Origin of the sequence: Bacteroides sp. AM32-11AC (genome assembly GCF_003603515.1) — a bacterium.
In the GTDB taxonomy this organism is placed as follows: domain Bacteria; phylum Bacteroidota; class Bacteroidia; order Bacteroidales; family Bacteroidaceae; genus Bacteroides; species Bacteroides uniformis.
Genome location: NZ_QTNH01000015.1, coordinates 1 through 115343, shown reverse-complemented (window position 1 = coordinate 115343; position 115343 = coordinate 1). Strand labels below are relative to the sequence as shown.

Below are 115343 nucleotides of genomic sequence, written 5' to 3'. Positions count from 1 at the left end.
TTTCCCGGCATCCTGCAAGAGCTGGAAGAAACGGGTTTCTACTCTATTTAGCACGTTGAAGCCGACAAATACATAGCGGTCGTAGCGCAGTCGGTCGGTGTCGAGTTGCTCCATGACATTGCGGTACATCATGCCTTCGTAGGCGATGCCCAGTTCTGTAAGATTGCGGCGGTAGTGGCGGTAGATGTCGCCCAGTTTATCCCAGAGGGAGATGAATTTGGCTTTCAGCTCCGTGCGCTTTTCTATGGAAAAGTTCTGGAAGAACTGGCGGATGGCTTCTTCTTGTTCTTGGTCGAGGAAGTCGTAATTGTCCATAATGTTCTTCAGTTCTTGCAGGTTGCTGAAGAGTTTGTCGGCATCTACAAGGTTTTTGTCTACGTCATCGAAATCGCTGATGAGCAGTTCTCCCCAGAAGTAGAAGTCATCCAGAGTTTCTTCGCTGCGGGTCTCTTCGCGGAATACCTTATACAATTCGCATACCAGACGGATAGGGTCACCGGACTTCAATGGAGAGAGTTGCCGGAACAGTTCGCTGATGCTGACGTAGGCAGGCGACCACAAAGGGCGGTCCGTTTCAGTTGCCAGATATTCGTTGAAGAACAGACTGGCACGTTTGTTGGGGAAAACGATGGCGGTGCGCGAGAGGTCGTTTCCTATTTTGGCGTAAAGGTCGCGGGCGACCAGTTGGAGGAATGTTTCCATGATTTAGTTGATAATTGATAATTAATAGTGGATGGGGAGTGAGTTATACCGGTTCTATGTTGTTCTCCTCTACATACCACAAGTAACCCCGTATATTTTCTGCGACATACCCCATGCGGACCAGCAGTTGCATGTATCCCTGCACCTGCTTGTTGTACTTCTTGTTTGGCTTTCCGAACTTGAAGTCCACCACTACGATTTCTTCGCCACGCATCATCACGCGGTCCGGGCGGCGTGTCCGCAGTTCACCGTTTTCCTGCCAGATGATGTCGCATTCATTGAATAGCTGCCACGTTCCTGAATACCAGTCCTTGACTTGAGGCAGGGAGAAAGCGCGTTGGGTGAGATTGCGTATTTCTTCTTCCGTCTCACTCCGTCCAATCACACCTTCAAAGACGAGCTGGCTGATGGCATTGTCAATGTCTTTTTCCGTTTCGATGGCAGAGAATAGGGTATGCAGCAAACGTCCCCGGTTGATGAAGCGCTGGCTGGACTCTGCTTCGTCCACTCCTGCTATGAAGTCTGCCGAACGGTTGGATTGCCGGAACTCGATGTCGTGGAGCATGCTCTCCATGTGGACGGGCAGTTTGACCGGCTTTTGCGAAAGTCTGTTGACTGGTTGCTGTTCGTAAACCTCAGGTTTACGTTCGCAGTATAGAGGTTTCTGTTCGTAGTATAGAGGTTTAGCTTCGTCGTTAGCAGGGTTGTCTGCGTCATGCTGTGAGACGGGGACGGGGGAAGGGCAAATCTTGCCGTTCTCATATATGGAAGCCTCTTCGTCCCAACTGCCTGCTCCGTCTTTGGCTATGTGGGGCAGGGTGTTGGCAAGGAGTTCGGATATGGTTCCCTTCTGTTCCTTCCGGCTCCAGAGGATGAGGTTCTTGCCGGCACGGGTAAAGGCCACGTACAGCAGATTCAGATTGTCTACCCACAGCTGAAGACGTTCGTGCAGATAGTCCTGCCGATATATGGATTCCGCCATGGTGGTGGAATAGTTCACCGGTACTAAGCTGATGGCATTATAAGGCTCTTCCGGTGGGGCGCACCACACCAGCTGGTTGTTGGTTTCGTTCTCTAGCTTCCAGTCGCAGAAGGGAATCAGTACGGTATGGAATTCCAGTCCTTTGGACTTGTGGATGGAGAGGATGCGTATGCCGTCCATCTCACCGCTGGGGATGGTTTTGCTGCAAAGGGTTTCGTCCCAGTAGCGGATGAAGCTGGCCAGTTCGGAAGAATTGCTTTGCAGATACTCCGTCACAGCATCGAAGAAGGAGAAGAGGTAGGCATCCTGCTTTTCAATGCGGCTCATGCCGAAGATGCTGAACAGTTCTTCCAGTAACTCATACAAAGGCATCAGGCGCAGCGTTTCCCGTCGGGAGGTAAAGGCTTCGGGAAGGGGAGTGGCTGTTGTGAATTTCGGTTGCTCGTCATTTGTCATTTGTAATTTGTAATTCTCCATCAGTGCAGCCTCCGCAATCCTGTTCTCCGGATTCGATAGGCAGCGCAGGGCATCCATCAGCATGCAGATGGCAAGGGAGGCATCCAGACGGAAAGCTTCGTCGGACACGACAGAGAGATGCAGTTCTTTGTCGAAATAGTCGGCTATCGGTGGGATATTCTTGTTCTTGCGGACAAGGATGGTGATGTCATTCAGTGTTACGCCCTCTTCCAGTAGCCGCTGTACTTCTTCTCCTAAGGCGAGAAGGGTCTGCTCTGTATAGTTGTGTTCATCGTCCGGTTCAAGGAAGGCAGCTTTTACGTAGCCGTACTCCGTGTTCTTGGGCGATTCCTGCACTACGTCGGCATAAGCGCGTTTTAGGGGTAGGCAGTCCTCTTTCAGTTCGTTCAGGTGTAGCGCATTGAGGTAGTCTATGGCAGCGGTAAATACTTGGTTGTTGAAACGGATAATGTTAGTTTCGCTACGTCGGTTTGTTTTTAGGGTTTCCACACGGACGGGGAAGTTGTTTAATGGAGAACTTGATTCTCTATTCTCCATTTTCAATTCTTCATTGCCTAAACTATTCAGTATTCCCCAGTCCCCGTTCCGCCAGCGGTAGATGGACTGCTTCACATCTCCCACAATCAGACTGTCGGCTCCTTGCGAAAGTCCTTCGAGCAGCAGCAGGCGGAAGTTGTCCCATTGCATGCGGCTGGTGTCCTGGAACTCGTCAATCATGACGTTGCGTATGTTGGCGCCGATTTTCTCGAAGACGAACGAAGAGTCACCCTCGCGCACCAGTTTGTGCAGTAGGGCGTTGGTATCCGAGAGCAGAAAGCGGTTGTGCTCCCGGTTTAGCGTGCGTACCTCTTCGTCGATATGATTGAGAAGTTGCAGTTTGTTGAGGTGCTGGAGCGAGAGGCGGCAACTGTTCAAGGTACGGTTGCGTTGCGGACGCATTCTTTCGGCTTCCTGCAGTAGAGGCATCAGGCTGGTTTCTGCCAGACAGATGATGTCGTCCTTCCGTGAGGATGTTTTCGTTGCCCAGTTTTTTGCATCTGCCAAGCTGTTTTGCAGGGTGGCGTTCAGCACATCCTTGTCAGACAGTCTGCCGTCGCGCAGTTTGCGGAAGTAACTGCCGATGCCTCGGGCACCTCCTTTCAAGTCTTCGGGAGTGAGGGCATGCCCTTCCAGTTCGCCTTCAAACTGGTCGTAGAAACTTTTCATCTGTTCCAGAGCCTCGGTTTCCATATCGCGCAGCACATCCCGGTAGAGTTTCAACGTGTTCGGAGTACGAAGGCATTGCCGTAGTTTTTCGCCGCGTTCTATGTAGCTTTCATCGAAGATGTTTCGTCCGAAACTTTTCACCTCATTCGATACGTTCCAGCGTTTGTCGTCGCGGATGCGCTCGTCGATGTAGTCCAGGAGCCATGCCAGCACGGGAGAAGTGGGGGTAAGCTTCTCGATGAGGCTGTCTACGGCATCACTCAGCACTTCACTGTTGTTCAGCTCTATGTTCAGGTTAGGACTCAGTTCCAGTTCGCGGGCAAGGTTGCGCATCACAGATTGAAAAAAGGAGTCGATGGTTTCCACGCGGAAACGGCTGTAGTCATGCAGCATGTATTGCAGTGCCATGCCGGCCCGTTGACGAATCTCCCCGTCCGTCAATCTGTCCCCGCCTTCTTCTTTAATTTTTAATTTATAATTTTTAATTCTCTCCAAGTATGCTTCGGAAGAAGGTGCTCCCTTCCAGATACCGTAAAGCTGTGTCAGTATGCGCTCCTTCATCTCTGCCGTAGCCTTGTTGGTGAAGGTTACGGCAAGTATCTGCCGGTAGGCGCGTGGATTGATTATCAAATGCTTGATGTATTCCACAGCCAGCGTAAAGGTCTTGCCTGAGCCGGCAGAGGCTTTGTATACTAATAATTCCATGTAAATTGCTGCATTGAGTATGTATCTGCAAACGTACACAAAAATAATGAGAAAAATAAATGCTTCCCTGCTTTCTCTTATAGAAAGAAGTGGGAAGCATCCATTATTGAGGGGCTATGTGTAGGGGCTGTGCTACATTACCGGCGTCTGGAAAAGAAATACAAATCCTTTGCTGTCTTTCAAATCCTTTATGGCATCTCCGGCATAGATTTCTCCGTTTGTCAGTGAGAGTTTCTTGATTCCTGCATTCGGGCTAAAATCGATTTTCTTCAGGTCGAGCCAGAACAAGTTAGGGGTCAGTGTGGACTCAAAATAATATACTTTGTTCTTCTGGTCGGATACAGAACGCCAACGGGTGGAGGAGATATGGGGCTTGTCCGGTGTGGTGATACCGAACGGTACAGAAACATTGCGCATTACGCTCAATACACTGGATACAGCAATCTTTGCATCCGCTGTTTGCGGAATGGCATTGATGTAGAACGATGCGCGTACAAAGCGGTCACTGGAGCGGTTGGTTCCCGGCAACATATTCAGTCCGCCTACCTCTTTCCAATAGTCGTTGATAGCCAGCTGGAGTTCATATTTGGGAGAGTTGGTCATTACTTGATACTGCTTGCCTTCATGTATCTCAAGGTTTCCGTCTATGTATTCCAGGACAGCCGTGTTTCCGGTTTCATCTGTGATGGCCAGATGCAGGGTGGAAGCGGCTCCGTTGGGCAGGTCTGGTGCATCAATGCGGAAGGATTCTTTTTTCAGTTCATCCACAGCTTCGCGTACGGTTGCAAAATTGTCGAGTACGTATTGCGTCCAGATACTGATGCCCATAATCGGGCGGTTGTCTCCCGGGCGGTGGTAAACGGACTCCGGAAGGAAGAGCAGGCTGGCAACCAGACCTTTCTCGTTCATACCGTCGCAGGTACCTATGTCATAACCGGCGGCAATGACGCTACCGTACTTGGAAGTCCAGTTCACTGCATTCCCTTTGTTGTAGCCTGCCCTTTGCATGCCTCGTGGGAATACATAGATGTTACTCATAAGGTCTTCTTTCCAGTCCATCGTACGTCCTGTAATGACTGTATTGTCAGGACCGATGTAGGTGGCTCGGGTACACGCTTCTGTTTGTTGCACACTCATGGAGGCTATGGCAGCCAGTGCAACAGCTATTGTCTTTATTGGTTTATTCATCTCGCTTTTGTCTTTATGAATTAATACTCTGTTTCATAGAATAACAAAAGGAGGGGAGTATAGTTTGAGAAAAAGAGGTGAAATCCCTTACTCGTCTTTTTCTTTCAGCAATTCCTCCATCTTCAGCACCTCGTCCCGATACTGTGCGGCTTCGATAAAATCGAGTTTCTTGGCAGCCTCCTGCATAAGCTTCTTGGTACGTTCGATACTCTTTTCCAGTTGCTTGCGGCTCATGTACTGTACTATAGGGTCGGCAGCCATCGTAGATGTACTTTCTTGTTCCACATAGGGGCGGGGAGTGCTGGAAGTGAACTTCTCGCTGCTGAGGACGGCTTCGCCGGAAGCCTCGTTGGTGGCAAACACATTGAGGTTCTTCGCTTTCTTGATTTGCTGTGGCGTGATGCCGTGCTCTTCGTTGTACTTCAACTGCTTCTCGCGACGGCGGTTGGTCTCGTCGATGGTCAGTTGCATGCTGTCCGTTATCTTGTCGGCATACATGATGACCATGCCGTTCACGTTACGGGCGGCACGTCCGGCTGTCTGTGTCAGTGAGCGGTGGGAACGAAGGAAACCTTCCTTGTCTGCATCGAGAATGGCAACGAGAGAGACTTCAGGCAGGTCGAGTCCTTCACGCAGCAGGTTGACACCGACAAGTACATCGTAAACGCCCTCGCGCAAGTCACCCATAATCTTCACACGTTCCAAAGTGTCTACGTCGCTGTGGATATAATTACACTTCACGTTGTTGTTCAGCAGATATTCCGTCAGTTCTTCAGCCATTCGTTTGGTGAGGGTGGTGACGAGGGTACGCTCGTTCTTCTCGATGCGCAGCTGTATCTCTTCCATCAGGTCGTCTATCTGGTTGTGGCTAGGACGTACCTGGATGATAGGGTCCAAGAGCCCGGTCGGACGGATGACCTGCTCTACTACGATGCCTTCGGATTTCATCAGTTCGTAATCTGCCGGTGTGGCGCTGACGTAAATCACTTGTTTGGCCATCTCTTCGAATTCATCGAATTTCAGCGGGCGGTTGTCCATGGCTGCCGGCAGCCGGAATCCGTACTCCACCAGGTTTATCTTGCGGGCGCGGTCACCTCCGTACATGGCACGTATCTGCGGGACGCTGACGTGGCTTTCGTCAATGACTATCAGGAAATCTTCGGGAAAGAAGTCCAGCAGGCAGTAGGGGCGGGTACCGGCAGCACGCCCGTCAAAGTAGCGCGAATAATTCTCAATGCCGGAGCAATGTCCCAATTCGCGTATCATTTCCATATCGTAGGTCACCCGTTCCTGCAAGCGTTTGGCTTCGAATGGGCGACCTTCGTTTTCAAACCATTGCACCTGCTTGTGAAGGTCGTCCTCTATTTCGTGGATGGCACGCAACGTGGCTTCTTTGGTGGTCATGAAGAGGTTGGCGGGATAAATCTTATAAGCGTCGAACTTGGCAACAGTTACGCCGCTCAGAGGGTCTACCTCTTCAATGCTGTCCACCTCGTCTCCCCAAAAGGTGACGCGCAGCAGGTTGTCGGCGTAAGCCAGATAAATGTCCACCGTATCGCCTTTCACGCGGAAATTGCCGCGGTTCAGGTCAATGTCGTTGCGTACGTAAAGACTGTCCACCAGGCATCGCAGGAAGACATTGCGACTGAAATTCTTGCCTTGCTGTACTTCAATGACGTTGTTGTAGAAGTCTGCCGGATTCCCCATGCCGTATATGCACGAAACGGAGGATACCACCACTACATCTTTCCTGCCCGAAAGCAGGGCGGAGGTGGCGGCAAGGCGCAACTTGTCTATCTCGTCGTTGATGGCGAGGTCTTTTTCTATATAGGTGTCCGATGATGGCAGGTAGGCTTCGGGCTGATAGTAGTCGTAGTAGGACACATAGTATTCTACGGCATTGTTCGGGAAGAATCCCTTGAACTCGCTGTACAACTGGGCAGCCAGCGTCTTGTTGTGGCTCAATATCAGCGTTGGCTTGTTGATGTTGGCAATGACGTTGGCTATGGTGAATGTCTTTCCGGACCCGGTGACACCAAGTAATGTTTGTGCAGGAAGTCCCTCATGCACGCCCTCGGTCAGCTGTGCGATGGCTTCCGGCTGGTCACCGGTAGGTTGGTAGGCGGATGTCAGTTCGAATTTGTTCATTTTCTCTTCTTAGAAGCGGCAATATTCGGTAAAATCTTTGAGATAAACAAAATTTTTTTGTTTACTTTGCAGCTATATTGATAACAACCATTAATAATTGTAATACAACGAAGAACATGATTTGGAATGAAAGCATCGAATGCATGGATCGCGAAAGCCTTCGTAAAATCCAGAGCATTCGTCTCAAAAAGACTGTGGAGCGTGTGTATCATGACACTCCTTTTTATCGTAAGAAAATGCAGGAACTGGGAGTTACTCCCGATGACATAAACAGTATAGATGATATTGTAAAACTGCCTTTTACTACCAAGTACGACTTGCGGGACAATTATCCCTTCGGCCTCTGTGCCGTACCTATGAGCCAGATTGTGCGTATTCATGCCTCTTCCGGCACAACCGGAAAACCCACTGTGGTAGGCTATACCCGAAAAGACCTTTCAGCATGGTCCGAATGCCTTTCACGGGCCTTTACCGCCTATGGTGCCGGTAGCTCGGATATTTTCCAGGTGTCCTACGGTTACGGACTTTTTACCGGCGGACTGGGTGCGCATGCCGGTGCCGAGAATATCGGCGCTTCCGTCATCCCGATGTCCAGCGGCAATACGGAGAAGCAGATTACACTGATGCATGATTTCGGTTCTACCGTACTTTGCTGCACGCCCTCATACGCCCTCTATCTGGCAGATGCCATCAAAGACTCCGGTCTTCCCCGTGAAGAGTTTAAGTTGAAAGTGGGAGCCTTCGGCGCCGAGCCGTGGACCGAAAGTATGCGTCGGGATATTGAAACCAAGCTGGGTATCAAGGCATTTGATATTTATGGGCTTAGTGAGATTGCCGGCCCCGGTGTAGGTTACGAATGCGAGTGCCAGCACGGTACCCACCTCAATGAAGACCATTACTTCCCCGAGATTGTAGACCCGAAGACCCTCGAACCGGTTGCCCCTGGAGAAACCGGCGAATTGGTGTTCACTCACCTTACCAAAGAGGGGATGCCGCTGTTGCGCTACCGTACCAAGGACCTCACCGCCCTGCACTACGATAAGTGCTCCTGCGGACGTACACTGGTTCGTATGGACCGCATCTTGGGACGTAGTGATGACATGCTGATTATCCGTGGTGTCAACGTGTTCCCCACGCAGATAGAGTCCGTTATCCTCGAAATGCCGGAGTTCGAGCCTCACTACCTCTTGCTGGTAGACCGCAAGAACAATACCGACACCATGGAGTTGCAGGTTGAGGTTCGTCCCGAATACTATTCCGATGAAATCAACAAGATGCTGGCTCTGAAGAAGAAGCTTGTGACCCGCCTGCAGAGCGTACTCGGTCTCGGCGTAGATGTCCGTTTGGTAGAACCGCGCAGTATTGAGCGCAGCGTAGGCAAAGCCAAGCGCGTCATCGACAACCGCAAATTGTAAATCGCCAAATTGTACATGGTAAATCGTAAATCGTCAAATAGTAAATAAACCTATGGTAGCAAAACAACTTTCCATTTTTCTGGAGAACAAGTCCGGTCGCCTCACAGAGGTGACTGAAGTTCTTGCAAAAGAAGGTGTCAACCTTTCTGCTCTATGTATTGCAGAGAATGCCGATTTCGGTATCCTTCGTGGCATTGTTTCCGAACCGGATAAAGCATATAAGGCTTTGAAAAATAATCACTTCGCTGTGAACGTAACGGATGTGGTAGGCATCAGTTGTCCCAATATCCCCGGCTCATTGGCGAAAGTGCTCCGTTTCCTCTCCGATGAAGGTGTCTTCATCGAGTACATGTATTCCTTTGCCAATGGTGAAACGGCCAATGTCATCATCCGTCCCAACGACATGGATAACTGTATCCGTGTATTGACAGAAAAAAAGGTCGATTTGCTGGCGGCAAGCGAACTCTATAAACTGTGAAAACGAAGGATTAGGGAGGAAGGATTAGGAATGAGGGCTATGCAGTTGATAGCACAGTCACTAATCCCTAATCCTTCACCATTCATCCCTAATTCCTGCCCGTTCGTCTGGTTTTTGAAAAATTAAGGCTCGTATCGTTGCTTTATTCGATGCGAACCTCTATCTTTGCGCATTATTTGAACAAAAGTAATGAAGAAGAACATCCTAATAACTCTGCTTGCAGCATTGCTGCTCTCCTCGTGTGGAGAATACAACAAATTGCTGAAAAGCACAGATTACGAATACAAGTACGAAGCGGCAAAAAATTACTTCGCAAAAGGCCAGTACAACCGTGCTGCTACTTTGCTCAATGAATTGATTGCCATTCTCAAAGGTACTGATAAGGCGGAGGAATCCCTCTATATGCTGGGCATGAGTTACTATAACCAAAAGGATTATCAGACTGCTGCGCAGACTTTCATTCAATACTACAACGTTTATCCCCGCGGCACATTCACTGAACTGGCACGTTTCCATGCCGGTAAAGCTCTATATTTGGATACTCCGGAGCCGCGTTTGGACCAATCCGGTACGTATAGTGCCATCCAGCAGTTGCAGATGTTTATGGAATACTTCCCGCAAAGTTCCAAGAAAGAAGAAGCGCAGAACATGATATTTGCCTTGCAGGACAAGCTGGTGATGAAGGAGTATCTGTCTGCAAAACTTTATTATAATATGGGTAATTATCTGGGCAACAACTATCAGGCTTGCGTTATCACTGCGCAGAATGCTTTGAAGGATTATCCCTATACCAACCTACGTGAAGATTTATCCATTCTTATCTTGCGTGCCAAGTATGAGTTGGCTGTGTATAGTGTGGAAGATAGAAGAGCCGAACGTTACCGTGAAGCGGTGGATGAATGTTATGCCTTTAAAAACGAATTCCCTGAAAGCAAGTATACGAAGGAAGCCGACCGAATCTTCAAGGAGTCACAGAAAATGCTGGGCGAGGGAGGCGAAGAACAAGAGTAATTAGTAATTAATAATTTGTAATTAATACTATAGATAAATTTATGGATTACAGAAAGACAAATGCTCCTACTACTACGGTGACCCGTGATATGATGGAGTTGTGTGAGGATACCGGTAATGTATACGAAAGCGTAGCGATTATCGGAAAACGTGCCAACCAGATTAGTGTGGAAATCAAGAACGACCTTTCCAAAAAGCTTGCTGAGTTTGCCTCTTACAATGACAATCTGGAAGAAGTGTTCGAAAACCGGGAACAGATTGAGATTTCCCGCTATTACGAAAAACTGCCGAAGCCGACATTGATTGCAACACAAGAGTATGTGGAAGGTAAGATTTATTATCGCAATCCGGCTAAGGAAAAAGAAAAATTGCAGTAATGATACAGCGTATTCAATCTGTTTATTTGTTGTTGGTAACCGTCCTGCTGGTTGTGGCCATCTGCATGCCCGTAGGACAGTTCATCGGAGCGGACGGAGTGACGGCGCATGTTTTCAAGCCTCTGGGAGTGGCTTTGGCCGACGGAGGATTTCAGTCTACTTGGGGCTTGTTCGGAATATTGCTGCTCAGTGCACTGGTTGCCTTCTGTACGATATTCCTTTTCCGTAACCGTATGTTACAAATACGCATGACGATTTTCAGCAGCATCCTGCTGATAGGTTACTACATAGCCTTCTGCGTATTTATGTTTATTTTGAAGGGCGATTTGGATGCCACGGCTTTCCAGCTTGGATGGGCGCTTTGCCTTCCGGTGGTAGCCATCATCCTCAACTATCTGGCCTTCCGTGCCATCTACAAAGATGAGGTGATGGTGAAGGCTGCAGACCGTTTAAGAAGATAAGAAGGTTTATCTACTTGATAATAACAAAAGGCAGACCACGTATTTCATTCGGGATACGTGGTCTGCCTTTTTTATCGTTTCTGCTTGGGGTTCAGCCGTTCCCATTATACTGTTCCCATTAGAGGAGATAGTCGTTCCTACGAGTGAAACGGGTGTTTCCCTACAAGCATTACTTCTTCAAGTCAAAGAGATAAGTTACCTTGGCCGTAATGACTCCGTGTGCGGAGCGCGAGAAAAAGTCCTTCTTGGTGCTGCCATAGAAATCGGACAAAGCATAGTAGTATCTTCCTTCTACAATGAAATTGCCTGCCTTGGTGCGTAGTTCTATGCCTGCTCCACCTGCAATGCCGTAGTCGAATTTGTTGTCTATGGCTTTGCCGTGCTGTTCCACGGTGATGTTGGTGTAGGAGTCTGCTACAGTGCCGTCCCAGTCGCCGTCTATCTTTTCGCTGTCGCCAAGCAGGAAGCCTATCTGCGGACCGGCATGGATGAAGAATTGCAGACCGCGGTCCTTGCCGAAGGCCAGATGTGCCAGGAAGGGTATTTCCACATAGTTCATGGTGCGTGTGTAGCTCAGTGTGGGATAGTCCTCATAGTACTCGTCCCAACCGTGCTGCGAGAAGTTCAGCTCGATTTGTGCACCGCAAATCATGCTGAAATATTTCTCGGAGATATATCGGGCTGTCACACCACCGTTGATGCCCATCAGATTCTTCTGCTTGATAGAGGGAGAGAAGCTTACGCTATTCAGATTGATGCCTCCATTGACGCCCACAGCGAAGTTGTGGCGTTGCTCGCCCACCTGCGCATGCAGGGGCAATATACATGCACACATCAGCAGGGCGAATATGATGATTGTTCTCAGGTTCATGCTATAAGTTATAAGTTACAAGCTACAAGCTACGAGTTAATAGTTATATAGTGGATTATCAGATGATTAATCATTAATCCCTAATCATTAATCAAAGTCCAGCTTCACCAGCTCAAAATTCTTGGTGAAGTGCACAAAAAACACTTTCTTGTTGATGAAGCCCCCCCAGTTGTTTACCCGTTGGAACTTGAAGCCGGTCTGGATGGGCACCAGGTCCAGCCCCTGCATGTTCTTCTCGAAGGAAGAGCCATAGTGCGCAAGTCCTTTCAGGAAGAAATAACCGGTATCGAAGCCCAACATGCCGAATTTGGGATAGCGTTCGTCCATCTCCTTGCCATACCATCTGCGGTAGCTCTTGGTGAAGTTGATGGCGGCAGGAAGCAGGTTGTTGGTATAGAAAGAGGAATAGAAATAGGTGTCCAGTTCGAAGAAGGCTTCCAGGTGGTCTTTGGTGTAGGTCTGCCACTCCGGATAGCCGAACAGATGGACACGGCTTTCGGGTTGCTCGCGTACCAACAGCGTCAGTTGGGGAAGTATCTTAATCAATGTCAGGTTGCTGCCGGATGTGGGGATGAAGATATTCTCACGGTCCGTGCGTAATACTGTTTTCAGGGATTCTACAGTGACATCCTCTTTCAGGCTCTTCATCGGGATGGAACGGTTGCGCAGTTCGTCTTTCAGTCCCTTGATGAATTCTGCCTTGTCCTTGGCGCCCTGGCTGGCTTCAATGAAGATGACGTTGGCGTTGGGGAACTGGCGCACAAAGTGGTCGTACACCTCGGAGTACAGATAGGATTGGGGAGTATTTATCTGATAGACCGCCGGATTCTGGAATACCGTGTTGTCTTTCGATGTGAATGGTATCACCAGGCGCGTGTCTTGTTTCTTGGCAAACTCGGCCAGCGGCTTGATGTGCTGTTGGTACAGAGGCCCGAAGATGATGTCCATGTCCTTCATCTCGCTTTTACCCAGGATGGAGTTCAGCGAGGCACTTTCGGGACCCGAATTGTAAGTGTACAAGTCAATGGAAGTGCCGGTACGTTTCAGGCTGTCTACGGCCATCAGCAGGCCTTCGTAGTATTCCACCATACGGGAAGACTCGCTCTTCGATACCCCGTTCAGGAAGGGGAGGATGACGGCAGCCTTGATGGTGCTGAAGCGCTCTGTCTCTTTCCTGTTTTCACGGAATAGCTCGCTGTCGGTAGGCATTGCCTGCGGCTGCGCGCTTTGCTCCGCTTGCGCCTTGGGATAGGGAATGCAGAGGAAGGTTCCCTTCTTTATTTTGTTTTCACCTTTCAATTCCGGGTTGGCGGCTATCAGTTCGGCTTCGCTGATGCCGTATTCACGGCTGATGCTGAATACGGTTTCTTTCCGTTTCACCTTGTGCATGTCACGGCATCGTGACTCTACGGGGCCGGGAATATTGTTGTTGGCAACCACAGTGTTGCTTTGGGTCTCAGCTGGGGCAGTGGTCTCGGCTTCGGCTGTAGAGGGAATGAGGATGACTTGTCCGATACGGAAATTCTCGGCGCTCAGTCCAGGGTTGGCGTCACAGATGGCTTTGGCAGATACGTTGTATTTCACGGTCAGCCGGTAGAGGGTCTCGCCGGATGCGATGGTGTGGTATGTTTCTTTTTGTGCGTTGGCGGCACTGCGGGGGATACGCAGCGTGCGTCCGATGAATATTCTCTCGTCACTGCCGGGATTCAGTTTGATGATGTCTGCCTGGCTGACGCCGTACATGCTGGCGATGGAGTAGAGACTTTGTCCTTTTTCGATGGTATGCAGGAAATAAGATTGGTTCTCTTGTGCCACTGCACCCAGCGTGCATGCGCTGGCAAGCAGCAGGGAGCAGATAATGCGGTTAATCGTTTTCATTCAGTAATCGTTGGTTTATGTTTACAATTTCCCAAAGTAGCTGCAAAGGTACGAATATTGTGGCATTTCTGCCAAAGGATTGCGTTAAGAAATAATATTGTGCATTTCAAAACTGAAAAATAGCGCTTTTCGGCTGGTATTCGGGGGGAAACAGTTATTTTTGCAGTTAAAACGATAGGATAAATTAACATGCAAGAAGAAACAGAATATATCAATGTATATGGTGCGCGCGTGCACAACCTTAAGAATATCGATGCCGAGATTCCCCGTAACAGCCTTACGGTGATTACCGGACTGAGCGGAAGCGGCAAGTCCTCGCTGGCATTCGATACTATCTTTGCCGAAGGGCAGCGCCGCTATATCGAGACTTTTTCGGCATACGCCCGCAACTTCCTGGGGAACTTGGAGCGTCCGGACGTGGACAAGATAACGGGACTGAGCCCGGTTATCTCCATCGAGCAGAAAACCACCAACAAGAATCCGCGCTCCACCGTGGGCACTACCACCGAGGTGTACGATTACCTGCGTCTGCTCTATGCCCGCGCCGGCGACGCCTACTCCTACCTCTCGGGCGAGAAGATGGTGAAGTACACCGAAGAGCAGATACTGGACCTCATCTTGAAAGACTATAAAGGAAAGCGCATCTACATCCTTGCCCCGCTGGTGCGGGGTCGTAAGGGACACTACAAGGAGCTTTTCGAGCAGGTGCGCAAGAAAGGCTACCTCTACGTGCGTGTGGACGGCGAGGTGCGCGAAGCCCTGCCCGGTATGAAGCTGGACCGCTACAAGAACCACGATGTGGAGGTAGTGATAGACAAGCTTGTGGTGGCAGATAAGGACGACACGCGCCTGAAGAACAGCGTAGCCACCGCCATGCGCCAGGGCGACGGGCTGCTGATGATACTCGATGCGCAGACCGACAGCGTGCGCCATTACAGCAAGCGGCTGATGTGTCCCGTGACGGGCTTGTCCTATCGGGAGCCGGCACCGCACAACTTCTCCTTCAACTCCCCGCAGGGCGCATGCCCCAAGTGCAAAGGGCTGGGGGTGGTGAGCCAGATTGACATCGACAAGGTGATTCCCGACCGCGAGCTCTCCATCGCCGGAGGTGCCATCGCACCCTTGGGGAAAGCCAAGAACAGCATGATTTTCTGGCAGATTACCGCCTTGCTGGAGAAGTATGAGGCAACGCTGAAAACTCCGGTGAAGGAGCTGCCGGAGGATGCACTGGACGAGGTGCTCTACGGCTCGGACGAGCGCATCAAGATAAAGAGTTCGCTGATAGGCACCTCTTCCGACTACTTCGTGACGTTTGAGGGTGTCATCAAATACATTCAGATGTTGCAAGAGAAGGATGCTTCTGCCACGGCGCAGAAGTGGGCGGACCAGTTTGCCAAGACTGCCGTTTGTCCGGAGTGCCATGGCGCCAAGCTGAACAAGGAAGCGCTTTCGTTCCGCATCCACGACAAGAACATCTACGAACTGTCCACAATGGACATTAGCGAGCTGTATGACTGGCTATCTGCCGTAGACCCGTATCTCAGTAGCAAGCAACAGCAGATTGCCGGTGAAATCCTGAAGGAAATCCGTACACGGCTCAAATTTCTGCTCGATGTAGGTTTGGATTATCTTTCGCTGAACCGTAGTTCCGTCAGCCTTTCCGGTGGTGAAAGCCAGCGTATCCGCCTGGCTACGCAGATAGGTTCACAGCTGGTGAATGTGCTGTATATATTGGATGAGCCGAGTATCGGCCTGCACCAACGCGACAACCAGCGCTTGATACACTCTTTGAAGGAACTGCGCGACATTGGCAACTCCGTCATTGTGGTGGAGCATGACAAGGACATGATGCTGGCTGCCGATTACGTCATTGATATGGGTCCGAAAGCTGGTCGCCTGGGAGGGGCTGTCGTCTTTGCCGGCACTCCCCGCGAAATGCTCCGGACGCATACGCTGACCTCCCAATATCTGAATGGAGAACGTGCCATCGAGGTGCCTGCCAAGCGTCGCGAGGGCAATGGACACAGTCTGTGGCTGCGTGGCGCCAAAGGTAATAATCTGAAAAATGTGGATGTGGAGTTCCCGCTGGGCAAGCTGATTTGCGTTACCGGTGTTTCCGGCAGTGGCAAGTCCACGCTTATCAACGAGACGTTGCAGCCTATTCTTTCGCAGAAGTTCTATCGTTCACTGCAGGATCCTTTGGACTATGACAGTATTGAAGGGCTGGAATATATAGACAAGGTGGTGAATGTGGACCAGTCTCCTTTGGGACGAACGCCGCGTTCCAATCCTGCCACTTATACCGGTGTGTTTTCCGATATCCGCAATCTGTTTGTCGGTTTGCCCGAAGCGAAGATACGTGGATATAAGGCGGGACGCTTCTCCTTCAACGTCAGTGGCGGACGTTGCGAGGCTTGCCAAGGCAATGGGTACAAGTGCATTGAGATGAATTTCCTGCCGGATGTGTATGTGCCTTGCGAGGTGTGTCACGGCAAACGCTACAACCGAGAGACGCTGGAAGTGCGTTTTAAGGGAAAATCCATTGCCGATGTGCTGGATATGACTATCAACCGTGCGGTGGAGTTCTTCGAGAATGTGCCTCAGATATTGAATAAGATTAAGGTTATCCAGGAAGTGGGATTGGGCTATATCAAGCTGGGACAGTCCTCCACCACGCTCTCCGGAGGTGAGAGCCAGCGCGTAAAGTTGGCTACGGAACTCTCCAAGCGTGATACGGGCAAGACACTCTATATCCTCGACGAACCTACCACCGGACTTCATTTTGAAGATATCCGCGTACTGATGAATGTACTGAACAAACTTGTTGACAAAGGAAACACCGTCATCGTCATAGAGCATAATCTCGATGTCATCAAGATGGCGGACTACATCATTGATATGGGTCCCGAAGGTGGCAAGGGGGGAGGGGAACTCCTCTCCTGCGGAACACCCGAAGAGGTGGCGAAGAGCGAGAAAGGCTATACTCCGAAATTCCTGCGTGAAGAGCTGGGGGATAATTACTAATTACTAATTTTGTAACTTGTTATGGTGAAAATTAATAAGACGAATGCAGCGCGGCTGCTCGACAAAGCCAAGATAGCCTATGAACTCATTCCCTACGAGGTGGATGAGAACGATTTGAGCGCCGTACATGTAGCCGCCAGTTTGGGCGAGGACATCAACTGCGTGTTCAAGACACTGATTCTTCACGGCGATAAATCCGGTTACTTTGTCTGCGTCATCCCAGGTGAGCACGAAGTGGATTTAAAATTGGCGGCAAAGGCATCGGGCAACAAGAAGTGCGACCTCATTCCGGTTAAGGAACTTTTACCTCTGACGGGCTACATCCGCGGAGGTTGTTCGCCCATCGGCATGAAGAAGCCTTTCCCTACCTATATCCATGAAACGTGCCTGCGGTTTCCGTATATCTATATCAGTGCCGGACAACGTGGTTTGCAGCTTAAACTGGACCCGAAGGATTTGGTAAAAGAAGTGCGTGCAGAAGTTTGTGTTCTTTTTAATGAATAAATCTTCTATTTCTGCCGAGATATTTTAATTTTATAAGGAAATATTCAATAGAATTTATATATTTGCAGGAATTATTCAAGAAATCAATCCAATTACTAATTCTAAAAACTAATTTTTATGTTCAACAAACACCCTAAAGGTCTGATTGCCGCATCTTTTGCTAATTTAGGCGAGCGTTTCGGCTTTTATACCATGATGGCCATTCTTGTACTTTTTCTGCAAGCCAAGTTCGGATTGGATGGAAAAGAGGCAGGTTTGATCTACTCAACATTTTATTTTTCTATTTACATTCTTGCATTGATAGGTGGTATTATTGCCGACAGAACCCGTAATTACAAAGGTACCATCTTTGCCGGTATTGTCTTGATGGCGGTAGGTTACTTGATGCTGGCCATCCCGTCTCCTACACCGGTTGCCAATAAGACCTTGTTTCTGGTGATTACTTGTGCAGCCTTGTTTGTCATTGCTTTCGGAAATGGTCTTTTCAAGGGAAATCTTCAAGCGCTGGTAGGGCAGATGTACGACAATCCTCAATATTCCAGCATGCGTGATTCTGGTTTCTCCTTATTCTATATGTTCATCAATGTAGGTGCCATCTTTGCTCCGTTTGCCGCAGTAGGCGTACGTAACTGGTGGCTGTCCACATTCGGCTACAATTATGATGCCGACCTGCCTGCCCTTTGCCACGGACATCTGGCAGGAACGTTGACTCCCGAAGCTGTGGACACTTATAGTGCACTGGCAACGAAAGCCACTATTTCCGGAACACCCGTAACGGATATGACGGTATTTGCCAATGAATATCTGAACGTGTTTACCACCGGTTTCCATTATGCATTCGGTGTAGCTATCTTGGCTATGGTTCTTTCTTTGATAATTTTCGTCATCAACAGAAAGAAATTCCCCGATCCCAGCAAGAAGGTTGCTGCAAAAGCGGGCGATGCCACTGCAGTGGAGATGAATGCACAAGAGGTAAGACAGCGCATGTATGCATTGTTTGCCGTATTCGGTGTGGTAATTTTCTTCTGGTTCTCGTTCCATCAGAATGGATTGACACTGACTTATTTTGCCAAGGAATATACAGATTTGAATTTGTTCGGCATGGCTATTTCAGCTGAGCTGTTCCAGTCTTTGAACCCGATTTTCGTTGTGTCTCTCACTCCGGTCATCATGGCTGTCTTTGCAGCACAGCGTGCCAAGGGTAAAGAGCCTTCCACTCCGCGGAAGATTGCCATCGGTATGGGTATTGCTGCCACCGGCTTCCTTATAATGGCTATCGGTTCTTATGTAAGCAACTTGCCGATGCACAAGGATATTATCGCTTTGGGTACCTCTCCGGTGAAGGTGACTCCGCTGTTGCTGATGGTTACCTATCTGATATTGACTGTTGCCGAATTGTACATTTCTCCGTTGGGCATTTCATTCGTGTCCAAGGTGGCTCCTCCCAAATATCAGGGTATCATGCAGGGCGGTTGGCTCGGCGCTACTGCCATTGGTAATCAGTTGCTCGTTATCGGTGCTATCCTTTACGAAAGTATTCCTATCTGGATGACGTGGACGGTATTTGTAGTAGCGTGCTGCATTTCGATGTTCACCATGCTGTTCATGCTGAAATGGCTTGAAAAGGTGGCGAAGTAATCGGAAACGAAAGATAAAACTAAAGGCTGCGCAATGTTCGTAATGAACTGCGCAGCCTTTAGTTTTTGGAGGGCTTTTAATGCCGGGACTCAGATTTCCAGTCCCATGATGTAGTCATTCATGTAATATCCGTTTCCTATCGGGAAATCCCCTTCACGGAGTTTCCGCATTCCCATATGTTCGTAAAACTGCAGTGCCTTGTTGTTACGGTTCACATTCAATTCCATCAGACAAGGGCCGGGATGCACTTTCTTGATGTACTTGATGGCTTCGCGAAAGAGGAAACTGCCGCAATGTGCACCCTGGTAATAGGGGAGTACATAAATCTTTTGCAGGTGGAATAAATCTTCTCCTTGCTGCTGTACGGACACATAGCCCGCCGCTTCACATTCTTCGTAAGCCAGGAAATAGACGTGGCCTTCCTCTTCCATTTGCTTACGGATATTGTCCAATGAATACATCCATTCCATCATGTAGTCGGTCTGCTCGGGAGTAAGGATATCCTTATACGTGACGGGAAATATTTGCTGCGCAAGTTTCTGAATCAGTGCGCAGTCTGCTGTCGTTGCTTTTCTTATGGTAAACATATCGGTTGTATTTATACTGTTTGGGGTGTAAAGTTAAGCCTTTTTTGTGAAACAATCGTTATCTTTGCAGACCGTTACCGAACTAACTAATTTTGATTTTAAAAATTATGGCATTTACGAGCAACATTATGATTGTCCGCCACAGATTACTGAAGGAACTGGTAAAGCTGTGGAATAACAACGAACTTGTGGATAAAATAGACCGGCTGCCCATCGAGCTGAGTCCGAAGAGGTCCAAGCACGCGGGACGCTGCTGTGTGCACAAAGAGCGCGCGGTGTGGAAGTACAAGTCATTGCCGCTTCTGGGACTCGATATGGAGGACGAGACGGATGAGCTGACCCCCTTGTCGGAGTACGCTGCCCGTGCACTGGACAGAGCGGAAAATGGCAGGCCGAAAGACAACATCATGTGTGTGATTGACGAAGCTTGTTCGGCATGTGTGCAGATTAACTACGAGATTACGAACCTCTGCCGCGGATGTACGGCACGCAGTTGCCAGGTGAATTGTCCCAAGAAGGCAGTGCACGTCAAGGAGAGCGGTCAGGCATGGATTGACCATGATGCATGTATCAGTTGCGGCATCTGCCATAAGAGTTGTCCCTACCATGCCATTGTTTATATTCCCGTACCTTGTGAGGAAGCTTGTCCCGTGAAAGCCATCAGTAAGGATGAGAAGGGGATAGAGCATATTGACGAAAGCAAATGTATCTATTGCGGAAAGTGTCTCAATGCATGTCCATTCGGAGCAATTTTCGAAATATCGCAGGTGTTCGACGTGTTGCACAGAATCCGCAAGGGTGAGCAGGTGGTGGCTATCGTGGCTCCGTCCATCCTGGGGCAGTTCAAGACGACTATTGAACAAGTGTATGGCGCATTGAAACAAGTCGGTTTTACGGATGTCATTGAGGTGGCTCAGGGTGCGATGGATACCGTCAGCAACGAGGCGCACGAGCTGATTGAGAAGCTGGAGGAGGGTCAGAAGTTTATGACGACTTCCTGTTGTCCGTCTTATATAGAGTTGGTGAACAAGCATATTCCTGCCATGAAGCCTTACGTGTCGGGCACCGGTTCGCCAATGTATTATGCTGCCCGCATTGCTAAAGAGAAGTATCCGGATGCGAAGGTGGTCTTCATAGGTCCTTGCGTTGCCAAGCGCAAAGAGGCGCAGCGCGACGAGGCGGTGGACTTTATCATGACTTTCGAGGAGGTGGCTTCCGTGCTTGCCGGGCTGGATATTCAGATGGAGCAGGCAAAGCCCTATTCCATGAGTTTCACTTCTGTGCGCGAGGCGCATGGTTTTGCGCAGGCAGGAGGCGTGATGGGTGCCGTGAAAGCCTATCTGAAGGAAGAGGCAGATAAAATCAATGCCGTACAAGTGGCTAATCTGGATAAGAAGGCTATCGGTGCGTTGCGTGCTTATGCCAAGTCGGGCAAGGCTCCGGGGCAATTTATTGAAGTGATGGCTTGCGAGGGCGGTTGTATTACCGGGCCATGTTCGCATAATGAAATAACTGCCGGAAAGCGCCAGCTGACGCAGGAGTTGGCAAAGAGAAAAGAGACATATTAGCCCTTTGTCCGTTTATATGAAGCATTTGATTGACAAACTGCGGAGCAACCGCAGGCTGGATGCCGAAGAGTATAAAGCCATGCTTCTTTGCCGGGACACAGAACTTGCAGCCTACCTGCAGGAGCTTGCTCGGGAAGAAGCGCTTGCCCGCTTTGGCAATAAAATCTTCATTCGCGGACTGATTGAGATAACCAACCGTTGCCGCAATAACTGCTACTATTGCGGCATACGGAAGGAGAACCGGAACATAACCCGTTATGAGCTGACGCAGGAGGAGATTCTTTCGTGTTGCCATGAAGGCTATCGGTTGGGCTTCCGTACCTTTGTGCTGCAAGGGGGCGAAGCGCCGGCGGTGAAGGATGAGGGGATGGTGGAGACAGTTGCCGCCATCCGGCAATCCTTCCCGGATTGTGCCATTACCTTATCCTTGGGCGAGAAATCGCGGGAAGCCTACGAACGTTTCTTCCTGGCAGGTGCCAACCGCTATCTGTTGCGGCACGAAACCTGCAACGAAGGGCATTATCACCGGCTTCATCCTGCGGAGATGTCCCTTTCCCATCGGTTGCAATGCTTGGACTGGCTGAAAGAGATAGGCTATCAAGTGGGAACCGGAATCATGGTGGGCAGTCCTTACCAGACGGTGGACCATTTGGTAGAAGACATTCTCTTCATCGAACGGTTTCAGCCGGAGATGATAGGCATGGGACCTTTTCTTCCGCATCACGATACTCCGTTTGCCTCTTTTCCGCCGGGAGATATGGAGTTGACGTTGAAGTTGCTTTCTATCTTCCGGTTGATGCATCCCGCGGCACTGATACCTGCTACCACTGCCCTGGCCACACTTGCTCCGGACGGACGGGAACGGGGAATATTGGCTGGCGCCAATGTCGTGATGCCTAATCTTTCGCCTTCTCATCAGCGGGCGAAGTACTCCCTCTATGATAACAAAGCTTCTGCGGGTGCCGAAGCGGCAGAAGGTTTGCAAAAATTGGAGGAACAACTGAAAGGGATAGGCTACGAGGTATCAAGAGAGAGAGGAGATTATGAGAATGGAGAATTGACCGTTGATAATTGATAATTTTCAAATCTTCATTCTTTATTTAATTACCAATTATCAATTTACGAAGTGTATAACATAAAGTCAAGACAAGCGGAAGAATTCATCAATCACCAGGAGATATTGGATACATTGGAGTATGCGCAGGCAAACCGCAACAACCGTCCGCTCATCGAAAGTTTGATTGACAAGGCTGCTTTGTGCCAGGGTCTTTCCCATCGGGAAGCAGCCCTGCTGCTGGAATGTGACGAGCCGGGACTGGTGGAGCGCATCTTCCATCTGGCACGCGAAATCAAACAGAAATTCTATGGTAACCGCATCGTGATGTTTGCCCCGCTTTATCTTTCCAACTATTGCGTGAACGGTTGCGTCTATTGCCCGTATCATGCCAAGAACCGTACCATTCCCCGCAAGAAACTCTCGCAAGAGGAGATACGCCGCGAGGTTGTCGCCTTGCAGGACATGGGGCATAAACGCCTTGCCCTGGAAGCCGGAGAGGACCCGCGAAACAACCCTATCGACTATATCCTGGAGTCCATCCGCACCATTTACAGCATCCATCACAAAAACGGAGCCATCCGCCGGGTGAATGTCAACATAGCCGCCACTACGGTGGAGAACTACCGGTTGCTGAAAGAAGCAGGCATCGGCACCTATATCCTTTTTCAAGAGACTTACAGCAAAGAGCATTACGAAGCCCTGCATCCCACAGGACCCAAGAGTAACTATGCCTACCACACCGAAGCGATGGACCGCGCCATGGAGGGCGGCATCGATGACGTAGGTATCGGCGTATTGTTCGGTCTGAACACCTATCGCTATGACTTCGTAGGACTGCTGATGCATGCCGAACATCTGGAAGCTGCCTTTGGCGTGGGTCCGCATACCATCAGCGTGCCGCGTATCTGTCCGGCAGATGACATTTCGACCGAAGATTTTCCCGATGCCATCTCGGATGAGATGTTCTGCCGTATTGTGGCAGTGGCGCGTATTGCGGTGCCTTATACGGGAATGATTATTTCCACCCGTGAGTCGGAAGCCGTACGCCGTCGGGTGCTCGAACTGGGTGTTTCGCAGATAAGCGGCGGTTCACGCACCAGCGTAGGAGGTTATGCCGTGCCGGAAGCCAAAGAGGAAGACTCCTCCCAATTCGATGTGAGCGACCGGCGTACGCTGGATGAAGTGGTGAGCTGGCTGCTCGACCTGGGGCATATCCCCAGCTTCTGCACCGCCTGCTACCGTAAGGGACGTACCGGAGACCGCTTCATGTCGCTCGTCAAGCGCGGACAGATAGCAAACTGCTGTCAGCCCAATGCACTGATGACATTAAAAGAATATCTGGAGGACTATGCTTCCCCCGAAACCAAGGAGAAGGGCATACGGCTGATTTGTGAGGAGATGACACATATCCCGAACCCTAAGATACGGGCGATGGCCGAACGCAACCTCCAGGAAATAGGAGAAGGGAAAAGAGACTTTAGATTTTAGCTTTCGGATTTATGAATAATACACCTCATTCCAACCGTCTGCACATTGCCGTCTTTGGGCGGCGGAACAGTGGAAAGTCCAGCCTGGTCAATGCCTTGACCGGGCAAGACACGGCATTAGTATCCGCAACGCCCGGCACTACTACCGACCCCGTGACTAAAGCCATGGAGGTATATCCTTTGGGACCGTGCCTTTTTATCGATACCCCCGGTTTTGATGATGACGAAGGCGAGTTGGGCGGTATGCGCGTGGAGCGTACCTTAAAGACGGTGGAGAAAGCGGACATCGCCCTCTTGCTCTATGAAGCTGACGGAACGCTGGAACAGCAATGGATAAAGCTGCTGGCAGCGCGCGAAATTCCCGTGATACTGATACTGAATAAAGCTGATTCGCGTCAAGACACCGCTTCCGTGGTGCTTCGGATTGAAAAGGAGTGCGGGCAGGTTCCCGTTGTGGTCAGTGCCAAAGAGGGTACCGGCATTCAAGGCATCTTCGATGCTATTCTCGAAAAGCTTCCCGAGAATTTTGGTGAGCAGACCATCACGGGAAACTTGGTAAGCGAGGGTGATGTTGTCCTACTGGTTATGCCCCAGGATATGCAAGCCCCAAAAGGCCGTCTCATTCTTCCGCAAGTGCAGACCATCCGCGAGTTGCTGGACAAGAAGTGCCTGGTGATGAGTTGCACCACCGACAAGCTGCAAGCTTCCCTGCAAGCCCTTGCCCGTCCGCCCAAGCTGATTATCACCGATTCACAAGTATTTCCCATCGTCTATCAGCAAAAGCCTGCCGAGAGTAGTCTTACTTCCTTCTCGGTTCTTTTTGCCGGTTATAAAGGAGATATCAATGCCTTCGTGGAGGGGGCTGCCGCTATCCATAGCTTGACACCCCAATCGCGTGTACTGATAGCCGAAGCCTGCACCCATGCTCCGCTGACTGAGGACATCGGTACCGTCAAAATTCCCCGCCTGCTACGAAAACGCATCGGCGGGGAGTTGCAGATAGACTTCGTCTCCGGGAATGACTTTCCCATAGACTTGTCCCGATATGATTTGATTATCCATTGCGGCGCCTGCATGTTCAACCGGAAATATGTGCTCAATCGTATAGCCCATGCCCGTGCGCAACATATTCCTATGACGAACTACGGAGTGGCAATAGCCTGCCTGAGTGGTATACTGGACAAGATAATCATTCCTTGGGATGGATATCCGCAAGGTTGAAATGAGTTATTCCAGCTCCTCCAATATCTTCTTAACATCAATTGGTTGCAGCCTTCCGTACACCTTTTCGCCAATCATCACTACGGGTGCCAGTCCGCAGGCGCCTACGCAACGCAGGCAGTCGAGGGAGAACTTGCCGTCCGGAGTCGTTTCGCCCACTTCAATGCCCAGCACGCGTTTGAACTCTTCGAGCAGTTTCTCCGAACCACGCACGTAGCAGGCGGTACCCATACACACGGAGATGGGATGCTTCCCCTTGGGCAGCATCGTAAAGAAAGTATAGAACGTCACCACGCCGTACACGCGAGATACGGGAATACCCAGTTGGGCGGCAATGATACGCTGCATCTCTTCGGGCAGGTAGCCGTGCAGGTGCTGGGCTTCGTGGAGTATATTGATAAGTTCGCCGGGCTGGTTGCCATGCTTGTCACAAATGGCACGCACTTGTTTGACAACGTCACAAGCCAATTTTATTTCTGACATAGTTCTTCTGTTTTTTAGCGGTTAATCCATAGACTTGTTGAAGTAGTGTGTATGCAGCAGATGTTCCGCGGTTTCACTGAGCGGCTTGCCCAGATACTCTTCATACAGTGTCTTGATATAGGGGTTCTCGTGCGACTTCCGCAACGGTTTGTTGGCGTCCTCGCGATACAGCGCATTGGCACGTGCATAGAGCACGTCCGAATTGCCGTGGTGCAGCGGTTGGCCGCCACCGCCGATACAGCCGCCGGGACAAGCCATGATTTCAATTACATGATACTCGTTGTGCCCGTTGCGGATGTCCTCCAGCAGATGGCGTGCATTGCCCAGACCGTGGGCGATGCCTACTTTCAGTTCAAAGCCGTCCAGGTCGATGGTGGCGCGGCGTACACCGGCGAGTCCGCGCACTTGCTCAAAGTTTACATTATCCAGCGTCCGTCCCGTATAGATTTCGTAGACGGAGCGCAAGACTGCCTCCATCACGCCGCCGGTAGTGCCGAAGATAACGCCTGCACCCGTTGAGGCTCCCATCGGCAGGTCGAACTCTTTATCGGTCAGCAGTGTGAATCCTATGTTGGCGCGTCGGATGAGGCGTGTCAGCTCGCGGGTGGATATGGAGTAGTCCACGTCGGGATTGCCGTCTGTCTTGAACTCCTCTCGGTCGCATTCGTATTTCTTTGCCAGGCAGGGCATGATGGATACCACTACCAGCTTCTCACGGGGAATGCCCATCTTCTTTGCCCAGAATGTCTTGGCTATGGAGCCGAACATCTGTTGCGGCGAGCGTGCCGTAGAGGGTATGTCGAGCATGTCGGGGAAGTGGTGCTCGAAGAAGTTGACCCATGCCGGACAGCAGGAGGTAAGGATAGGCAGGCGGACGGACTTGTCGCCTTGGAGGTAACGGGTCAGGCGGTTCAGTATCTCGGCTCCTTCTTCCATGATGGTGAGGTCGGCGGCAAAGTCCGTGTCGAACACGTAGTCGAAACCCAGTTCGCGCAGGGCATATACCATCTTGCCCGTCACCAGTGTGCCGGGGGGCAGACCGAACTCTTCGCCCAGGGCGGCTCGTACGGCAGGTGCCGTCTGCACAATGACCACTTTGTCTGGATTGGCAAGGTCCTCGAGCAGGCGGTTGGTATGGTCGCGTTCCGTCAACGCGCCTACGGGGCAGACGGCTACGCACTGCCCGCAGTAGGTGCACTCACTGTCCGTCATCATCTTGTCGAAGGCGGGGGCAATGGTGGTGTTGAATCCGCGGCGGATGGCACCCAGCGCGCCTACGGTCTGCACGTCGTTGCAGACACTCTCGCAGCGGCGGCAGAAGATACATTTGTCCATGTTGCGGACGATGGACGAAGTCACCTCCCGCTTGCGGGGTGATAGCTCGCCGCCGTTGAAGGGCATGGTGCGGATGTTGAAGCGCAGTGCCAGCGTTTGTAGCTCGCAGTTGCCGCATTTGGGGCAGGTGAGGCAGTCGTTGGGATGGTCGGACAGGATGAGTTCGGCAACCACCTTGCGGGCATTCATCACGCGCAGGGTGCTGGTACGCACCACCATCCCCTCCGTACAGCGGGTGGCGCAGGCGGGGGCGAGGTTGCGCCGTCCTTCCACTTCAACCACACAGATGCGGCACGATGCGGGGTTGTTCTTGATGCAGGTACCCTTTAGGTCGATGTGACAAAGGGTAGGGATGTCGATACCTATTTTGCGGGCGGCTTCCAGGATGGTAGCGCCTTCGGGCACGGTGATGTAGTGCCGGTCTATTTGCAGGGTAATTTGTTTCTTTTCCATGGCAATGGGGGATTAGCAGACAGATATGGCTTTGAACTTGCAGCGTGCCATGCACATGCCGCACTTGATGCACTTGTCCGGATTGATGACGTGGGGCTTGCGCACATCTCCCAGAATGGCGTCTGCCGGACAATGCTTGAAGCAGAGGTGACAGCCGATGCACAACTCCGGATTGATGGTGTAGGTGAGCAGTGACTTGCATTGCCGGGCGCGGCAGGTCTTCTCCCTGACGTGCTTCACGTATTCGTCGTAGAAGTTGTTGAGGGTGGAGAGTACCGGGTTGGGCGAAGTCTGCCCCAGTCCGCAGAGGGCGGTGTCCTTTATCACTTGCCCCAGGGTGGAGAGGGTTTGCAGGTCTTTCTCGCTGCCACGTCCTTCGGTTATCTTGTTCAGTATTTCCAGCAGGCGCTTGTTGCCGATGCGGCAAGGGGTGCATTTTCCGCACGACTCCTCTACCGTGAAGTCCAGATAGAAGCGGGCTACGGACACCATGCAGTCGTCCTCATCCATTACAATCATGCCGCCGGAACCCATCATGGAACCTTCAGCAAGCAGGTTGTCGAAGTCTATCGGGGTATCCAGATGCTTCTCCGTCAGGCAGCCGCCCGAAGGACCTCCGGTCTGCACAGCCTTGAACTTCTTGCCGCCTTTGATGCCGCCGCCTATTTCGTAGATTACTTCGCGGAGGGTGGTTCCCATCGGAACCTCTATCAATCCTACGTTATTTATTTTTCCTGCAAGGGCAAAAACTTTTGTCCCCTTGGAGAATTCAGTTCCGATAGTTGAGAACCATTCTGCACCGCGTGTCAATATAATAGGTATGTTGGCAAGCGTCTCCACATTGTTCACGTTGGTGGGTTTGCCCAGATAGCCGGACTCTGCCGGGAAGGGAGGTTTCAAGGTAGGCTCTCCGCGCTTTCCCTCCATGGAGTGGATGAGTGCCGTCTCTTCGCCACAGACAAAGGCGCCTGCGCCATAGCGTATCTCGATGTCGAAGCAGAAGCCGGTGCCGAAGATGTTGTCTCCCAGCAATCCGTATTCGCGGGCTTGTGCAATGGCAGTCTTTAGCCGTTGGATGGCAAGCGGATATTCGGCACGGATGTAGACCAAGCCTTTGGACGAACCTATGGAGTAGCCGCAAAGCGCCATCGCTTCTACAATGGAGTGCGGGTCGCCTTCCATGATGGAGCGGTCCATAAATGCGCCGGGGTCACCTTCGTCGGCATTGCACACCACGTACTTGGTGTCGGCTTGCTGCCGGCTGGCAAGTTCCCATTTCCTTCCGGTGGGGAAACCGCCGCCGCCGCGTCCACGCAGACCGGAGCGCTTTATTTCTTCTATTACCGCTTCCGGCGTACCGTTCAGCAGGCTGTCTGCCAGTGCGCGGTAACCGTTCAAGCCGATGTATTCTTCTATATTCTCCGGGTCGATGAAGCCGCAGTTTCGTAGGGCGATGCGCATCTGCTTCCGGTAGAAGTCCATGTGCTTGGAGTCGCTGACGGCCTTTTCTGTTTTCGGGTCCACATAGAGCAGCCGTTCTATCTTCCGTCCGCCGATGATGTGTTCGCTGACTATTTCTTCCGCATCTTCGGGAGTGACCTGCGTATAGAAGGTATTGTCGGGGATAATCTTAACAATCGGTCCTTTCTCGCAGAAGCCGAAGCATCCGGTGGTGATTACATTTACTTGGTCGGTAATCTTGTTTTTCTCGAGTGCCTGCTGAAGTTTTTCAGCGATGACATGGCTGGCGGATGCCTTGCATCCCGTGCCGCCGCAAATCAGAATCTGCAGATGTTTAGTGCCTGCCGCCAGTCCGCAGCATTGTTCGGCCACTGCTTCATTGCTTTGTTCGCGCAACAGAAGTGCGTTTTCTGCCCTCTTCTTGATTGCTTCCAAATCATGGATAGTTAGTACTTTCATTACGTAATAGATTAGGGTCAGAAACAAAGATATGAAAAGCTTTTAGAATAGCAAAAAGAAAGTAGGTAAAGATTAGAATGGGGAAATTTCCCTATTTATATTACATTATGATATTGATTATACTTGTCCTATGAACATAGTAAAGTAGCTCTCGTCTTGTTAATTATGCTTAATATAAGGTACTTTGTAATACAAGGTACTGATATAATACATATATTTGTGTCATACAAGGAACAACAATAGAATGAATGAGGACACTCATTACTCTATTGCGCAGCAAAATAGTAAATCGTAAATTGTCAAATAGTAAATACCATTATGGATGTAAACAATGTAAAGTCGCAAATGCGCAAGGGCATGCTTGAATATTGCATCATGTTGCTGCTTCACAAGGAGCCGGCTTACGCTTCGGATATCATTCAGAAGTTGAAAGAAGCCAGACTGATTGTAGTGGAAGGTACACTTTATCCGTTGCTCACCCGTCTGAAGAACGACGACTTGCTGGGTTATGAATGGATTGAGTCTACGCAAGGTCCTCCACGTAAGTATTACCGGTTGACGGAAAAAGGAGAAGTCTTTCTCGGTGAACTGGAAATGTCCTGGAAAGAGTTGAACGAGACGGTGAATCACATCAGCAATTCTTGAAATGACCACAGAGAATATGCTGCATTCGCCGAATGGTAAATAGTAAATCGTAAATAGTCAAATTGTAAATAAATAGTGTGTTATGAAAAAGACATTAACTGTAAATTTAGGTGGAACCGTTTTTAATATTGATGATGACGCATACCGCCTTTTGGATAATTATCTGAGTAATCTCAAGATACACTTCCGTAAGGAAGCCGGTGCCGACGAGATTGTAGATGATATAGAACGCCGCATTTCCGAACTCTTTGCCGAGAAATTGTCGGCCGGTTCACAAGTAATCACGATTGCCGATGTGGAAGAGGTGATTGCCCGCATGGGAAAGCCGGAGGACATGGAGACGGAAGGAGAGAGCAGCAGTGCCGATGCCGGTAGTACAAATGCCGGAGGTGGTTATGGTGCCGGTGCATGGAGCAGCAATACCGCTTATAGCACTACACGCCGCCGTCTCTACCGCAATCCTGATGACAAGATGCTGGGTGGTGTCATTAGTGGAATGGCTGCCTATCTGGGTTGGGATGTGACTTTGCTCCGTCTGTTGCTGCTTGTCGTCTTGATTTGTGGGGTAGGAACGTTGATACCGGTTTATATCGTATGTTGGCTGATTATCCCGGAAGCCCGCACGGCTGCCGAGAAGTTAAGCATGCGCGGTGAGGCTGTTACGGTAGAGAATATCGGAAAGACGGTGACGGATGGCTTCGAGAAGGTTGCCAATGGGGTGAATGATTATATGAGGTCGGACAAGCCCCGTACTTTCTTGCAGAAGTTGGGAGATACGCTGGTGATGGTAGTCGGTTGGCTGTTGAAAATCTGTCTGGTGATATTCGCCATTATTTGCAGTCCGATACTGTTTGTGTTTGGAGTGGTATTCGTGGCGCTGTTGTTTGCTGCGATAGCGGTGGCTGTTGGTGGTGGTGCAGCTCTCATTTCCCTTTTCCCGATGGCTGATGTGGTACTGCCTACTTCTCCACTGTCTGCCATTGTGATGTACATTGCAGGAATCTTGCTGGTAGGAATTCCTTTGGTCAGCCTTGTGTGGGCCATCTTTAGCCAGATATTCAAGTGGCAGCCGATGAACTCCGGCTTGAAGTGGACGCTGGTTATCCTTTGGATTGTAAGTGCGGCTTGTTTCGGAATCTGTTTTGCGGTGCAGGGGGCTACTTTCCCGGAATTGGGTATCTTTAATTTCTGAGAATAGTAATTTCTTTTTTAATTGATATCGTGTTTGTAGAAATCTGATTTCTATAAACACGATATTTTTTTATTTGGTTGTAATTGGTTGTTATACAGTGAAATATTGCGTTTGGAAAAGGCGTTTTTTAAACGTTCGTTTAATGAACGCAAAGATAACGTGTATTTTTGAATCTCGCAAAATGTTTAATAAAAATATTCTATAAATTTCTTTTTAGTGAGTATAATACTTTGTCAGTAAGCCTGTTGCATTGTATTTCTCTAACTTCTTCCTTTTACTAATTTTTAAGTAATCTTCCCTCTTTAATTTTCTTAAATATTGACGTTCAAAAAACGAACGTCTATTGAACGCTTTTTGCTTGCAATAGATTCGTTTACAGCATTTTACCTGTTAGGTAATGAATGACTGCAAAAAATCTGTTGACAAGAAGGGCATAAAGCTTGTCGTATTCTACATAAAGTGTCCGCAAGTGATTGAATTCCAAGTGTATGCAAGGAATTTAAAGCCCCAGGAGAACACCCTTGTCTGAACAAAAGCATAAAATGGGAATAGAGAAAGAGGCCGAAATCTGGTATGCTATGCGTGCCACCTACCGCAGAGAACCGGATGCCATGCATCTGCTCAAGAAAGAAAACTTGGGCTGTTTCATTCCTATGCAATACAAGATATGTATAAAAAAAAGGAAAAAAGTCCGTGCTCTGGTTCCGGTCGTTCATAATCTGCTTTTTGTCCATGCCCGTCCTTCCGATGTGCAGCGTGTCAAGTCTCAAGTCACTTATCTGCAATATATCACCGATACCCGCAGTGGGCAGAAGATTATTGTCCCAGACGGTCAGATGCAGCGTTTCATTGCCGTATCCGGCACTTACGATGATCATCTTCTTTATTTTCAACCGGATGAATTGAACTTGTCCAAAGGTACCAAAGTCCGGATTACCGGCGGTGAATTTGAGGGGCAAGAGGGGATATTTCTGAAGGTAAAGGGCGCACGTGACCGTCGCGTGGTTATCGAAATAAAAGGTGTCATAGCTGTTGCCATGGCCACTATCCATCCCGATCTTATAGAAGTAATCGGCTGAACTTTAATTTTTAATTTTTAATTCTATAATTGCTTATGTCTCTTTCCGAAGAAGCAATCACTCTTCAGCGTGCTGCGCACGAACTGATGTATTTGGGTATGGACGGCAGTCCCGTCTATAGCGATGACTTGTCACGGCGGAACGGTGAGGTCTACCGTCTTACCATGGCTTTGTACCGGTCGGGTGTAAAAGGCACTACCATCGAAGAGCAGGCAAATGTCTGTCTTGCCCTTCTTATGGGTTACAGCGCCTCTTTTGTGGACCATGGCGAAAAGCAGCGGCATGTCCAGAAAGTGCTGGACTGTTGTTGGGATGTGCTCGATGCCCTTCCCACTTCCTTACTGAAGCTCCGTCTGCTTACCGCCTGCTACGGTGAAGTGTTCGACGAGTCTTTGGCCGACGAAGGCCGTTCCATCATCGCCTCCTGGGATTCCTTATCACTTACTCCCGAACAGCAGGAAGCGGTTGATGAGTTTCAGAATGTGACAGACAATCCCTATCCGTGGGAATATATCGATGAATAAAACTTTTCATTATAATGCTTAACAATAAATCCGTATTGATTACCGGAGGAACGGGTTCCTTCGGAAAGAAGTTTGTGGAAACCATCCTCCGTGATTATCCGCAAGTAAAGAAAATCATTATTTACTCCCGCGATGAGCTGAAGCAATTTGAGCTGAAACAGAAATATCCCGGTCATAAGTATCCGCAACTGCGTTTCTTTATCGGTGATGTCCGTGACCTCGAACGCCTGACGCGGGCTTGCGAAGGAGTGGACGTGATTATCCATGCAGCCGCCATCAAGCAGGTGGATACCGCTGAATACAATCCCGAAGAGTGCATCAAAACCAATGTACACGGTGCGCAGAATGTGATAAAGGCTGCTCTTGCCACCGGTGTACAGCATGTGGTGGCCCTTTCTACCGACAAGGCATGTGCCCCCATCAATCTTTATGGCGCCACCAAGCTCACTTCCGACAAGCTGTTTACTGCTGCCAACAATATCAGCGGTTCCAAGAACATCAGGTTCTCCGTAGTCCGTTATGGCAATGTGATGGGTTCCCGCGGTTCCGTAATCCCTTTCTTTATCAACAAGCGTGACAACGGGGCGAAGGAACTTCCCATAACCGATATGCGCATGACCCGTTTCAACATTTCGCTGGAAGCCGGTGTCGCTTTGGTCATGTATGCCATCGGACATCACCTGGGTGGTGAAATCTTTATTCCTAAGATTCCTTCCTATCATATCCAGGACGTGGCTACCGCCATTGCACCCAATCTGCCGCAGGTGGAAGTGGGCATCCGTCCGGGAGAGAAGCTGCACGAGGAGATGATTACTGTAACCGATGCTCTTGATACAATCGATTTGGGCAGATATTATGTCATTCTTCCTTCCGTATCTTTCAAGCACAGTCGCGAAGAGTTCATCAGACATCACAATGCAGTACCCGTTCCCGACGGTTTCCACTACAGCAGTGACAACAATACGGAGTGGGAGACAGTAGAGACTATGCGCGAGAATATAAAGAAATACGTTGACCCTAATTTCGAGGTGAAATGATAAGCAAGCCTATTCCATACGGTCGTCAGCATATCACAGATGAGGATATCCGGGCAGTCATCGATACCCTGAAAAGCGATTACCTGACACAAGGTCCCAAAATCAGGGAATTTGAAACGAAATTTGCCGAATATGTAGGTGCACAATATGCCGTAGCGGTGAACAATGCCACTTCAGGGCTTCATCTTGCAGCTACCGCACTGAATGTAAAGCCGGGTGACAAGGTGATTGTCACTCCCATGACCTTTGCTGCCAGTGCCAACTGCATCCGCTATTGTGGCGGCGAGGTGGTATTCTGTGATATTGACAAGGATACTTACCTCATGGATATCCGTAAACTCGAAGCCATGCTTAAAGCTTCTCCCCGCGGTACTTACAAAGGTATTGTTCCGGTTGATTTTGCAGGCTATCCTTTGGATCTGGAAGAGTTCAGAAAGCTTGCCGACGAGTACGGCTTGTGGATTATAGAGGATGCCTGCCATGCTCCCGGCGGCTATTTCATGGACAGTAAAGGCAAGAAACAACATTGTGGTAACGGTTGTTTTGCCGACTGTGCCGTATTCTCTTTCCATCCCGTGAAACATATCGCTACGGGTGAGGGAGGCATGGTGACCACCAACAGCAAGGAGCTCTATGACAAGCTTTGTCTTTACCGTACGCATGGCATTACGAAAGACCCTGCTTTATTGCACGAGCATCATGGTGGCTGGTATTACGAGATGCAGGAGTTAGGCTACAATTACCGTCTGACTGATTTTCAGGCTGCCCTGGGTATTTCTCAGCTGGAGCGTGCGAAAGCAGGTCTTGAACGCCGCCATGAAATCGTAAGACGCTATAATGAAGCATTTTCCGGAATAGATGGCATCAAGACTCCATTCAATGCTGCCGATGTCTATCATGCTTATCACCTTTATATCATTCAAGTGGCTGACCGCTTGGGCCTTTATAATTATCTGCACGAGAACAATGTCTATGCGCAGGTTCATTATGCTCCGCTTCATCTGATGCCTTACTATCAGCAGTGGGGCAATAGGAAAGGCGATTTACCTATAGTAGAAGAGTATTACGAACATTGTCTGAGTCTTCCGATGTATCCCACGCTGACGAACGAGGAACAGGAGTATGTGATTAACAAGGTTATAGAATATATAAAACAATGATTACTTCCATTTCTATTGAAGCTATTGAAAAGCAGCTTTTGCAGCAACTTTCCTCTTTTTTCTTCTTGAGTGAAGAAGATGAGATGTTAATAAATATAAAAATGGGGGGGGTAATTTCTCGTTGTGAATATTGTTTTTCCCGTACGAAAAATAAGTATTACTCATGCGACGGTGAGACATACTTCAACCCTTATCAAAGTGCACAATATACAATTTTTCTCTATTTTTTTGCTAACACCATTTCTCAAGATACTGATAACCGTTTATTGGCAGATAAGTTGTATTATTTGAATAAGATAATGAATGGGTGTGATTTGTATCATGAGGTAAATCTTCCTCATTATTTTACGTTGGATCATCCGGTCGGTAGCGTTATGGGACGGGCTGAATATGGTGAAGGATTCAGTTTTGGGCAAAATTGCACGGTGGGAAACAATAAAGGAATTTATCCGGTTTTAGGTGAAAATGTGCGGATGTGTGCAAATTCTTCTATTATCGGTAACTGCCGGATAGGTGACAATGTGATTATCGGGGCAAATTCTGGTGTGAAAGATGAGGATGTGCCGGACAATTCAATTGTTTTCGGGTATTCTCCCCATTTAATTATAAAGGCTAAACGATGAAAAATATCTGTATTATTCCTGCCCGTGGCGGCAGTAAACGTATTCCGCGTAAGAATATCAAAACCTTTATGGGCAAGCCTATTATTGCATACTCCATTGAGGCGGCTTTGCAGAGCGGACTTTTTGACGAAGTAATGGTTTCGACCGATGATGAAGAGATAGCGGAGATAGCTTGCGGATACGGGGCCAAAGTTCCTTTTATGCGCAGTGCTGAGACCTCGAATGATTATGCCGGCACGGCCGATGTAATTCTTGAAGTTTTAGAGATGTATAAAGAGCGAGGCAGGGAATTTGATACAGTTTGTTGCATTTACTCGACAGCTCCTTTTGTCACTCCTGAAAGGCTTCGGGAAGCATACGGAAAAATGAATTCGGAGATTGATTCTGTTTTCACTTGTGTGGCTTATTCCTATCCTATACAGCGTAGCCTTCATATTGTAGACGGGAGAATCGGTATGGTTTATCCCGAATACATGAATGCACGTTCCCAAGATTTGGAGCCGATTTATCATGATGCCGGTCAGTTCTATTTTTCTCGCATAAACTCCTTTGTAGAGAGCCGCACCTTTTGGGGGAAGAACACAGCCGGACTGGTACTTTCCGAACTCGAAGTGCAGGACCTCGATACGCTGACTGACTGGACATTGGCGGAGATGAAGTATGAGTTACTTCATAGATGATGTAATGCAGAAAATCTATTTCCGTGCCGACGCAAGCGCTACCATCGGCTACGGTCACTTTATCCGTACTCTGGCTTTGGCCGATATGCTGAAGGACGATTTCGATTGTACCTTCTTTACTTGCCATCCTACCTCATATCAGGTAAGTGAGATGGAGAAGGTATGTCCTTTCATCCCCTTGCAAGAGGAAACGCATTCTGCTGATTTCCTTTCCCATTTGCAAGGTGATGAAATTGTGGTGCTCGACAATTATTTCTTCACTACCGATTATCAGCGTGCCATTAAGCAAAAAGGTTGCCGCCTGGTGTGTGTGGATGACATGCACGACAAGCACTATGTGGCAGATGTTGTGATTAATCATACTTTGACTGACTCCGGACTTTTTGATGTGGAACCTTACACTAAACTTTGTTTGGGATTCGACTGGGCATTACTGCGTAGACCGTTTATAGAAGCTGTAAACAAACTCTGTTCTTGTGCAAAACGTACAGAAAGTATAACCATTACTTTTGGTGGTGTGGATTCCTTTGACTTTACTGGCCATTACATTCGTGAAGCTATGCAATTGCCTACTGTCAGCCAGATAACTGCAGTGGTAGGTGATGCTTATCAACCTCAAAAGCCGAGGGTACGGGATAGGCGAGTGTCTTATTGCTCCAATTTAACAGCTCAACAGATGGCCGAACTTTTTTGTGCTTCCGATTGGGTGATCTGTTCAGCAAGTACTGTAAGTATTGAGGCCATTGCTTGTGGTGCCAAGTTGGCTGTAGGTTGGTATGTAGATAATCAGGCTGATTATTATTCACTGTTAACCTCTACTGGAGGAGTTCTTCCTTTAGGAAATATTAAGGATAATCCCATACCTCTGACATCTTTAGAGATTGCTGGGGTTGATAACTTGCAGATAAAGAGTGGTATTCGTGAACGCTATATTAATCTGTTTGAAGAATTGGGAAGAAATGTGCATTGACGATGATCGCATTCTTTTCGGAAAAATTCTCATAATGGACAATTGATGCAGGAATAGAACAGATAATTTTAATTATTTAGCAATTGAATGATACAAATAGACAAACAAGCGGTTTATAAATATAATGGTTATGTTTTCCAACACTTCTCTATTTTGTCGGAAGAACTCCTAAAGCAAATATTGGATTGGAGGAATACTTTTGAGATAAGGCAGTTTATGTATAATACAGATGTAATATCTCTTGAAAATCACTTGAATTTTACGAAAACCCTTGCTCAACGAGAAGATTGTTACTATTGGTTAGTAACAAAAGATAATGTTCCCTATGGAGTCTTCAATCTGACCGATATAGACCATGAAAGAAGAATCGCTGAATTAGGCTATTATATGGCACCTTCCCAAATGAAAAGTGGAGGGGGACTTGATTTTGTTTATACTATCATCTGTTTTTCTTTTGAGGTTGCAAAATGTATAAAACTGGTAGGTTCAATTGATATAAACAATACCGATGCATTGTTATTGGATGAGTTTTTAGGCTTTGTTTTGGGTGATACGGTGGAATCCGACGGATGTTGTCATAACCGGAAATTCATTGAATGGGAGCTTTCAGAACTTCATTATAGAAGTACTACAGTATATAGAAATGATATACGTAAATTGGTCCGCTTTATTAGAGATAAACGCAAATAGAGAATCATGTTATCAAATTTTCATTTTCACCATATAGGATACGCTGTTACCAGTATTGAAAAAACAATGTATTATTACATTGATGGGGGATATTCTTGTTCATCTGTGATATTTGATCCAATACAGAATGTAAATATCTGTTTCCTTACAAAAGAAGGAGAGCCTATGATTGAACTTCTTGAACCTGTTGATGAGAATTCTCCAATCAATAAAAATCTTGAGAAGAATGGAGTTTGTCCGTATCATTGCTGTTATAGTGTAGAAAATATAGAAGATGCCATCGCACGGCTTCGTAAAATGAGGTTCATGGTGGTAAGCTATCCGGCAGAAGCAGTAGCTCTCAATAATCATCGGGTAGCTTTTCTCTATAATAAAGATATCGGTTTAATTGAATTATTAGAACAAAAATGAAATTCTTTATTTTTAGAAACAATACGCTGGAAAATATCTTCGGCACAGACGAAGTGGAGTATTCTGGTTACGAAGATATATCATATATACCTCAAAATACATCTTTGTATTTGTGGATGTATCAAATACCCATAAGATGGAATCAGAAGCAACTGGCTGACGAAATTGATGCATATATTAGAAAAATGCAGCTTGTTTTCTCGCAGGTTCCACAAGGGAAAGAATTTGTAGCATTCACATTGGTAGACATCTTTCCTACGAGATTTACTGATGCCAATTTTATTGTAAGGGAGGCTATCGTCCGGTATAATACCCAACTGTATAATATGGCTGGAACGAATGTAAATTTTAAGGTGATTGACTTTTCTGAGTTTACTTCCCGTTATAGGTCAGAGGAATTGATTGGATGGAAATTCTATTTCATTTCTCAAATGTATATATCTTCTAAAATTACCAGTGAATTTGCTACATGGGTAGACTCTAAAATACAGAATATAGCCTTAAAGAGAAAGAAATGCCTCATTCTTGATTTGGATAATACTTTGTGGGGTGGAGTCCTTGGCGAGGAAGGCATTAATGGTATACAAATTGGCGGGGACTATCCAGGTAAGGCATTTTTGTATTTTCAGGAAGCGCTGTCTGCGTTAAGTAAAGAGGGTATTATTTTATCTGTTTGTAGTAAGAACAACGAAGAAGATGTATTCGATGCTTGGGAGCAAAATCCGTTTATGGTTTTAAGGAAAAAAGATTTTGTTGCTATTCGTATAAATTGGAATGACAAGGCTTCGAATATCGTGGAGCTGTCTAAAGAGCTGAACATAGGTCTTGATAGTATGGTGTTCATTGATGACAATCCGGCAGAGCGTGAATTAGTAAAACAGACCTTGCCTATGGTGGCTGTCCCGGACTTTCCAAAACAAGCATATATGTTACCGCAGTTTTTCATGCAATTAGTTCGTGATTATTTTGAAGTTTACGAAATTACCGGTGAAGATAAAAAGAAGACGGAACAATATAAGGCAAATGCGGAACGTACACGCGAACAAGCCAAATTCTTAAACTTTGAAGATTTTCTTCGTTCATTAGAAATTAAAATTGAGCTTCAGAAGGTGGACTCATTCAATATATCACGAATTGCTCAGATGACGCAAAAAACAAATCAGTTTAATTTAACGACCCAACGTTATTCTGAAGCTGATGTCAGACAACTTCTGGATAATCAATGGAAAATCTATTGCATCAGAGTTTCAGATAAATTTGGTGATAATGGTATCACGGGAGCAGTTTTCATCGCTGATAATAGTATTGAGAATATATTGCTTAGTTGTCGTATATTGGGTAAAGGTATTGAAACGGCTTTCATTAAATTTGTATTTAAATTGTTGGTTGAGGATGGTGTGTCAGCTTTAGAAGCAAAATTTATTCCTACTCTCAAAAACAGACAAGTGGCTGATTTTTATGACCGGCTTGGCTTTTCTGTGATGCGAGTAGAAGAGGGTGTTAAATACTATATGGCGAATATTGACAAATTAGATTTGTCAATACCTGATTATTATTCAATAACAGTTAAACAATAAAGTTATGATTACGAATGAAGAAATAATGGATGTGATGAGAGCTGTTTTAAAAACAGATGTAGATGAGAATACCTCTCAGAATAATTGCGAAAAGTGGGATAGTATGAACCATTTGAATCTGGTTATAGAATTGGAAGATACTTTCGAAGTAGAGCTTGAGCCTAATGAAATCAGTTTGATGAAATCTTTCTCTGACATCAAAAATATTATTTCAAACAAGTTACAATAAGAACCATTATGGGAAAAACATTTATCATAGCCGAGATGTCGGCGAATCATAATGGCAGCAAGCAGATAGGCATAGAAACAATTCGTGCTGCCAAACGTGCAGGTGCAGATGCTATCAAGCTCCAAACATATACAGCTGATACCATAACGTTGGATAATGATAAAATGGAGTTTATGGCTGATTCTACAAGTGTTTGGGCCGGCATGCGTTTGTACGATCTCTATAAGCAAGCCTATACCCCTTGGGAGTGGCACGAAGAATTGTTTCGTGTGGCCAAGGAGGAAGGGCTTATCTGTTTTTCATCACCGTTTGATAAAACTGCGGTAGATTTCCTGGAATCCTTGGGCAACCCCATTTACAAAATTGCCTCTTTTGAAATTACGGATATTCCTTTAATAGAGTATGCCGCCAAGAAGATGAAACCGATGGTGATGTCTACCGGCATTGCCACTGAAGAAGACATTCAGTTGGCTGTAGATACTTGCCGTGCGGCGGGCAATGATGATATTACGCTGTTGAAATGCACCTCCTCTTATCCTGCCCCCATTGAGGAAGCCAATCTGTGCATGATAAAGGATTTAGCCGAGCGCTATGGAGTGAAGTCCGGTTTGTCCGATCATACCATTGGCAGTGTGTCTGCCGTAGTGGCTGTGACACAAGGTGCAACCATGATTGAAAAGCATTTTATTATCGACCGTAGTATTGGCGGCCCCGATGCCTCATTCTCAATGAACGAGCAGGAGTTTGCCCAAATGGTGAAAGATATACGCATGGCCGAAGCGGCTATCGGCTCAGTATCGTATGAACTTACCGATAAAATGAAGTCGGGAAGGGAGTTTTCCCGTTCGCTTTATGTAGCCGAGGATATGAAATCCGGGGAAGTGATTACAGAGCAGAACGTTCGCTCCGTTCGTCCGGGCTTCGGTTTGCACCCCAAGTATCTGAAAGATATATTAGGAAAGAAAGTAAATCAGGATTTGGAGAAAGGAACGAGATTTGCATGGGAGTTCGTGAATAGTTAGAGGTCATCAAAAAAGAGAATATTGTTACTGCAATTCTTAAAAATAAAACTATCTTTGCGGTAGTCTAAACACTAAAAACATAGTCTATATGAATCGCAAGGAATTGGTGAAGCGTCTGAAATATATGATAAAGAGTGTTGCTCCCAACTCTCAGACTATTCTTTATGGTTCTGAGGCACGTGGAGAGGCAAAACAGAATAGTGACATTGATATTCTGATTTTAGTGGATAAAGATACAGTTTCTCCTATGGAGGAGGATGTCATTACTGCTCCAATATATGATTTGGAAATAGAAACAGGTACTATTATTAGCCCGATTGTGATGACTCGTAAAGCTTGGGAGGCAGCAAAGAGAAAGACTGTATTTTATTATAATGTAATGAAAGATGGTGTGTTGCTGTGATGGAAGAGGATATAAAGCGTGATATTGTCAATTATAGGCGTCAAAAGGCATGTGACTTGATGCATGATGTTGATGTCTTGATAGATAATGAACTATGGAATTCTGCTGTAAATAGGATGTATTACGCTTGTTTTCATATGGTTTCAGCATTGTTGATTTTGCATGGAATTGAAGTGAAAAGTCACATGGGAGTTCGACAAGCTTTTGGACTTCATTTTGTAAAGACGAATTTGTTGTCGTCTGAATGCGGGCGTATCTTTTCTAAAATTTACGATAAAAGGCAGTCAAGTGATTATGATGATTTCAAAGAGTTTACCAAAGATGAAATTGATAATTTGTATCCTCAGATTTCATTCTTGATAAGTGAAGTTGATAGATTGATTACAGAAAAATAGATTTCCTTCTTCCCCTCTTTTTTTAGTATCTTTCATCCCCCTTCGTTAGCAAAATACGAACAGATTTTGTTCCTTTGCAAGTAAACAATGCCCCTACGGAACGGATGACAAATATCACCCCGTTGCTTTATCAAAGCGGGTATGTGACGATAAGGAATTATTCTCCGCTTACACATCTTTATACGCTGGATATCCCCAATAAAGAAGTGCGCATGGGGTTGATGAAATTGGGTATAGAATGAAGAAGGGAGCCTTTTACAGCCCCCTATACTCCCTTTCCGCATCGAAGCACGGACAAGCTTTCGCTGGATTCAAATCATGGTGCCCCACAATCAGCGCCCGTGGAAAGATACGCTTCAACTCACGTAGCAGTGCCAGTAACGAAGCCTTCTGTTCCAGTGTGCGGGTATCGGCAGGAAAACTTGCAGCATCCAGTCCTCCTTCATAACAGATGCCGATAGAATGGCGGTTGTGATTGAGGCAATGCGCACCTATTTTTTCCAACGGGCGGCCGCGGTGTATTTCGCCGTTGCGGGTCAGATAGAAATGATAGCCGATGTCACGGAAGCCGCGGTGGTGGATGTGGTCGCGGCGGCAATCCTCAAAGCCCAGGGCCACGCCTTGAGGCGTGGCTGAGCAATGAACAATGAGCAGGGTAATCGTACGCATGGCTATTTGCAAGCGCCCAGACCTAAAGCTCCCGCTATGGCGGTAGCTACGGTGATGATTACTTTGAGGACAATGCCCCACACGGATTTTGACTTTTTGTCTTCACTCATGGTAATTGATAATTAGTAATTTGTAATTATTCTCATCCTAACGGATTCTCGCCCTGGTCACCGTCACTTCCTCCGGAACCGCCGTCGGAACCACTGCCATCGGGAGCTTTTCCGCCTACGGTGTACAGGGAAGATTCCTTCAGCTGTCCATCCAGGTTGATTTGGGCATTACTCAGTTCGCCGGTGGCACGGGCGCGGAGCTTCAGCCCCTTCACGTTGTTGGCCAGCGAGAAGTCGGCAGCGGATTGCGCCCCTTTCTTGCTGACGATTCCTACGGAGAAGATGGCAAGGTCATCCAGTTTCACGTTCTTGCCGTCCAGAATCAATTCTTTGGTGCAGGAAACCATGTCTGCCAGTACTCCCTTGATGACACCACTCGAATAGGGGGTGTTGTGATTGGACATGTGCTTGGCCAGCTTTTCGATGTCGAAGGTTTCTTCGATTACGGGGCGTGCATACCAGAGGCCTTTCAGTGGGCTGTCTTCGCCCGTCACTTGATACTTTTTGTAACGAATCATACAATTAAAATTTAGAAGTTAAAGGATAAAAACATTTGCTGTGTTGAACTCAACGATGCAAAGATAAGGCTGTGGATATGGGCGTTTGCCGGTTTTTGCAGGTTCTCGTCTGTTTGGGTCTGTTTTAGTCGGTTATTTACGCTTGCAAGTTTGATAATGTCATGATTTATAGTTACTTTTGATGAAATATAAATCGTAACTGTCAACTATGGATTCTTTTGTCATACGTACATACGGGCGTACCGAATTGGCCCAAATCTATTGTCCCAATCTTTGTCCGGAGGCTGCCTTCCGCAAACTGAAACACTGGATAGACCTTTGTCCCGATTTGCGTGACGGACTTTCCGCCTTGGGTGGTTCTTCCCGTTCCCGCTCTTATACGCCTGCCCAGGTGCGGCTGATAGTGGCTGCACTTGGAGAGCCTTAAACCTGAGGTTGAATGGCGTAAAGGTCAGGCCGGGAAGCGTAAAGGTGAGGTTGGTACACTTGGTACAGAGGTTCATCCATCCTTTCGCCTCACACACATACGCGTGCGTGAAGCGAAGTGAATGTCAGACTTTTGGTTTCCGGTAGTTTCCCTTGCCATCTACATTTTCCACCAGCCCGTGTTTCTGCATACGTTTGAGCCAGGTGGAGGCGGTTTCCGATTTGATGCCCATCTCTCCGGCTTTCTGCAGGAAAGAGGCCCGTGTGAATTCTTCTTCCATGCTGCCTACCAGCGCATCCCGGTCGGCATTGCCGCGGCTTGTCACTTCGGTGTTGGGCAGGAAGGAGAGGATATGGGTGGTATGCCGGTAAAGGCTTTCGGCCAGTGAGAGTACGGCATGAAAGTCATCGGAAGCAATGAGGAGATTCCATCGGCTGACAATGTGGTCTTTCAGATTGTCTGTGGCTGTGTGAGGGTCGGGTGACACGTAAGGCGAGGCGGTGATTTCCCCTTGTTCCATTGCGCGGAGCATGGCCACCACTTCCATGATGCGGCAGATGTTGATGGCTAGACGTGCCACGCTGCTTGACATCTCGTTTCCGTTGGCCAGTCCGGAGCGTACGAAAAGCCGGGAGAAGAGCCGGTTGAATTCATCTTTCTGTCCGTCCGTAAGGTGAAGGGTGAATATTCCGTTCATGACAATGGTTTTCAGTTTGTCCTTCCATTCCATGCCCAGAGCCTTGAAGGTATCTTCAAGATCGCTGTCATTGCGGTCGAACTGGTTTTGCCAATGATGTATGGCAGGCATGTAGTAGAATACCTGGCGGGAAAAGAGCCCGTTCTCGGCAGTGGGAATCAGTGGTTTCACTTGTGAGGGGGTGCCTGACAGAAGTACGGAAAGATAAGTTTTCTTTACCTCTCGGTATTCGTGGTCGGTGCGGCGGTTGTAGGACAGTCGGTCGTGGTCGAAGGCTTTGCGCATGGTGTCGCTCCAGTGTCCGTATTCCGAACCGATGGCGGTGGAGATGGTGTCAGCTTCGCTTTCGCATATCAGTCCGGTGCCGTCGGAGTCCATCAGGTTTTGCAGGATGCCGGTTCCGGTGTTGTTACCCGAGATGAGGAACATCTTGTTGAGAGGCATTACGGGAGTCTCCGTTTTTCCACGTTCCTTGCCCAGTGTGTCGTATTTTGCTTTTTCGCGGCGGTAACATGCCATACTTTCGTCTACCTGCTCACGTATTTCATCGTGAATGGGTTCGGCAAGCAGGCGTACCAAGGAGAGCACTCCTTTGCCGGATGCAGGTAGGGCTACTACAAAGGTTTGCAGGCAGGGGGACATCATTTTTCCTCCGTAGGAACATCGGACGTGTTTTCCCATACTGGCACCCAATACGGTGATGGCACCCAGTAGCAGTACATCGTATTGGGCGAGGGAGGTTCCGCAGCTCATGATGCGATTCAGGGGATAAGGCCAGTGGAGGTGTTCGTCGAAAGTGGGTAATGGAGACAGTGGTTCAATGCCCGATGCGGACTCTTCCTCGCGTGCGCGTGTGTGTGAGGTAGAAGAGAGGGGTGAACTTTGTGTACCAAGTGTACCAATGGCGGGTGCGGCTTCATGCTGAATCTTCACGCCGCAAAGCTCGGCCAGATGAAAGGCGGTTCCCAGATGCACGTCGTTACGGCCGGTCTTTAGGGCATTGCTGAAGAGCTTGTCGGCTGCCCGTCGGTCGAACTTGGACGACAGGCTGCACAGACTTAAAAAATCATGCCGTCCTGCTTCTCCGCAGTCGGTGGCAATGGCAAATGCCAGTTGTATATATTCTTGATAGGTTGGAGCAATGTCTGCTCCTGCATTTCTGACTGCTTCGGCCAGAAGGTGCAATGAAGATAGTGGTTCCATCGGATTTGGTAATTTATAATTAGTAATTTGTTGTCGGTGATTTGCAATGACTCATAATTCGAAGTTCACAACTTTTCTGAGCAGTGCTTTCGGGTCATGGCAGAGGAAACAGGCACGTACGAGGTCTTTCCCCGAAGTGTCCACTCCTTTTCCGGGTTGTGTGTTTTCGGCGTCATACATGCAGTGGACGTAGTTCATGGCCCATTGTATTCCTTCTGCAGGATTCTGTCCGTGAAGACAGGGAACAAACGCTTTTACGCCCCGTCCGGTGGGGCTGATGAACACCAGCGCAGGGCATAGATAGGGGTCATCAAACAGTTGTTGCCGTAAGTTTTCCGTTTCTTCTGCGGATTCAAGGTGGTCGATATCGACTACAACCAGGCCGGAGGATTCCGTGAGGCAGTCGCTCCGTCGTCGGGTGAATACGCCGCAGGGAGTGACGTAGGGCAGTGTTTGCTGCTTTAGGCATCGGCAGGCGGTTTCGTCGCCTCGCAGTGCGGCGTTTCTTACAGCAAGTGTCAGTGTGGCAAGGTGTTCATTGGAGGTGATTAGTTTGTACACTTCCTCGAGATTCATAGTCCGCAGTGGAGTCAGCGTGGCGCTTTTTACGTTTTTTCCGGTTGCCGCATCTTTTACGGGTGAGATGGGCGGCATGAATAGCGACATTTTAAGAGTGTTTTTCATCGTATGTTTTTTAAAATTATTGTGCAAAGTTAGGTAACTTATTTCACCCAATCTTTTCCGTATACGGAAAAGATTTTAAGCTGGCTAAAGTATAAATAACAATCTATAACATTATAGAAACTATTATACAATTCACATAACCGAAAATTGACATGAATGAAAACTGTATGCACTCTTCATTGGGTGCTTTTATCGAAACTTTACGTAAAATGAGAAAGATTACTATCGCGGAACTTACTTTGGAAGCTCATATCAGTACAAAAACGTATATCCATATAAAAAAGGGCTCGATGCAAGACTAAGCGCCTACTTATCGCTGATTTTCTACTATTTCAGGGATTTGGAGGATGAGGAAATCAGGCGGGTGATTAATGGGTGGCTGGATGAATGGTTTAAGGTGAGAAAGAAGGAATAAGAGAAGGTGCCTTGCTCTCAGTCACTTTTATATAAATTATATGATAAAGTCAATTATTCAACTTCTTCGCCCACATCAATGGCTGAAGAATCTATTCATTTTTTTGCCGCTCTTTTTCGACCGTCAATTGACGGATCTGGATAAACTATTGGCAGTGGTGGGAGCATTTGTAGCGTACAGTCTTGCCGCCAGTGCGATTTACTGTTTCAATGACATTTGGGACGTAGAGGCTGATAGGCAACATCCCAAGAAGTGTAAACGCCCTATTGCTTCAGGAAAAATATCAAAAGGGATGGGATATGGTATTAGTGCGATACTTGTCACAATGTCACTGCTTTTACTTGTTACTTATACAGGAAGGGAAAAATGGTATTTATTTGGCATAATATGTTTCTATCTACTTCTTAATATTGCCTACTGTGTGAAGTTGAAACAGATTACGATTATTGATGTATTTATCATTGCATTCGGATTTGTACTTCGCATTTTTGTGGGTGGTGTAGCTGTGGGTATTCACCTCTCTCATTGGATTATTTTGATGACGTTCTTATTGGCTCTCTTCTTGGCTTTTGCCAAACGTCGGGATGACGTGGTCATCTACCAAGAAACTGGAGTGTCGGCTCGAAAAAACGTCAACCGCTATAACCTTGAGTTTATGAATCAAACCATTGGTATTATTGCTAGCATTACGATGGTTTGTTACATCATGTACACGGTGAGTGAGGAGGTTGTGGAGCGCATGCATACGCAATACCTTTATGCCACTTCCGTCTTTGTATTGGCAGGCATCGTCCGCTATTTGCAAATCACTATTGTCGATGTAAAGAGTGGAAGTCCCACTAAGGTGCTGATGAAAGACCGCTTTGTACAACTCTGTATCATAGGTTGGATATTGACGTTTATTCTCATACTCTATTGTTAAATTGCTAAGATGAAACAGATTGTTGCATTCGACTTCGATGGTACCATTACCAATCGAGATACACTGCTTGAGTTCATCAAGTTCGCAAAAGGCAAGACAGCTTTTTATCTTGGCTTTTTGCTTCATCTGCCTTGGTTGTTGGCTATGAAGTGTCACCTCTATCCCAATTGGAAGACCAAGCAGATGATTTTCTCCTATTTTTTTAAAGGAGTGAATTTGGATGAGTTCGATGCAGTCTGTTATAGATTCTTTATGGAGAGAGGTGAAAATTTGCTCTATCAGGATGCGGTTAAACAGATAAAACAGCACCTATATAGAGGCGATGAAATAGTCGTTATTAGTGCCAGCATTGATAATTGGGTAAAGCCATTTGCTGAGAGCTTAGGCATTAATCAAGTTTTGGGGACTCAGCTGGAGTTATCAGGAACCGGACACCTTACGGGTCGTTTCGCTACTGCCAATTGCTATGGCGAAGAGAAGGTGAAACGCTTGCTGCAGCTCTATCCTGACAGAACTCAATATCGACTGGTAGTTTATGGAGACAGTCGAGGAGATAAGGAACTCCTTGCTTTTTCGGATGAATCATATTACAAACAGTTCAATAGATGAATATTCTTTTAATTCTTATTAGTGTGCTGCTAAATTGCGCTGCTCAGCTTTGTATCCGCAAGGGTATGCTGATTGTAGGTGAAGTCGGTATGAGTGGCATGGTGCAAAATTTGGGTGCCATGATATCCAACCTCTGGTTGTGGGGAGCCATGGTTTGTTATGCTGTGAGCATTTTGATGTGGATGGCTGTATTGAGCAAAGTAGAAGTAAGTTTTGCCTATCCGTTCCTAAGTATCGGCTATGTGGTGGCAGCTTTGGTGGGTTACTATTTCTTTGATGAATCACTGACGTTCACACGCATTGCTGGCATAATGGTGATTTGTGTTGGTGTTTATTTAATCTCTAGAAGTTGACAAGATGAAATATTTTATATTTGGAGGTAATGGCTTTGTGGGCCGTTACTTGGCGAATGCCTTACTGGAGAGAAATGAAAAGGTGGTTGTATGTGACTTACACCCAACCCTTGATGAACGAGTTACAAAGGGTTGCGAGTATCGACAGACTGATATTCGTGATAAGCAACAATTGTCTACTATACCCATTTCTGCGGATGACATTATTATCAATCTTGCTGCTAATCAATACCATACCAAGGTGCCCCGTGATAGAAGAAACTACTTCTTTAGCGTAAATACTGTTGGCACAGGGAATATCCTTGAAGCGATTTACAACAAGGGATGTCGAAATTACCTGATGTTCACGACAGATATGACCTACGGAAAACCTCAATACTTGCCTGTTGACATTGAACATCCGCAAAATCCTTTCGGTCCATACGGTCAGAGCAAGAAAGCATGTGAAGAAATCTGCTTTGAATATCGGAAGCAGGGTATGAATATCACCATCTTCCGTCCCCGTATGATTAACGGCCCCGGCCGTTTGGGTATATTGGTGAAACTCTTCAAACTGATTGATATGAACTTGCCTGTTCCCACCATTGGTAACGGAAAGAATCACTATCAGATGATTTCTGTATTCGATTGTGTGAGTGCAATTCTCTGTGCTATTGATAAGGGTTTGCCTAATAAGGAGTACAATCTCGGTTCCAAAAACTCACCCGATATACGTACACTTTTAAAAGGTGTAATTGCATCAGCCCATTCACACTCGGCTGTGATTCCTACCCCGGGGAAATTAGTTAAGTTTATACTCAATATTTTTGATAGCATCGGCCTGACCATCATGTACAAAGAACAATTCATGATAGCAGATGAAGAGTATATTCTTGATATTAAGCAGACAGAAGACGATTTGGATTGGCATCCTCAATATAATGACGAGGATATGCTGAAGGAGGCGTATCAAATGTATAAAAAGCAATAAAAATTGGACCATGAGACTAAAGAATAAAAATGTGTTGTTTTTTACAAAGCTGATTGTGTTTGGTGCTTTATTTATGATGATACTTCCCTTTATTTTGTTTGGGGAGAACAATTACATCACTGTTCATGATAACTTAGACCAATTTCCACCCTTTTGGTCAATTGCTAAAAAGGTTGGACTTTTCTCTTTTGATGTATCTACCGGAGTCATGGATAACACACCGGCTGTCTATTTCGGCTGGGGAGGCTTTACCATCCAGAACTTTGCCTATTATCTCTTACCGGCTTATGTCGCCTACGTATTGACTTATTTAATTTCATTGCTCGTTGGCTTCTTTTCAATGTACAAGTTGCAGTGTATATTATTTGGAAAGGAGCATCGTGAAATCCTATTATTCACTTCTCTGCTTTTTGCCATTTTACCGGTAATCCCTGCTTGGTCTATCTCAGTGGCATCCATACCGTTGGCTTGTATCGTGTTTTATCATATTTATAAGGGAGGAAGTAAATGGTGGCTGTTGGCGGCACTTTTCCTCCCCTTCTTGATGGAGTTTCATTGCAGTGCTTTGTTTGCCTGTGGCTTTTGGTTAGCGGGTATGGTTATCGCTTCAATAAAAAGCAAGCGTTTTCACTCCACACTATTTGTGGCATTCTTACTGTTATGCATTGGTGTGGTGATATTCAACTTTAAACTGTTCTACATGCAGTTTGCCGTTGGTGAAGACCTGAATCGGAATCACTTTATTATAGAACCAATCAACATTGCTATTGGTTTGTACCATTATTTTGTGGAGGGTTTTTATCATGCTTCTACCATTCAGAAATACGTGGTATTTCCAGTTTGTTTTATTACGTGCTGTTATGTGGCTTGGCAGTGGATAAGAAACAAAACCGTTACAAAAGAGCAATCTGTCTTTTTTATTTGTGGAACCATGGCGTTTATTTGTTCATTCGTAGCAGCAGCAGATGAAGCCTTTTGGTTCGATGACCTTAAAAATTTAATCTCCGCCCTAGATGGTTTTTCCTTTGCACGCTTATTTGTCTTCAACCGTCTCTTTTGGTACGTAGCTTTCAGCGCCAGCCTTATGATGTGCTTGCGTAATCGGTATCTCAAACGGATTGTACCTTTTATTCTGATTGTCCAGTTAGGTTATATAATGCTGTCGCGTACTACTTATAACGACTCCATTTATTCATTAGCAGCGAACACGATTCCTTCACTAAAGAAAGATCATCTCACTTGGAAGGAGTTTTATGACGAAGCTCTTTTTACGAAGATAAAGAAGGATATTAATTATAAAGGTGAACCGGTAGCTGCTGTAGGCTATCATGAAATGATATTGATGTACAATGGTTTTAATTGTATCGGTGGATATCTTTCCTGCTATCCCTATAAAGATATGTTGAAATACCGTCGTTTGATTGAGCCACAACTCAACGTGAACGAAGAAATCCGCCATTACTATGATATTTGGGGTGGTCGCCGCTACCTTTATTGTGAAGGTGTGGACTATCAGCCCACTCGGAAAAAGTGTGAACAATCGGTTGAGTTACTTATTAATGCCGATGTATTTCGCAATGAATTTGGCGGCAAGTATATACTTAGTCGTGCGAAACTTTCCAATGCGGCAGATTTGGGGTTTGACTTTGTAGGGAAGTGGGATAGTGTCGAAGGGGTTTATACAATGTATGTTTATGAAATGAAGTAATTTTGTGGATAGAAAATCAAGATGGGATATGGAAAATGAAATGATAGCAAGTAAACTGTCGAATTTTTGATTTAATGGCAATAATATCCCCACTTCGTAATAATAAGATCCTTCTTAAGGGTGGGTTGTTTTCTCTCTTCTCTTTCTTTAATCAGGGTGTGGGCTTCCTGCTTCTGATCATTTTGGCTAAATACATCGTTCCTGCAGAGTACGGAACGTTGAGTTTGTTCAATACAATCGTCACTTTTCTGGGATTTCTGGTGTCTCTCTCAACGAATGGATATGTGTCGGTGTCGTTTTTCAGGAAGAGCCGGGACGAGTTTCGGCAAAGTTTAAGCATTGTCTTCTTGATTACTTTTGCCGTAGCTTCTTTCTTTGCATTGGTGCTATTAGTGGGTAACTCGGCTTTGGCGCGAATGACGGAGCTGCGACTTGCTTTTTTGTGGTCTGCGCTCGCCATTGCCTTAATGAACTGCTATTTCCAGATAGTTCTTGATTATTTCCGCATCCGTGAGAAACTCATTTTTTATGGTTTGCTGAGTTGTAGCTTTGCTATAGTAAACTTTGCTATATCGTTGCTGCTGGTAGTGGCAATGAAACTTGGATGGGAAGGACGTATTTATGCACAGGTAACTTGCGCAGTGCTTTATGGGCTGATTGCTATTTACGTTTGCTGTAGATATCGTCTGTTTCTGTTTAAGGGTATTTCGTGGTTCAAGATAAGACCTATCTTGATGTGGGGTGTTCCACTTATTCCTCATCTGGCCACTTCTTGGATTAAGCAGGGAGGTGATAGGTATATTATCAATTACTATTATACGTTTGCAGAGGTAGGAATCTTTAGTTTTGCTCTCAACTTGAGCAATATCATTGACATGATTGGCTCTGCCTTTAATCAAACCAATTCGGTATCTATCTATCAGGTTTTGTCGTCTAATCTGGATGACAAATGGGAGAGATTGCAACGGCAGACTAAAGCCATATTCATTGTTTATACGATAGGAGTTGTTGCGGTACTGGCCGTTTGCTCTATCTTAATTCCCTTGGTATTGCCACGATATGCAGCTTCGCTTCCTTACTTCTACTTATTGGCTTTGTCAGGTTACTTTCAGTGTATTTATTTTCTTTACACCAACTATTTGTTCTATTATGACAAAACCAAAGATTTGATGATGATTACATTTTTTTCTTCGTTACTTCACTTGATGCTGTCGATGTGGCTGACGCAATATAGTCTCTATTATACCTGCCTGATTTATGTGTTCTTAAAGTTCATCATGGTGGCACTTGTGGTGTATCGGGCTAATTTACTTCTGAATAAATATGTGAAGACGTAGATGGTTATGGAAAAAAAAGGATGTATTGACCCCAAAAAAGGACTGCAGTATGAGTGTAGTCTCTCTTGTAAAAGATTTGAGTATGAAAAAGTTTAATGGAATTACTGCGGTATGTTTTGTGGATTCTGTTTATTCAATGCTGTTGTATCTGCTTGTTTATGGTAAAAAGCAATTTGAATCAACTTATTTTTTTGTTTCAGAAGCAATCTCAGTTGAAGTACAGAGTAAGCTGAAATATAAGCAATTTCTCTCTTTACATAAAATGGAAGCGATGCCTCGTCTTGTCAGGTGTATTTATCGTTTTCTTCTTTACCGTACTTGTTATTGGCATTGGCCTTTTTTAAAGACATTACCCATTTATGGACACGATCACTTGTGGTTTTCATCCGCATTGCTGCATAAACGAACCATGGTGGTAATTGAAGATGGTTTAGGTAATTACGATGAGAAATGGTTGATAAAGCCCCAGCTACGAAAGCATAAAAAACTTTTGCAATTCATTTATGGTCCCAATATTGTGAAGGGTGATTATGGACTAACCGATCAAGCAAAAGAAGTGGTACTGACAGAATTGGCCTCCATACCGGAGTGCTTGAAATCTAAAGCAAAAATTGTAAATGTTCAGGATTTGTGGAAAAAGAGTGATGCCAAGGACTACATTACATCTTTGTTTGGAATTACTGATGATGACTTGTTGATGTTGGCTGAAAAAAAAGTGATTATATTAACTCAACCTTACAATATACAGATTGGAGATGATAATCTTATCGAAATATATCGTAAGATTATTGATAAATACAATTCTGAAGAAGTGGTGATTAAGACGCACCCGCGTGATAATTTGGATTACGAAAAGGCATTTCCGGGAGTGAAAGTATATTCTAAGAAAGTACCCGCCGAACTTTTTGCTCTTTTGGGCATTCACTTCGATGATGTCTACACCATTAATAGTACCAGCATATATTCGTTTCCCCCCCAATCAAATCTACACTATTTAGGTGTTAAATGTCACCCGAAATTGATAGAACTTTATGGACAAGACACTATTGAAGGCCTTGCTCAGAACTGATTGGTTCGTTTGGATCATTTTCTTCTGCTGCCCTATACTTGCCATGCCTATGGTGATAAATGGATGTTATAGACGAAAACGAAATGCTTACGTGCTGTTTGCGTTGTTTATGGGACTGTGTTCAATGTTGTTGTTCCTACCTACTGCTGACGCGTATAGGCATGCTGAATTATTCTATGAAATGGAAACATGGAATTGGGATGAATTATTGCTTTATCTTTCCTTTAATATAAAAGTTGATTTCATACTTTTCCTTTATGAATTTGGAATTATTCAGTTAGGGTTGACATACGGTTTCGTTCGTTTTGGATGGGTGGTCATTGCCTACCTTATATATTTCTACATATATGATTGCATGCTTGATTCTCCACAAATAAAATGCCTCAATCGTTGGTTGGTTTTATGGATGGTTATTTTGGTGGTTCCTATTGGAGGTATTTCTTCTGGCTTGCGCTATGGATTTGCAGCTACATTAATTTCTCTTGTGTTGTGTAGAAGATACTTATTAAATAAAACGGGGCTTATTGATTATATAATAATAGTAGTTGCTATATTTGTTCACTTTGCAACTATATTCGTTGTACCTTTGCTCGTAGCAAATAAATTAAAAATTTTCCCACATACAAAAAAAAACTTTTGGATATTTTTTGTAGTGCTGTTTTTGATTTCTTCATCACTTCCATTAATCTTACAACTCTTTCCATTAGGTGAAATTAATAATTATCTGCTGATGTATACTGAAGGTAAATATAGCGATACTAGCTATCTTTCAGGTAATGTTTTCTTCTGGTTGCCTATATGGATTGGTCAGGTCGCATCTTTGTCATTATTTGTTTTCTTCATATTATATGTGCCTATTAATCATCAATCGTCTATAATGTATAATTTGTTTTTGTTATGGGCGTTTACGTCTAATTATTCGGCAATCAATGGACGTGTACAGTTTTTCTTTTATGGTGTTGGTGTTTTCTATTTATTATATAATGCTAAATTGAAAAATATTCAAATAGTGTTTGGTGTTTTCTTGTTTAGCATCATAACTGGTCAAGTGATAGGTTATAGAAAACATACTGTTACACGTTGGCCATACTTATTTGCACCTTACCCTGTTGCACTTCAAATGGATTATGATGTTAATTGGATTTATAATAATGTTGACCCTAATACTGCAGATCTCTATCTTTGGCAAAAGAGCGGTCATTAAATAATTTATATTAGGAGAATATGAAAGCTTTAATAGTTAATTTGCAGGATTGCGAAGAACGCCGAGATGCAATAAAAAAACAAATGGAAGCCTTGCGTTCTATAGACTATGAATTTATTGATGCTGTAGATGGACGTAAAATGAACACGCAAGAGTTGAATCAACTTTTTAATTTAAAACGATTTAAATCACTTTATTTTAGAGAAGCTCGTCCTGGTGAAGTGGGATGTACCATGAGTCATCAACGATGCTTCCAGGCCATTATCGATCAGAATTTGCCATATGCTTTACTCTTAGAAGATGATGCTGTATTGGGTGATGTGAATCGTATTATTCACTCAATACATACAGTGCAAAATTGGCTTGACAAACAAGAACTACCCACAGTCATATTATTTTCATCATGGTTTTGGCATTGTGAAGATGTAATTAATATTGATGATATTAGGATAGTAAAAGTGTTTGATGCATTTTTTACTTATGCTTATGTAATAAATCGTAAAGCTGTGCTGCTAATGAAGGAAGAACGACCGTTTGTTACTGCTGATGATTGGTTTTACTGGCGCAAAAAAGGTATTCAGATATTAGGAGTAACTCCGTTTGTTATAAACCATCCTACGGATGAAAGTGTGGAGAGTACAATATCTGGTGCTTCTTCAAAAAGGACCACCGTTAATCAGATGCTTTACCGCATTACGCACTTTAAACGATTATTTATACGTAAATGGTTAGAAAGAAAAGGAAACTATGAGAAGTTTAAACCGATAGCTCACGATTTGTTGTAAATCAATTGAAGGTATTAAAGAATGAAGATAGTTTACACAATAACAGGAATGTATAATTCCGGAGGTATGGAGCGTGTATTGGCTAACAAGGCTAATTATCTTTCTCATGCGAAAGGGGTAGATGGTAAATCAAACAAAGTTATTATCATAACAACCGACCAAAAAAATCGCAAGCCTTTTTTTTATCTTTTTGAAGATGTACGTTGTATTGACTTAGGAATTAATTATGAAGATGATGCACAGTTACCCCTCCCTTTCAGGTTGTTTGCTACAAAAAAAAAGAAAGCTATACACCGAATGCGTCTAAGGGACGTATTGTTGAAAGAAAAGGCGGACATCGTAATTTCAATGTTCGACTATGACTTTGACATTCTGTGCGATGTAGAGGACGGTAGTTCTAAAATTTTAGAGTATCATTTTTCTCGAGAGGCAAAAATGATAGAAGCGCGTTCATGGTTGAAACGAACGATACAATCCATGAGACTAAAAAGCTGGTTGAAAATAATTCGAAAGTATGATAAATTTGTTGTTTTGACCGAACGTGACAAGCGTTCGTGGGGAGATTTACCTAATATTATGGTGATTCCAAACTATCTTCCTACATTCCCGGATAAGCTTGCTCCTCTAAATAATAAAATAGTGTTGAGTGTGGGTCGATTATCATACCAAAAAAATTTTCATCTTTTAATTCGAGCATGGAGTAAAGTACATATAAAATGTCCTGATTGGCGACTTGTAATACGTGGGAATGGTGATGATAAAGATAGCATTATACAATTAATTGACAAATTGTCATTATCCGAATCAGTAAGCTTACTTCCTTCAACTTCACAGATTGCTTCTGAGTATTTAAACGCTTCTTTTTTAGCTATGAGTTCAAGATATGAAGGCTTTCCTATGGTGATGCTTGAAGCAATGGCTCATGGACTTCCCATAGTAACAGTTGATTATCCTTGTGGCGCATCTGATGTTATAACTAATGGCTTAAACGGAATTGTTGTTGGCTCCTCTGATTCACTTGGCTTGGCAAATGCCATAATAACTCTTATTAATGATAATGCAAATCTAAGAAAAATGAGTGTTTCTGCGCGTCATAAAGCAGAAGAATATACTGAATCTCGTGTGATGGGAATATGGCAGAACCTATTTCGGGAAATTAGTTCAAAATCTTAAATTTATTTTTGCCTTTTTGTATGAATATATTTCTATCAATAATAATTCCATGTTTCAATTGTGGTAAGTTGATGAGTCGTTGCATAGAGTCTTTGCAACGTCAAACGTGTCAAGATTTTGAGGTGATTTTTGTAGATGATTACTCTACAGATGATACTTGTCTTTTTCTCCAAAATTTCATCGACTCAAATTCGATTTTGGCATCTCTAATCAATGCTCCTTATAATGGGGGACCTGGTAAAGCCAGAGAGCTTGGGGTAAAAGAAGCTAAAGGAAAATATGTTGCTTTTTTAGATTCTGACGATTGGTATCGTGACGATTTTGTGGAAGCAATAAAAAAGCGTATGGAATCAGATATGCTTGACTTGCTATTTTTTGATTATAACCGTTGCTATGAAAGTGGGAAGACTTTTCATATTTCTTCTATTCCATTTTATAGTGACGGGTTTGTAAAATCTGATTTTATGGCTTTAACGGGCGATAGCGTGTGTGGTATATGTATAAAAGCCAACATCATAAAGAAAATAAAAATGCCTTGTTTTTACAATAGCGAAGATGCTGCGGTAGTTCCATTATTGGTATATGAATCAAAAAGTATTGCTTATTTGCCCGAAGCATTTTATAACTATTTTGCGCGTAGTAATTCTTTATCAACATCCGTTAATCCTAATATTTATAAGGGCTTTTTACAAGCAAGTAATTATATACGCCAGAATATACCCGATACTTTGATACGAGAAAAAGAGTTTAGATGTATTAATTTAGTGTTATATGGTGCTGTTTTCCGTGCTTTATTCTCGGGCGTTGACAAACGAATAGTACTTCGCTTTATTGATGATTTTGAGGTTCTGTATCCTAATTGGCGGCATAATAAATACTACTGTCATTTCCCTTTTAGGAAAAGAGTTTTCCTTGCTCTTGTTAGGAATCGATCCTTTCTGCTCATTAAATCTTTTATAAAAACACAAAAAATCGTTTTAAGTTTTCGGTAAAGACTCGTAATAGTTATGTTGAAACTACTGACAAAATATAAGATGTCAAGTAATTGTATTTAATTGGAAAAGAATAGTGTGTAGATTTCGATAAGAACATCGTGGTTTGTGGTGGTATTGGGTTTACACAGACTGTGTATACTATCACGCTTTACAAAAGTAAAAAGATGCTTTGTGGACTTTTATAATGATTGTCTAACTGAAAAGGATAAGAAATATCCGGAACTAAAGGATTTTATGAGTTCCTTATTTGTAATAAAAAAACGCAATAATCTATAATAAGTGTATGAACAATCAATATCAAGTAACAGCTACTATAGTGCTCTATAAAAACAATATAGAAGAACTGAAGAGGGCTATTTGGAGTTTTTTAAACACAAATCTGAAGGTGCGGATTTATCTGGTGGATAATTCGCCTATAGATGAGTTGAAATCATTAGCGTCATTAGATGAACGAGTGGAGTACCTTTTTATGAATTGCAATAATGGATTTGGTGCGGGACATAATAAGATTATGCGTCAGCTTGATAAAATGGGAGAATTCCATTTGGTGCTCAATCCGGATATCTATTTTGAAGCAGGGGTGATTGAGGCTCTTTATGAGTACATGCAGGCTAATCCTGATGTGGGCAATGTGCTTCCTAAAGTGATTTATCCTAATGGTGATTTGCAATATTTGTGCAAGCTTCTGCCTACTCCTATGGACTGGATTGGTCGAATGTTTATTCCTTTTAAGAGTATCAAGAAGCGTATTAATGATAATTTTGAGATGCGCTTTAGCGGTTATGATAAGGAAATGAATGCTCCATATTTATCAGGATGCTTTATGTTTCTTCGCAAATCAGTTATTGAAGAAGTTGGAGTTTTTGACGAAGGGATTTTTATGTATGGAGAAGATACTGATTTAAATCGTCGTATTTTTCAGAAATATAGAACAATGTATTATCCAAGTGCCACAATTACTCATGCTTTTGAGAAAGGATCTCATAAAAAAATTCGTTTGTTTTGGATACATGTTAAGGCTGCCGTTTATTATTTAAATAAATGGGGGTGGTTTTTTGATAAAGAAAGGCGGGAGATAAATAAAAAAGCGAAATTAGCATATACGAATATGAAATTAACTAATCGATAGAACTATCGACAATAAAATAACTGAGTTTTTACTAGTGATTTTCCTAATATATTTTTCATGAAACTTTTATTTACTGGAGCTTCTGGTTTCTTGGGTAGCAATGTGCGTCCTCTTTTGGAGGGGATGTATGGCGTTAAGACTGTGGGGCTGTCGCCGAAGGATGATTATACTATAGATATAGCAAAGGAGATTCCGGTATTGCGTGAACGGTATGATATTGTTCTTCATGTTGCTGGAAAGGCACATTCTGTTCCTAAAACGGAAGCGGAAAGACAGGTGTTCTTTGATGTGAATCTGCAAGGTACAAAGAATCTTTGTACTGCATTGGAGCGGAGAAGAGTGCCACGGGCCTTCATTTTTATTTCCACTGTAGCAGTTTACGGTTGTGCTTATGGTGAGAATATTACGGAAGACCATCCTTTGGATGGAGATACACCATACGCCATGAGTAAACGTCTTGCGGAGGAATATCTACAAAAGTGGTGTTACGAACATAATGTCATTTTAGGTATAATCCGTCCTTCCTTGATTGCCGGTCCTAACCCTCCGGGAAATCTGGGGGCTATGATTCATGGTATCCGCAGTGGGAAATACCTCAGCATTGCTGGCGGTCAGGCACGAAAGAGTGTATTGATGGTACAGGATATTGCAAAGTTGGTCTCTCTGTTGGCAGAAAAGGGAGGCATCTACAATGTATGTGACAGTCATCACCCCACTTTCAGAGAACTTGAGACTACTATTTGCAGGCAATTGGACAAGAAATTACCTTTCTCAATACCTTATTGGGCAGCTAAATGTATGGCTTTGGTAGGAGATTGCTTAGGAAAGAAAGCGCCTATCAATTCTTTGAAACTGAAGAAAATCACAGAATCGCTTACTTTCAGTAACGAAAAGGCGATGCGTGAATTGGGATGGAAGCCGACCCGTGTATTGGAAAACTTCAAGATAGAATGAATGTATATTTAGATGTCATATTGATAGGGCTGGGTATTATATCTTTGGGATTTACATGTATTCAGCTTTGGTTTTACTGGATAATCAAAAACGGATGATGTATTATTTGATGGTCTTGGTTCTGCTGTTTTTAGCAGAACTTTTTTATTTTAGAATAGCTGATAGGTGTAATATCATCGATAAGCCCAATGAGCGCAGTTCCCATACGAAAGTGACTTTGCGTGGTGGTGGGATTATTTTCTATTTCGGGGCGTTGGCCTATTTCCTGACGAGTGGCTTTGAATATCCCTGGTTCCTGCTTGCCTTGACACTGGTGACGTTCATCAGCTTCGTGGACGATATAAAATCCACCGGGCAGATGACAAGACTGCTTTTTCATTTCTCTGCTATGGTTATGATGTTTTATCAGTGGGGGCTGTTCTCCTTGTCCTGGTGGTGGATAGTCATAGCCTTGATAGTCTGTACGGGCATCATCAATGCCTATAACTTTATGGATGGCATTAACGGCATAACCGGCGGTTATTCTCTGGTTATTCTTGCTGCGTTGGCTTATGTCAATAAGGAGGTGGTTACTTTTGTGGAAGCGGATTTCATCTATACCGTTATCTGTTCCGTTCTCGTTTTCTGTTTCTTCAATTTCCGCAAGCATGCCAAGTGCTTTGCCGGTGATGTGGGTTCTGTGAGCATTGCCTTCATTCTTCTTTTCTTGATAGGAAGACTTATCATTGGAACGGGTGATTTCAGCTGGATAGTTCTTTTATCCGTTTATGGTGTTGACAGTGTACTGACTATCATTCACCGCCTGATGCTTCATGAGAATATCGGTTTGCCGCATCGCAAGCATCTGTATCAGATTATGGCGAATGAGCTGAAGATTCCCCATATAATGGTTTCTTCTATTTACATGGCAGTGCAGGCAATCATCATCGTAGGATATATAATGTGTTTAGGTTACGGTTATTGGTATTTGGCAGGTATAATTCTTTTACTTTGTTTTCTTTATATCTGCTTTATGAAGAAGTATTTCGGATTGCACCAGTCTACGTGAGTAATGCTGAAATGTGATGATTAGTAAAATAATGAAAGGCGATGGAGACTAAAATCTCCATCGCCTTTCGTCTTATTTTTGAAATATAAATTGTACCTTTGTCATACACCAATCAGGTTATAATAACATGGAACAGATGCGTAAACTGCCGATAGGTATACAGACTTTTGAGGAAATACGTAGGGATGGTTATCTCTATGTAGATAAGACGGCTATGATTTATCGGATAGCATCAACTTCTACTCCTTATTTCCTGAGCCGCCCCCGTCGCTTTGGCAAGAGCCTGCTTCTTTCTACCTTTGAAGCCTACTTTCAAGGACGCAAGGATTTGTTTCAGGGTTTGGCCATCGAACAGCTGGAAAAGGAATGGGAAGAATATCCCGTTTTGCACTTGGATTTGAATGCCCGAAAATATGAAACTGCTGCTGACCTGACGGCTATGCTTAATCAGTATCTGGAGAAATGGGAGCTGCTCTATGGTCAGGAGAAGAAAGACCGTAGTCCGGAAGAGCGTTTTGCTTACGTGATAGAGCGGGCATGTACGCAGACGGGAAAGCAGGTGGTTGTCCTGATTGATGAGTATGACAAGCCATTGCTTCAGGCGGTCTTGGACGAGAACTTGCTGGATGAGTATCGGAAAATCCTGAAAGCATTCTATGGTGTCTTGAAGAGCGCTGACCGTTATCTTCGTTTTGTTTTCCTGACCGGAGTGACCAAGTTTGCGCAAGTAAATGTGTTCAGTGACTTGAACCAGCTGAATGATATCAGCATGAAATCTCCTTACGCCGCTTTGTGTGGTATTACCAAAGAGGAGTTGGTGAAAACCTTTCTGCCGGAACTTGAGAGACTCGCTAAACGAAGAGGGGTATCCTTACAAGAAGTGATTAATTTAATGGAACGTCAATATGATGGTTATCATTTTCATCAGGAAGGTATAGGAATGTTCAATCCGTTCAGTATATTGAATGCTTTTGATGCGGAAGAGCTGGGGTACTATTGGTTTCAGACTGGAACACCTACTTACTTGGTTGACTTGCTGAAGCAGAGTGATTATGATATACGTCTATTGATAGATGGAGTGGAAGTGCTGGCTTCCGCTTTCTCTGAATATCGTGCGGAAACAAAAAATCCTCTTCCGATGATTTATCAAAGTGGTTATTTGACCATAAAAGGGTATGATGATGATGTGAAGCTATACACTTTAGGCTTTCCCAATGATGAGGTCCGTTACGGCTTTCTGAATTTTCTGGTACCCTATTATACCAATGTATCCAATGATGAGACTGGTTTCCACATTGCTAAATTCATGCGTGAATTGAAGAGTGGTGATGTAGAGGCGTTTATGGAGCGTCTGAAGATATTCTTCTCCGGTATTCCTTACGAGTTGAGTGATGATACGGAACGTCATTATCAGGTTATTTTTCATGTAGTGTTTACTTTGCTTGGACAGTTCATCCGGTCCGAGGTTCGCAGCAGCCGTGGGCGTGCGGACGCAGTAGTTCATACCCCTACCGCCATTTATGTTTTTGGGTTCAAACTGGACGGTACAGCCGACGCAGCTCTGAAGCAAATAGATGAGAAAGGTTATCTGATTCCTTATACATTGGATGGCAGGAAATTAGTGAAAGTAGGTGTGAACTTCAGTAAAGAAACACGGAATATTGATGAATATATTGTCGTGGAGGAATAGGAACGAACAATCCTATATACGAGAAAGGCGATGGAGAATCAAATCTTCATCGCCTTTTCCATATTATAGTATTTCATTTTATTTCTTCATCCTCAGCACCCGTATTCCCGTCCACTTATTATTGTCTTTCAGCATTTGGGACAAGGGGACTTTGGAGACGACCACTTTCTTGTCGGTAGAGGAAGCGTGTACCAGCAGGAGTTTGCTATCCGCATAGAAAGCGATTCCCATGTGGGCTACATCCAGCCCCGGAGTGTTGGTGGTGATGGCTATGATATCGCCGTCTTTAATCCACGGGAGGCCATCAGCGGGAAGTTTGGCTTTGGGAAGATAGTGAACTTCCTTGCCGGACAAGGATTGTTCAATCTTCTTCATTTTGGCTACGTTCTCCGGAGAATTGGCCAGCTGCTTGTAGAGTTGGGGGTGGGAAGACATGTAGGAGATGGACAACCGTTCGGTGTCGGGACTCATGGCGCCCGTTACATCCTGAAGGAAGCCGTTGCGTACGCCATTGTTTATCCAGTCGGCAATATAATGCAGGCGGGAAGTGTACCCGTCGATTTTACCGTCACGGTAACGGATTTTTTGCAGGTTATCGGCGAAAGCGCTTTCCGAGATGTCTCCGTCGGCCAATTTGGGGGTGAGTGTCTCTGCCAGTACATATTCCACCAGCGTGGTACAGTCTACTTCATCGCAGTTGATGACGAGTTCTTCGGGACCATCTGCCTCCAGCGTATGGGCTACGTATGGCACATCCAGATACTTTATTCCATTGCTCAACATATCTTTCCCTCCCTGGGCAGAAACGGAAGTTACCATGGCTGCGGCGCAGAGGGCGCTGAACATAAATTTAGTCATTGTTTTCATTTTTCTCTCTTTTGATTATTATTGTTCTTAAACGTAAAAAGGATGCAGCAAATTTACTACATCCTTTTTATAAAAGCTTAATCCGGAGGGATTAAATTCAATATTGCCGGATTAAATATTTATAATCTTCCTTTTTATCGAACGGAACAAGGGTAAAACCGTATTCGATGGCATTCTCCTTGCCCGGACGAATCAGATAGGGTTCATGGGCTGTTGCGCCCCAACTGTCGTCTCCACCGACACCCATCATGCGGTAATCAATGAATAAATCGACCATCTTTTCCGGCAGAGGGTCGGTGAGGTGGCGGTGATGGGTCTTTTCGGTACGCGGGGTACCGTTGTCAATTGTATCGCCGCTATCCATGCTTTCCAGGGAATAGTTGGAGGCGTTCAGCTCAAAAGTACGGTCGGCGATGAGCAGCAGGCCCCGTTGCGCCTTGTCGGTAAGGGCGCACCAATAGATATCCGTGCGATGGTTGTTCTCCTGCGGACGGACGTAAGGCTCGTACATGTTCTTGACCGGGATGGCGTACTCTCCGATGAACTGGGAGGTACGGCGGTCGCGGTAATTCTCTTTCGGACCGCGGCCGTAGTAGGTCAAGTCTGTAAAGCTTTCCGGTAACTGCATCCGCAGGCCTACACGCGGTATCATCGGAGCTTGGTCTCCTTCGGCCATGAACCGGTTGTCTACCTTGATGACTCCGCTGGCATATATCTTATAGGTGATGTCCCAACGGGCGTCTGTCTGCGGAAAGCGGTAGGTCACCTTTACTGTCGTGGCATTGCTGCCCGGAGTCACTTGGAAACTTTCGGCTTTCGGTTCCTGATAGCTTGCCTCTTTCCAGGCTTTGAGACGGACGGGGAGTTTGGCTCCATAGTCATTGTCCGTCGGTGCACGCCAGAAGAAGGGACGGGGACCCTGACCGTTCAGTATGTACTCGTGCTTCTTGTACAAGTAGGAGACGAGCAGTCCGTTTTGCTTGTCGAAGGAGGCTTTGAAGTCGGGACCGGAGAACGCCACCAAATTTCCCTCTTCCTTAGAAGTGGCGGGCTGCTGTGCCGTAGCCTCTTTCTTGTAGAAAGTATGGACGTAGGTCTGTTCGCGTGCGATGACCGTGCCGGCCGGGAGGAAAGGCTCTGCCGTCTTGATGGCTGCATAGAACTCGATACGCACATCTCCCGTTGTCTGTTTCTCTTTGGGTATGCCGTTCAGGAAGCCGGTGGTTACCGTCTTGCCCGGTGCGGCATGGATATTTTCAATCTTGCCACGGTAGACTTCCTTTCCGTGGTCGCGGATGATGTAGTAGAAGTCGTACTTGTCGAGATTGGTGAAGGAGAAATCATTGCGGATTTTCACGGTGGAAGTCTGCTTGTCGAAATCAAGGAACTTGATGTTCTGGTATACTTTTCCCATCTCTTCTGTCTGCGGCTTGACACTGCGGTCGGGATATACCACGCCGTTGATGCAGAAATTACCGTCAGAGGGAGTGCCGTTCTCGCCATAGTCGCCGCCATAAGTCCAGTATTTACGGCCATCGTCAGTCTTGGCGGCGAAGCCTTGGTCTACCCAGTCCCAGATACAGCCGCCCTGGAGGATGGGATATTTTTCGATGATATCCCAGTAGTCCTGGAAGTTACCGAGACTGTTGCCCATGGCATGGGCATACTCGCAAAGAATGAGGGGACGCGTCATCTCCTTGTTCCGGGCATACTTCTCCAGATAGGAAGGGGGAGCATACATCGGGCAGTAGATGTCCGTATTCCATTCCAACAGTGCGCGTTCATACTGGATGGGACGGCTGTCGAGCGTCTTCAAGGTGTTGTAGGTAACGTAGAAATTCAATCCGTTTCCGGCTTCGTTGCCCAGCGACCAGATGATGACTGACGGATGGTTCTTGTCCCGTTCGTACATATTCATGGTACGGTCGAGGTGGGCATTCATGAAGAGCGGATTGTTTCCCAGCGTGCCGCCTACACGCAGGTCGTAACCCATGCCGTGGCTTTCGATATTGGCTTCGTCGATGACATAGATACCATATTCGTCACAGAGTTCGTAGAAACGTTCCTGCTGGGGATAGTGACAGGTGCGGACGGTATTGACATTGTATCTCTTCCAAAGCTCGAAATCTTTCTTCATCAGTTCTTCGGAGACATAGTGACCGGTATTCTCGTTGTGTTCGTGATAGTTCACGCCTTTCACGAGGATAGGTTGTCCGTTTACCAACAGTTGCTTGTCCTTGATTTCCACTGTACGGAAACCTACTTTGCAGCTTGTCGCTTCAATCACATCTCCGTTCGGGCGCTTCAAGCTGACGACGAGGGTATAGAGGTTGGGCGTTTCGGCTGTCCATTGCAGGGGTTCCTGGATGGTCTTCTTGGTGAATTCCACTTCCGTTTGGTCACCGCTGACTTGAGTAGAGGACTGGGCTATCTGCTGGTCGTTCTTGTCCAGCAGGCGGTAACCAACGACAAATGGGGAATTTTGTCCGCTTTCATTGGTAAACTGCACCTTTACCTTGAGGATACCGTTCCGGTAGTTCTCATCCAAAGGAGACTCCACCTTGAAGTCCGTGAGATGGATTTGAGGCTGGGCATATAAGTAAATGTCCCGTTCGATACCACTGATGCGCCAGAAGTCCTGGCATTCCAGATAGTTGGCATCGGAAAAGCGGTGTATCTGAATGGCAATGACATTCTTCCCTTTCTTGGCAATGGTGCTGACGTTGAAACGCGCCGGAGTCTTTGCATCTTTACTCATGCCTACAAACTTGCCGTTGAGGTAGTAGAAGGCTGCCCCGCGTACGCCGTCGGCACTCAGGAAAATTTCCTTATCGTCCCAGTCTCCCGGAAGAGTGAACTCGCGGCGGTAGGTGCCGGTGGGATTCCATTCTTGGGGAACGTATGGAGGATTGGGCTTGTCCCAATAAGGAGAATAGCCCGAAGAACAGAACTCATAGGGATGGTTCACGTAGATGGGCGTGCCGAATCCCTGCAACTCCCAGTTTCCGGGTACATTGATGTCCGGCCAGCGGCTGGCGTCCACACGGTCCATCATGAAGTCCGTGGGGCGGTCGGCGAAGGCTTCCACGTAATGGAATTTCCATTTCCCGTTGAGGGATAGGCGGTAGGTTCCGTTCTTGCGGTCATTGATGACGGCATCGGCCTCCGTGACGTAGGAGGTGAACGTACTGCGTGCGGGCTCCCGGTTGATGCTTGTCAGCTTGGGGTTGGTAATCTCTTCGTAGCGGTTGTTCTCCTGAGCAGTCAGGGCAAAGGGAAACGCTGCGAGGCAAGTGAGTAAAAAATACTTTTTATTCATAATTGCTTTTATTTCTTTGTGGTAGGTTCAGAGACCGGGAATACGAGCCCTTCACGCAACCACTTCTCCAGTTCTTCCGTCCATTGACGCTTGTAGGTGAAGTTGTCCCGGAATCCCCAGCCATGTCCACCGGTAGGGTAGGCATGCAGGCTGGCAGGCACTTTGTGGTCACGCAAGGCGAGGAAATAGCCAATGCCGTTGATGGGTGGCACTGCGTCGTCGTCCGAAGAAAGCATGATAAAAGCCTGCGGAGTGCGTGGGGACACTTGTCTTTCAAGTGAATACTTTTGTTCCAGTTCCTGAGATGGGTTTTCTCCGATAAGGTTCTTACGGGAACCTCCATGGGTAACGCCTTTCTGCATGGAAATCACCGGATAGAACAATATCTGGAAGTCGGGACGGGTTTTGTCACTGCTGTATAGTGTGGCAAGCGAAGCTGCCAGGTGTCCGCCGGCAGAAGCGCCCATGATGCCTACGCGCTGAGGATTGACACCCCATTCGGCAGCATGTTTGCGTACCATTCGGATGGCTTGTTCGGCATCGGAAAGGGGCACTTCATGGTGTCCGTTGGGCATACGGTATTTCAGAACAGCGTATGTGATACCTTGTGTATTGAACCAGGAAGCCATGTCATGTCCCTCATGGTGCATGGCAAGACCGCTGTAGCCGCCTCCCGGACACATGATGATGGCCATGCCGTTAGGGTGGGGGGCAGGGTACACTGTAAGGGTAGGTTCGGTAACATTGGAGACGCCTCCGTTGTTCCGGCCTTGTTCGGTTCCGGTCAGTTCGTTGTTATTGGGGGCACCGTTGGGCCACAAAGGTAGCTCAACGGGCTTTTGTGCAGATAACATGGTCGTTGCAAATAGAAAAGATAAAAGCAGAATCTTCTTCATGTTCTAAATATTTAAAAATTATTTGGTTTTCATGGAAGCTTTGATGAGGTAGAATATCAGAATGGCATAAGCACCCAGCGCCAGCACTTCGGACCAGGTGTTCTGCAACCATGCATCGTTTACGAGGTTGATTCCTCCGAAACGCATGGCAGCACTTGCCACGCCCATCAATGCACCGCCGGCAATGAAACCGGAGGCAAGCAGTGTGCCTTTCTCCCCGCGTTCGGCATTGAGAGCGGCATCCTTGCTGCGGCTGGTCACGTACCAGTTGATGGCACCGCCCACTACCAACGGAACATTCAGTTCCAATGGGATGAACATACCCAATGCAAATGCCAGTGCGGGAATCTTGCAGAAGTTGAGGATGACGGCCAGCACTGCACCGATACCGTAGAGCAGCCAGGGCGCACCCACACCGTTCATCAGAGGTTCGATAACGGCTGCCATGGCATTGGCCTGCGGAGCGGCCAGCTGTCCGCTGGTGAAACCGTATGTCTTGTTCAGGATAATCATTACCCCACCTACGGTAGCGGCGGAAACGATGGTTCCGAGAAACTTCCAGGTTTCCTGCTTGGCAGGCGTGCTACCCAGCCAGTAACCGATTTTCAAGTCTGTGATGAAGCCTCCCGCCATGGACAGTGCCGTACATACAACACCGCCCATCACCAGTGCCGCAACCATCCCTTCGGGACCTTTCAGCCCTACGGCTACCATGACTACGGATGCCAGGATTAATGTCATCAGCGTCATTCCGGATACGGGGTTTGTGCCCACAATCGCAATGGCATTGGCTGCCACGGTGGTGAACAGGAAAGCGATACCTGCAACAAGCAGGATAGCTACAATGGTATGTGTCAAGTTGCCCTGCATCACATCGAAGTAGAAGAAGAGAACAACCAGCAGCAGCGTGATGATGGAACCGATGGCGATAATCTTCATGGAGATGTCCCGCTGTGTGCGTTTCACACTGGCTTCCACGTTGGACTTACCTCCCATTTCCTTGGCAGCCAGTCCTACGGCACTCTTGATGATGCCCCAAGACTTGATAATGCCGATGATACCTGCCATGGCAATGCCACCGATACCGATGCTCTTGGCATAGTATTTGAAGATTTCTTCCGGAGCCATAGCGCCTATGGTTGCCGTGATTTCGGGGTTCCATTGGTTCAGTACGGAATCTCCCCAAATCATGGACATACCGGGGATGATAATCCACCATACGGCCAGTGAGCCGGCACAGATGATGGACGCGTATTTCAGTCCTACGATGTAACCCAGACCGAGCACGGCAGCACCCGTATTAACCTTGAATACCAGCTTGGCTTTCTCGGCCAGCATTTCGCCGAGGCCGCATACGCGGGTAGTGAAATTCTCGTTCCACCAGCCGAAGGTTGCCACGATGAAGTCGTATAGACCTCCGATAATACCTGCCATGAGTAATGGTTTTGCCTGGCTGCCGCCCTTTTCACCGGAGACGAGCACTTGTGTGGTGGCTGTCGCCTCGGGGAAGGGATACTTGCCGTGCATGTCGCTCACGAAATATTTGCGGAAGGGGATAAGGAAGAGAATACCCAGCACACCTCCCAGCAGAGAGCTGATAAAGACTTGTGCAAAGGTAACGGTGATTTCTTTCGGATAAGTTTCTTGAAGGATATAAAGTGCCGGAAGGGTGAAGATGGCACCTGCCACGATGACGCCAGAACTGGCACCGATAGACTGGATAATGACGTTTTCGCCCAATGCGTTCTTGCGTTTGGCGGCACCCGATACGCCGACGGCAATGATGGCGATGGGGATGGCGGCTTCGAATACTTGCCCCACCTTCAGCCCCAGATAGGCGGCTGCGGCCGAAAAGAGGATGGCCATCAGAATACCCCATGTCACCGACCAGGCATTTACTTCTGAATACTTCTTGTCCGGGCTCATCAGAGGGTTGTACACTTCTCCCGGTTTCAGTTCACGGAACGCATTTTCCGGCAAGCCGGTGATTGGTTCTTCTTCTTGTTTCATAGGTTTTGTAGTTTTATGTTTTTCTTTAATAGACTTCAAAGATAGTGCAAACCGAATGCAGGATAAAATGAGCAAGCTCATTATTATTCTGCTGAGGTGCAGCCTATCTTCGCATTTTAGGCAAAGAAAGCAAAAAAAAAGGAGATTTAAAAAAATCTCCTTAATTCTGTATGGTAAAATGCTTATTTGGCATCTTTAGCGGTCATGTCCCCTTCGATAAATAATCGCATGATTTCCGTTTTGGCATTGGTGCGCAGGGTAATGGATTTCTTGAAGTGTCCGGGGTATCTTCCGGTTCCATTATAAGTTACTTTCACTGTTCCAGTCTTTCCCGGTGCTATCGGTTCTTGTGAATATTCGGGAACGGTACATCCGCAGGAAGCTACAGCCTGATGGATGACAAGCGGAGCATCGCCTACGTTCGTAAACTTAAAGGTGTAGCTGACCACAGGACTGTTTTCGGAGAATGTGCCGAAGTTGTGGGTGGTCTGTTCGAATTTGATGTCTGCCTTTCCTTGTGCATAGGCATAACCGATGCTCATAACCAGCAGCATCATATAAAAAACGACTTTCTTCATGTTCTTATCTTTTTTATATTTCAACGGCGCAAAGGTAACCCATTTTCATTAAAATAATGCCTATGGCGTGCGAAATTGTATTAAATCGGGCTCAAAAGGTCTCTGTACGAATGATAAGCAGGGAAAAATAGGGGAAGCGGATGGTCGCTATCCGCTTGCTGTCATTGATATACTTCTCTTCCGGAGTGCCTACATTCTCAAAATAGTGATACCGGTATTCGGGATGCAGGCGGATGCAGCGGTGAATCTCATCGGTGCATCTGGACAGCTTCATGATGACAACCGCACTGTTTTCGCTTGTCAGTTTCTCTATCTCTTCTGTCGTAGTAATGCCGGGTATCACCGTCAGCCGCTCTTCCTGGCTGGCCACATGGAGCCCGCCCAGTGCGCCGGCGGCAATGAAGGCGGGGATACCGGGGATGTGCTTCACGGGGATGCCGTCTGCCTGCAGTTTGTCATATACATAATGTATGGAAGAGTAGAATCCGGCATCTCCTTCGGCAACGATACAGACCTTCTTTCCTTGTTGCCGGAGGGTGGAGCTCTCCATATAGACCTCGTCGTAGGCGCTCAGGGCTTTTTCGCGCTGTTTGCTCATGGGGAGTGGAAAGCGGTGCACCGTGTTTTCCGGAATGTCGAGTTGCAATAGGATGTCGGCTGCGCGTGAAACTCTGTTTCCATCTTTGGCCAGTGTCTCGGGACAGAATATACAGTCGGCTGTCTGCAGGGCTTTCAAGCCTTTTACGGTAATCAGTTCCGGTTCGCCGGGACCGAGAGATACAAATATGACGGGGAACATTTGCATGAAGACATTAAAGGTTAAAAATTAAAGAACAGCAAAACGGCTACAAAAGTGGGGAAATAATCAGTAGCAAACAAGATATTCGCTATCTTTGTTATTTACTAAAACAATCTGTTTTTTATGGATTATCAACTGAACACCCGCTTGAATGGCAACATAGCCATGACTTCCAGCTACCATGAGCGTGCGTCGCTGCAACGTGACAAGACTCTGTATAAATTCATTTGGGTACAGAGCGGTACGCTGACTCTGGAAATAGACCATATCCCCATGCGCCTGGAAAAGGATGAAATCGTGACCTTGACCCCGTTGCATCACCTGGAGGTAAAAGAGGTGGACGGTGAATACCTGACGTTTGTATTCAACAGCAATTTTTATTGCATCTATGGACATGACAACGAGGTCTCTTGCAATGGATTCCTTTTTTATGGCTCTTCCCAGGTGATGAGACTGGCACTTTCTGCCGGGCAGTCTTCCAACTTGCATGACATAGTCCGCATTTTCCGGCAGGAATCGGTCATCCATGACAACTTGCAGGAGGAGATGCTGCGGATTGTCTTGAAACGTTTCATCATTACCTGCACACGCATTGCGCGCCAGCGTTTCGGGGTGGGGCAGGAGAAGGAAAAGACGTTTGACATCATCCGGCAGTATTACGTATTAGTGGACCGGCATTTCAAGGAGAAGAAGCAAGTGCAGGATTATGCTGATATTCTTTGCCGTTCTCCCAAGACACTTTCCAATCTGTTCTCGACCTGCGGGTTGCCTTCCCCTTTACGGGTGATTCATGACCGCATTGAGGCAGAAGCCATGAGATTGCTGCTGTATACCCACAAAAGCGCTAAGGAAATCAGCTCCATTCTGGGCTTCGAAGACTTGTCCGCGTTCAGCCGTTTTTTCAAGAAAATGACCGGCGAGAGTGTCTCGGACTACCGGAAAAGAGTGAAACGGGAAGAATTGCCAACTGTTGCGGAATAATTGCCATTTCGTACGTGGTGGAAAACAAGGAACTTTGCAAAAACAAAAATCAAGTCATATTACTGAAACCATTTAAAAAGTAGAACAAAGATGAAAACGAAATTGCAAAACTTGTTTATGGCTGCGTTGACGCTGGCCGCTTCCACTCAAAAGTTGGGTGTTAATTTGATTCGTGTAGCCATCCTGGTTATTTTCGTATGGATTGGTGGGTTGAAATTCTGGAATTATGAGGCTGAAGGGATTGTCCCTTTTGTGGCGAACAGCCCGTTCATGAGCTTCTTTTATACAAAGAGTGCCCCGGAGTACAAGGAGTATAAGCTGAAAGAGGGCGAGTTCAATGAGGCGAAACATCAGTGGCACGTGGAGAACAATACGTATGGTTTCTCTCACGGTCTGGGCATTCTGATTATGACCATCGGCATTCTGACATTTCTGGGGATATTCTCTCCGAAAATCGGACTGGCGGGAGCCGCACTGGCCATTGTCATGACAATAGGTACCCTCTCTTTCCTGGTGACAACCCCTGAGGTGTGGGTGCCCGACTTGGGAAGCGGGGAGCACGGCTTTCCGTTGCTGACGGGGGCAGGGCGCTTGGTCATCAAGGATACGGCCATTCTTGCCGGTGCCATTGTCGTACTGTCTGACAGTGCAAAAAGAGTATTGAACCAATTAAGGAAATAGACGTATGAAACAGTATGATGTCATTATCATCGGATTCGGCAAAGGCGGAAAGACATTGGCTGCCGAGTTGGCAAAACGGAAGCTGGACGTTGCCGTAGTGGAGCGTTCGGAAAAGATGTACGGAGGGACATGTATCAATATCGGTTGCATTCCCACAAAAACATTGGTGCATGCGGCAAAGCATGCGGACAAAGACGCTTCTTGGGAGGTCAAGAAGGCATACTATCGTCAGTCCATTGCAAGGAAGGAAGAGGTCGTCTCTTTCCTGCGTCAGAAGAACTATCACAATCTGGCCGACAATCCTCATATAACGGTCTATACGGGTATCGGCTCCTTTGCAGGTCCGGATGTGGTGGAAGTTGGGATGGTGGAAGGGACATTACAATTGCAAGCTCCCCGGATATTCATCAATACGGGTGCCGAAACCGTCATTCCACCGATAGAGGGGATACAAGGTAACCCACGGGTATATACCAGCACCTCCATTATGGAACTGACTGAGCTGCCGGCACAGCTCGTCATTGTAGGTGGGGGATACATCGGACTAGAATTTGCTTCCATGTATGCTTCATTCGGTTCGCAAGTCACGGTGCTCGAGGGCTCTTCCGAACTGATATCCCGGGAGGACCGGGACATTGCGGACAGTGTCCGGGAGGTATTGGAACAGAAAGGAATCGTTTTCAGGCTGAATGCACGCGTGCAGTCCGTGAAAGACTCTGACGTCATTTACCGGGATGCGGTCACGGGAGAGGAACATCAGTTACACGCAGATGCCATCCTGCTGGCTACCGGCCGGCGTCCGAATACGGCTGGCTTGAATCTGCCGGCGGCAGGTGTAGAGGTGAATGAGCGCGGAGCCATTGTGGTGGACGACTATTTGCAGACTACCAACCCCAAGATACATGCTATCGGTGATGTAAAGGGCGGTTTGCAGTTCACCTACATTTCTTTGGATGATTACCGCATTCTGCGCGAAGACCTTTTCGGGGCGGGAGAACGCAAGGTGTCCGACCGTGACCCGGTGAGCTATTCGGTATTCATCGACCCGCCGCTTTCACGCATCGGGCTGAGCGAAGCGGAAGCACGCAAGAAGGGATTGAATATAAAGGTCAACAAGCTGCCGGTAGCCGCCATTCCGCGTGCCAGGACTTTGGGCGATACGAACGGACTCTTCAAGGTGGTGGTGGACGCCGATACGGACAAGATAGTGGGATGTACGCTGTTTGGTCCGGAATCGAGCGAGGTCATCAACCTGGTGGCAATGGCTATGAAGACCGGGCAGGAATATACCTTCCTCCGTGATTTTGTCTTTACACATCCCAGCATGAGTGAAGCACTGAATGACTTGATGGGCTTTTAAAGATTATTTAGGCACAATATCCGTCAATTTGCAGGAAGAGCATTTGCGTATCTCCCCAAAAATGACGAATATTGTGCCCGAATTCTATAAACCCCAATAGTCATGACCCGGATATCTGCCATAGGCATTGCACTGCTGTGCATTTTATGCGTAACCTCTTGCGGCTTAAAATCAAGACAGACTACTACCGAATCTTCTTCCGAAACGGGCTATTCTCCGGTTACGACAGACACGGCAGCTACCATTGTGCCGTGCTATGCCAAAGGCTATACGGTGAAATATCTTCCGCACCATGTCCGTCTGGTGGATATACACGACCCTCAAAAAGAAAGCAGCAGCACTTTCCACTATGCGCTGGTACCGAAAGGCATAAAGCCTGTCGGAATACCGAGCGACTATACGGTGATTGAAACGCCGGTAGAGCACGTCATGTGTATGACATCCCTGCAACTTTCCAACTTCATCCGTCTGGATGCCTGCGATTATGTGGTGGGCATCACCAGTACGCGCCATCTCTTCAACAAGGAGATGAACGACCGTTTGAAGTCCGGCGAGACCGTGAAGATTGGTATCGAAGGGAACTTTGATAATGAAGTGATAATGAGCATGAATCCGGATGTTATCTTTATCTCTCCTTTCAAGCGGGGCGGATATGATGCCATGCGGGAAATCGGTATTCCACTGGTTCCCCATTTGGGATATAAGGAGATGACCCCGTTGGGGCAGGCTGAATGGATAAAATTCATCGGCATGTTTATAGGCCAGGAAGTGGAGGCGAATGAAAAGTTTGCTGCGATAGAGAAGCGCTATAACGAATTGAAGGAGCTGGCTGCCAACGTGAAGAAGCGTCCGGTGGTATTCAGCGGCGAGATACGGGGTGGCAACTGGTATGCAGTGGGAGGAAAGAGCTTTCTTGCCGAACTGTTCCGTGATGCCGGTGCGGATTATTTCTTGAAAGACGATCCCCGTTCGGGAGGTGTCACGCTGGATTTTGAAACCGTATATAGCCAGGCGGAGAGTGCCGATTACTGGCGCATTGTCAACAGCTATGACGGGACATTCACGTATGATGCCTTGAAGTCCCTCGACCCGCGTTATGCCGACTTCCGTGCGTTCCGTGAGAAGGGAGTGGTATACTGCAACATGCGTGAGAAACCCTTCTACGAAAGTATGCCCATGCAGCCCGAAATTGTATTGGAAGACTTGATACATGCTTTCCATCCCGATTTGTTGCCTGACTATAAACCGACTTACTACGAACTGCTGAAATGATAAAAAGACCCGTACTTCCGTTGATGTTGCTGACACTGGCATCTATCTTTCTTTTTTTCCTGCTGAACCTGCTTTTGGGGTCGGTTCACATTCCTCTGCGCTCCGTGTGGAACATATTGTGGGGAAATACGGATGAATCCGTTATTTGGCAGAATATTATCTGGAAGTCCCGCGTGCCCCAAGCGTTGACGGCATTGGTGGCGGGAGCAGGGCTGTCAGTCTGCGGTCTGCAGATGCAGACGGTGTTCCGCAATCCGCTGGCAGGGCCTTCGGTATTGGGCATCAGTTCAGGTGCCAGCCTGGGTGTGGCTTGTGTGGTATTGCTGTCCGGGGCGATGGGCGGTGTGGCATTGAGCCGTTTGGGGTATATGGGCGAGGTTGCCTTGTCGGTTGCCGCCATTATCGGTGCGCTGGCTGTGATGGCGCTCATTGTTTATGTCTCCCAGAAGGTGAAGGGCAACGTGACGCTGCTGATAATCGGTGTGATGATAGGCTATGTGGCAAGTGCCGTCATCGGCGTATTGAAATATTTCAGTGTGGAGGAAGATATACGTGCATATGTCATTTGGGGATTGGGTAGCTTTGCCCGTGTTTCGGGCGACCAGATGGTGCTGTTTGTCTGCATCATGGCTGTGCTGCTTCCGTTGTCCTTCCTGCTGATAAAGACGATGAATCTGTTGCTGCTGGGCGATGGCTATGCACGCAATCTGGGACTGAACATCAAGCGGGCACGCCTGCTGGTTATCTCATGCTCCGGTGTGCTGGTGGCTATTGTAACGGCCTATTGCGGTCCGATTATGTTTATCGGATTGGCGGTTCCCCATCTGTGCCGTGCCATCTTCCACTCTTCGGACCATCGGGTGTTGATGCCTGCCACATTGCTGGTAGGCGCTTCCCTGGCATTGGTCTGCAATCTGATAGCCCGTATGCCCGGCTTCGAGGGAGCTTTGCCGGTCAACTCGGTGACGGCACTGGTAGGTGCGCCGGTAGTGGCTTCTGTACTTTTTAGAAAACGGAAAGGAGAATTGAATGAATAAGGAAACCATACATATAGAGAATCTTTCCATCGGTTACCCCGGTAAGGGGGATGTGAAAGTGGTGGCAGACGGCATTTGCGCCGGAATCAACAGTGGTGAGCTGACTTGCTTGTTGGGAGCTAATGGAGTGGGGAAGTCCACGCTGCTTCGTACGTTGTCTGCCTTCCAGCCAAAACTTGGAGGAAACATATTTATTGAAGGAAAAGAGATTGGGGACTATACCGACAAGCAGCTTTCGCGCGTCATTAGTGTGGTGCTGACGGAGAAGTGCGATATACGCAATATGTCCGTCGTAGAACTGATAGGTCTGGGGCGTAGCCCCTACACCGGTTTCTGGGGAACTCTTTCGAAAGAGGACAAGACTGTGGTGGACAAATCCATCGCCCTGGTAGGCATTCCCCACCTGGCACACCGCATGGTGCATACGCTGAGTGACGGTGAACGGCAGAAGGTGATGATAGCCAAGGCGCTCGCCCAGGAAACTCCCGTCATCTATCTGGATGAACCGACAGCTTTCCTTGATTTTCCCAGTAAAGTAGAGATGATGCAACTGCTTCACCAGCTCAGCCGGCAAACGGACAAGACGATTTTCCTTTCTACTCACGACCTGGAACTGGCCCTGCAGATAGCGGACAAAATATGGCTGATGGACAAGGTGAACGGCGTAACTATCGGTACTCCCGAGGACCTTTCGTTGAACGGCAGCCTGAGCAACTTCTTTGCCCGTAAGGGTATTGCCTTTGATTTGGAAACGGGACTGTTCAGGGTAGCCAATGAATATACCTCCCAGATACGCTTGGCGGGCCACGGGCAGAAGTATGCCATGGTGCGCAAGGCACTCCAGAGAAACGGGATTCTGGCAAACCGGAATGTTGAATCGGAGATTTATATCGAAACCGGAGATTTGAAGGGAGACGGCAGCTTCGTATTCCATCGACCGGGCAAGGAGCCGGTAACAGTGTACTCCATTGAGAAATTGCTGCAAATAGTCTTGTCATTCCATTCCCTATGATGCACCATTCTGCAAAGGATAATTATGTCCACTTAACGACGACTCCGGTCCCCCGGCTGATTACGTCATTGGCTGTGCCGACCATCATCAGCATGCTGGTGACGTCCTTCTACAACATGGCAGATACCTATTTTGTGGGTAAAATAAATACCCAGTCTACGGCTGCCGTAGGTATCGTGTTTTCTGTGATGTCCATTATCCAGGCTGTGGGATTCTTCTTCGGTCATGGTTCGGGGAACTACATCTCCCGTAAGTTGGGGGCGCAGGAAACGGAGAGTGCCGAGAAGATGGCATCCACCGGCTTCTTTTTTGCCTTGTTTATCGGAGCGGCTCTGGCTGTGCTGGGATTGCTGTTCCTTACACCGCTTTCCCTTGCTTTGGGGTCGACGCCTACTATTCTTCCGTATACGGAGCGCTATTTGGGAATCATTCTGCTGGGTACTCCTTTTATGACCGCCTCATTGGTGCTGAATAACCAAATACGTTTTCAAGGTAATGCGGCGTATGCCATGGTGGGGATTGTGAGTGGGGCGGTCATCAACGTGGTGCTCGACCCTATCCTGATTTTTGTATGCGATATGGGCATATCCGGTGCCGCACTTGCCACAGTAGTCAGCCAGATATGTAGTTTCATCCTTTTGCTATATATGGGGCGCAGAGGAGGAAATATACGTATACGTTACAGAAACTTTACGCCTACACTGGCTTTCATCAAGGAAATTATTGGGGGTGGAACTCCGTCACTCACCCGGCAGGGACTGGCAAGCGTGGCAACCATTTTGCTGAACGTGGCGGCCGGTGCATATGGTGACGCAGCTATTGCAGGGATGTCCATTGTGACGCGTATCTCTATGTTTATCAATGCTTTCCTAATTGGTTTCGGGCAAGGCTTCCAACCGGTATGCGGATTCAATTATGGTGCCGGGCTGTATGCCAGAGTGCGCCAAGGATTCTGGTTCTGTGTGAAGGTAGGCTTTTTCTTTTTGCTGGTTTGTGCGGTGGCAGGTATGGGATATGCCGAGGAGATTGTCTCCATCTTCCGCAAGGGAGACCCTGCTGTTGTAGCTACCGGTGCGGCAGCATTGCGCTGGCAGTTCATCACCTATCCGTTGGGTGCATGGATTGTGGTCAGCAACATGATGCTGCAGACTATCCGCAAGCCCGTACGCGCTACGATACTTTCCTCTGCCCGTCAAGGGCTGTTCTTCATCCCCCTCATCTTCATTCTTCCTTATTTCTTAGGACTGAAAGGGGTGGAGATGTGCCAGGCGGCGTCGGACATGCTGACCTTCTTCCTCGCCATTCCATTGACCTGCGGGGTGCTGGCGGAGATGAAGAGGAAGGAGGCGGAACAACTGCAACAGCGGCAATCTTGAAGTTTCTGCGTCCCTATTCAATTTTCACGGGAACTATCGGTTGCCGCTTCACTTTATCGAGGGGAGCTGCATGGTACTCGATGCGCCCGAAGTCTATCTGTCTCAAATCAATGCTTCTGATTGTACTGTTGTACATGGTGCGATAGTAGATGATACCGTTTGTCATATCTGTGGCCGATGTCCATTGGGTGGCACTTGGAATATTGGCAGGAACCTGGCCGAGGGGAAACTCGATGCCTACGGGTATATCAAAGTTATTCAGTATCTGAAAACATTGGAGAACGGTTTCCTGTGCGGTATTCTGTGGTGGTGTAGAAGTCTGGTAGAAAGCGGCACGGATAAAGCGGGAAGGGGGAGTCACATCTCCCGGAATTCCCAAAAAGCCGCTTCCCGAACCGAAAGGGGCTATAGTCACATTGCCCAGCGATTTGCTTTCGGCACTGCCCGGGTAGAGGTTCACATAATTATTTAAGTTGGTCATCTGCCAGTCAAAGCCGGGGGAGTTTGTCAATACTCCCAGTTTGTTTTCATAGAAACGGGGCTGTCCGTCGATGAACTCCAATACCAGTTGGCGGCCGGTCTTGTCTGCAATCCGCCAATGTACGGTGGAGGCACGCGGGTCAATGGCTATGACCGTTACATTTTCAATAGCCTCCTTTACCTCGTCCACAGTAGAAAAGCTTCCCAACAGCCATGATACCAATTGTAAATCGGCTATGCTCGACGCTTTTCGTGTGGGGTCGTACTCCTCGTATTTGCCATATCCGGGAAAGTAGAACAGCCCGGCGGAGAGCCCGGCTTCATTCAGACCTTCGGCCACGAACTCCTTTTGCTCCACTGCCAGGCCTACGTAGCCATAGCGTGAGGTGAACTCCATGCCGGACAGACTGCCTCCGGGTGTCAGTGATTGTTGCGAATAACCGCGCGGTACGATGACGTACTGGCTGTTCAGCTCACTGCCTCCCCATTCGATGGTGCGAGCTACGACGTGCGCATTGTCTTTGGCCGTCAGGGTGATACCGGTACATGCCTCTGCTGTTTGAGGGGCGAAGGAGAGGGCTGTCATTGCTGCCAGCAGGATAGGAATTCTTTTTGCCATATTATTCAGTTTATATTGTTGAGTATCTGTTTGTATACTAAACAACTCTGTATGGCAAAATGTTCCCTTACCAGAACCGGTACCCCAGCGTAAAGAATGCGGCGAAGTTCTTGGGAAAATATCCTCCTTCTTCCGAATGACCTATCATCTGGTTTATCTGCTCATTGACTTTTACCAGTCCCACTTGTGTTTCTGCACCGATGATGAATCTTCTGTATTCAAAAGTAAGTCCCAGGGCAATACCTGCATCGAAACGGTTGTTACCCATTTTCCCGTCTACCATACTGCCGAAAGTGTCTATCTTGAACTGGTATCCTCCCTGCATACTGCTGCTGCTATAATCGTAAGTCTCACCGGAAGTCTTGCCTGCCACACCTATGGCCGCATAAGGGCCGACACTCAGCGAGGCATGATAATCCTTGCCCAGATGGAGGCGGGCCGCTATCATGAGGGGGATTTGCAGATACAGTTCATGCATTTTGGCCTTGCCGATGTGGCTTATCTCGTCTTTACCGCCGATGGACACGAATTCCAATGCGGATTGCAGCACCCAGGTCTTGTTGAGGACATATTCTGTACCGACACCAGCTTTGTAAGCTATTTGGGTGTCACTACTGGAGTGTTTTCCATGAAAATGGGAGGTACCGATTCCAGCTTTTGCATGAAAGGACAGCGGGCTTTGTGCCAGACCGGTCAGTACGGTCATTGCCATACAGACGGTAATGATTATCTTCTTCTTCATGAGTAAATTTTTCCGTTTTCGGTTATGAGTAATACTGTTAGTTCGCTGTTGGGCAGCAAGGGGTCACAGTGCCGGTGACAGAGCTCAATCAGTGCCTTGCCAAACTTTTCCAGCAGCTCTTCGGGAATGATGTCCCAAAGTTCGCGCGCCAGGTTCATCTGTCCGATGGCGGCAAGTGTTTCTTCGCTGCATCCCGCTTGGCGTGCCAGGTCTTGAATGAATTCCTTATTCATGGTCACTTTCTTGCTGTGGGTATCTAGATTGCCTTCGGCCAGTTTCACGGCCTTTCCCATCATCACGCCGAGGGTGACGTGCGGTACTTGCTCTTCGGCTGCTATTTTCAAGGTTTCGCCGATAAAGTTGCCGTAGTGCACGAAAGCCTGGGTGGGGAGGTCGGGATAATACGCCTTGATGAAACGTTCGCTCTTTGCGCCGGAGCTGATGACGATACGAGGGTTCCGGGTTGCCTTTGCCACTTCCATGGACTTCCGGATGGAATTGATGAAGGCTTCCGAGGAGAATGGCTTCACGATGCCGGAGGTCCCGATAATGGAAATGCCTCCTTCGATACCGAGGCGGGGATTGAAGGTGCGTTTGGCTATTTCTTCTCCACCGGGGATGGAGATGGTAATGAGAATAGGATTGGGCTGTTTGGCAATATGGAGGCGTTCAAGCCATAGCTTGACGTTCTTCTTTATCATTTCGCGTGGGGTGTCGTTGATGGCAGAGCTACCGAGCTCAAGTCCCAGACCGGGCATGGTGATGACACCTACGCCTTCGCCGCCGCAGACGATGATGTTGTAGTCGTCCTGGGGAGTGTCTTCCGGCAGCGGGTCGTCTATGCGGAAAGGTATGGCTATATTGGCCACAACTTTCATCCCGTTGGTGATGTCCGGGTCGTCGCCGGCATCCTTGATGACGGTAGCGCTTGTCTCGAACATGCCGTCACCGTTTTCCAGAAGGTCGGAGTGGGGAATATGGTGCTGCGGCTCTACGGGAACCTGTATGGTTTCTCCGTTGGGAAGAACTACCGGAAATTCCGTAGGACGCTTTTTGAAGTAGATATTGAATACATCCCAGGTGGCGGCTACGGCGGCAGCGGCGGCACATGTTCCGGTAGTCAGTCCGCTGCGCAGGGGGAAGAAGTCGGGTAAATGTTTCTCGACTATGCGGCGCAGGCCATGCTCGCCGTTTACACAGATAAACTTGCCGGATGTCTCGGGGCGTCGGATGGCAAAGATGCGTATACCCAGTTGCCGGGCAGCTTCCACCTTCTCGCAGAATCCACCGGATATCCCGCTTTCCTTGAGGAGTATGGCTTCGGGATGAAGCTGTTTCATCAGGATTTGCTCGTCTTCTCCGGGCGTGTAGTAGTAGAGGTTCTTCTCGGAGAAACCTTGTTCCCGGGCGAGCTTGCGCGAGCTGTCACGGTCAAGGATGCGGAAGTAACAGCAGGCATTCTGCCACAAAGGCTTCAGCTTACCTATGGTCTGTACGCCGGTCAGTGCAAGTAAGATGAAAATCTTTTCTTTCTGTATCTTCTCAATGGCATCGTCATAATCTCTGCACCAGGTGATGTGTTCTTCATCGCGTTCCGGGAAGATACGCTCGAAACGGATGACGGGGATATTCGATTCCACGGAGACTTGTTCCAGAGTCTCATGCAGCTGTGTGGCAAAGGGGTGCGCGGCGTCTATCAGCAGCTTTATGTGATGCTGTGCACAGAATGTTTCTATTTCTATTGCATCCATAGCGCCTTGCAGGCGGATGCCATTATGTAGAAGTACGTCCTGCTCATCCCCTTTGGTAGAATAGTAGAAAGTTTTTCCGGCTTCTTCAAGGGTTTGGATGGCTATGCGTCCTTCGGTGGTTCCGCCAAATATTAATATCATGTTTGAATGTTTATGGGTGATTAATCGTTGATTTATTTCCGGTACAGATGCTTGAACTCGTGTGCATAGAGCCGTGACAAACCTTCACGGTTGCCGATGGCTTCGCCTACGACAATCATGGTTGTCAAGGTGAGGTTATTTTCCTTCACTATCCTGGCAAGGTCTTTGAGTTCCCCCCTGAATATTTGTTCGTCTTTCCATGTCAAGTGGTAGCAGACAGCTACGGGGGTAGTTTCCGGATATTCCTGCAACAGTTCTTCCTGCACCTGCTCTGCAATGCTTGCACTGAGGAAGATGCACATGGTACTTTGTGAGCGTGCCATGAGATGTAGCTTTTCGCGTTCGGGCATGGGCGTGCGTCCTTCGCCGCGTGTTAGGATGATGCTTTGCACTTTTTCCGGAATGGTGAACTGCGACTTCAAGGCAGCTGCCGCCGCCTGGAAGGAGGATATGCCGGGGGTGATGTGGTAGCTCATACCGTGCTGGTCAAAGTAGTTCATCTGTTCCTGAATGGCACCATAGATACAAGGGTCACCCGTATGCAGGCGTACGATGAATTTTCCCTTGTCATAGAACTTCTTCATCACTTCAAATTGTTCCTCCAAATCCATGGAAGCGGAGCTGAGTACGGTAGCACCGGCCTTGGCACAGAGAGTCAGCTCCCTGGGAACGAGACTGCCGGCATACAGAATGAGGTCGGCGCGTTCCAGCATTTGGCGTCCGCGTACGGAAACCAGGTCCGGGTCGCCCGGGCCGGCACCCACTATTTCGATGTGGCCCTGGCGCACAGTTCTTATGTCAAGGGCGGCGGCCACGGTATAGTTCTCTCCTTTCTTCTTGGGCACCAGCAGCCGGGAGTTGTTTGCACTCAGTAAGGCGGCGGCTTCGCTGACGCTGGGGGTACCCATGTGCTTCATGACGGTTTTGCTGGGATGGGGCACCTCTATCTCTGCCAGTTCCTCGGCTGTATAGAAGTAGACCGGGAACTTCTTTTGGAGCGCTTTCACTACCGGTTCGTCACTTTTGGCTTTAATCGTGGAGATGGAGGCGATGCTTTGGGGCATGATACCGTATTCCTTCAGCGTGTTCATAATCTCTTTCTCCACTTTCCGTACGGGACCTGCCAGCCGGGCAAGGCCGATGCCGAGGTGTACGACACAGGGCACGTAGCATATCATAGGCATTTCCGGGAAGTTGGGGACTTGGGGAGATACGCACAGAATCAGTTTGAAGCGTGAAGGTTTAATGTCCTGCACCCGGTAGAATACTTCTACATGAGGCGGCAGGTGCGCCTCCATCCAGTCCGTGCCTTCATTGCGCACCGTGAGCAGCAGGGCGGTGGGCTTGCCGGAAACGAAGAGGCTGATATGCTCGTTCATGCATACTCTTTTTTTCTCTTCGGGCGTCTTGGCAAGTTCTGCCAACAGGAGGGTGGAGGGCTCGGCGTTGATGACCGGAAACCACCCGAAACGTTGGGGCAGGGTATCGAGTCCCCATAGACCGGTGCAGTCGCTTTGCGTGGTGACTACCGGTTCGGCCCCGAGGATATTCGCTACCTGGTGGGTCAGTTCGTTGGCTCCTCCGATGTGTCCGGAAAGTACGGAGATGGCAAATTTACCGGTACTGTCCACGCAAACCACGGCAGGGTCGGTATATTTGTTCTTCACGCAAGGAGCGATGGTGCGGACACAGATTCCCATGGCGCCAATGAAGACAAAGGCATCATAGCGGTTGAAGTTTTCCGCTGTGAATTTGCCGGCGGATTCTATATGTGTGCATCCCTCTTCGTGCCTGAGGGTGAAGATTTCGGAGTCGGGAAGTTCGTTGAGTAGTGATTGGGCTATGCTCAAACCGGCTTCGGAGATTAGAATAATAGCTGTTTTCATAATGGGTATGTTTAAGAAAGCGTGGCTTTCATAATTTCAATGGGGTTATATTCGTTCAAGGCGATATGGGTGGAAGGGTGGAGCACCATTCCGTTCCGCTCGATTCCTCGGCAGAACGCCTCCTTGCTTTCTGCCGATACGGAGTTGAAGACGATGCAGCCTTCGGGGTGCAGCACTTGTTTCACTTTCTCTATCATTTCCTCCAGATGTCCGCCGTGTCCACCGATGAAGACGGCATCGGGGCGGGCAAAGGGAGTGAGGTCGGTGTGCAGGAAATCTCCGGTTACCGCCGTAATGCCCGGTGCGCCGAAGCGGCGGGAGTTGGTGTCCATCAGCTCTTTTCCTTCGGGGCGTATCTCGAAGGAGATGACGGCGAGATGAGGAAATTGCAGGCGGGCTTCGATGGAGACGGAACCGGTACAGAAACCGATGTCCCAGAAGACGCGGCGGCGGTTCAGTTCCAATGCCTGCAGGGTGAGCAGGCGGATGGGAGCCTTGGTTATCATGCGGGCGCGTCCGTCAAGATGTGCAAACTCTTCATCGGGGATGCCGAAGGGACGGACTGGAAAGTCTGGGGCTTCGCTACCGTGCAGGGAGTTTGTGCGGCATTGTCCGAGATGGCTGTCCAGCAGCAAGCAGTTGGGATGTTCGAAGTCACCGGAAACCGCTTCCCGGGGTGTCATCCGGCGTATGCGTTCCTTTTCGGGATTGCCGAGATGCTCGCCGATGTATAGTGTGTAGTGGGAGTACCCGTATTCCAGCATGCGGGCGGCAATGGTGACCGGGGTATGTTCGCGGTCGGTGAGGATGCCTATTTTGGGTACATGCTCTATGAGGGCACGGTCGAACTCCTGCCACGGGCGTCCTGTCAGGGAGACGGTGCGCATGTCGTCATACGGCATGACGAGGCGGTGTGCCAATGTCTGCAAGGAATTGAAAGCGGGATAGAGCAGAATGTCTGCCTCGGGAAGCTTACGCTTTATGGTATTGGCAAAACCGAAGAATAACGGGTCGCCGGACGCGAATACAATGATGGAGTCGTCCGTAGCCGTCTCTTCGAAGCGGGTAAATATTTCTTCATAATGGGAAAAGACGTGGTCCAGCGGTACGGTGATGGAAATCCATTCGGCCCCGGCAGGCAGCAGAGGACCGACAATCTCCTTATGCCGTATGCCACCGGAGAAAACCTTCCCCTTCCGTATCTGCGCCAGTGCTTCCGGTGGAAAGAAGGGGGAACGGTTGTCATCCATTCCTATGATTATAAATCTGTGTTTCATTCAACGGGTAATCTTATGAAAATATCAAGTAATGTAAAGGGGCATAACAAGTAATGTTATCGGTCGTAACAAGTAATGTTATGGAATGTCTTTTTTCACTTACACATCCCTGCCCGGGCGCAACTGCTCCGCATCGTTGTAGCACAACACGGAGTTCACCAGCGTGGCAGCCAAGTTGCTGCCTCCCTTACGTCCTTCTACGATAATCTTGGGTATTTCCGTAAAGGGTTTCACCATGTGTTTGGACTCTTGCACATGCACAAAGCCTACCGGTGCGGCAACAATGCCCGCCGGATGTGCCTTGCCCTTACGTATCAGGTCGCAGAGTTCCATAAGTGCCGTAGGTGCATTGCCGAATACAAAGAAAGCATCGGGATGCTCCTCCACAGCCAGGCGGATGCCTGCCTGGGTACGGGTGAGGCCTTTCTCTGCAGCCATCGTCGCCGTGCGCGGGTCGCCGAGGTAACATTTCACCTCTATGCCCAGCCGCTGCAAAGCTCCTTTGCGGATACCGCTGGCTGCCATCGTGACGTCTGTGACAATCGTCTTGATTCCGCCTTTCTCGATGGCTTGATACAAGGAAGCCACGGCACCTTCGTCCGTATGCAGCAGATGCTCCATTTCAAAATCGGCGGTGGTATGTATGGCATGGAGTAAAGCCCATTTATGGTCGAGGGGAATATGCTTGTTCTTCAGTTCCTTTTCGATGGTACGGAAACTGCGAATCATGATGTCTTGCCCGATGCCCGTGGCTTCGGTATTCGTGTCCCGGTAATAGCCGCGCGGAGTGATGAAGGCTCCGTTCCATTCGTAGGACTGTGAGTTGCCTATCAATACGACTGTAAACATATCCACCTCTTCGGGATTGAAATCTCCCAGCGTGGTGATGTGTACCGCTTGTTCCGGGCGTCCTGCCTGGCGCACATATCCCACGGGCGTTTCCGGTGAGCGTCCTTCCTGCAGAAAGAGTTCTTTCAAGCGGTAAAGCTGCCAGTAGCGTCCTTCACTTTTGGGGTTGTAGACTGCCGTCACGAAGTCGGCGGCAGCGGCTGCGGTGATACGTCTTTCAATACGTTCCCAGGGAGTCATCAGGTCTGAAAGGGAGATGACACAGAAGTCATGTCCTACGGGAGCTCCCAGCAGTGAGGCTGCCTTTTGGAAAGCGCTGATGCCCGGCAGCGAAACGATTTCTACGTCGCTGTTCCTTTCCCGCTTCATCTCGTAGACAAGCGGCGTCATACCATAAATGCCCGCATCCCCGGAACTGATGACGCAGACCGTCTTTCCCTGCTCCGCCAGCTCGAAAGCCTGCTCGGCACGGGCGCGCTCACGCTTCATGCCGGTATCTATGCATGCTGTTGAGGGGTGGAGATAAGGGGTTACAAATTGGAAATAGTACTTATATCCCACCACTACATCTGATTCTTGCAAAGCGGAAATTACGGCGGGAGTTATATCCGATTCATTGCCCGGTCCGATGCCGGCAACAATTATTTTGGGGTGTTTCATATCCATATGTTCTATTGGCATACAAAGATAGAACTTATATTTGATGAAACCGAAAAAACTCTGTGTTAATCCGCGTAATCTGTGGTGAATCCTTATTGTCTAAACCTGTAAGTGCCGGTATTCGCTCGGAGTATAGCCTACGTTCTTCTTGAACACGCGGTTGAAGTGCTGCGAATACTGGTATCCCAGCTCATAGGCAATCTGGCTGACCGTCTTCCCGCTTCCTATAATCATTTCTTTGGCCAGGTCGATGATTTTGTTCTGGATATATTCCTGCGCCGTCTTTCCGGTTTCCTTCTTCACCAAATCTCCGAAATAGTTGGAGGAGAGGAACACTTTGTCTGCGAAGTATTTCACGGAAGGCAGTCCTTCGGTCTGCGGTTTGTCGCTCTGGAAATAGTCGTCTATCAGTGCTTCAAATTTCATCAGGATGTCTTTGTTGGCTGCCGAGCGGGTGATGAACTGGCGTTCGTAGAAACGCATGCAGTAGTCCAGCAGTAGCTCGATGTTGCGTGCAATCAGACCCTTGCTGTGCTTGTCGATGGGGCGTTGGATTTCCATCTTAATCTTCTTCAGACAGTCGAGGAAGATTTCTTTCTCGTCTTCGGACAAATGCAGTGCCTCGGTAGAGGAATAGGAAAAGAAGGAATACTGCTTTATTCCCTGTCCCAGCGAGGTGCCTTTTATCAAGTCGGGGTGGAACAGCAGGCCGGAGGCGCTGGGCTGCATACCTTCCAGCATGTTGACCTCGGTCACCTGGCCCGGGGCGAAGCTGGTTACCGTGCCTTCCTGGTAATCGTAATACTGTTTTCCATAGCGTATGTCTCCGCATTTGGTGTTTTTGAGGAAAAGGGCGTATACGCCATAGTTCAAGGTGAAATGCCTGGGATATCCGGTGGCTTCGGACAAATCGACTACGCTGACCAGCGGATGCAGGGTTTCGAGACCGAACATCTTGTTGTATTGGTCTACAGCATTGAGCTTGATTACTTCTTCCATAAACGTTCCTGTTAGTTTTGTACAAATGTAGAGAATAATCCGGAAAGTTCCATATCGCAGGAGGAGGAATCCGTAATATGGTTACAAATGTCCGTAATCTGTGTACATTGAAAAGAGCTACACCCTTTGTCCGGAATGGTGTAGCCATCCGGAGCAAAGGGTGTAGCCTTGGTATGTAAAAGGTGTAGCCCTTTTACGCTTGCTGGTTATCAATCTTTTAGCATAGCTTTGATGTGTTCCATATAGAGCTGGCGGATGGCTTTGTTTTCGCCCAGTCCCTGCATGCGTACATTCACTTGATAGCTTTGCTTTTCAAGTTCCGTCTTCCACACGCCGGCAATGTCTTCCTTGGTATGGTTGCCGCATACCAACAGCAACGGAACCAATGTCACGCTCTTGGGGCGTGTCTCTTTCAGTTGCAGCAGGGTTGCGTCCAGGGTAGGATATCCTTCAATGGTGCTGACGTGGAAGTTCTTCAGTCCATGGGCTTTCATCATGAAGTCGAGCATGGCGTAAGTAGCCGTGCTGGGTAGCTGGTTGCCGTGCCCCACATAGACAATGTCTTCTTTCTTTTCCGGCTGTTCGGCGGTCAGTATACCGATTACCTTCTCGCAGTCTTCGACGGAGTAGAGCAGGGGATTTCCCACTTTTATCTCCTTGAAGAAGGGACGGAGCTTGTCTGCATCCCTGCGGACGGAGGTCATCTCACTGCCTTCTATCAAGGTGGTGCTCTGGACGTAGATGGTCCGGTAGCCTTCGGCGCGAAGTTTCAGCAGTGCATCCGTAGGGCTGTCTTTGTACACACCCTCCTTGGCAAGTCTTTTTCGTACAATCGGCGAGATGTATGCTTCGCGCACTGTAAACTGCGGAAAGGCTTCTTGTGCCTCACGGGTCACGACGTCGAGCGTCAAGGCACGTGTCTGAGGGTCCGAACTGCCATAATGGGTGATGAGCAGAGCCGCCTTCTCCTCTTGTTGTGCGGAGGAGAAGAGGCTGATGCCGAGTAAATAGAGAGTGATGAAAAGATGTTTCATAATTGTTGTTGTTTCTAAATGCGTTATGGAGAGATTATTTTAGTCTGAGTGCCAGGCTGATTACTACCGAACGTCCCGGAGAATACAAGGCGAAGTTCTTGTTCAGCGGGCGGTTGTCCTTCTTGTTGAAGATATTGTCTATGCCGATGCCCGGTTCGATGACAAAGTTGCGGAAGCCGTCGAAGGTATGGCGGGTATTGAGGTTCCAGATGCCGTAGCCCGGAGCATTGCCGTCCGCGTCGCCCGGATAGTAGACTTTGCTTTGCAGACGACCGTTCAAGTTGAGGTTCAAGGTATAGTCGCTCCAGCTGTGTGTATAGTTTCCGGTGATGGTGGCTGTATGGCGTATGCTGCGCTCGATGTTTTGCCATTCGCCTCCTTCGTTCAGACCGCGTCCATAGGCGTAGGTATAGTTTCCGGCCAGGGTGAAGCCCGGGAACAGATTGCCGTTCAAGTTCACTTCAAAGCCTTTGACGGTAGCTTTCTCGAAGTTGAAGTAGTTCTTGACACTTAGGTTTTTCGTGGATGAAAGGTCACCGATTTCGGGGAACTCTTCACGCAACCGGTTCTGCTCTGCTTCTGGTAGGTCATCGAATTTGGTGGATTTGGAAGTTACCATGTTCTTTACGTAGTTCAAGTAGCCGGTGACGGAAGCACTGAAACGGCTGGTGCGGTATTCCATGTTGATGGAGTAATAGTTGCTGCGTTCGGGGTCGAGGTTCTCGTCACCCAATGAGATGGTGGCCCGTGTACCCATTGTCTTCTTGAACATGTGGTAGTAGAGCTCGTCGATGCCCGGAGCACGGAATCCGGCAGCATAGGTGGCACGTACATTGAAGTTGCCTATGTTGTACATGGCTGCCACTTTGGGGGTGAAGCGTCCACCCGTCTGTTCGTGATGGTCGTAGCGTACACCCGCAACACCGGTCAGATGGTTCCATAGCTTCACTTCATGCTGGCCGTAGGCTGATGCCGTATAGACACTTTTGTCCAAATCGGAGTCGGGACGGCGAAGCACTTCACAGCGATAGTCTGCACCGAACACCGTAGTGCTGTTGGTTGTAAAACCGAAGATACCTTTCAACTCGGCATCATGGAATTTCTGAAGCTTGGTAAGCGCATACTGTCCGGGCAGGTATCCGCTGTTTTCTATCAGGTATTTGTAGCGTGATGCGTAATTGTTTCCTGAATAGTCGAACTGGATAACGTTGCGTTTACTCAGTTTGTATTTGGCGCCTGCCCCCCAGTTGTAACCTTCGTAGGCAGTGTTGTACTTGCTTCCGCCGGTGATGTCTTCGCGTTCTACCGGACGTTCGAGTCCGCGGTTATAGTATCCGCCGTTGGCATAGAAGGAAAGCTGGTCCGTAGCATCATAGGTAAACTTCTGCGAAAAGTTATTCGAGCTGTAGCCCAGGGAGAGCGGGGCAATCGTTTCGATGATGTCTTCTCCATCTTCTGTCAGATGGCTGTTTTGCCAACCGTCGGAGTGGTCGTATTTATAGGAAGTATAGGACCCTATTTTTCCTTGGGCGATGTCCAGATTCAAGCCTTGGGAGAATTGATTCTTTCTCGTATAGCTGCTATTGCTGCTGAAGGCTACCACATCTTTAGGCTCGTTGGTAATGATATTGATTACACCGCCGATGGCATCCGAACCATAAAGGGAAGAAGCTGCTCCGTTCAGCACCTCGATGCGCTTGACGCGGGTCATGTCTATTTGGTTGAGGTCGATGTTACCGGTGATGTCTCCCGTGACCTTGCGTCCGTTTACCAATATCAGCACGTGTTTGTTGGAGAGTCCGTTCATCATCAGATAGGACCCCATCGCGTTCGGACGGAAAGAGAGCGAGGGTACCATCATGGTCAAGGCCTGCTGGAAGTCGGTGATACCGGCACGCTTTATCTCGTTGGCAGTGATAACCGATACCGGAGACGGAGTGTTCTTCAGTCGCTGATGTGTACCCGTACCCGTTACTACGACCGGGTTCAACTCGTGAGTTTTCTTGGTCATATCGTCGCTGTCACCTTTTTCTGCTTGTGCATAGGCACCGGTGGCGATGATTCCTCCCATAAGGAGAACTGTGAGAAGTCTTTTCTTTATCATATATTGTTTTATTTTATATAACGCTGCAAATGTACATACCATTATCGGAGGGTGAAATACTTAATAGTTGTTATACTGCGATGGCCAAATAGCTATTAATAGGTACTGTATTCCCTTATTCCGGCACATAGATAATCTCTCCATTTTCAAGCTGATAGGCAACTCCCACTTTCTTTCCTCTTTTACCGGAGGTCTTTTGGTCTTCGCTGGGAGTGTATTTCTTGATTTCCTGCCCTTCTTTGGTAATGATTTTCATATTTTCCTTTCCGGGATTCTTCACCATGGTGAAGTCTTCTTTAGAAAACATCTCCGTCATATTGAAGCGGGAGACGAGAGCCACCATCAAGGCTACGGCAAAGACCATCGCTACGTCAAAAAGATTGGCTACCGTACCCATGGGGTCGGAGTCCGAATCGCTGTGCAGTAATCTGTTTCTCTTACTCTTCATAGTTTTCGTATCGTTAGTCCGTTATTCCTTTTCGGCCGTTTGGCGGCTTATCACTTTGTACAGATATTCCAAGTCGTTCATTTCGCGGGCATACCAGCGTTGTTTCACTTGCAGGGTAATGACGCCGACAGCAGCAATGACCAGCCCTACCACTGTAGTGGCAAAAGCCACCTGCATATTGTAGGCCATGGAGGAGATGTCTCCTTGTGCCAGCCCCACCAGTGCGGGACCCATCGGGATGAGGGTACCCATCAGTCCCAACATGGGACCCAGTTTGATGAATGTACGCGAACGTCCCAACTCCTTCTCGGCTTCCATTTCATAGTTGGCAAGCAGGTGTTCGCAGTAGGCAGCGTCGTCCCAGTGTGCGGACAATTTGGACAAGTTGCGGAGGAGAGGGGAGTTGCCTGCCGATGGGAGTTGCTGCAGCAGTCCGTCTATATTCTCTGGGGTGATGTTCTCCAGTGTTTCAGTGAATTGCTTCTGTAATTTCATCCGCTGGTAGAACTCGCCGAAGAAACCTCCCGCAAGGATAATGGCACGTAGAAAGAATAGCAGCAGCAGGACTACGACGGGAACCAGCAGCCCGTTTGAAATCCAGAACAGTGTGTTTGAGATTGTTTCCATATATCTTTTTAGTTTTTAATTCTTTAATTTATTTCAATAGCCCGTAGCAATGATGCTCAATATAACAATGAAAATATTAACAATGAACAGTACTTCCAAGCGCAGTGGTTTATCACCGATAGCATGCCGCAGCAGAAGGCTCCCAGCACAAACTGCAAAGAAAGTAACACCGGCTGCTATCCATGAGAGACTGCCGAAATCTATTCCGGGAAAAGTGAAAAGCAGCAGTGCCAGGACATAGCATATTACTCCGCCTATCAGTATGCCGGGGTATAACTTCAGGAAGAGGGTGACCGCTTGTTTGAAGGCCGTGTTGCGGGTACGCATTTCTGCGAAACAGTCGAAACAGAAAGTTATCATTACGGCGGCTTCCAGGGTGACACATACCGACAAGTTTAACATCTGTGGACGGGAGGCAAAAAAAGATGCCACCACGGTCTTGGACTGTTCCGTCATCCATGGAGTCACCAGCCACGCAAAAAAGGCACAGCCTGCGGCAACCGTCCACATTCCCCAGCGTGGATAGAACCCCACCTTCAATAGAAAATTGAGGGCGATGAATAGGGCTAACAGATGAATGACGTATTCCATAATACTCTGTTTCTATTTATTCTTTTTCTTTCTCTTCAACAATACGACCAGTCCGATGAAGGTGATGACGACAAGACTGCCTGCAATCACTCCATTCACTCTGTTCTTACGTACCGTTTGTTCGGAAGTCTGTTTGTGTTCTTTCAGTACGACATCCTTGCCATCGGTTGCGGATGCTTCGTGTACCTCCTTCATGTTCTGGGTATAGGTCTGCTTCTCGCTATTATCCAACTGGTCGGCAACGAACGACTGTAGCTTGTCATTGTCGCAAACGAATTCGGTACAAGCGGCACCTTTTTCGCGTGTGATTTGTGCATGCAGGGAAGCAGTGGTTTTCAGTTGCTCATCAGATGCTTTCCAGTAACCTTTGCGGGCGCTTTCCAGCATGACGGCTGTCATAGCCTGGAATGCGGCGGGATTGACGCGGAGGAAGTACTCGTGAATGCCCAGCTTATTCTCATCCTTTATATACATTCTATACAAGTCATTGAACAGTTCTTTGTCCATGGCCGACGGACGCATGACGTGCCAGCCGAAGATGTTGCGGAAGATTTCGCCGAACATCTGCGCCGAACCTTCCCCGCCTTTCATCCGCTCTTGTATAAAGGTAGGGTTCAAGATGGTGGAACGTGTCTCTACGGCAATGGCCTCTTTGGCATCCTGCATGCGGCGGTTGGTCCGGTTGCGGTAGTCTGCCATATAAGCATCCGGTTCCTTGCCGGTCACGGTTTTGACGGTGAGCGAGAGTCCACCCGTAAATTCGTATACATGATCCAGGGAGATGGGGCCCCATGTGTTACTTTGACGGGGCTGGATGACAACATCCGTTTCGGACAGTGCCGAGGCAAACAAACCTTCCTGGACGTCTCCCCAATTTCCGTCGTCCCCATAAGAGGCACCCATATTGTTGAGGTATCCTTCGGCTATCTCCTTTTCGCTTTCCCACGAGCCGCTGTGCTCGGTATAGGCCATCATACCGGTACTGTATCCGCTGTTGATCGGTCCGAATACACGCATCACAGACATTTCACGGGCACGTTTGGGGGAAGTTCCCTTTTCCACCAGTAATTTTTCCTGCAACAGTGTACCCGATGCCACATAGTTGGGATAGGTCTCATCTCCGGCTTCCGATGCCAGACGTATAGCATCGGTCAGTAACTTCAAGCGGGAACCGGCTATGTCGCGTAGCTGTCCGGACACTTGTACCAGCACATTGATGCGCGGACGCCCCAGTTCTTCACTGGGCACCAGTTTCAGGTCAACCACTCTGCCTTGGGCGTCGCGTACGGGTTCTACTCCCAGCATCCAGAATACCTGGGCCAGCGTAGCTCCTTCCGTATTGATGAATTCGCCTGCCCAGAAGGTATAGCTTACTTTCCGGGGATATTCGCCGTGCTTGCTGATGTACTGTTTTAAAGTCGCTTCTGCCAATCGCTTTCCATCTTCCCAAGCCCTTGGGTTGGGAGTATTCTCGGCGTTGATGCTGTACATGTTGCGTCCGGTGGGCAGAACGTTCGGGTTCAGTACGGGGTCACCTCCCGGCGCAGGGAATACGGTTCCTCCGCTGAGTGCACGCACCATGGCATTCTGTTCGTTGACGGGGGAGGCAAGCAACTGTTCGCGATAGAGTAGGGCGGGGCGAAGCTCCGGTGCTACAGATGCAGTATCCTTGGGTGGATTCTGGAGTAAGGCGGTCAGTCTTTTCCTGGCGGCAGGCAAGTAGTGGTGGGCTATATAGGTGAAGTCTTGCAACTGCTCTGTGGTGATTTTGCCTTTATCGCGGTCCTTGCGGGCCGTTTCGTATGCCAGCGGGTCGGCAGCGACGGCGAGAGTGGTGGTCAGCAGGTCGCGGTCAGAATAAGGCTCGTTCATGGTGTAGTACGCACCCAGTATCTTTTCGTTGGCTATCTCTTCGGTGAAGGCATCCAGACGTTCCAACTCCTTGGTTGTGTAGGGGTCACTGGAGATGGAGTCGAGGTTGAGGTCGCGATGCAGTCCCAGACGCATGGCTTCTTTTTTGATACTTATTCCTAGGGTTCGGTGTTTTTCGGTACCTTCGTCCAGCACTTTGTGAATATCTTCGAGCAAGGCCGAATAGCGTTGGCGCATACCGCTCTCCACGTAGGGCGGAGTGAGATGGGTGACCAGTACGGCATGTGTCCGGCGTTTGGCAATGATACCCTCGCCTACGTTTCCGGTGGTATAGAAATAGAAGTGGGGGAGGTTACCAATCAGTACATCCGACCAGTCGGCCTGCGACTGTGCCACATTCTTTCCGGGCGTGTATTCCAAGTTGCCGTGGGTGCTGAAGTGAATCACTGCATCTGCCTTGAATCCTTTTTGCATATACAGATAAGGAGCCAGGTAGCTGTGGGGCGGCGCTACCGGCATTCCATGCACCAGTTTGAACTCATCATCTCCCAATGCCGGGCGGGGCTGGGGGAAGAGTAGGATATTGCCGAATTGCAGGCAGGCAATGGCAATACTGTCCTCTGTTACCAGCAGATTGCCGGGCGCATCTCCATATCTGTCTGTCACTTCCTGATATTTCTCGGGAAGGAGTACTTCGTGTGCCCATTGTTCGTATTGCTCGGTAGAAAGCCATATCGGGTGTGCCGTTTTCAAAAACTGTTCTTGTGCTCCTTTGGCATACGAACCCATGACGGCACCGTCACGATGTATCCGCTTGCCGAACTCCTCTACAGTAGCAGGCAGTCCACTGACGTCGTACCCTTCCGAACGCAGGCGTTTCAAGAAGTTATAGAGTGAAGGAATCACTTCCATACCGCTTGCCAGCAGGGCGTCTTTTCCCGGAGTCTTGAAGTAACAGATAGCAACGCGCTTTTCTTTGTTGGACATGTCTCTCAAGGACATGTACTTGGTAATATGGTCCACTACGGCATCTATCCGTTCATTTTCAGCGGTGTACAGATAGTATCCTTGTTTGTTTTCGTTTTGGGTAGCGATGCAGAGGGGTAGCATGCCTCCATCTATCTCAGGCACCACTACACGGGCGGTCAGTGTGCCACCGCTGACGGGGGTATCCGGGTCCAGCCATTCCTCGTGGGGCTGAATCAGCGGGAAGGGCATGAATAAAGGAATGTTTTCCTGGTGCAGCCAGTTGATGAGTGAGTCATTGCCCAGCCGTCCCATAGGCAGGTAGACTACTGCATCGGGATGGAGGGTACGTATCATATCGGCACGCAGTTGACCTCCGGCTGTGAAAGGATAGACATTGAAGCCTGCTTGTGTCAAGCACGTGATGAGGGAATCTACGTGGGCACGGTTTCCTTCCATCGGAAAGTTGAGTCCGGAAATCAGGGCAAGGTTGCGTCCGTCCTCATGGTAGAGATTTTTTTCTTTCAGATAGGCGGTCACCTCTTGCGGAGTACTGAAGTAGCGGCCGTATTCGCGGTGGTAGAACATGTTCTCCAGCAATGGGATGGGAGGCTCGTAATCCTGGTGTCCCCACCGGTGGGGAGTGGCGATGTGGCGCAGGTAGAGTAAGGCATTCCGGTAGTTGTGCTTGTTGCCGTTCTTGAGATACTCCCGTAGCGTATGCTGTTGTTCATTGGTAACATTGTGATTGAGGGAGAGGGTGAAATTTCGTAACGTATTCGTAAAGACTGGTACTCCGCTGGCACCCACCCGTTCCACTTCGGCAATCTGGCCGTCGTCAAGGTATAGCCCTCTGCTGTACATCACGATGGCATCATAGCCGGAAAGGTCCTTCACCTCTTCTTTTTTTATGCAGGTGACTTCTATCCGGGCGCAGTCATTGTTCAGGGCAATGTCGGCAGCTTGTGCCAGGGTTGCGTTGATAATAAGTATACGTGTAGGAGCAAGCCAGTACTGATAGGCCGCAAAGCTGCAGACAATCAATAGGGCTATGCTGCCGAGGAATATTCCAAGTCTTTTCTTATTCATACAAGTTTATTCTCGTTAATAGCATTTTTGTCTTTTACAACATTTTCTTCTTATATAATTCACACTTAACGCCACACCCGTGATGCAAACGGCTGTACCTCCAAGCAGCAATACCCAAAGCACAGTCTTGCGCAGGGTGGCATTGGAGTTCAGACCGGGCAGACGCATGCGGTGCAGGGCTGTATAGCTCCAGTATTTCCAGCGGGAGGAGGTGTCTACATGGCGGATGATTCCCGTTTCCGGGTGAATGTAATAGACGCTCCGGTCCGGGTCGTCCACCGTTATCTTCCAGACGGGAAGCTGGGGTCGTCCGCGATACATATTGCTCATGTCGCGATAGTAGGTCTCGAAATGTTCGAGCCGGGAGATACGTATGCCGGGGATATGTTGTGAAGAATCACGCTGGGAGGTATGAATGCTTTCCACGCCTTTCAGGATTTCTTCTTCGGAGAGTTGTAACGGACGCGGCAGGCTGTCGGCGGCATCGATGTAATACTCGTTTTTTCTATCTTTTACGATGTAGTAGGGATGTTCGCGGAAGTTGCGCCACTCTATCTGCAAAGCTTGGGGATAGGCAGCTATGACACGGCGGTAGTCCAAGGGGTAATCCTCCGGTTGTGGGGCACGGGCATGGAGCGTGCGTGTGGCGCTGCCTTTCTTCAGTGCCGGTTTATGAATCCATTCGGGAATGTCTGCCAGAGACATCATGCCGCTGAAGGTGAAGGTCAGTACGAAGATGCCGAAAAATATTCCGCTGACGTAGTGCCAGTGATACCATCTTTTTCGGTAGGGGGAGAACTTGGGATGGCGGCTTCGGTGCGTCTTACGCCATACATCTACAGTCACCCAAATGCCGGCAATGACCATGAGACAACCCAGAGCTGTGAGCCAGATGACGGTCTTAGTCCAAAGGACGGTGTCCTGCCGCAGCCAGGTGAAGTATACCCAGTGGGGAATGGCACCCAGCCATGCCCAGAAGCGTTCGCTTCTGTTGGAGAACTGCAAGGCCTCACCGTTTTGTGAACTCAGATAGAGCTGTGTCCTGGCATCATCGGCAAAGTATATTTTATAAATGGGCATTTCCTTTTTCAGTTCAGCGAAGGGAATCCATTGGTCCAGAGAGTGGAGGGTGTCGATGCGGGTAATGGGAGAAGAACACCACAAAGCTGCTGTCCGGTGCAGGTGCTCGCTGTCCAGAGAGGGTCGTGAGATGGTGGAATCGGCAAGGAAATGAAACGTGCCTTTTGTGGTACTAAAGCTGAACTCGGGGTGTCCGGCATTGAGGTTCAGTATCGTAGACCTGACCTTTACGCCACGGGGCAGGCGGGCTGTGACGGAGGAGATGTCCGGAAGTGAGTCTCCGGTTTGGGAGAGCATATCCAGCTTTTGCATTTTCTCTTTGGCGCTGACACGGGGAAAGCGGTGGTACATCATCACGAAGGCGGAGAGGAACCACATGAGAAATAGGATACAGAGCAAAGTGCCCAGTATCCTATGAATAGAGTACATCAGTTTGGTGATAACATTCATTGTCGTTCGCGTTTTTCCTGCAAAAGTACAAGATGATTCAAGAACACTAAATACCCACTAATGGGTATATTATTCTGTGTCTTTTCCGGCAGCATAGGCCGCCTTCTTCGTCATGATGTCCAGCATGCGGTGCTTCAGTCCGAAACGGATATGGTCAATGAATATTTCTTGAATTTCCGGAATTTGTCCCAGTCCTTCCAGTTGTGCACTGACGGTGAAGCCTTCTTTCTCGAGCATCTCCTTCCACTCTCCGGCAATGTCGTTTTTGGCATGGTCTCCGGCAACAAACATGAAGGGTATGAGGGTCACACGTTTGGCTTTCCCGGCTTTCAGTTGTGCCAGCATGGTGTCAAAGGTTGGATAACCTTCGATGGTGCCCACATGGAAATTGGTCAGTCCGTCTGCTTTCAGCATATAGTCCATCTGACTGTAGATGGCGGTACTGGGGGTATAGGTGCCGTGGCCCACAAGGACGAAGTGTTCTTTGGTAGCTTTCTTGCTTTGTGCCGGGGCGTTGTAGCGGTTCCCCAGAATACTTGCCACTTTCTCTGCATCTTCGATAGAGTAGAGCAGGGGAGTACCTACACGTATTTCCTTGAAGAAGGGTAGTGCGTTTTCCACATCCCGGCGGAGGGATTCCATTTCTACTCCGTCAATGATGTTGGTACTCTGTACGATGAGGTGTGTGTAACCTTCGCTGCGCAGTTTCAGCATGGCATCCAGTGGAGTCAGCTTCGTGATGCCGCGCTCTTTCAAGCGGCGGATGATGATGCGCGACGTATAGGCTTCTTGGAACTTCAACTCCGGGAAGGCGGCTTGTGCCTTGGCGTTGATGGCATCAATGGTGAGGGCGCGGGTATCGTCGTGCGTAGTGCCGAAGTGCACCATGAGCAGGGCGGCCTTGTCACCGGGTTTCATACTTGCAAGCATATCGTTGTGCTCGTAATTGCCTCCCCCGTGCGCATGGCAGAGGAGGAGGAAATTACAAAGGAATAAAAAGACAAACAAATTCTTCATAAATACTGATGCTTGTTTTAATCGTTCTCTATGACACGTATCATATCGAAGTAGAAGCGTCCGTCCACTTCGGCTCCTTTCTCTACATTACCGGTCTTGATGTCATAGATGTAGATAACGGCGTTGGCATCTTCTTCAGTGTTTACACCAATGTATGCTTTGTTGTTGAAGATGACAGAACGCTGTGAGAAGCGACCGCCGCTGTAACCGATTTCCTTGCCATCATAGCTTAAGCGTGTCTTGGTTCCGGTGGCAAGGTCGATGACGGTATAGTAGTGTGAGAATGCATCGATAGCTGTAGGCTTTTTGATTCCTGCAGCAGCTGCTTTATCGCTGATAGGAGCTTTGTCATTGCGAGCATAGACCAAAGCTTTGTTGTTTCCTAAATACTGAACTGTCATCAACTTACCGTCTGCATTTTGATAACCGTTGTAGGAAGTGTCAAATTCTGTTGCGCCTACCTTAATGCGTAGTAGCATCCCCTTTTCAATACCACTTGCCTCTTCATGGAAACAAGCCAGGTAGAGGTTGTCTGCTTCGTCATACATCACGCAGTTTTGCATCAGCTCTCCATAGGCACTTCCTGCCATTTCACCTTCAACGGGAGATTTGATGTCTTTTTCTACTTCCATAGTTACCGGATTGATGATGGCTGTGTGGAAATTAGGCTCTTGTTCGCTTGCAACTGTCAGACCGGCTTTTTCTTTCCAATAATAGAAGTAGTACAATCTATTGTCCGATTTGCGGTAGGTAAGGATACCGGAGCTTGTCAGCTTGGTCCAGTTGGTAGGATCAGGTATGTTCAGAGTACCTTCATCGAGGATTGTCAGGTCTTTTGCGTTCAGCTTTGTATAAATCACTTGGTCTTTCCCGCCATTGGTAGACATGATGATGAGTGTATTGTCGTCAATCCAGGCATGTGTGTAGGCACGCACCTTATAGCTGTTGGTCTTGAAGGGACGTTCTGCAATTACCTGAACAGCATTGTTCTTGATTTGATATTTCACGAAACGGTCATTGGTTGCGGGAATCTGGTAGTAATATTTTCCTTTAGAGATAGTCTCCATGGAGTAATCTCCCAGTTCCGAACCTTCTCTTTTCACAGTGATGACACCCTGCTCTGCGGCCAATGAGTTGACGCTATGGACGATAGTGGTATTCTTGCTACTCATCCCGCCGTGCTTGTCTACGGTTACAAATAGGTCGAAGTGATAGTTATCCTCATTGACTTCCGGGTCCGGATTAGGATTAGGTTCCGGGTCATCATCGGAACACGCTGTGAATGACAGTGCCATCATGGCAGCCATAAAGGCAATCAGTGTAAATTTGAATTTTCTCATTTTGAATGAATTATTAAATGATTAGTTAATGAATAGTCTGAATTTAGCAAAAAAAGCACGTCCGGGCTTCTGCAGCTTGTAGTTGTCATAGGCTGTCTTGTCGAGGAAGTTGGTACACTCCAAAGCCAGATTATAGCGTCCGCGTCTCCATGAGTAAGTGATGTCGGCATTACAGATGTGCTGGGCGGGAATGCGTGCCTTGTTGTCATACGAGCCGTAAGCTTCCCAGGTCAAAAAGTACCAGTGCACCCACTGATAGGTACAACCCAGGCGCAGTCTGCTTTCGGGCAGGGCGATGTTGCGGAAGGTATAGTATGCTTCTACACTGCCAAAGAGCCAGGGACGGTTGGGCACACGGTTGTTGTAGGTGGCGGAGGGTTTTCCGTCGCCCTTGTACTTCTGCTGGTCGCGGGTGTCTTGGTAACTGACGTTGGTGGAGAGCTGCAGTCTGCCTTGCCAGTCGTAGCGTATTTCCCCTTCCACACCTTTCACGTGGACGGCAGGGACGTTGGTATATTGCATCGTGCCTTCTTTCTCGGCAATGCTGGTCTGAATGTAGTTGTTTACCTTGCGGAAAAATCCGCTCATCTCGTAATAGAATGTATGTCCATTGCCCGGGTGCCATGTGCCGAATAGAGAAGCATTGAAGTTGTTACTGTTTTCCGGTTTCAGTGCCACGTTGGCATAGATGGTGGTACCGTTTCCCAACAGCTCGCGGGCAATGGGTAGTCTCACACTATGTTCGTAGGATACTTTGATGGATAAAGGTTCTACGATGGTGTATCGAAGTCCAGCACCGTAGCCCAAGTAGTTCTTGGTGGTGGAACCTTGCACATCCTTCGAGCCGGTCACGCTGGATTGGTCGGTCTGCCGGATATTGGGATGGTTGATGTAGTCTTTTATGAAGAATACGTTTTCCATCTTGCCATCCAACAGAGACTGGTTGTAGGAGAGTCCCAGGATATGTTTGGTAACCACATCTTTTGACGGCTCGAAGCTGGTATCAAGGTCATCGAAGCGGTCGTTTCCGGTACGGCTCAAATGGTAGTTCAGATTAAAGCTGTGATGGGTATTCAGCTGATAGTCCAGGTTGGTGCGCATAATGGTGAGCGGACGCTTGTAGTGGCGCATGGATGGTTCTTTGCCCATAATCTCGTTGCGCTGGCTCACGATGTATCCTCCATCCCAATAGTACTTCCGATAGGCAGTGTCCACGGTCAAGGAATGGTCCCAGGTGTGGGAGAGGGAGGCATTCAGTTGCATGTTCTTCAGGATGAAGTTGTACTTCTGATAGCGGGCAGAGATGTTCCAGGAATCGGAATTCCTTTCTGCCATTCCGTATACTTTGTTTTGGACAGACCCCGTCTGCAGTTCCTTGTCTGTTTTTGAATAGGAGGCGGAAACAAAGAAGGCATCAGCCCAGGATTTGTTGACAAATCCGGCTTCCACCTGTGCCAGTAGCGAGAAGTAGCCGTCATGAAAACGCTTGGGATTGCCATATATGAAATTGTCTCCGCTTTCGTCGCGCATCTGCACATTCTTCATTCTATAATCGTTTTTGGAGTAGTTGATGCCAACGGTTGGCCGGACTATTAGTCCGGTTCCCTTTTCTACGAACTGGGTGTTCAGGTCCGTCTTGTGTGTATGGAAGGAGCCGATGCCGTAAGATACATCCAGATAATTCTTCTTCTCCTGCTTTGTAATGATATTGATGGCACCGCCCAGTGCATCTGTTCCCAAGCTGGCAGGGACTACTCCTTTGTATATCTCAATCCGGTCTATGATGTTAATGGGTAAGTTGGCGAGGGAAACACCGCTTCCTTTGGTGTCCAGTGGCATTCCGTCCAGAAAGTAGCGGATTGAATTTCCGGACAAGCCGTTGATGGAGAGGTCGAAGTCCGAGCCAACCCCGCCTTCCTCTCTCACCTTGATGCCCGTTGTACGGTTCACCAGGTCGTTGAGGTTATTTAGTGAGTTTACTATCGGCTTGATGTCGAGTGCATTGACAGCAAAGGCCCCTTCCTTCACTTTCTGCGTTTGGGTCTTTCCGTATACTTCGACAGAATTCAATGCCACGGCGCTTTCCTGCAATGTGAAATTCTGTTTTTTATCCTGCCGGATGTCGAGGGATTGTTTCACGGTTTGGTAGCCCAGGAAGGAGACGACGAAGGTGTGTTTGCCCGGAGCGACTTGCAGTGAATACTTCCCCCGGTCGTCCGTATAGGTGCCGGAGGTGGTGTTTTCCACAGCGATGGTGGCTTGGGCTATCGGTGTCCCGTGCTGGTCTATGACTTTTCCGGATAAGGTGACCTTATTCTGTGCCATACTACCTGCAGGCAGTAGGCAGATAAATGTAAATAGCAGTCCTGTGATGAATCTCATTTCAGTTCCTTATAAGCGTTCGTAACTTGCCCTCAAGGAAAAATGAACAAAGAGAAAGATTCCTTTATATGGATAAAGAATGCCTCGACTCAATGTTTTGTTGCTTTATTCCCCGAAAGCACTAAAACTATGTTGTCTTGGCAGGTCTTCTGACTTATCCCTCTTTGAATGCCTTCCCATCCGCCGGGCGGACAGTGGCTTGTAGAATATTCAAAGATTTTGGAAGGACTTACAGCAGCGGGTCTGTTCAGGATTTGCACCTGATTCCCTTTTTCATCACTCATCTCCAACAGAACCGGGAGAGGTGAAACCAAAACTGGGACAAAGATAACAAAAACTATTAGGTTTGCGAATACTCCTGATAATTTTTGTTATCTTTGCCCGCGAATTGGTTCCGGATGCATGTTTCCATCATCTGGATTAAAAGGGAATCGGGTGTAAATCCCGGACAGTCCCGCTGCTGTGAAGCTCCGTTTATATCATGAAAAACACCCTTGCCACTGATATGCATTGAAATATCGGGAAGGCTTCAGGATTAGGAGTCAGTCAGAAGACCTGCCATTCATTAAAGGCTGCCTTTGCTCGTGGGTTAGGAAGACAGTACGAAGATATTAGTTGAACATTTAAACAAGAAATGGAATGCCTTTGTTAAAGGTATGTCCGCATTGTGGTGTGACTATATATATCCTTTATATATTAAAGAAAAAGTAAAATGATTAAGAAAGTATTGATTGCCAACAGAGGTGAGATTGCCTTGCGCGTCATGCGTTCGTGCCGGGAGATGGGACTGCTTACGGTTGCGGTCTTCTCCGAGGCCGACCGCACCTCTCATCATGTGGCATATGCCGATGAGGCTTATCCGATAGGACCGGCCGTGGCAAAAGAGAGTTATCTGAATATTGAAAAAGTGATTGCCACGGCAAAGCGATGCGGTGCCGATGCCATCCATCCGGGTTACGGCTTTTTGTCGGAGAACTCGGAGTTTGCACGCCGTTGCAAGGAGGAAGGGATTATCTTTATCGGTCCCGCCGCCGAGACGATGGAGGCGATGGGCGACAAGATAGCTGCCCGCAAGCGAATGATTGCGGCAGGCGTACCCGTGGTTCCCGGAACGGAACAACCTTTGCGGAGTGCCGAAGAAGCCGTGCGCATCTGCAACGAGATAGGTTATCCCGTGATGCTGAAGGCGTCTATGGGTGGCGGTGGTAAAGGTATGCGCCTTATCCATAACGAGAGCGAAGTGGTGGAAGCCTACAACACGGCACGCTCCGAGTCCATGTCCTCCTTTGGAGACGACACGGTCTATCTGGAAAAGTTCGTGGAAGAACCCCACCACATCGAGTTCCAGATATTGGGCGACAACCACGGCAACGTCATCCACCTCTTCGACCGCGAATGCTCCGTGCAGCGTCGCAATCAGAAGGTGGTAGAAGAAAGCCCGTCACCCTTCCTTACGCCGGAATTGCGCCGGGAGATGGGGGAGAAGGCGGTTGCCGCAGCCAAGGCAGTGAACTACTCCGGTGCAGGTACCATCGAGTTTTTGGTAGACAAGAACCGTCGGTTCTACTTCCTCGAAATGAATACGCGCTTGCAAGTGGAGCACCCCATCACGGAAGAAGTGGTAGGCGTGGACCTGGTGAAAGAGCAAATCCGCATTGCCAACGACGAGGTGCTGCACCTCAAGCAGGAGGAACTGTTCCAGCGCGGCCATGCTATAGAGTGCCGCATCTGTGCCGAAGATACGGAAAACAACTTCATGCCGTCTCCCGGTGTCATCAAGCAACTGACGGAGCCGAACGGAATCGGTGTGCGTATAGACAGCTATGTGTACGACGGCTATGAGATTCCCATCTACTACGACCCTATGATAGGTAAGCTCATCGTATGGGCAACCACCCGCCAGTATGCCATCGAGCGTATGCGCCGTGTGCTCTACGAGTACAAGATTACGGGCGTAAAGACCAACCTTGCCTATCTGAAGCGCATCATGCACGTGCCCGACTTTGTGAAGGGAGAGTACAACACCCTCTTTATCGAGAAGAACGCCCGCATGCTGGTACGCACCAACACTGCCAACGAAGAGTTGGAGAACATAGCCATGATAGCTGCCTATATGGACTATCTGGTTAATCTGGAGGAGAATGTTTCGGCACAGCTACCCGATGCCCGCCCCATCAGCCGTTGGAGGGAATTTGGCTTGCAGAAGGGAGTGCTCAGGATTTAAGGAATGGATAATTGATAATGGATAATTGATAATGGATAATTAATAATGGAAATACATATAGGAGACCGTATCGCAGACATTACCCTGGTGGGTAAGGAAGGGAATAAGGTACAACTTACCATTGACGGAAAGCCCTACGAAGTGGACATTGTGATGGCAGAGAACGGAAGTTGCTCCATCCTGCACAACGGAAACTCGTTCAACGCAGGCCTTGTGCGCGGCGAGGGCGGCAAGAGTTATGACATCAGCATGCTCCAGCGTTCCTTTCATGTGGACATCGTGGACACGCAAGCCAAGTATCTGCACATGAAGAAAGGAGCCGACGAGAAGCAGGGCGACAAGATTCTGGCGCCGATGCCGGGCAAGGTAGTGAGCATCCCCGTCAAGGTGGGCGACCGACTGGCTGCCGGAGACATTGCCGTGGTGCTGGAAGCCATGAAGATGCAGAGTAACTATAAGGTAAATGCCGACTGCATCGTCCGCAACATCCTCGTGGGCGAGGGCGAACCGGTAAATGCCAACCAAGTATTGATTGAATTGGAGTTGATAAAGGAGGAATAATCCCGAGTCGCATTCAGTCCGTATATTATAAATCACTAAATTGTAAATGCAAATATGAACAGAGAAGAAATATACCGCCAGTTTGAGGAACTGGATAAACGTGCCTCGCTGGGTGGGGGCGTAGACAAGATAGAGAAACAACACGCCTCCGGCCGCATGACTGCCCGCGAACGTATTGACATGCTGCTGGACAAAGGCTCGTTCAATGAGCTGGACAAGTTCGTGAACCACCGTTGCACCAACTTCGGCATGGAGAAGAAACAGATTGCCGGAGACGGCATGGTGTCCGGTTACGGAAAGATAGACGGCCGCCTTGTATTTGTCTATGCCTACGACTTCACGGCGCATGGCGGTTCGCTCAGCGAGACGAATGCCGCAAAGATTGTAAAGGTGCAGCAGCTTGCCCTGAAGAACGGTGCTCCCGTCATTGCCCTCAACGATTCGGGCGGCGCACGCATCCAGGAAGGTGTGAACAGCTTGGCAGGCTATGCCTCCATCTTCTATCAGAACACCATTGCGTCGGGTGTCATTCCGCAGATATCCGCCATTCTGGGTCCGTGTGCCGGTGGGGCATGCTACTCTCCGGCGCTCACCGACTTTATCTTCATGGTAAAGGAGCAGAGCCACATGTTCATCACCGGTCCGGACGTGGTAAAGACCGTGACCCACGAGGAGGTGGACAAGGAGGAACTGGGCGGTGCCTATACGCATAGCAGCAAGAGCGGCGTTACCCACTTCATGTGCAATACGGAGGAGGAGACACTGATGAGCATCCGCGAGCTGCTGAGCTTCCTGCCGTCCAACAATATGGAGGATGCTCCCTTCACTCCCTGCTCCGACGATATCCATCGCCGGGTAGAGGCGCTTCAGACCGTCATTCCTGAGGACCCGAACATGCCCTATGACATCAAGGATATTATAGAACCGGTGCTGGACAACCAGTACTTCTTCGAAGTGATGCCTCACTTTGCCAAGAACGTCGTTATCGGTTTCGGTCGTCTGAACGGGCGTTCGGTAGGTATCGTGGCAAACCAACCTGCCTATTTGGCGGGTGTGCTCGATATTGATGCCAGCGACAAGGCGGCACGTTTCATTCGTTTCTGCGACTGCTTCAACATCCCGCTGATAACCTTCGAAGATGTTCCCGGCTTCTTGCCCGGAACGATGCAGGAGCACAACGGCATCATCCGCCACGGCGCCAAGATTGTCTATGCCTATGCCGAGGCCACCGTGCCCAAGATAACGCTGATTACCCGCAAGGCATACGGCGGCGCCTACATCGTGATGTCCAGCAAACCGACGGGTGCCGACGTGAACCTGGCTTATCCGCAGGCGGAAATCGCCGTGATGGGTGCCGAGGGTGCGGTGAACATCCTCTACCGTAAGTCCTCTGCCGAAGAGAAGCAGGAGATTATCAAGGAGTACGAAAGCAAGTTCTCCAACCCTTACCGCGCTGCCGAGCGTGGCCTCATAGACGAGGTCATCATGCCGCGCGATACCCGCTACAAGCTAGTGCAGGCATTGGAGATGGCGCACAACAAGAATCAGAGCAATCCACCGAAAAAGCACGGCAACATGCCTTTATAATAGTAGTTATTTTTTATGTGTGAAATGCGTATCCCCGGAGAAGTGATTTCTGTGGGGATACACTTTTTAAATAGAGAATTAAGAATTAAACAATAAGGCTGAAAAGTAAAAACTAAAGATAGAAACTATGGAACTATTAAGAAACCTCTTTGAGGGTTATCCCAACCTTTGGGGCGGAGGAGTGGCACACTCTGTCCTAATTCTGTCCCTGGTCATCACCTTCGGTATCATGCTGGGCAAGTTGAAAGTGGCGGGTATCTCGCTGGGTGTCACCTGGATTTTGTTTGTGGGCATTGTCTTCGGACATTTCGACATGAACCTCGACGAACATCTGCTGCACTTCCTGAAGGAGTTCGGCTTGATACTGTTTGTCTATTCCATCGGTCTGCAAGTAGGACCGGGATTCTTCTCCGCTTTCAAGAAGGGTGGACTTACGCTGAACATGGTAGCAATGCTTTCCGTCTTCCTCAGCGTGGTTATCACCATTGTATTGCACTTTGCCACCGGAATTCCCATTACTACGATGGTGGGTATCTTGTCCGGAGCCGTGACCAATACCCCCGGTCTGGGTGCTGCCCAGCAGGCAAACAGTGACCTCAACGGGGTGGATGCTCCGGAAATCGCACTCGGATATGCCGTTGCCTATCCGCTGGGTGTGGTGGGCTGCATCCTGGCGCTGCTAGCCTTGAAGATTTTCATGCGGATTAACACCCAAAAAGAAGAGGAGGATGCCGAGCACGGGCTGGGTCATCTGCAGGAGCTGACCGTGCGTCCCATATCGGTAGAGATACGCAATGAGGCAATAGACGGCAAGCGGATCAGAGATGTGAAACCATTGTTGAACCGTGCGTTTGTCATCTCCCGCATCCGGCACACCGGCAGTCAGGAAACAGAACTGGCGAATGCCGATACGGTGCTACACATGCAGGATGAAATTCTGTTCATTGCCAACCCGAAAGATGTGGAGGCCATTGTTGCCTTCTTCGGAAGAAAAATTTCGGTGGAGTGGGAACGGGAGGACAAGAACTTGATTTCACGCCGCATCCTCATCACCAAGCCGGAACTGAACGGCAAGTCTCTGTCTCAGCTCAAGATACGTAACAACTTCGGTGCCTGCATCACCCGTATCAACCGTTCGGGCGTGGATCTGGTGGCAACTCCCCACTTGCAGTTGCAGATGGGAGACCGTGTGACGATTGTAGGCAGTGAGCTTGCCGTGAGCCATGCGGAGAAGGTATTGGGAAACTCGCTGAAGCGTCTCAACCATCCCAACTTGATTCCTATCTTCCTGGGTATTGCCCTGGGATGTATCTTGGGCAGTCTGCCGTTCATGTTCCCCGGCATTCCCCAACCCGTGAAACTGGGACTGGCCGGTGGACCGTTGGTGGTTTCCATCCTCATCAGCCGTTTCGGGCCTCAATATAAGCTGATAACCTACACGACGATGAGTGCCAATCTGATGATACGCGAAATCGGTATCGCCTTGTTCCTGGCCTGCGTGGGGTTGGGTGCAGGAAAGGGATTCATCGATACCATTATCTACGAAGGCGGCTATGTGTGGATTGGCTATGGGGCCATCATCACGGTCGTTCCGTTGCTGGTGACAGGATTCATGGGGCGCTATTTCTGGAAGCTGAACTACTATACGCTGATAGGTGTGCTGTCCGGAGCTAACACCAATCCACCTGCATTGGCCTATTCCTCGGACTTGACATCCTGCGATGCCCCTGCGGTGGGATATGCCACGGTCTATCCGCTGGCTATGTTCCTGCGGGTGCTGACGGCTCAGTTGCTGATACTGGCACTGGCGTAGTTTCACCATAGATAATCTATGGTACATAGGTTGATTTGATAACAAGTAATGTAAAGAGAGCTAACAAGTAATGTTAGGCTGCTTTACATTACTTGTTATTTTTGTTTGTAGTATTCCTCCGCTTGTGCCAGTGTCTCCGGTTTGCCGATGTCGAACCAGCGGAATCCTTGCAGCGGATAGCCTTGTATGTGCACCTTTGTGCAGGCGGACAAGTAGAAAGGAATGATGGAGAACTTGCCGTCCCACTGCCCATCGTCCATCAGGCGGAAGAGGGAGGGGGAGATGACATGGATTCCTCCGAAGGCGAGTTCCCGGTACTTCGTTTCCCGGTAGTCGAAGCCTGCCGGTTTCACCTCTCCGGTGGACTTGTTTATCCAGCCGTGCAGGTGGTAGTCGTCGTCAAAAAGGAGATAGCGGGAAGTCTTGCGCTCGCTCACAAGCAGGGTAGACTCCGCATCGCTCTCCAGATGGTGGCGGTAGAGACCTGCAAGGTCAATGTCCGTCAGAATATCCGCGTTGTGCACCAGGAAAGGTTCTTGCCCGTCCAGAAAGGGGCGTGCCTTTTTGATGCCTCCTCCGGTGTCGAGCAGCATGCCGCGTTCGTCGCTGATGTGAATCTCCGTGCCGAAGTTGTCGTGGGCACGGAGGAAGTCGATAATCTGCTCCCCGAAGTGGTGGATATTGACCGTTATCTCGTTGAATCCTGCTTCCTTCAACCGCAGTATCACCCGTTCCAGCATGGGCTTTCCTGCTACGGGAACGAGGGCCTTGGGCATGTGGTCCGTCAAGGGGCGCAACCGGGTGCCCAGGCCGGCGGCGAAAATCATGGCTTTCATATTGGCATATTCTCACATTAGCACATTAAACTTTGGCCTTAAACGTCTGTTCAATATTCTGTTCTCTATGTATCAGGTTCACTTGTACGCCGAACTTCTTGTGCAGATGTTCCGCCAAGTGTTGTGCCGAGTACACGGAGCGGTGCTGTCCGCCGGTGCAGCCGAAGCAGACAGACAGATTGGTGAAGCCGCGTTCCATGTAGCGCTTCACGGAAGCGTCGACAAGGGCGTAGGCATGCTCCAGGAATACGGCTATCTCGCCGTCGTCTTCCAGGAAGCGGATAACGGGTTCGTCCAGTCCCGTGAAGGGTTTGTAACGCTCGTACTTGCCGGGGTTGTTCACAGCGCGGCAGTCAAAGACGAAACCTCCTCCGTTGCCCGTGGAATCTTCGGGGATACCTTTTTTGTAGGCAAAGCTGGTGACTTTCACCACGAGGCGGCGCTTTTGCAGGTCGTCTGTAAACTGTTTCAGCTCGGTAAGTTCGCGCAGAATCCGGCAGAGGTAGGGATATTCGGGATAAGGCTCTTGAAGCAGCTGGCGCAGGTTCTCGATGGCGAAGGGGACACTTTGTATGAAGTGGGGCTTCTTCTCGAAGTAACCGCGGAAACCATAGGCACCCAGCACCTGCATGGTGCGGAACAATACGAAGTGGCGAAGCTGGGCATAGAAATAAGCCTCGTCCACGGGCTGGTACTTGCGCAGGGCGTCGATGTATTCCTTCAGCAACTCTTGGCGCAGGCTGTCGGGATAGTTTGCTTTGGCTTGCCACAAGAAGGAGGCTACGTCGTAGTAAACCGGACCTTTGCGTCCGCCCTGGAAGTCGATGAGCCACGGCTCGCCGTCCTTTATCATAACGTTACGGCTCTGGAAGTCGCGGTACATGAAGGTGGCGGAGCTGCTACGGAGCAACACGTCTGCCATCTTCTGGAAGTCGTCCTCCAGCCGGTCTTCCTGAAAGTCCATCCCCGTAGCCTTGAGGAAGCAGTATTTAAAGTAGTTCAGGTCCCACAGAATGCTGCGGCTGTTGAACTCTGCCTGCGGGTAGCAGTAGGAGAAGTCCATGCCGTCGGCTCCGGCAAACTGCACGGCGGGCAGCAGACGGATGGTCTTGCGCAGTAACTGCTTCTCATCCTCGCCGAATACGCTGGTCTTGCGGCCTTTCTCGATGGCATTGAATAGGAGCGAGTCGCCCAGGTCTTCTTGCAGATAATAGATATCATCTTCGGAGCGGATGAACACTTGCGGTACGGGCAGTCCTTTCTGGCGGAAATGTTCTGCCATGTAGAGGAAGGCGCGGTTCTCCTCCACAGACTCTCCGCTGACGCCGATAAGTGTAGGACTTCCGATGAGGCGGAAGTAACGGCGGTTGGAGCCGGAGGAGGGGAGTTCGTCAATCTGTTCCGGTTCGTGTCCGGTATGTGCGATGTAGAGTTTCTTAAGTTCTTCGGTTATCATGGTGGTATGTTTTATTTTGGCAGCTAAGATAAAACTTTTGTCGGAGATATGCTTATCTTTGCACGTTGAAAATGTGCTAATGTGCCAATATGCCAATGTGCCAATGACCTGCGGCATGGGGAAGTAGCGCAAGTATAGCGCAGCCGATTAGCACATTGGTACATTAAATCATTAGCACATTAATTATGCGTTCCATCTCTCAGTTTCTCATAGCCGCCCCTACATCGGGCAGTGGAAAGACCACCGTCAGTCGTGGACTGATGGCATTGTTTGTGAAGAAAGGTCTGAAGGTGCAGCCTTTCAAGTGCGGTCCCGATTATATAGATACTAAGTATCACGAGGCGGTATGCGGCCGTCCTTCCGTCAATCTGGATACTTTCATGGCATCTCAGGAGCACGTAAGCAGTCTGTATGCACGCTATTCGGCGGATGCGGATGTTGCCGTGGTCGAGGGGATGATGGGGATGTACGACGGGTACGACCGCGACCGGGGCTCGTCGGCAGAAGTGGCACGGCTCTTGGGTATTCCTGTGGTGCTGGTGGTTGATGCCAAGTCGGCTGCCTATTCCATGGCTCCTTTGTTGTCGGGGTTCATCAATTTCCGTCCGGATATACGTATTGCGGGAGTTATCTTCAATCGTGTCGGCTCGCTCCGCCACTACCGGATGCTGCAGGAGGTCTGTGAAGACTTGAACGTGACTTGTCTGGGCTATCTGCCCAAGCAGAAGGAACTGGAGCAGGAGTCACGCCATCTGGGGCTGGATTTCAGCCGTTCTAAGGAGACGGAGGGGCTGGACATGCTGGTAGGCTTGCTGGAGGAACATGTGGACTGGGAACTGCTGCTCTCGACAACCGGGCTTCCATTGCCTGCGGCGGCTGTGGAGGAGAAGCCGATACTATCAGAGCCGGGGAAGCTGCATATCTCGGTAGCGCGCAACGAAGAGTCCTTTTCCTTCCTCTATGCGGAACATCTGGATATTCTGCGCCGTATGGGCACGGTCACTTTCTTCAATCCGGAGCAGGACCGGGCTGTTCCGCAAGAGACGGATTTGCTCTATCTGCCCGGCGGCTATCCCGAGAACCGTCTGGAGGAACTTGCCGGGGCAAGGCTTGCCAGGGAGTCTATCCGCAGCTATATAGAGGCCGGTGGCAGGACGCTGGCAGAATGCGGGGGGATGATATATCTTTCGCAGTCCGTTCTTTCTGATGGGGATACGGACGGGGGAAGCGCCGGGAGCTGTGTAGGCAATATTGGAAATGAGATGGTAGGAGTATTGCCTTTCAGCATTACGAACGAGCGTAAACGCAGGAAATTGACATTGGGATACCGCCGGTTCGACTATAACGGATGGCGGCTTAAAGGACACGAATTCCATTATACGCAGTTTGCCGTGCCCGAAACCGATGGAAAAGAAGGTGGTGCGTGCAGTCTTCCTCTTTCGATAGCGCAGGTCTACAATGCCAAAGGAGGGAAGGTAACCACTCCCGTCTTTCGCTATAAGAACCTGATAGCCAGTTATACGCATCTGTATTGGGGCGAGGTGGATGTGATGGCTTTGTTCGGTGAACTCTAATCTTGCAGAACCTCCTTTGAACCGGTTTGTTTTAGTGAACAAATTTATTTATCCTTATATATTCTTTATAATTTTCTTATATAATTTACTTTGTACTCATAAATTTTTCCCATCAACGTGGCCTTTTTAGGATATGCGTAGGGTGCGGATTTGAAAATCAGATTTATTATGAGTAAAAAAGAAAAGAATGTAGAAATGGGGAGCCCCATGAAGATGCCGGATTTGGCATCTTATATGCAGACGGTGATTGAGCAGTTGGAAGCGGATAAGAAGCGCTCGGCGGCACATACCTATACGTATGCGTTGAAATCTATCGCGGAGTTTTACGGTGGGGCAGGAATGCCGATGCCGGTGGATGAGGTCTTTACGCCAGGCAGGTTGAAGGAGTATGAAGAATGGATGAGACGGGAAGGAATGAGGAAGCGGAAAAGAGAGCCTAAAGGGTTGAGCTTGAATACCATTTCCACCTATATGCGGAACTTGAAGGCGGTATATCACCGGATGGTCGGTGAAAAGGTGCTGCCCTATAACCCGAAATTGTTTGATGACGTGTACACAAAAGTGGAATCACAGACTAAACGGGCGTTGGAACTGGAACAGATGAATACGTTGCTGTGTACAGACTTAAGAAAATTGCCTTCGGATCTGCGGTGTGTGCTGGCTTATTTTTTATTGATGTTCCTATTCCGAGGAATGCCGTTCATTGACCTCGCTTATTTGCGTAAACAAGATGTGAAAGGGAACCGCATTGTATATAGCCGCCACAAAACAGGACGGCAGATGACGGTGCGTATTCCCAAAGAAGCGATGGAACTGATGAAAGAGTTTAAAAACAGGAATCCGGATTCCATCTATCTCTTTCCGATTCTACACAAACAAGAGAGTAAGAAGAAACGGGCCGGGAAGGTGAAAAAGGATAAAGAACTGTATATGGATTATCTTCGGGCTCTTCGTGGCTTCAATCTGAAACTGGAAAAAATAGCGTCTCTGTTGCTGCCAGGTGTGAAGCTCAGCTCATATGTGGCGCGCCATACATGGGCTACGTTGGCTTTTCATGCAGGAATGAGTATCGGCATCATCAGCAAGGCATTGGGCCATTTCTCTATCAAGGTGACGGAAACATACCTGAAACCTTTTGAGAATGAAAAGGTGGATGCGGCCAATGAAGAACTGATAATCTCGGTCGCAGGATACAATGAAAAGAAAGTTGCATGAAAAATGCCGTCTGACAATGGCTCTGGTAAGGGAAGTGTTACTTACCAAGTAACGGATAGTTTGATTCACAAAGATTGGAATTCTTCCTCATAAATCCAAATAATAGTTTAGTTTTCTATAAAAATCTTATCATTTTATTTGTTTACCGACACAACACACGAAAAAATACATATTGTTCCGGTGTGTATTCTGAAAAACACACAAAGTGCTCCTCCATTTCTGATGCCTCAAAAACGGAATATATTTCTTTACATCATTATATGACTCCCAAAACAGCTTTTTTATTGCGGATAGAGAAGACTATCCGTTACTTGGTAAGTAACGGCTTGACAAAGCAAATTATAATGATACTTATAAAAATAAAACACTTGCTTTTTGCATCGGGAAACATGCTGCTATTGTGGGTGTTTTACAACTTCACCTTCTTCATGTTGGTCGCTTGTAGTCACCGTGAGCAGGTTTACTCCCTTGAAACTGAAATCATGATCAGTGCCGATTGGAGTCGGTCGGGATTGAATGAGAAGGAACAGGATTATGGTGCCACCACTGTATTCTATCCTACAGACGGCAGTAGTCCCATTATGGTACTGATGGGCGACCGAACGTATAAGACTGTGTATCTGAAAGAAGGACGTTATGACGTTGTTCTCTTTAACCGTTCATTTGACGATTTTGGTAACCTGGGCTTTAGGGGAGAAGATGCCTACCGGACGTTGGAGGCACATGCCACAAATGTGGTGACAAAGAATGTCCCTTCCACGGAGATAATCATTATGGATAGTCCCGACGAACTTGCAGCCGATTGTATGGAAAGTTTTGAAGTGACTCCGGGCATGTCGGGAAACTATTCATCGGGCATGACTAACTGGGGGAGCAAAAAGATTGACGGTAGTAAAAATGGTTGCCAGCTCTGTTTCCTTCCCCAAAAACTGACTCAAAAGATAACAGTTAAAATCCGTATTAACAATAGTCCGTTAAATTTTTCGTAGGAACACAAGGTTAG

At 48.0% G+C, this 115343-nt stretch carries 98 protein-coding genes, 1 pseudogene and 2 riboswitches (1 of these 101 running past the window's edge); of the genes and pseudogenes, 59 read left to right on the top strand and 40 right to left on the bottom strand.

Going from position 1 to position 115343, the window contains the following annotated elements; all coding sequences use genetic code 11:
* The 4 genes from DW800_RS16020 to uvrB all read right to left on the bottom strand — a co-directional run.
* Positions 1-702, bottom strand: partial view of a PD-(D/E)XK nuclease family protein gene (locus tag DW800_RS16020; protein ID WP_119958199.1) — the start only. Its footprint begins 2190 nt before the window's first position; the window shows 702 of its 2892 coding nt (coding positions 1-702); the start codon lies at positions 700-702; its stop codon lies off the left edge, out of view.
* A 43-nt stretch (positions 703-745) separates the two neighbouring features.
* Positions 746-4072 carry a UvrD-helicase domain-containing protein gene (locus DW800_RS16015; protein WP_119958198.1) on the bottom strand — a complete coding sequence of 1109 codons (3327 nt, stop codon included), beginning with the start codon at positions 4070-4072 and terminating at the stop codon, positions 746-748.
* Positions 4073-4204: 132 nt separating this feature from the next.
* Positions 4205-5260, bottom strand: coding sequence for a linear amide C-N hydrolase (locus tag DW800_RS16010; RefSeq protein WP_117703939.1), 1056 nt, complete (start codon positions 5258-5260; stop codon positions 4205-4207).
* An 87-nt stretch (positions 5261-5347) separates the two neighbouring features.
* Positions 5348-7408, bottom strand: coding sequence for an excinuclease ABC subunit UvrB (gene uvrB / locus DW800_RS16005; protein WP_057281199.1), 2061 nt, complete (start codon positions 7406-7408; stop codon positions 5348-5350).
* Positions 7409-7524: 116 nt separating this feature from the next.
* Between uvrB and DW800_RS15995 the strand changes: the two genes are divergently transcribed.
* From DW800_RS15995 to DW800_RS15975, 5 genes are all read left to right on the top strand, one after another.
* Positions 7525-8823, top strand: a complete 1299-nt coding sequence (locus DW800_RS15995) for a phenylacetate--CoA ligase family protein (RefSeq protein WP_005836573.1) — start codon at positions 7525-7527, stop codon at positions 8821-8823.
* A 52-nt stretch (positions 8824-8875) separates the two neighbouring features.
* A complete protein-coding gene (locus tag DW800_RS15990) occupies positions 8876-9301 on the top strand; it encodes an amino acid-binding protein (RefSeq protein WP_061411883.1) in 426 nt (141 codons plus the stop codon).
* Positions 9302-9490: 189 nt separating this feature from the next.
* Positions 9491-10312, top strand: a complete 822-nt coding sequence (locus tag DW800_RS15985) for an outer membrane protein assembly factor BamD (RefSeq protein WP_005836575.1) — start codon at positions 9491-9493, stop codon at positions 10310-10312.
* 41 nt (positions 10313-10353) lie between these two features.
* Positions 10354-10689, top strand: coding sequence for a DNA-directed RNA polymerase subunit omega (locus DW800_RS15980; RefSeq protein ID WP_005825356.1), 336 nt, complete (start codon positions 10354-10356; stop codon positions 10687-10689).
* On the top strand, positions 10689-11150 hold the full coding sequence (locus DW800_RS15975; protein ID WP_005836580.1) for a DUF4293 domain-containing protein: 462 nt from the start codon (positions 10689-10691) through the stop codon (positions 11148-11150). The genes DW800_RS15980 and DW800_RS15975 overlap by 1 nt, the downstream gene beginning before the upstream one ends.
* A gap of 169 nt (positions 11151-11319) precedes the next feature.
* On the opposite strand, the gene DW800_RS15970 is transcribed toward DW800_RS15975, so the two are convergent.
* Together DW800_RS15970 and DW800_RS15965 are read right to left on the bottom strand one after the other, a co-directional pair.
* Positions 11320-12021, bottom strand: a complete 702-nt coding sequence (locus tag DW800_RS15970) for a porin family protein (protein ID WP_016273570.1) — start codon at positions 12019-12021, stop codon at positions 11320-11322.
* 87 nt (positions 12022-12108) lie between these two features.
* Positions 12109-13899, bottom strand: a complete 1791-nt coding sequence (locus tag DW800_RS15965; protein WP_044467627.1) for a LysM peptidoglycan-binding domain-containing protein — start codon at positions 13897-13899, stop codon at positions 12109-12111.
* 189 nt (positions 13900-14088) lie between these two features.
* Here DW800_RS15965 and uvrA point away from each other — a divergent pair, with 189 nt between their 5' ends.
* The 3 genes from uvrA (at position 14089) to DW800_RS15945 (ending at position 19065) form a co-directional block, all read left to right on the top strand.
* Entirely contained in the window at positions 14089-16923 is a 2835-nt protein-coding gene (uvrA, locus tag DW800_RS15955; RefSeq protein ID WP_117703938.1) for an excinuclease ABC subunit UvrA, read from the top strand.
* 24 nt (positions 16924-16947) lie between these two features.
* Positions 16948-17427: a Cys-tRNA(Pro) deacylase gene (gene ybaK / locus DW800_RS15950; protein WP_035458018.1), complete on the top strand. Its 480-nt coding sequence runs from the start codon at positions 16948-16950 to the stop codon at positions 17425-17427.
* A gap of 117 nt (positions 17428-17544) precedes the next feature.
* On the top strand, positions 17545-19065 hold the full coding sequence (locus tag DW800_RS15945; RefSeq protein ID WP_117703937.1) for a peptide MFS transporter: 1521 nt from the start codon (positions 17545-17547) through the stop codon (positions 19063-19065).
* An 89-nt stretch (positions 19066-19154) separates the two neighbouring features.
* Here the strand turns inward: DW800_RS15945 and DW800_RS15940 are convergent, their stop codons facing one another.
* Positions 19155-19652: a GNAT family N-acetyltransferase gene (locus DW800_RS15940; RefSeq protein WP_008663324.1), complete on the bottom strand. Its 498-nt coding sequence runs from the start codon at positions 19650-19652 to the stop codon at positions 19155-19157.
* Positions 19653-19759: 107 nt separating this feature from the next.
* Here DW800_RS15940 and DW800_RS15935 point away from each other — a divergent pair, with 107 nt between their 5' ends.
* Genes DW800_RS15935 through hydF form a run of 4 tightly spaced genes read left to right on the top strand, consistent with a single transcriptional unit; the run spans position 19760 to position 24985 of the window.
* Complete coding sequence (locus tag DW800_RS15935; RefSeq protein ID WP_005825346.1) at positions 19760-21220, top strand: monomeric [FeFe] hydrogenase; 1461 nt, start codon at positions 19760-19762, stop codon at positions 21218-21220.
* Positions 21221-21236: 16 nt separating this feature from the next.
* On the top strand, positions 21237-22295 hold the full coding sequence (gene hydE / locus DW800_RS15930) for a [FeFe] hydrogenase H-cluster radical SAM maturase HydE (RefSeq protein WP_117703936.1): 1059 nt from the start codon (positions 21237-21239) through the stop codon (positions 22293-22295).
* A 51-nt stretch (positions 22296-22346) separates the two neighbouring features.
* Positions 22347-23765, top strand: a complete 1419-nt coding sequence (gene hydG / locus DW800_RS15925) for a [FeFe] hydrogenase H-cluster radical SAM maturase HydG (RefSeq protein WP_035448346.1) — start codon at positions 22347-22349, stop codon at positions 23763-23765.
* Between the two features lie 11 nt (positions 23766-23776).
* Entirely contained in the window at positions 23777-24985 is a 1209-nt protein-coding gene (gene hydF / locus DW800_RS15920) for a [FeFe] hydrogenase H-cluster maturation GTPase HydF (protein ID WP_035448348.1), read from the top strand.
* Positions 24986-24991: 6 nt separating this feature from the next.
* Here hydF and nuoE read toward each other — a convergent pair whose 3' ends face one another.
* From nuoE to DW800_RS15905, 3 genes are read right to left on the bottom strand one after another with little or no spacing between them, the layout of a single operon-like run.
* The gene (gene nuoE / locus DW800_RS15915; RefSeq protein WP_005836594.1) at positions 24992-25468 is read right to left on the bottom strand and encodes an NADH-quinone oxidoreductase subunit NuoE; all 477 of its coding nucleotides are present in this window, start codon (positions 25466-25468) and stop codon (positions 24992-24994) included.
* Between the two features lie 21 nt (positions 25469-25489).
* Positions 25490-27256 carry an NADH-dependent [FeFe] hydrogenase, group A6 gene (locus DW800_RS15910; protein WP_117703935.1) on the bottom strand — a complete coding sequence of 589 codons (1767 nt, stop codon included), beginning with the start codon at positions 27254-27256 and terminating at the stop codon, positions 25490-25492.
* Between the two features lie 12 nt (positions 27257-27268).
* A complete protein-coding gene (locus tag DW800_RS15905; protein WP_035449255.1) occupies positions 27269-29176 on the bottom strand; it encodes an NADH-ubiquinone oxidoreductase-F iron-sulfur binding region domain-containing protein in 1908 nt (635 codons plus the stop codon).
* Positions 29177-29494: 318 nt separating this feature from the next.
* Here DW800_RS15905 and DW800_RS15900 point away from each other — a divergent pair, with 318 nt between their 5' ends.
* The 17 genes and pseudogenes from DW800_RS15900 to DW800_RS15820 form a co-directional block, all read left to right on the top strand.
* Complete coding sequence (locus tag DW800_RS15900; RefSeq protein WP_009038604.1) at positions 29495-29821, top strand: PadR family transcriptional regulator; 327 nt, start codon at positions 29495-29497, stop codon at positions 29819-29821.
* An 82-nt stretch (positions 29822-29903) separates the two neighbouring features.
* On the top strand, positions 29904-31013 hold the full coding sequence (locus DW800_RS15895; RefSeq protein ID WP_009038603.1) for a PspC domain-containing protein: 1110 nt from the start codon (positions 29904-29906) through the stop codon (positions 31011-31013).
* Positions 31014-31555: 542 nt separating this feature from the next.
* Positions 31556-32092 carry a UpxY family transcription antiterminator gene (locus tag DW800_RS15890; RefSeq protein WP_035448353.1) on the top strand — a complete coding sequence of 179 codons (537 nt, stop codon included), beginning with the start codon at positions 31556-31558 and terminating at the stop codon, positions 32090-32092.
* A gap of 35 nt (positions 32093-32127) precedes the next feature.
* Positions 32128-32616, top strand: a complete 489-nt coding sequence (locus DW800_RS15885) for a UpxZ family transcription anti-terminator antagonist (RefSeq protein WP_035448355.1) — start codon at positions 32128-32130, stop codon at positions 32614-32616.
* A 14-nt stretch (positions 32617-32630) separates the two neighbouring features.
* Positions 32631-33653 carry a UDP-N-acetylglucosamine 4,6-dehydratase (inverting) gene (gene pseB / locus DW800_RS15880; protein ID WP_022400702.1) on the top strand — a complete coding sequence of 341 codons (1023 nt, stop codon included), beginning with the start codon at positions 32631-32633 and terminating at the stop codon, positions 33651-33653.
* Positions 33650-34813 (top strand): UDP-4-amino-4,6-dideoxy-N-acetyl-beta-L-altrosamine transaminase, encoded by a 1164-nt coding sequence (gene pseC / locus DW800_RS15875; RefSeq protein ID WP_035448357.1) that lies wholly within the window; start codon positions 33650-33652, stop codon positions 34811-34813. The genes pseB and pseC overlap by 4 nt, the downstream gene beginning before the upstream one ends.
* Positions 34810-35436, top strand: a complete 627-nt coding sequence (locus DW800_RS15870; protein WP_009038598.1) for a transferase — start codon at positions 34810-34812, stop codon at positions 35434-35436. The genes pseC and DW800_RS15870 overlap by 4 nt, the downstream gene beginning before the upstream one ends.
* Positions 35433-36116 (top strand): pseudaminic acid cytidylyltransferase, encoded by a 684-nt coding sequence (pseF, locus tag DW800_RS15865; protein WP_009038597.1) that lies wholly within the window; start codon positions 35433-35435, stop codon positions 36114-36116. Before DW800_RS15870 ends, pseF begins: the two co-directional genes overlap by 4 nt.
* Complete coding sequence (gene pseG / locus DW800_RS15860; protein WP_009038596.1) at positions 36097-37086, top strand: UDP-2,4-diacetamido-2,4,6-trideoxy-beta-L-altropyranose hydrolase; 990 nt, start codon at positions 36097-36099, stop codon at positions 37084-37086. Before pseF ends, pseG begins: the two co-directional genes overlap by 20 nt.
* A gap of 87 nt (positions 37087-37173) precedes the next feature.
* Positions 37174-37776, top strand: coding sequence for a UDP-4-amino-4,6-dideoxy-N-acetyl-beta-L-altrosamine N-acetyltransferase (gene pseH / locus DW800_RS15855; protein ID WP_035448359.1), 603 nt, complete (start codon positions 37174-37176; stop codon positions 37774-37776).
* Between the two features lie 6 nt (positions 37777-37782).
* Entirely contained in the window at positions 37783-38187 is a 405-nt protein-coding gene (locus tag DW800_RS15850) for a VOC family protein (RefSeq protein WP_009038594.1), read from the top strand.
* Entirely contained in the window at positions 38184-39764 is a 1581-nt protein-coding gene (locus DW800_RS15845; protein ID WP_035448361.1) for an HAD-IIIC family phosphatase, read from the top strand. The genes DW800_RS15850 and DW800_RS15845 overlap by 4 nt, the downstream gene beginning before the upstream one ends.
* Before the next feature lie 4 nt (positions 39765-39768).
* A complete protein-coding gene (locus tag DW800_RS15840) occupies positions 39769-39993 on the top strand; it encodes an acyl carrier protein (protein ID WP_009038592.1) in 225 nt (74 codons plus the stop codon).
* 8 nt (positions 39994-40001) lie between these two features.
* Complete coding sequence (gene pseI / locus DW800_RS15835) at positions 40002-41015, top strand: pseudaminic acid synthase (RefSeq protein WP_035448363.1); 1014 nt, start codon at positions 40002-40004, stop codon at positions 41013-41015.
* Positions 41016-41094: 79 nt separating this feature from the next.
* The gene (locus DW800_RS15830; protein ID WP_371413541.1) at positions 41095-41418 is read left to right on the top strand and encodes a nucleotidyltransferase domain-containing protein; all 324 of its coding nucleotides are present in this window, start codon (positions 41095-41097) and stop codon (positions 41416-41418) included.
* Positions 41418-41813: a HEPN domain-containing protein gene (locus DW800_RS15825; protein WP_034529826.1), complete on the top strand. Its 396-nt coding sequence runs from the start codon at positions 41418-41420 to the stop codon at positions 41811-41813. The genes DW800_RS15830 and DW800_RS15825 overlap by 1 nt, the downstream gene beginning before the upstream one ends.
* 86 nt (positions 41814-41899) lie before the next feature.
* Positions 41900-42055, top strand: a pseudogene (locus DW800_RS15820) (AAA family ATPase); the annotation flags it as partial.
* A gap of 13 nt (positions 42056-42068) precedes the next feature.
* Here the strand turns inward: DW800_RS15820 and DW800_RS15815 are convergent.
* From DW800_RS15815 to DW800_RS15810, 3 genes are read right to left on the bottom strand one after another with little or no spacing between them, the layout of a single operon-like run.
* Positions 42069-42482, bottom strand: a complete 414-nt coding sequence (locus DW800_RS15815) for an N-acetylmuramoyl-L-alanine amidase (RefSeq protein ID WP_035448365.1) — start codon at positions 42480-42482, stop codon at positions 42069-42071.
* A 2-nt stretch (positions 42483-42484) separates the two neighbouring features.
* The gene (locus tag DW800_RS19695; RefSeq protein WP_005829485.1) at positions 42485-42592 is read right to left on the bottom strand and encodes a smalltalk protein; all 108 of its coding nucleotides are present in this window, start codon (positions 42590-42592) and stop codon (positions 42485-42487) included.
* Between the two features lie 32 nt (positions 42593-42624).
* Positions 42625-43110, bottom strand: coding sequence for a DNA-binding protein (locus tag DW800_RS15810; RefSeq protein ID WP_009038578.1), 486 nt, complete (start codon positions 43108-43110; stop codon positions 42625-42627).
* A 208-nt stretch (positions 43111-43318) separates the two neighbouring features.
* Between DW800_RS15810 and DW800_RS15805 the strand changes: the two genes are divergently transcribed.
* Positions 43319-43537: a DUF4248 domain-containing protein gene (locus DW800_RS15805; RefSeq protein WP_005829478.1), complete on the top strand. Its 219-nt coding sequence runs from the start codon at positions 43319-43321 to the stop codon at positions 43535-43537.
* 124 nt (positions 43538-43661) lie between these two features.
* On the opposite strand, the gene DW800_RS15800 is transcribed toward DW800_RS15805, so the two are convergent.
* Positions 43662-45437, bottom strand: coding sequence for a DUF3987 domain-containing protein (locus DW800_RS15800; RefSeq protein ID WP_117703357.1), 1776 nt, complete (start codon positions 45435-45437; stop codon positions 43662-43664).
* A 51-nt stretch (positions 45438-45488) separates the two neighbouring features.
* On the bottom strand, positions 45489-46121 hold the full coding sequence (locus tag DW800_RS15795; protein ID WP_178611677.1) for a BT4734/BF3469 family protein: 633 nt from the start codon (positions 46119-46121) through the stop codon (positions 45489-45491).
* 455 nt (positions 46122-46576) lie between these two features.
* Between DW800_RS15795 and DW800_RS15790 the strand changes: the two genes are divergently transcribed.
* The 15 genes from DW800_RS15790 (at position 46577) to DW800_RS15720 (ending at position 62482) form a co-directional block, all read left to right on the top strand.
* Positions 46577-47458: a decaprenyl-phosphate phosphoribosyltransferase gene (locus DW800_RS15790; protein WP_171029016.1), complete on the top strand. Its 882-nt coding sequence runs from the start codon at positions 46577-46579 to the stop codon at positions 47456-47458.
* Between the two features lie 9 nt (positions 47459-47467).
* Entirely contained in the window at positions 47468-48067 is a 600-nt protein-coding gene (locus DW800_RS15785; RefSeq protein WP_035448372.1) for an HAD-IB family hydrolase, read from the top strand.
* A 23-nt stretch (positions 48068-48090) separates the two neighbouring features.
* A complete protein-coding gene (locus DW800_RS15780) occupies positions 48091-48420 on the top strand; it encodes a DMT family transporter (RefSeq protein ID WP_227212738.1) in 330 nt (109 codons plus the stop codon).
* A 4-nt stretch (positions 48421-48424) separates the two neighbouring features.
* The gene (locus DW800_RS15775; RefSeq protein ID WP_035448376.1) at positions 48425-49390 is read left to right on the top strand and encodes an NAD-dependent epimerase/dehydratase family protein; all 966 of its coding nucleotides are present in this window, start codon (positions 48425-48427) and stop codon (positions 49388-49390) included.
* A 10-nt stretch (positions 49391-49400) separates the two neighbouring features.
* A complete protein-coding gene (locus DW800_RS15770; protein WP_035448378.1) occupies positions 49401-51098 on the top strand; it encodes a DUF6044 family protein in 1698 nt (565 codons plus the stop codon).
* 74 nt (positions 51099-51172) lie between these two features.
* The gene (locus tag DW800_RS15765) at positions 51173-52435 is read left to right on the top strand and encodes a lipopolysaccharide biosynthesis protein (RefSeq protein WP_035448379.1); all 1263 of its coding nucleotides are present in this window, start codon (positions 51173-51175) and stop codon (positions 52433-52435) included.
* A gap of 49 nt (positions 52436-52484) precedes the next feature.
* Positions 52485-53504: a glycosyltransferase family 52 gene (locus tag DW800_RS15760; RefSeq protein WP_227232477.1), complete on the top strand. Its 1020-nt coding sequence runs from the start codon at positions 52485-52487 to the stop codon at positions 53502-53504.
* Complete coding sequence (locus tag DW800_RS15755; protein WP_147346170.1) at positions 53467-54708, top strand: hypothetical protein; 1242 nt, start codon at positions 53467-53469, stop codon at positions 54706-54708. Before DW800_RS15760 ends, DW800_RS15755 begins: the two co-directional genes overlap by 38 nt.
* A 20-nt stretch (positions 54709-54728) precedes the next feature.
* Complete coding sequence (locus DW800_RS15750) at positions 54729-55493, top strand: glycosyltransferase family 25 protein (RefSeq protein WP_035448381.1); 765 nt, start codon at positions 54729-54731, stop codon at positions 55491-55493.
* 21 nt (positions 55494-55514) lie between these two features.
* Positions 55515-56666 carry a glycosyltransferase family 4 protein gene (locus DW800_RS15745; protein WP_035448382.1) on the top strand — a complete coding sequence of 384 codons (1152 nt, stop codon included), beginning with the start codon at positions 55515-55517 and terminating at the stop codon, positions 56664-56666.
* A 20-nt stretch (positions 56667-56686) separates the two neighbouring features.
* The gene (locus tag DW800_RS15740) at positions 56687-57658 is read left to right on the top strand and encodes a glycosyltransferase family 2 protein (RefSeq protein ID WP_035448383.1); all 972 of its coding nucleotides are present in this window, start codon (positions 56687-56689) and stop codon (positions 57656-57658) included.
* Positions 57659-57944: 286 nt separating this feature from the next.
* A complete protein-coding gene (locus tag DW800_RS15735) occupies positions 57945-58790 on the top strand; it encodes a glycosyltransferase family 2 protein (RefSeq protein ID WP_035448384.1) in 846 nt (281 codons plus the stop codon).
* Positions 58791-58847: 57 nt separating this feature from the next.
* A complete protein-coding gene (locus DW800_RS15730; RefSeq protein WP_035448386.1) occupies positions 58848-59744 on the top strand; it encodes an NAD-dependent epimerase/dehydratase family protein in 897 nt (298 codons plus the stop codon).
* A gap of 97 nt (positions 59745-59841) precedes the next feature.
* Positions 59842-60792: an MraY family glycosyltransferase gene (locus DW800_RS15725; protein ID WP_035448388.1), complete on the top strand. Its 951-nt coding sequence runs from the start codon at positions 59842-59844 to the stop codon at positions 60790-60792.
* 127 nt (positions 60793-60919) lie between these two features.
* On the top strand, positions 60920-62482 hold the full coding sequence (locus tag DW800_RS15720) for an ATP-binding protein (protein ID WP_119958197.1): 1563 nt from the start codon (positions 60920-60922) through the stop codon (positions 62480-62482).
* A gap of 78 nt (positions 62483-62560) precedes the next feature.
* Here the strand turns inward: DW800_RS15720 and DW800_RS15715 are convergent, their stop codons facing one another.
* The 6 genes from DW800_RS15715 to DW800_RS15690 form a co-directional block, all read right to left on the bottom strand.
* Entirely contained in the window at positions 62561-63349 is a 789-nt protein-coding gene (locus tag DW800_RS15715; RefSeq protein WP_034523162.1) for an N-acetylmuramoyl-L-alanine amidase-like domain-containing protein, read from the bottom strand.
* Positions 63350-63446: 97 nt separating this feature from the next.
* Positions 63447-66668, bottom strand: a complete 3222-nt coding sequence (locus DW800_RS15710) for a glycoside hydrolase family 2 TIM barrel-domain containing protein (protein ID WP_119958196.1) — start codon at positions 66666-66668, stop codon at positions 63447-63449.
* An 8-nt stretch (positions 66669-66676) separates the two neighbouring features.
* Complete coding sequence (locus DW800_RS15705; RefSeq protein ID WP_117589520.1) at positions 66677-67564, bottom strand: alpha/beta hydrolase; 888 nt, start codon at positions 67562-67564, stop codon at positions 66677-66679.
* Between the two features lie 18 nt (positions 67565-67582).
* Entirely contained in the window at positions 67583-69574 is a 1992-nt protein-coding gene (locus tag DW800_RS15700; RefSeq protein WP_022401036.1) for an OPT family oligopeptide transporter, read from the bottom strand.
* A gap of 182 nt (positions 69575-69756) precedes the next feature.
* On the bottom strand, positions 69757-70152 hold the full coding sequence (locus DW800_RS15695) for a DUF1573 domain-containing protein (protein WP_005836647.1): 396 nt from the start codon (positions 70150-70152) through the stop codon (positions 69757-69759).
* A 91-nt stretch (positions 70153-70243) separates the two neighbouring features.
* Positions 70244-70951, bottom strand: coding sequence for a precorrin-2 C(20)-methyltransferase (locus tag DW800_RS15690; RefSeq protein WP_016273623.1), 708 nt, complete (start codon positions 70949-70951; stop codon positions 70244-70246).
* Between the two features lie 123 nt (positions 70952-71074).
* Here DW800_RS15690 and DW800_RS15685 point away from each other — a divergent pair, with 123 nt between their 5' ends.
* From DW800_RS15685 to DW800_RS15655, 7 genes are all read left to right on the top strand, one after another.
* The gene (locus DW800_RS15685; RefSeq protein WP_022401033.1) at positions 71075-71932 is read left to right on the top strand and encodes an AraC family transcriptional regulator; all 858 of its coding nucleotides are present in this window, start codon (positions 71075-71077) and stop codon (positions 71930-71932) included.
* Between the two features lie 90 nt (positions 71933-72022).
* Complete coding sequence (locus DW800_RS15680) at positions 72023-72613, top strand: DUF417 family protein (RefSeq protein ID WP_005829413.1); 591 nt, start codon at positions 72023-72025, stop codon at positions 72611-72613.
* A gap of 4 nt (positions 72614-72617) precedes the next feature.
* On the top strand, positions 72618-73973 hold the full coding sequence (locus DW800_RS15675; RefSeq protein ID WP_119958195.1) for an FAD-dependent oxidoreductase: 1356 nt from the start codon (positions 72618-72620) through the stop codon (positions 73971-73973).
* A 102-nt stretch (positions 73974-74075) separates the two neighbouring features.
* On the top strand, positions 74076-75245 hold the full coding sequence (locus DW800_RS15670; protein WP_035448401.1) for an ABC transporter substrate-binding protein: 1170 nt from the start codon (positions 74076-74078) through the stop codon (positions 75243-75245).
* Complete coding sequence (locus tag DW800_RS15665; RefSeq protein WP_119958201.1) at positions 75245-76282, top strand: iron ABC transporter permease; 1038 nt, start codon at positions 75245-75247, stop codon at positions 76280-76282. The genes DW800_RS15670 and DW800_RS15665 overlap by 1 nt, the downstream gene beginning before the upstream one ends.
* Positions 76275-77294 (top strand): ABC transporter ATP-binding protein, encoded by a 1020-nt coding sequence (locus DW800_RS15660; RefSeq protein ID WP_005829404.1) that lies wholly within the window; start codon positions 76275-76277, stop codon positions 77292-77294. Before DW800_RS15665 ends, DW800_RS15660 begins: the two co-directional genes overlap by 8 nt.
* Positions 77291-78670, top strand: coding sequence for an MATE family efflux transporter (locus tag DW800_RS15655; protein ID WP_005829402.1), 1380 nt, complete (start codon positions 77291-77293; stop codon positions 78668-78670). Before DW800_RS15660 ends, DW800_RS15655 begins: the two co-directional genes overlap by 4 nt.
* 13 nt (positions 78671-78683) lie before the next feature.
* Here the strand turns inward: DW800_RS15655 and DW800_RS15650 are convergent, their stop codons facing one another.
* The 17 genes from DW800_RS15650 to DW800_RS15570 all read right to left on the bottom strand — a co-directional run bounded on the left by DW800_RS15650 (position 78684) and on the right by DW800_RS15570 (position 103074).
* Positions 78684-79769 (bottom strand): linear amide C-N hydrolase, encoded by a 1086-nt coding sequence (locus DW800_RS15650; RefSeq protein WP_119958194.1) that lies wholly within the window; start codon positions 79767-79769, stop codon positions 78684-78686.
* 67 nt (positions 79770-79836) lie between these two features.
* Positions 79837-80511, bottom strand: a complete 675-nt coding sequence (locus DW800_RS15645) for an outer membrane beta-barrel protein (protein WP_119958193.1) — start codon at positions 80509-80511, stop codon at positions 79837-79839.
* The gene (cbiD, locus tag DW800_RS15640; RefSeq protein ID WP_119958192.1) at positions 80508-82403 is read right to left on the bottom strand and encodes a cobalt-precorrin-5B (C(1))-methyltransferase CbiD; all 1896 of its coding nucleotides are present in this window, start codon (positions 82401-82403) and stop codon (positions 80508-80510) included. The genes DW800_RS15645 and cbiD overlap by 4 nt, the downstream gene beginning before the upstream one ends.
* A 32-nt stretch (positions 82404-82435) precedes the next feature.
* The gene (gene cobM, locus DW800_RS15635) at positions 82436-84289 is read right to left on the bottom strand and encodes a precorrin-4 C(11)-methyltransferase (RefSeq protein WP_005836662.1); all 1854 of its coding nucleotides are present in this window, start codon (positions 84287-84289) and stop codon (positions 82436-82438) included.
* 11 nt (positions 84290-84300) lie between these two features.
* Positions 84301-85566 (bottom strand): precorrin-6y C5,15-methyltransferase (decarboxylating) subunit CbiE, encoded by a 1266-nt coding sequence (cbiE, locus tag DW800_RS15630; protein WP_119958191.1) that lies wholly within the window; start codon positions 85564-85566, stop codon positions 84301-84303.
* A gap of 99 nt (positions 85567-85665) precedes the next feature.
* Positions 85666-87075 carry a precorrin-3B C(17)-methyltransferase gene (gene cobJ, locus DW800_RS15625; protein WP_034529850.1) on the bottom strand — a complete coding sequence of 470 codons (1410 nt, stop codon included), beginning with the start codon at positions 87073-87075 and terminating at the stop codon, positions 85666-85668.
* Between the two features lie 99 nt (positions 87076-87174).
* Positions 87175-88074, bottom strand: a complete 900-nt coding sequence (locus tag DW800_RS15620) for a helix-turn-helix domain-containing protein (RefSeq protein WP_005836667.1) — start codon at positions 88072-88074, stop codon at positions 87175-87177.
* Positions 88075-88283: 209 nt separating this feature from the next.
* Positions 88284-89108: a sirohydrochlorin cobaltochelatase gene (locus DW800_RS15615; protein ID WP_005836669.1), complete on the bottom strand. Its 825-nt coding sequence runs from the start codon at positions 89106-89108 to the stop codon at positions 88284-88286.
* A 34-nt stretch (positions 89109-89142) separates the two neighbouring features.
* Complete coding sequence (locus DW800_RS15610; RefSeq protein WP_181978980.1) at positions 89143-91212, bottom strand: TonB-dependent receptor plug domain-containing protein; 2070 nt, start codon at positions 91210-91212, stop codon at positions 89143-89145.
* Between the two features lie 115 nt (positions 91213-91327).
* Positions 91328-91660 carry a DUF2149 domain-containing protein gene (locus tag DW800_RS15605; RefSeq protein WP_022401020.1) on the bottom strand — a complete coding sequence of 111 codons (333 nt, stop codon included), beginning with the start codon at positions 91658-91660 and terminating at the stop codon, positions 91328-91330.
* 21 nt (positions 91661-91681) lie between these two features.
* Complete coding sequence (locus DW800_RS15600; protein WP_022401019.1) at positions 91682-92287, bottom strand: MotA/TolQ/ExbB proton channel family protein; 606 nt, start codon at positions 92285-92287, stop codon at positions 91682-91684.
* Between the two features lie 33 nt (positions 92288-92320).
* Positions 92321-92878: a hypothetical protein gene (locus DW800_RS15595; protein WP_022401018.1), complete on the bottom strand. Its 558-nt coding sequence runs from the start codon at positions 92876-92878 to the stop codon at positions 92321-92323.
* Positions 92879-92890: 12 nt separating this feature from the next.
* On the bottom strand, positions 92891-96805 hold the full coding sequence (locus tag DW800_RS15590) for a cobaltochelatase subunit CobN (protein WP_119958190.1): 3915 nt from the start codon (positions 96803-96805) through the stop codon (positions 92891-92893).
* Between the two features lie 15 nt (positions 96806-96820).
* Complete coding sequence (locus DW800_RS15585; RefSeq protein ID WP_119958189.1) at positions 96821-98335, bottom strand: PepSY domain-containing protein; 1515 nt, start codon at positions 98333-98335, stop codon at positions 96821-96823.
* A gap of 69 nt (positions 98336-98404) precedes the next feature.
* The gene (locus DW800_RS15580) at positions 98405-99352 is read right to left on the bottom strand and encodes a sirohydrochlorin cobaltochelatase (RefSeq protein ID WP_119958188.1); all 948 of its coding nucleotides are present in this window, start codon (positions 99350-99352) and stop codon (positions 98405-98407) included.
* A 17-nt stretch (positions 99353-99369) separates the two neighbouring features.
* Complete coding sequence (locus DW800_RS15575) at positions 99370-100692, bottom strand: hypothetical protein (RefSeq protein ID WP_119958187.1); 1323 nt, start codon at positions 100690-100692, stop codon at positions 99370-99372.
* Between the two features lie 21 nt (positions 100693-100713).
* Positions 100714-103074, bottom strand: coding sequence for a TonB-dependent receptor (locus DW800_RS15570; RefSeq protein ID WP_009038544.1), 2361 nt, complete (start codon positions 103072-103074; stop codon positions 100714-100716).
* Between the two features lie 121 nt (positions 103075-103195).
* Positions 103196-103404: riboswitch (cobalamin riboswitch) on the bottom strand.
* 42 nt (positions 103405-103446) lie between these two features.
* Positions 103447-103652, top strand: a riboswitch (cobalamin riboswitch).
* A 134-nt stretch (positions 103653-103786) separates the two neighbouring features.
* Between DW800_RS15570 and accC the strand changes: the two genes are divergently transcribed.
* From accC to DW800_RS15550, 4 genes are all read left to right on the top strand, one after another.
* Complete coding sequence (accC, locus tag DW800_RS15565) at positions 103787-105298, top strand: acetyl-CoA carboxylase biotin carboxylase subunit (RefSeq protein WP_117589519.1); 1512 nt, start codon at positions 103787-103789, stop codon at positions 105296-105298.
* 45 nt (positions 105299-105343) lie between these two features.
* Positions 105344-105859 (top strand): biotin/lipoyl-containing protein, encoded by a 516-nt coding sequence (locus DW800_RS15560; RefSeq protein WP_005829357.1) that lies wholly within the window; start codon positions 105344-105346, stop codon positions 105857-105859.
* 54 nt (positions 105860-105913) lie between these two features.
* Positions 105914-107446 (top strand): acyl-CoA carboxylase subunit beta, encoded by a 1533-nt coding sequence (locus tag DW800_RS15555; protein WP_005829355.1) that lies wholly within the window; start codon positions 105914-105916, stop codon positions 107444-107446.
* A gap of 127 nt (positions 107447-107573) precedes the next feature.
* Positions 107574-109259: a putative transporter gene (locus DW800_RS15550; protein ID WP_009038541.1), complete on the top strand. Its 1686-nt coding sequence runs from the start codon at positions 107574-107576 to the stop codon at positions 109257-109259.
* 95 nt (positions 109260-109354) lie between these two features.
* On the opposite strand, the gene DW800_RS15545 is transcribed toward DW800_RS15550, so the two are convergent.
* Both DW800_RS15545 and DW800_RS15540 read right to left on the bottom strand, forming a co-directional pair.
* Entirely contained in the window at positions 109355-110095 is a 741-nt protein-coding gene (locus tag DW800_RS15545) for a nucleotidyltransferase family protein (protein ID WP_022401004.1), read from the bottom strand.
* 25 nt (positions 110096-110120) lie between these two features.
* A complete protein-coding gene (locus DW800_RS15540; RefSeq protein ID WP_008663434.1) occupies positions 110121-111551 on the bottom strand; it encodes a phosphotransferase in 1431 nt (476 codons plus the stop codon).
* Positions 111552-111736: 185 nt separating this feature from the next.
* Between DW800_RS15540 and DW800_RS15535 the strand changes: the two genes are divergently transcribed.
* The 3 genes from DW800_RS15535 to DW800_RS15525 all read left to right on the top strand — a co-directional run bounded on the left by DW800_RS15535 (position 111737) and on the right by DW800_RS15525 (position 115329).
* A complete protein-coding gene (locus tag DW800_RS15535; RefSeq protein ID WP_117703342.1) occupies positions 111737-113125 on the top strand; it encodes a cobyrinate a,c-diamide synthase in 1389 nt (462 codons plus the stop codon).
* Positions 113126-113293: 168 nt separating this feature from the next.
* A complete protein-coding gene (locus tag DW800_RS15530) occupies positions 113294-114340 on the top strand; it encodes a tyrosine-type recombinase/integrase (protein WP_005836693.1) in 1047 nt (348 codons plus the stop codon).
* A gap of 344 nt (positions 114341-114684) precedes the next feature.
* Positions 114685-115329: a DUF5119 domain-containing protein gene (locus DW800_RS15525; RefSeq protein WP_243634923.1), complete on the top strand. Its 645-nt coding sequence runs from the start codon at positions 114685-114687 to the stop codon at positions 115327-115329.
* Positions 115330-115343 lie beyond the last annotated feature (14 nt).

Excerpts from the sequence above, each read along its gene's own strand:
- DW800_RS16015 (WP_119958198.1), bottom strand. The coding sequence starts at position 4,072 with ATGGAATTATTAGTATACAAAGCCTCTGCCGGCTCAGGCAAGACCTTT.
- DW800_RS16010 (WP_117703939.1), bottom strand. The coding sequence starts at position 5,260 with ATGAATAAACCAATAAAGACAATAGCTGTTGCACTGGCTGCCATAGCC.
- uvrB (WP_057281199.1), bottom strand. The coding sequence starts at position 7,408 with ATGAACAAATTCGAACTGACATCCGCCTACCAACCTACCGGTGACCAG.
- DW800_RS15995 (WP_005836573.1), top strand. The coding sequence starts at position 7,525 with ATGATTTGGAATGAAAGCATCGAATGCATGGATCGCGAAAGCCTTCGT.
- DW800_RS15990 (WP_061411883.1), top strand. The coding sequence starts at position 8,876 with ATGGTAGCAAAACAACTTTCCATTTTTCTGGAGAACAAGTCCGGTCGC.
- DW800_RS15985 (WP_005836575.1), top strand. The coding sequence starts at position 9,491 with ATGAAGAAGAACATCCTAATAACTCTGCTTGCAGCATTGCTGCTCTCC.
- DW800_RS15980 (WP_005825356.1), top strand. The coding sequence starts at position 10,354 with ATGGATTACAGAAAGACAAATGCTCCTACTACTACGGTGACCCGTGAT.
- DW800_RS15975 (WP_005836580.1), top strand. The coding sequence starts at position 10,689 with ATGATACAGCGTATTCAATCTGTTTATTTGTTGTTGGTAACCGTCCTG.
- DW800_RS15970 (WP_016273570.1), bottom strand. The coding sequence starts at position 12,021 with ATGAACCTGAGAACAATCATCATATTCGCCCTGCTGATGTGTGCATGT.
- DW800_RS15965 (WP_044467627.1), bottom strand. The coding sequence starts at position 13,899 with ATGAAAACGATTAACCGCATTATCTGCTCCCTGCTGCTTGCCAGCGCA.
- uvrA (WP_117703938.1), top strand. The coding sequence starts at position 14,089 with ATGCAAGAAGAAACAGAATATATCAATGTATATGGTGCGCGCGTGCAC.
- DW800_RS15945 (WP_117703937.1), top strand. The coding sequence starts at position 17,545 with ATGTTCAACAAACACCCTAAAGGTCTGATTGCCGCATCTTTTGCTAAT.
- DW800_RS15940 (WP_008663324.1), bottom strand. The coding sequence starts at position 19,652 with ATGTTTACCATAAGAAAAGCAACGACAGCAGACTGCGCACTGATTCAG.
- DW800_RS15935 (WP_005825346.1), top strand. The coding sequence starts at position 19,760 with ATGGCATTTACGAGCAACATTATGATTGTCCGCCACAGATTACTGAAG.
- hydE (WP_117703936.1), top strand. The coding sequence starts at position 21,237 with ATGAAGCATTTGATTGACAAACTGCGGAGCAACCGCAGGCTGGATGCC.
- hydF (WP_035448348.1), top strand. The coding sequence starts at position 23,777 with ATGAATAATACACCTCATTCCAACCGTCTGCACATTGCCGTCTTTGGG.
- nuoE (WP_005836594.1), bottom strand. The coding sequence starts at position 25,468 with ATGTCAGAAATAAAATTGGCTTGTGACGTTGTCAAACAAGTGCGTGCC.
- DW800_RS15910 (WP_117703935.1), bottom strand. The coding sequence starts at position 27,256 with ATGGAAAAGAAACAAATTACCCTGCAAATAGACCGGCACTACATCACC.
- DW800_RS15905 (WP_035449255.1), bottom strand. The coding sequence starts at position 29,176 with ATGAAAGTACTAACTATCCATGATTTGGAAGCAATCAAGAAGAGGGCA.
- DW800_RS15900 (WP_009038604.1), top strand. The coding sequence starts at position 29,495 with ATGGATGTAAACAATGTAAAGTCGCAAATGCGCAAGGGCATGCTTGAA.
- DW800_RS15895 (WP_009038603.1), top strand. The coding sequence starts at position 29,904 with ATGAAAAAGACATTAACTGTAAATTTAGGTGGAACCGTTTTTAATATT.
- DW800_RS15890 (WP_035448353.1), top strand. The coding sequence starts at position 31,556 with ATGGGAATAGAGAAAGAGGCCGAAATCTGGTATGCTATGCGTGCCACC.
- DW800_RS15885 (WP_035448355.1), top strand. The coding sequence starts at position 32,128 with ATGTCTCTTTCCGAAGAAGCAATCACTCTTCAGCGTGCTGCGCACGAA.
- pseB (WP_022400702.1), top strand. The coding sequence starts at position 32,631 with ATGCTTAACAATAAATCCGTATTGATTACCGGAGGAACGGGTTCCTTC.
- pseC (WP_035448357.1), top strand. The coding sequence starts at position 33,650 with ATGATAAGCAAGCCTATTCCATACGGTCGTCAGCATATCACAGATGAG.
- DW800_RS15870 (WP_009038598.1), top strand. The coding sequence starts at position 34,810 with ATGATTACTTCCATTTCTATTGAAGCTATTGAAAAGCAGCTTTTGCAG.
- pseF (WP_009038597.1), top strand. The coding sequence starts at position 35,433 with ATGAAAAATATCTGTATTATTCCTGCCCGTGGCGGCAGTAAACGTATT.
- pseG (WP_009038596.1), top strand. The coding sequence starts at position 36,097 with ATGAGTTACTTCATAGATGATGTAATGCAGAAAATCTATTTCCGTGCC.
- pseH (WP_035448359.1), top strand. The coding sequence starts at position 37,174 with ATGATACAAATAGACAAACAAGCGGTTTATAAATATAATGGTTATGTT.
- DW800_RS15850 (WP_009038594.1), top strand. The coding sequence starts at position 37,783 with ATGTTATCAAATTTTCATTTTCACCATATAGGATACGCTGTTACCAGT.
- DW800_RS15845 (WP_035448361.1), top strand. The coding sequence starts at position 38,184 with ATGAAATTCTTTATTTTTAGAAACAATACGCTGGAAAATATCTTCGGC.
- DW800_RS15840 (WP_009038592.1), top strand. The coding sequence starts at position 39,769 with ATGATTACGAATGAAGAAATAATGGATGTGATGAGAGCTGTTTTAAAA.
- pseI (WP_035448363.1), top strand. The coding sequence starts at position 40,002 with ATGGGAAAAACATTTATCATAGCCGAGATGTCGGCGAATCATAATGGC.
- DW800_RS15825 (WP_034529826.1), top strand. The coding sequence starts at position 41,418 with ATGGAAGAGGATATAAAGCGTGATATTGTCAATTATAGGCGTCAAAAG.
- DW800_RS15815 (WP_035448365.1), bottom strand. The coding sequence starts at position 42,482 with ATGCGTACGATTACCCTGCTCATTGTTCATTGCTCAGCCACGCCTCAA.
- DW800_RS19695 (WP_005829485.1), bottom strand. The coding sequence starts at position 42,592 with ATGAGTGAAGACAAAAAGTCAAAATCCGTGTGGGGCATTGTCCTCAAA.
- DW800_RS15810 (WP_009038578.1), bottom strand. The coding sequence starts at position 43,110 with ATGATTCGTTACAAAAAGTATCAAGTGACGGGCGAAGACAGCCCACTG.
- DW800_RS15805 (WP_005829478.1), top strand. The coding sequence starts at position 43,319 with ATGGATTCTTTTGTCATACGTACATACGGGCGTACCGAATTGGCCCAA.
- DW800_RS15800 (WP_117703357.1), bottom strand. The coding sequence starts at position 45,437 with ATGGAACCACTATCTTCATTGCACCTTCTGGCCGAAGCAGTCAGAAAT.
- DW800_RS15795 (WP_178611677.1), bottom strand. The coding sequence starts at position 46,121 with ATGAAAAACACTCTTAAAATGTCGCTATTCATGCCGCCCATCTCACCC.
- DW800_RS15790 (WP_171029016.1), top strand. The coding sequence starts at position 46,577 with ATGATAAAGTCAATTATTCAACTTCTTCGCCCACATCAATGGCTGAAG.
- DW800_RS15785 (WP_035448372.1), top strand. The coding sequence starts at position 47,468 with ATGAAACAGATTGTTGCATTCGACTTCGATGGTACCATTACCAATCGA.
- DW800_RS15775 (WP_035448376.1), top strand. The coding sequence starts at position 48,425 with ATGAAATATTTTATATTTGGAGGTAATGGCTTTGTGGGCCGTTACTTG.
- DW800_RS15770 (WP_035448378.1), top strand. The coding sequence starts at position 49,401 with ATGAGACTAAAGAATAAAAATGTGTTGTTTTTTACAAAGCTGATTGTG.
- DW800_RS15765 (WP_035448379.1), top strand. The coding sequence starts at position 51,173 with ATGGCAATAATATCCCCACTTCGTAATAATAAGATCCTTCTTAAGGGT.
- DW800_RS15760 (WP_227232477.1), top strand. The coding sequence starts at position 52,485 with ATGAGTGTAGTCTCTCTTGTAAAAGATTTGAGTATGAAAAAGTTTAAT.
- DW800_RS15755 (WP_147346170.1), top strand. The coding sequence starts at position 53,467 with ATGGACAAGACACTATTGAAGGCCTTGCTCAGAACTGATTGGTTCGTT.
- DW800_RS15750 (WP_035448381.1), top strand. The coding sequence starts at position 54,729 with ATGAAAGCTTTAATAGTTAATTTGCAGGATTGCGAAGAACGCCGAGAT.
- DW800_RS15745 (WP_035448382.1), top strand. The coding sequence starts at position 55,515 with ATGAAGATAGTTTACACAATAACAGGAATGTATAATTCCGGAGGTATG.
- DW800_RS15740 (WP_035448383.1), top strand. The coding sequence starts at position 56,687 with ATGAATATATTTCTATCAATAATAATTCCATGTTTCAATTGTGGTAAG.
- DW800_RS15735 (WP_035448384.1), top strand. The coding sequence starts at position 57,945 with ATGAACAATCAATATCAAGTAACAGCTACTATAGTGCTCTATAAAAAC.
- DW800_RS15730 (WP_035448386.1), top strand. The coding sequence starts at position 58,848 with ATGAAACTTTTATTTACTGGAGCTTCTGGTTTCTTGGGTAGCAATGTG.
- DW800_RS15725 (WP_035448388.1), top strand. The coding sequence starts at position 59,842 with ATGTATTATTTGATGGTCTTGGTTCTGCTGTTTTTAGCAGAACTTTTT.
- DW800_RS15720 (WP_119958197.1), top strand. The coding sequence starts at position 60,920 with ATGGAACAGATGCGTAAACTGCCGATAGGTATACAGACTTTTGAGGAA.
- DW800_RS15715 (WP_034523162.1), bottom strand. The coding sequence starts at position 63,349 with ATGAAAACAATGACTAAATTTATGTTCAGCGCCCTCTGCGCCGCAGCC.
- DW800_RS15710 (WP_119958196.1), bottom strand. The coding sequence starts at position 66,668 with ATGAATAAAAAGTATTTTTTACTCACTTGCCTCGCAGCGTTTCCCTTT.
- DW800_RS15705 (WP_117589520.1), bottom strand. The coding sequence starts at position 67,564 with ATGAAGAAGATTCTGCTTTTATCTTTTCTATTTGCAACGACCATGTTA.
- DW800_RS15700 (WP_022401036.1), bottom strand. The coding sequence starts at position 69,574 with ATGAAACAAGAAGAAGAACCAATCACCGGCTTGCCGGAAAATGCGTTC.
- DW800_RS15695 (WP_005836647.1), bottom strand. The coding sequence starts at position 70,152 with ATGAAGAAAGTCGTTTTTTATATGATGCTGCTGGTTATGAGCATCGGT.
- DW800_RS15690 (WP_016273623.1), bottom strand. The coding sequence starts at position 70,951 with ATGTTCCCCGTCATATTTGTATCTCTCGGTCCCGGCGAACCGGAACTG.
- DW800_RS15685 (WP_022401033.1), top strand. The coding sequence starts at position 71,075 with ATGGATTATCAACTGAACACCCGCTTGAATGGCAACATAGCCATGACT.
- DW800_RS15680 (WP_005829413.1), top strand. The coding sequence starts at position 72,023 with ATGAAAACGAAATTGCAAAACTTGTTTATGGCTGCGTTGACGCTGGCC.
- DW800_RS15675 (WP_119958195.1), top strand. The coding sequence starts at position 72,618 with ATGAAACAGTATGATGTCATTATCATCGGATTCGGCAAAGGCGGAAAG.
- DW800_RS15670 (WP_035448401.1), top strand. The coding sequence starts at position 74,076 with ATGACCCGGATATCTGCCATAGGCATTGCACTGCTGTGCATTTTATGC.
- DW800_RS15660 (WP_005829404.1), top strand. The coding sequence starts at position 76,275 with ATGAATAAGGAAACCATACATATAGAGAATCTTTCCATCGGTTACCCC.
- DW800_RS15655 (WP_005829402.1), top strand. The coding sequence starts at position 77,291 with ATGATGCACCATTCTGCAAAGGATAATTATGTCCACTTAACGACGACT.
- DW800_RS15650 (WP_119958194.1), bottom strand. The coding sequence starts at position 79,769 with ATGGCAAAAAGAATTCCTATCCTGCTGGCAGCAATGACAGCCCTCTCC.
- DW800_RS15645 (WP_119958193.1), bottom strand. The coding sequence starts at position 80,511 with ATGAAGAAGAAGATAATCATTACCGTCTGTATGGCAATGACCGTACTG.
- cbiD (WP_119958192.1), bottom strand. The coding sequence starts at position 82,403 with ATGATATTAATATTTGGCGGAACCACCGAAGGACGCATAGCCATCCAA.
- cobM (WP_005836662.1), bottom strand. The coding sequence starts at position 84,289 with ATGAAAACAGCTATTATTCTAATCTCCGAAGCCGGTTTGAGCATAGCC.
- cbiE (WP_119958191.1), bottom strand. The coding sequence starts at position 85,566 with ATGAAACACAGATTTATAATCATAGGAATGGATGACAACCGTTCCCCC.
- cobJ (WP_034529850.1), bottom strand. The coding sequence starts at position 87,075 with ATGAAACACCCCAAAATAATTGTTGCCGGCATCGGACCGGGCAATGAA.
- DW800_RS15620 (WP_005836667.1), bottom strand. The coding sequence starts at position 88,074 with ATGGAAGAAGTAATCAAGCTCAATGCTGTAGACCAATACAACAAGATG.
- DW800_RS15615 (WP_005836669.1), bottom strand. The coding sequence starts at position 89,108 with ATGAAACATCTTTTCATCACTCTCTATTTACTCGGCATCAGCCTCTTC.
- DW800_RS15610 (WP_181978980.1), bottom strand. The coding sequence starts at position 91,212 with ATGATAAAGAAAAGACTTCTCACAGTTCTCCTTATGGGAGGAATCATC.
- DW800_RS15605 (WP_022401020.1), bottom strand. The coding sequence starts at position 91,660 with ATGAAGAGTAAGAGAAACAGATTACTGCACAGCGATTCGGACTCCGAC.
- DW800_RS15600 (WP_022401019.1), bottom strand. The coding sequence starts at position 92,287 with ATGGAAACAATCTCAAACACACTGTTCTGGATTTCAAACGGGCTGCTG.
- DW800_RS15595 (WP_022401018.1), bottom strand. The coding sequence starts at position 92,878 with ATGGAATACGTCATTCATCTGTTAGCCCTATTCATCGCCCTCAATTTT.
- DW800_RS15590 (WP_119958190.1), bottom strand. The coding sequence starts at position 96,805 with ATGAATAAGAAAAGACTTGGAATATTCCTCGGCAGCATAGCCCTATTG.
- DW800_RS15585 (WP_119958189.1), bottom strand. The coding sequence starts at position 98,335 with ATGAATGTTATCACCAAACTGATGTACTCTATTCATAGGATACTGGGC.
- DW800_RS15580 (WP_119958188.1), bottom strand. The coding sequence starts at position 99,352 with ATGAAGAATTTGTTTGTCTTTTTATTCCTTTGTAATTTCCTCCTCCTC.
- DW800_RS15575 (WP_119958187.1), bottom strand. The coding sequence starts at position 100,692 with ATGAGAAAATTCAAATTTACACTGATTGCCTTTATGGCTGCCATGATG.
- DW800_RS15570 (WP_009038544.1), bottom strand. The coding sequence starts at position 103,074 with ATGAGATTCATCACAGGACTGCTATTTACATTTATCTGCCTACTGCCT.
- accC (WP_117589519.1), top strand. The coding sequence starts at position 103,787 with ATGATTAAGAAAGTATTGATTGCCAACAGAGGTGAGATTGCCTTGCGC.
- DW800_RS15560 (WP_005829357.1), top strand. The coding sequence starts at position 105,344 with ATGGAAATACATATAGGAGACCGTATCGCAGACATTACCCTGGTGGGT.
- DW800_RS15555 (WP_005829355.1), top strand. The coding sequence starts at position 105,914 with ATGAACAGAGAAGAAATATACCGCCAGTTTGAGGAACTGGATAAACGT.
- DW800_RS15550 (WP_009038541.1), top strand. The coding sequence starts at position 107,574 with ATGGAACTATTAAGAAACCTCTTTGAGGGTTATCCCAACCTTTGGGGC.
- DW800_RS15545 (WP_022401004.1), bottom strand. The coding sequence starts at position 110,095 with ATGAAAGCCATGATTTTCGCCGCCGGCCTGGGCACCCGGTTGCGCCCC.
- DW800_RS15540 (WP_008663434.1), bottom strand. The coding sequence starts at position 111,551 with ATGATAACCGAAGAACTTAAGAAACTCTACATCGCACATACCGGACAC.
- DW800_RS15535 (WP_117703342.1), top strand. The coding sequence starts at position 111,737 with ATGCGTTCCATCTCTCAGTTTCTCATAGCCGCCCCTACATCGGGCAGT.
- DW800_RS15530 (WP_005836693.1), top strand. The coding sequence starts at position 113,294 with ATGAGTAAAAAAGAAAAGAATGTAGAAATGGGGAGCCCCATGAAGATG.
- DW800_RS15525 (WP_243634923.1), top strand. The coding sequence starts at position 114,685 with ATGATACTTATAAAAATAAAACACTTGCTTTTTGCATCGGGAAACATG.